This window comes from Pseudotabrizicola sediminis (genome assembly GCF_004745575.1).
Lineage (GTDB): Bacteria > Pseudomonadota > Alphaproteobacteria > Rhodobacterales > Rhodobacteraceae > Pseudotabrizicola > Pseudotabrizicola sediminis.
On sequence record NZ_RPEM01000012.1, the window covers coordinates 1 to 98,912 of the forward strand.

General features: G+C 64.3%; 102 protein-coding genes, 1 tRNA gene and 2 pseudogenes. 68 read left to right on the plus strand and 37 right to left on the minus strand.

Annotated elements, in window-relative coordinates; all coding sequences use genetic code 11:
• Positions 1-102: 102 nt before the first annotated feature.
• The 4 genes from recJ to EEB11_RS15600 form a co-directional block, all read right to left on the minus strand.
• Positions 103-1,854: a single-stranded-DNA-specific exonuclease RecJ gene (recJ, locus tag EEB11_RS15585; RefSeq protein ID WP_135432896.1), complete on the minus strand. Its 1,752-nt coding sequence runs from the start codon at positions 1,852-1,854 to the stop codon at positions 103-105.
• A 142-nt stretch (positions 1,855-1,996) separates the two neighbouring features.
• A complete protein-coding gene (gene glpX, locus EEB11_RS15590; RefSeq protein ID WP_135432898.1) occupies positions 1,997-2,977 on the minus strand; it encodes a class II fructose-bisphosphatase in 981 nt (326 codons plus the stop codon).
• Between the two features lie 401 nt (positions 2,978-3,378).
• Positions 3,379-4,689 (minus strand): homoserine dehydrogenase, encoded by a 1,311-nt coding sequence (locus tag EEB11_RS15595; protein ID WP_135432900.1) that lies wholly within the window; start codon positions 4,687-4,689, stop codon positions 3,379-3,381.
• 85 nt (positions 4,690-4,774) lie between these two features.
• Positions 4,775-5,053 (minus strand): hypothetical protein, encoded by a 279-nt coding sequence (locus EEB11_RS15600; protein ID WP_135432903.1) that lies wholly within the window; start codon positions 5,051-5,053, stop codon positions 4,775-4,777.
• Between the two features lie 168 nt (positions 5,054-5,221).
• On the opposite strand from EEB11_RS15600, the gene EEB11_RS15605 reads away from it, so the two are divergent.
• Entirely contained in the window at positions 5,222-5,713 is a 492-nt protein-coding gene (locus EEB11_RS15605; protein ID WP_135432905.1) for a hypothetical protein, read from the plus strand.
• A gap of 11 nt (positions 5,714-5,724) precedes the next feature.
• Here EEB11_RS15605 and EEB11_RS15610 read toward each other — a convergent pair whose 3' ends face one another.
• Genes EEB11_RS15610 through EEB11_RS15620 form a run of 3 tightly spaced genes read right to left on the minus strand, consistent with a single transcriptional unit; the run spans position 5,725 to position 8,559 of the window.
• On the minus strand, positions 5,725-6,366 hold the full coding sequence (locus EEB11_RS15610) for a TadE/TadG family type IV pilus assembly protein (protein ID WP_167852767.1): 642 nt from the start codon (positions 6,364-6,366) through the stop codon (positions 5,725-5,727).
• Positions 6,353-6,889 (minus strand): TadE/TadG family type IV pilus assembly protein, encoded by a 537-nt coding sequence (locus EEB11_RS15615; RefSeq protein WP_135432909.1) that lies wholly within the window; start codon positions 6,887-6,889, stop codon positions 6,353-6,355. Before EEB11_RS15615 ends, EEB11_RS15610 begins: the two co-directional genes overlap by 14 nt.
• Positions 6,886-8,559 (minus strand): VWA domain-containing protein, encoded by a 1,674-nt coding sequence (locus EEB11_RS15620; protein WP_167852768.1) that lies wholly within the window; start codon positions 8,557-8,559, stop codon positions 6,886-6,888. The genes EEB11_RS15615 and EEB11_RS15620 overlap by 4 nt, the downstream gene beginning before the upstream one ends.
• 366 nt (positions 8,560-8,925) lie before the next feature.
• On the opposite strand from EEB11_RS15620, the gene EEB11_RS15625 reads away from it, so the two are divergent.
• From EEB11_RS15625 to EEB11_RS15645, 5 genes are all read left to right on the plus strand, one after another.
• A complete protein-coding gene (locus EEB11_RS15625) occupies positions 8,926-10,356 on the plus strand; it encodes a Glu/Leu/Phe/Val family dehydrogenase (RefSeq protein ID WP_135432913.1) in 1,431 nt (476 codons plus the stop codon).
• Between the two features lie 122 nt (positions 10,357-10,478).
• Entirely contained in the window at positions 10,479-11,729 is a 1,251-nt protein-coding gene (locus EEB11_RS15630) for a sarcosine oxidase subunit beta family protein (RefSeq protein ID WP_135432915.1), read from the plus strand.
• 13 nt (positions 11,730-11,742) lie between these two features.
• A complete protein-coding gene (locus EEB11_RS15635; protein ID WP_135432917.1) occupies positions 11,743-12,021 on the plus strand; it encodes a sarcosine oxidase subunit delta in 279 nt (92 codons plus the stop codon).
• Positions 12,018-14,936 carry a sarcosine oxidase subunit alpha family protein gene (locus tag EEB11_RS15640; protein ID WP_135432919.1) on the plus strand — a complete coding sequence of 973 codons (2,919 nt, stop codon included), beginning with the start codon at positions 12,018-12,020 and terminating at the stop codon, positions 14,934-14,936. The genes EEB11_RS15635 and EEB11_RS15640 overlap by 4 nt, the downstream gene beginning before the upstream one ends.
• Positions 14,929-15,459, plus strand: coding sequence for a sarcosine oxidase subunit gamma (locus tag EEB11_RS15645; protein ID WP_245298938.1), 531 nt, complete (start codon positions 14,929-14,931; stop codon positions 15,457-15,459). The genes EEB11_RS15640 and EEB11_RS15645 overlap by 8 nt, the downstream gene beginning before the upstream one ends.
• A gap of 128 nt (positions 15,460-15,587) precedes the next feature.
• On the opposite strand, the gene EEB11_RS15650 is transcribed toward EEB11_RS15645, so the two are convergent.
• Complete coding sequence (locus EEB11_RS15650; RefSeq protein WP_135432922.1) at positions 15,588-16,016, minus strand: VOC family protein; 429 nt, start codon at positions 16,014-16,016, stop codon at positions 15,588-15,590.
• 231 nt (positions 16,017-16,247) lie between these two features.
• Here EEB11_RS15650 and thyX point away from each other — a divergent pair, with 231 nt between their 5' ends.
• The 3 genes from thyX (at position 16,248) to parA (ending at position 18,666) form a co-directional block, all read left to right on the plus strand.
• Positions 16,248-17,153: an FAD-dependent thymidylate synthase gene (gene thyX / locus EEB11_RS15655; protein WP_135432924.1), complete on the plus strand. Its 906-nt coding sequence runs from the start codon at positions 16,248-16,250 to the stop codon at positions 17,151-17,153.
• Positions 17,150-17,941 carry a hypothetical protein gene (locus EEB11_RS15660; RefSeq protein WP_135432926.1) on the plus strand — a complete coding sequence of 264 codons (792 nt, stop codon included), beginning with the start codon at positions 17,150-17,152 and terminating at the stop codon, positions 17,939-17,941. The genes thyX and EEB11_RS15660 overlap by 4 nt, the downstream gene beginning before the upstream one ends.
• 98 nt (positions 17,942-18,039) lie before the next feature.
• On the plus strand, positions 18,040-18,666 hold the full coding sequence (gene parA, locus EEB11_RS15665) for a ParA family partition ATPase (RefSeq protein ID WP_135432928.1): 627 nt from the start codon (positions 18,040-18,042) through the stop codon (positions 18,664-18,666).
• Here parA and EEB11_RS15670 read toward each other — a convergent pair.
• The gene (locus EEB11_RS15670; RefSeq protein ID WP_135432930.1) at positions 18,657-18,884 is read right to left on the minus strand and encodes a hypothetical protein; all 228 of its coding nucleotides are present in this window, start codon (positions 18,882-18,884) and stop codon (positions 18,657-18,659) included. The two genes, parA and EEB11_RS15670, sit on opposite strands and share 10 nt — an antisense overlap.
• Positions 18,885-19,005: 121 nt before the next feature.
• On the opposite strand from EEB11_RS15670, the gene EEB11_RS15675 reads away from it, so the two are divergent.
• Complete coding sequence (locus EEB11_RS15675; protein WP_135432932.1) at positions 19,006-19,575, plus strand: NYN domain-containing protein; 570 nt, start codon at positions 19,006-19,008, stop codon at positions 19,573-19,575.
• On the opposite strand, the gene uvrB is transcribed toward EEB11_RS15675, so the two are convergent.
• On the minus strand, positions 19,572-21,752 hold the full coding sequence (gene uvrB, locus EEB11_RS15680) for an excinuclease ABC subunit UvrB (RefSeq protein ID WP_135432934.1): 2,181 nt from the start codon (positions 21,750-21,752) through the stop codon (positions 19,572-19,574). The genes EEB11_RS15675 and uvrB overlap by 4 nt on opposite strands.
• 345 nt (positions 21,753-22,097) lie before the next feature.
• On the opposite strand from uvrB, the gene EEB11_RS15685 reads away from it, so the two are divergent.
• The 6 genes and pseudogenes from EEB11_RS15685 to EEB11_RS19805 all read left to right on the plus strand — a co-directional run bounded on the left by EEB11_RS15685 (position 22,098) and on the right by EEB11_RS19805 (position 25,465).
• A complete protein-coding gene (locus EEB11_RS15685) occupies positions 22,098-22,409 on the plus strand; it encodes an ETC complex I subunit (RefSeq protein WP_135432936.1) in 312 nt (103 codons plus the stop codon).
• A 533-nt stretch (positions 22,410-22,942) separates the two neighbouring features.
• Positions 22,943-23,341, plus strand: a complete 399-nt coding sequence (locus tag EEB11_RS15690; RefSeq protein WP_135432938.1) for an integrase core domain-containing protein — start codon at positions 22,943-22,945, stop codon at positions 23,339-23,341.
• A 49-nt stretch (positions 23,342-23,390) separates the two neighbouring features.
• Positions 23,391-23,663 (plus strand): annotated as a pseudogene (locus EEB11_RS15695) (integrase core domain-containing protein); the annotation flags it as partial.
• Between the two features lie 38 nt (positions 23,664-23,701).
• Positions 23,702-24,067, plus strand: a pseudogene (locus tag EEB11_RS15700) (transposase); the annotation flags it as partial.
• 382 nt (positions 24,068-24,449) lie between these two features.
• The gene (locus tag EEB11_RS15705; protein ID WP_210134439.1) at positions 24,450-25,313 is read left to right on the plus strand and encodes a chemotaxis protein CheB; all 864 of its coding nucleotides are present in this window, start codon (positions 24,450-24,452) and stop codon (positions 25,311-25,313) included.
• Positions 25,313-25,465 carry a hypothetical protein gene (locus EEB11_RS19805; protein WP_210134440.1) on the plus strand — a complete coding sequence of 51 codons (153 nt, stop codon included), beginning with the start codon at positions 25,313-25,315 and terminating at the stop codon, positions 25,463-25,465. The genes EEB11_RS15705 and EEB11_RS19805 overlap by 1 nt, the downstream gene beginning before the upstream one ends.
• 135 nt (positions 25,466-25,600) lie before the next feature.
• On the opposite strand, the gene EEB11_RS19615 is transcribed toward EEB11_RS19805, so the two are convergent.
• A complete protein-coding gene (locus tag EEB11_RS19615; protein WP_167852769.1) occupies positions 25,601-25,771 on the minus strand; it encodes a hypothetical protein in 171 nt (56 codons plus the stop codon).
• 695 nt (positions 25,772-26,466) lie between these two features.
• Positions 26,467-27,021: a DNA-3-methyladenine glycosylase gene (locus EEB11_RS15710; RefSeq protein ID WP_135432940.1), complete on the minus strand. Its 555-nt coding sequence runs from the start codon at positions 27,019-27,021 to the stop codon at positions 26,467-26,469.
• Between the two features lie 227 nt (positions 27,022-27,248).
• On the opposite strand from EEB11_RS15710, the gene argE reads away from it, so the two are divergent.
• The 7 genes from argE (at position 27,249) to EEB11_RS15745 (ending at position 33,722) form a co-directional block, all read left to right on the plus strand.
• The gene (argE, locus tag EEB11_RS15715; protein WP_135432942.1) at positions 27,249-28,379 is read left to right on the plus strand and encodes an acetylornithine deacetylase; all 1,131 of its coding nucleotides are present in this window, start codon (positions 27,249-27,251) and stop codon (positions 28,377-28,379) included.
• 61 nt (positions 28,380-28,440) lie between these two features.
• A complete protein-coding gene (locus tag EEB11_RS15720; protein ID WP_135432944.1) occupies positions 28,441-28,812 on the plus strand; it encodes a winged helix-turn-helix domain-containing protein in 372 nt (123 codons plus the stop codon).
• Positions 28,813-28,891: 79 nt separating this feature from the next.
• Positions 28,892-29,650 (plus strand): molybdate ABC transporter substrate-binding protein, encoded by a 759-nt coding sequence (gene modA, locus EEB11_RS15725; protein WP_135432946.1) that lies wholly within the window; start codon positions 28,892-28,894, stop codon positions 29,648-29,650.
• 10 nt (positions 29,651-29,660) lie between these two features.
• The gene (modB, locus tag EEB11_RS15730; RefSeq protein WP_135432948.1) at positions 29,661-30,359 is read left to right on the plus strand and encodes a molybdate ABC transporter permease subunit; all 699 of its coding nucleotides are present in this window, start codon (positions 29,661-29,663) and stop codon (positions 30,357-30,359) included.
• Positions 30,359-31,456, plus strand: coding sequence for a molybdenum ABC transporter ATP-binding protein (gene modC, locus EEB11_RS15735; protein ID WP_135432950.1), 1,098 nt, complete (start codon positions 30,359-30,361; stop codon positions 31,454-31,456). The genes modB and modC overlap by 1 nt, the downstream gene beginning before the upstream one ends.
• 172 nt (positions 31,457-31,628) lie before the next feature.
• Positions 31,629-32,168, plus strand: a complete 540-nt coding sequence (locus EEB11_RS15740) for a putative pterin-binding protein (protein ID WP_245298939.1) — start codon at positions 31,629-31,631, stop codon at positions 32,166-32,168.
• A gap of 78 nt (positions 32,169-32,246) precedes the next feature.
• Positions 32,247-33,722, plus strand: coding sequence for a protein adenylyltransferase SelO (locus tag EEB11_RS15745; RefSeq protein WP_135432952.1), 1,476 nt, complete (start codon positions 32,247-32,249; stop codon positions 33,720-33,722).
• A gap of 3 nt (positions 33,723-33,725) precedes the next feature.
• Here the strand turns inward: EEB11_RS15745 and EEB11_RS15750 are convergent, their stop codons facing one another.
• Together EEB11_RS15750 and EEB11_RS15755 are read right to left on the minus strand one after the other, a co-directional pair.
• On the minus strand, positions 33,726-34,142 hold the full coding sequence (locus tag EEB11_RS15750) for a hypothetical protein (RefSeq protein WP_135432954.1): 417 nt from the start codon (positions 34,140-34,142) through the stop codon (positions 33,726-33,728).
• 9 nt (positions 34,143-34,151) lie between these two features.
• The gene (locus EEB11_RS15755) at positions 34,152-35,354 is read right to left on the minus strand and encodes a pyridoxal phosphate-dependent aminotransferase (protein WP_135432956.1); all 1,203 of its coding nucleotides are present in this window, start codon (positions 35,352-35,354) and stop codon (positions 34,152-34,154) included.
• An 89-nt stretch (positions 35,355-35,443) separates the two neighbouring features.
• On the opposite strand from EEB11_RS15755, the gene EEB11_RS15760 reads away from it, so the two are divergent.
• The 3 genes from EEB11_RS15760 to EEB11_RS15770 all read left to right on the plus strand — a co-directional run bounded on the left by EEB11_RS15760 (position 35,444) and on the right by EEB11_RS15770 (position 36,710).
• Positions 35,444-35,857 carry a helix-turn-helix domain-containing protein gene (locus tag EEB11_RS15760; RefSeq protein WP_135432958.1) on the plus strand — a complete coding sequence of 138 codons (414 nt, stop codon included), beginning with the start codon at positions 35,444-35,446 and terminating at the stop codon, positions 35,855-35,857.
• A gap of 2 nt (positions 35,858-35,859) precedes the next feature.
• On the plus strand, positions 35,860-36,132 hold the full coding sequence (locus tag EEB11_RS15765; protein WP_135433072.1) for an FAD assembly factor SdhE: 273 nt from the start codon (positions 35,860-35,862) through the stop codon (positions 36,130-36,132).
• Positions 36,133-36,212: 80 nt separating this feature from the next.
• Entirely contained in the window at positions 36,213-36,710 is a 498-nt protein-coding gene (locus EEB11_RS15770; protein WP_135432960.1) for a MarR family winged helix-turn-helix transcriptional regulator, read from the plus strand.
• Between the two features lie 81 nt (positions 36,711-36,791).
• On the opposite strand, the gene EEB11_RS15775 is transcribed toward EEB11_RS15770, so the two are convergent.
• The 3 genes from EEB11_RS15775 to EEB11_RS15785 form a co-directional block, all read right to left on the minus strand.
• Positions 36,792-38,846: a capsule polysaccharide biogenesis protein gene (locus EEB11_RS15775; RefSeq protein WP_245298940.1), complete on the minus strand. Its 2,055-nt coding sequence runs from the start codon at positions 38,844-38,846 to the stop codon at positions 36,792-36,794.
• A 7-nt stretch (positions 38,847-38,853) separates the two neighbouring features.
• A complete protein-coding gene (locus tag EEB11_RS15780; RefSeq protein ID WP_135432964.1) occupies positions 38,854-39,993 on the minus strand; it encodes a polysaccharide biosynthesis/export family protein in 1,140 nt (379 codons plus the stop codon).
• Between the two features lie 89 nt (positions 39,994-40,082).
• Positions 40,083-41,408: a capsule polysaccharide biogenesis protein gene (locus EEB11_RS15785; protein WP_245298941.1), complete on the minus strand. Its 1,326-nt coding sequence runs from the start codon at positions 41,406-41,408 to the stop codon at positions 40,083-40,085.
• 117 nt (positions 41,409-41,525) lie between these two features.
• Between EEB11_RS15785 and EEB11_RS15790 the strand changes: the two genes are divergently transcribed.
• From EEB11_RS15790 to EEB11_RS15825, 8 genes are all read left to right on the plus strand, one after another.
• Positions 41,526-42,122 (plus strand): riboflavin synthase, encoded by a 597-nt coding sequence (locus EEB11_RS15790; RefSeq protein ID WP_135432966.1) that lies wholly within the window; start codon positions 41,526-41,528, stop codon positions 42,120-42,122.
• Positions 42,113-42,664, plus strand: coding sequence for a hypothetical protein (locus tag EEB11_RS15795; protein WP_135432968.1), 552 nt, complete (start codon positions 42,113-42,115; stop codon positions 42,662-42,664). The genes EEB11_RS15790 and EEB11_RS15795 overlap by 10 nt, the downstream gene beginning before the upstream one ends.
• 99 nt (positions 42,665-42,763) lie before the next feature.
• Positions 42,764-43,852 carry a 3,4-dihydroxy-2-butanone-4-phosphate synthase gene (gene ribB, locus EEB11_RS15800; protein WP_135432970.1) on the plus strand — a complete coding sequence of 363 codons (1,089 nt, stop codon included), beginning with the start codon at positions 42,764-42,766 and terminating at the stop codon, positions 43,850-43,852.
• 3 nt (positions 43,853-43,855) lie between these two features.
• Complete coding sequence (locus EEB11_RS15805; protein ID WP_135432972.1) at positions 43,856-44,356, plus strand: 6,7-dimethyl-8-ribityllumazine synthase; 501 nt, start codon at positions 43,856-43,858, stop codon at positions 44,354-44,356.
• Positions 44,353-44,853 (plus strand): transcription antitermination factor NusB, encoded by a 501-nt coding sequence (gene nusB / locus EEB11_RS15810; RefSeq protein ID WP_135432974.1) that lies wholly within the window; start codon positions 44,353-44,355, stop codon positions 44,851-44,853. The genes EEB11_RS15805 and nusB overlap by 4 nt, the downstream gene beginning before the upstream one ends.
• Before the next feature lie 175 nt (positions 44,854-45,028).
• Complete coding sequence (locus tag EEB11_RS15815) at positions 45,029-45,358, plus strand: hypothetical protein (protein WP_135432976.1); 330 nt, start codon at positions 45,029-45,031, stop codon at positions 45,356-45,358.
• A gap of 200 nt (positions 45,359-45,558) precedes the next feature.
• A complete protein-coding gene (locus EEB11_RS15820; protein ID WP_210134441.1) occupies positions 45,559-46,443 on the plus strand; it encodes a DUF481 domain-containing protein in 885 nt (294 codons plus the stop codon).
• A 320-nt stretch (positions 46,444-46,763) separates the two neighbouring features.
• Entirely contained in the window at positions 46,764-47,219 is a 456-nt protein-coding gene (locus EEB11_RS15825; RefSeq protein WP_435531115.1) for an MmcB family DNA repair protein, read from the plus strand.
• Here the strand turns inward: EEB11_RS15825 and EEB11_RS15830 are convergent.
• Positions 47,200-47,433, minus strand: a complete 234-nt coding sequence (locus EEB11_RS15830) for a DUF6324 family protein (RefSeq protein ID WP_135432980.1) — start codon at positions 47,431-47,433, stop codon at positions 47,200-47,202. The two genes, EEB11_RS15825 and EEB11_RS15830, sit on opposite strands and share 20 nt — an antisense overlap.
• A 167-nt stretch (positions 47,434-47,600) precedes the next feature.
• On the opposite strand from EEB11_RS15830, the gene EEB11_RS15835 reads away from it, so the two are divergent.
• Both EEB11_RS15835 and EEB11_RS15840 read left to right on the plus strand, forming a co-directional pair.
• Positions 47,601-47,677 (plus strand) — tRNA-His (locus EEB11_RS15835).
• A 116-nt stretch (positions 47,678-47,793) separates the two neighbouring features.
• Positions 47,794-50,127: a Tex family protein gene (locus EEB11_RS15840; RefSeq protein WP_135432982.1), complete on the plus strand. Its 2,334-nt coding sequence runs from the start codon at positions 47,794-47,796 to the stop codon at positions 50,125-50,127.
• A 105-nt stretch (positions 50,128-50,232) separates the two neighbouring features.
• On the opposite strand, the gene EEB11_RS15845 is transcribed toward EEB11_RS15840, so the two are convergent.
• Together EEB11_RS15845 and EEB11_RS15850 are read right to left on the minus strand one after the other, a co-directional pair.
• On the minus strand, positions 50,233-50,667 hold the full coding sequence (locus tag EEB11_RS15845; RefSeq protein WP_135432984.1) for a DUF1178 family protein: 435 nt from the start codon (positions 50,665-50,667) through the stop codon (positions 50,233-50,235).
• Between the two features lie 60 nt (positions 50,668-50,727).
• Entirely contained in the window at positions 50,728-51,225 is a 498-nt protein-coding gene (locus EEB11_RS15850; RefSeq protein ID WP_135432986.1) for an NUDIX hydrolase, read from the minus strand.
• A 269-nt stretch (positions 51,226-51,494) separates the two neighbouring features.
• Between EEB11_RS15850 and EEB11_RS15855 the strand changes: the two genes are divergently transcribed.
• From EEB11_RS15855 to EEB11_RS15870, 4 genes are read left to right on the plus strand one after another with little or no spacing between them, the layout of a single operon-like run.
• Positions 51,495-52,046, plus strand: coding sequence for a glutathione peroxidase (locus EEB11_RS15855; protein WP_135432988.1), 552 nt, complete (start codon positions 51,495-51,497; stop codon positions 52,044-52,046).
• Complete coding sequence (locus EEB11_RS15860) at positions 52,043-53,158, plus strand: acetoin utilization protein AcuC (protein WP_245298942.1); 1,116 nt, start codon at positions 52,043-52,045, stop codon at positions 53,156-53,158. Before EEB11_RS15855 ends, EEB11_RS15860 begins: the two co-directional genes overlap by 4 nt.
• A gap of 60 nt (positions 53,159-53,218) precedes the next feature.
• The gene (locus EEB11_RS15865; protein WP_135432992.1) at positions 53,219-54,247 is read left to right on the plus strand and encodes an N-acetylneuraminate synthase family protein; all 1,029 of its coding nucleotides are present in this window, start codon (positions 53,219-53,221) and stop codon (positions 54,245-54,247) included.
• The gene (locus EEB11_RS15870; RefSeq protein ID WP_135432994.1) at positions 54,247-55,005 is read left to right on the plus strand and encodes a glycosyltransferase family 25 protein; all 759 of its coding nucleotides are present in this window, start codon (positions 54,247-54,249) and stop codon (positions 55,003-55,005) included. Before EEB11_RS15865 ends, EEB11_RS15870 begins: the two co-directional genes overlap by 1 nt.
• An 84-nt stretch (positions 55,006-55,089) precedes the next feature.
• On the opposite strand, the gene EEB11_RS15875 is transcribed toward EEB11_RS15870, so the two are convergent.
• The gene (locus EEB11_RS15875; protein WP_167852770.1) at positions 55,090-55,839 is read right to left on the minus strand and encodes a glycosyltransferase family 25 protein; all 750 of its coding nucleotides are present in this window, start codon (positions 55,837-55,839) and stop codon (positions 55,090-55,092) included.
• Positions 55,840-55,889: 50 nt separating this feature from the next.
• Complete coding sequence (locus tag EEB11_RS15880) at positions 55,890-56,696, minus strand: glycosyltransferase family A protein (protein ID WP_167852771.1); 807 nt, start codon at positions 56,694-56,696, stop codon at positions 55,890-55,892.
• A gap of 125 nt (positions 56,697-56,821) precedes the next feature.
• On the opposite strand from EEB11_RS15880, the gene neuC reads away from it, so the two are divergent.
• From neuC to EEB11_RS15895, 3 genes are read left to right on the plus strand one after another with little or no spacing between them, the layout of a single operon-like run.
• A complete protein-coding gene (gene neuC, locus EEB11_RS15885) occupies positions 56,822-57,949 on the plus strand; it encodes a UDP-N-acetylglucosamine 2-epimerase (protein ID WP_135433000.1) in 1,128 nt (375 codons plus the stop codon).
• Positions 57,930-59,210 carry a 3-deoxy-D-manno-octulosonic acid transferase gene (locus tag EEB11_RS15890; protein ID WP_245298943.1) on the plus strand — a complete coding sequence of 427 codons (1,281 nt, stop codon included), beginning with the start codon at positions 57,930-57,932 and terminating at the stop codon, positions 59,208-59,210. Before neuC ends, EEB11_RS15890 begins: the two co-directional genes overlap by 20 nt.
• Positions 59,207-60,523, plus strand: coding sequence for a 3-deoxy-D-manno-octulosonic acid transferase (locus EEB11_RS15895; protein WP_135433002.1), 1,317 nt, complete (start codon positions 59,207-59,209; stop codon positions 60,521-60,523). Before EEB11_RS15890 ends, EEB11_RS15895 begins: the two co-directional genes overlap by 4 nt.
• Here the strand turns inward: EEB11_RS15895 and EEB11_RS15900 are convergent.
• From EEB11_RS15900 to EEB11_RS15915, 4 genes are all read right to left on the minus strand, one after another.
• Positions 60,510-61,220, minus strand: a complete 711-nt coding sequence (locus tag EEB11_RS15900; RefSeq protein WP_135433004.1) for an acylneuraminate cytidylyltransferase family protein — start codon at positions 61,218-61,220, stop codon at positions 60,510-60,512. The genes EEB11_RS15895 and EEB11_RS15900 overlap by 14 nt on opposite strands.
• Positions 61,217-62,110: a hypothetical protein gene (locus tag EEB11_RS15905; RefSeq protein WP_135433006.1), complete on the minus strand. Its 894-nt coding sequence runs from the start codon at positions 62,108-62,110 to the stop codon at positions 61,217-61,219. The genes EEB11_RS15900 and EEB11_RS15905 overlap by 4 nt, the downstream gene beginning before the upstream one ends.
• The gene (metG, locus tag EEB11_RS15910) at positions 62,107-63,825 is read right to left on the minus strand and encodes a methionine--tRNA ligase (protein WP_135433008.1); all 1,719 of its coding nucleotides are present in this window, start codon (positions 63,823-63,825) and stop codon (positions 62,107-62,109) included. The genes EEB11_RS15905 and metG overlap by 4 nt, the downstream gene beginning before the upstream one ends.
• Before the next feature lie 130 nt (positions 63,826-63,955).
• On the minus strand, positions 63,956-65,176 hold the full coding sequence (locus EEB11_RS15915) for an MFS transporter (protein WP_135433080.1): 1,221 nt from the start codon (positions 65,174-65,176) through the stop codon (positions 63,956-63,958).
• A 151-nt stretch (positions 65,177-65,327) separates the two neighbouring features.
• Here EEB11_RS15915 and EEB11_RS15920 point away from each other — a divergent pair, with 151 nt between their 5' ends.
• The 3 genes from EEB11_RS15920 (at position 65,328) to EEB11_RS15930 (ending at position 67,511) form a co-directional block, all read left to right on the plus strand.
• Positions 65,328-66,371: an aldo/keto reductase gene (locus tag EEB11_RS15920; RefSeq protein WP_135433010.1), complete on the plus strand. Its 1,044-nt coding sequence runs from the start codon at positions 65,328-65,330 to the stop codon at positions 66,369-66,371.
• Positions 66,372-66,459: 88 nt separating this feature from the next.
• A complete protein-coding gene (locus EEB11_RS15925; RefSeq protein WP_135433012.1) occupies positions 66,460-66,993 on the plus strand; it encodes a hypothetical protein in 534 nt (177 codons plus the stop codon).
• On the plus strand, positions 66,981-67,511 hold the full coding sequence (locus EEB11_RS15930; protein WP_245298944.1) for a lipocalin family protein: 531 nt from the start codon (positions 66,981-66,983) through the stop codon (positions 67,509-67,511). The genes EEB11_RS15925 and EEB11_RS15930 overlap by 13 nt, the downstream gene beginning before the upstream one ends.
• Here EEB11_RS15930 and EEB11_RS15935 read toward each other — a convergent pair.
• Entirely contained in the window at positions 67,508-68,356 is an 849-nt protein-coding gene (locus tag EEB11_RS15935) for a helix-turn-helix domain-containing protein (protein ID WP_135433014.1), read from the minus strand. The two genes, EEB11_RS15930 and EEB11_RS15935, sit on opposite strands and share 4 nt — an antisense overlap.
• Before the next feature lie 117 nt (positions 68,357-68,473).
• Between EEB11_RS15935 and EEB11_RS15940 the strand changes: the two genes are divergently transcribed.
• Positions 68,474-69,454, plus strand: a complete 981-nt coding sequence (locus EEB11_RS15940; protein ID WP_245298945.1) for a fatty acid desaturase — start codon at positions 68,474-68,476, stop codon at positions 69,452-69,454.
• Here the strand turns inward: EEB11_RS15940 and EEB11_RS15945 are convergent.
• Positions 69,394-70,035 carry an NUDIX hydrolase gene (locus EEB11_RS15945; protein ID WP_435531116.1) on the minus strand — a complete coding sequence of 214 codons (642 nt, stop codon included), beginning with the start codon at positions 70,033-70,035 and terminating at the stop codon, positions 69,394-69,396. The two genes, EEB11_RS15940 and EEB11_RS15945, sit on opposite strands and share 61 nt — an antisense overlap.
• On the minus strand, positions 70,004-70,429 hold the full coding sequence (locus tag EEB11_RS15950) for a DUF983 domain-containing protein (protein ID WP_135433016.1): 426 nt from the start codon (positions 70,427-70,429) through the stop codon (positions 70,004-70,006). Before EEB11_RS15950 ends, EEB11_RS15945 begins: the two co-directional genes overlap by 32 nt.
• Positions 70,430-70,656: 227 nt before the next feature.
• Here EEB11_RS15950 and EEB11_RS15955 point away from each other — a divergent pair, with 227 nt between their 5' ends.
• The 4 genes from EEB11_RS15955 to EEB11_RS15970 all read left to right on the plus strand — a co-directional run bounded on the left by EEB11_RS15955 (position 70,657) and on the right by EEB11_RS15970 (position 72,764).
• Positions 70,657-71,196 (plus strand): EF-hand domain-containing protein, encoded by a 540-nt coding sequence (locus tag EEB11_RS15955; protein WP_135433018.1) that lies wholly within the window; start codon positions 70,657-70,659, stop codon positions 71,194-71,196.
• 77 nt (positions 71,197-71,273) lie between these two features.
• Positions 71,274-71,873 carry an RNA polymerase sigma factor gene (locus EEB11_RS15960; RefSeq protein ID WP_135433020.1) on the plus strand — a complete coding sequence of 200 codons (600 nt, stop codon included), beginning with the start codon at positions 71,274-71,276 and terminating at the stop codon, positions 71,871-71,873.
• Positions 71,857-72,237 (plus strand): dihydroorotate dehydrogenase, encoded by a 381-nt coding sequence (locus EEB11_RS15965; RefSeq protein ID WP_135433022.1) that lies wholly within the window; start codon positions 71,857-71,859, stop codon positions 72,235-72,237. Before EEB11_RS15960 ends, EEB11_RS15965 begins: the two co-directional genes overlap by 17 nt.
• Entirely contained in the window at positions 72,234-72,764 is a 531-nt protein-coding gene (locus EEB11_RS15970) for a periplasmic heavy metal sensor (protein ID WP_135433024.1), read from the plus strand. The genes EEB11_RS15965 and EEB11_RS15970 overlap by 4 nt, the downstream gene beginning before the upstream one ends.
• A 19-nt stretch (positions 72,765-72,783) precedes the next feature.
• On the opposite strand, the gene EEB11_RS15975 is transcribed toward EEB11_RS15970, so the two are convergent.
• Positions 72,784-74,181, minus strand: coding sequence for a diguanylate cyclase (locus tag EEB11_RS15975; protein WP_135433026.1), 1,398 nt, complete (start codon positions 74,179-74,181; stop codon positions 72,784-72,786).
• A 139-nt stretch (positions 74,182-74,320) separates the two neighbouring features.
• Between EEB11_RS15975 and EEB11_RS15980 the strand changes: the two genes are divergently transcribed.
• The 11 genes from EEB11_RS15980 (at position 74,321) to EEB11_RS16025 (ending at position 84,748) form a co-directional block, all read left to right on the plus strand.
• Positions 74,321-74,602, plus strand: coding sequence for a DUF3572 domain-containing protein (locus EEB11_RS15980; protein WP_135433028.1), 282 nt, complete (start codon positions 74,321-74,323; stop codon positions 74,600-74,602).
• 25 nt (positions 74,603-74,627) lie between these two features.
• Complete coding sequence (locus tag EEB11_RS15985) at positions 74,628-75,320, plus strand: HAD family hydrolase (protein ID WP_135433030.1); 693 nt, start codon at positions 74,628-74,630, stop codon at positions 75,318-75,320.
• A gap of 94 nt (positions 75,321-75,414) precedes the next feature.
• Positions 75,415-76,971: a trimethylamine methyltransferase family protein gene (locus tag EEB11_RS15990; protein WP_135433032.1), complete on the plus strand. Its 1,557-nt coding sequence runs from the start codon at positions 75,415-75,417 to the stop codon at positions 76,969-76,971.
• Between the two features lie 152 nt (positions 76,972-77,123).
• Positions 77,124-77,261 (plus strand): hypothetical protein, encoded by a 138-nt coding sequence (locus tag EEB11_RS20045; RefSeq protein WP_245298946.1) that lies wholly within the window; start codon positions 77,124-77,126, stop codon positions 77,259-77,261.
• 6 nt (positions 77,262-77,267) lie between these two features.
• Positions 77,268-77,831 carry a MotA/TolQ/ExbB proton channel family protein gene (locus EEB11_RS15995; protein ID WP_245298947.1) on the plus strand — a complete coding sequence of 188 codons (564 nt, stop codon included), beginning with the start codon at positions 77,268-77,270 and terminating at the stop codon, positions 77,829-77,831.
• Positions 77,828-78,250 (plus strand): ExbD/TolR family protein, encoded by a 423-nt coding sequence (locus tag EEB11_RS16000; RefSeq protein WP_135433034.1) that lies wholly within the window; start codon positions 77,828-77,830, stop codon positions 78,248-78,250. The genes EEB11_RS15995 and EEB11_RS16000 overlap by 4 nt, the downstream gene beginning before the upstream one ends.
• Positions 78,247-79,131, plus strand: coding sequence for an energy transducer TonB (locus EEB11_RS16005; RefSeq protein ID WP_135433036.1), 885 nt, complete (start codon positions 78,247-78,249; stop codon positions 79,129-79,131). The genes EEB11_RS16000 and EEB11_RS16005 overlap by 4 nt, the downstream gene beginning before the upstream one ends.
• A gap of 58 nt (positions 79,132-79,189) precedes the next feature.
• Positions 79,190-80,305 (plus strand): ATP-binding protein, encoded by a 1,116-nt coding sequence (locus EEB11_RS16010; RefSeq protein WP_135433038.1) that lies wholly within the window; start codon positions 79,190-79,192, stop codon positions 80,303-80,305.
• Positions 80,302-81,594: a vWA domain-containing protein gene (locus tag EEB11_RS16015; protein WP_280950283.1), complete on the plus strand. Its 1,293-nt coding sequence runs from the start codon at positions 80,302-80,304 to the stop codon at positions 81,592-81,594. The genes EEB11_RS16010 and EEB11_RS16015 overlap by 4 nt, the downstream gene beginning before the upstream one ends.
• Before the next feature lie 70 nt (positions 81,595-81,664).
• Positions 81,665-82,696 (plus strand): hydroxyacid dehydrogenase, encoded by a 1,032-nt coding sequence (locus tag EEB11_RS16020; RefSeq protein WP_135433042.1) that lies wholly within the window; start codon positions 81,665-81,667, stop codon positions 82,694-82,696.
• A gap of 78 nt (positions 82,697-82,774) precedes the next feature.
• Complete coding sequence (locus tag EEB11_RS16025) at positions 82,775-84,748, plus strand: AsmA family protein (RefSeq protein ID WP_135433044.1); 1,974 nt, start codon at positions 82,775-82,777, stop codon at positions 84,746-84,748.
• A gap of 43 nt (positions 84,749-84,791) precedes the next feature.
• Here the strand turns inward: EEB11_RS16025 and EEB11_RS16030 are convergent, their stop codons facing one another.
• Positions 84,792-85,760 (minus strand): cytochrome-c peroxidase, encoded by a 969-nt coding sequence (locus EEB11_RS16030; RefSeq protein ID WP_135433046.1) that lies wholly within the window; start codon positions 85,758-85,760, stop codon positions 84,792-84,794.
• Positions 85,761-85,891: 131 nt separating this feature from the next.
• The gene (locus tag EEB11_RS16035; protein ID WP_135433048.1) at positions 85,892-86,497 is read right to left on the minus strand and encodes a GcrA family cell cycle regulator; all 606 of its coding nucleotides are present in this window, start codon (positions 86,495-86,497) and stop codon (positions 85,892-85,894) included.
• Between the two features lie 346 nt (positions 86,498-86,843).
• On the opposite strand from EEB11_RS16035, the gene EEB11_RS16040 reads away from it, so the two are divergent.
• Both EEB11_RS16040 and argF read left to right on the plus strand, forming a co-directional pair.
• Complete coding sequence (locus EEB11_RS16040) at positions 86,844-88,022, plus strand: aspartate aminotransferase family protein (protein ID WP_135433050.1); 1,179 nt, start codon at positions 86,844-86,846, stop codon at positions 88,020-88,022.
• 80 nt (positions 88,023-88,102) lie between these two features.
• Complete coding sequence (gene argF, locus EEB11_RS16045) at positions 88,103-89,029, plus strand: ornithine carbamoyltransferase (protein ID WP_135433052.1); 927 nt, start codon at positions 88,103-88,105, stop codon at positions 89,027-89,029.
• Positions 89,030-89,101: 72 nt separating this feature from the next.
• On the opposite strand, the gene EEB11_RS16050 is transcribed toward argF, so the two are convergent.
• The 4 genes from EEB11_RS16050 to meaB all read right to left on the minus strand — a co-directional run bounded on the left by EEB11_RS16050 (position 89,102) and on the right by meaB (position 92,578).
• Entirely contained in the window at positions 89,102-89,647 is a 546-nt protein-coding gene (locus tag EEB11_RS16050; protein WP_135433054.1) for a hemerythrin domain-containing protein, read from the minus strand.
• 30 nt (positions 89,648-89,677) lie between these two features.
• A complete protein-coding gene (locus EEB11_RS16055; RefSeq protein WP_210134442.1) occupies positions 89,678-90,904 on the minus strand; it encodes an MFS transporter in 1,227 nt (408 codons plus the stop codon).
• A gap of 243 nt (positions 90,905-91,147) precedes the next feature.
• Positions 91,148-91,363 carry a DUF1127 domain-containing protein gene (locus tag EEB11_RS16060; RefSeq protein ID WP_245298948.1) on the minus strand — a complete coding sequence of 72 codons (216 nt, stop codon included), beginning with the start codon at positions 91,361-91,363 and terminating at the stop codon, positions 91,148-91,150.
• A 237-nt stretch (positions 91,364-91,600) separates the two neighbouring features.
• A complete protein-coding gene (meaB, locus tag EEB11_RS16065; RefSeq protein ID WP_135433056.1) occupies positions 91,601-92,578 on the minus strand; it encodes a methylmalonyl Co-A mutase-associated GTPase MeaB in 978 nt (325 codons plus the stop codon).
• Between the two features lie 159 nt (positions 92,579-92,737).
• Here meaB and hrpB point away from each other — a divergent pair, with 159 nt between their 5' ends.
• On the plus strand, positions 92,738-95,164 hold the full coding sequence (gene hrpB, locus EEB11_RS16070) for an ATP-dependent helicase HrpB (RefSeq protein WP_135433058.1): 2,427 nt from the start codon (positions 92,738-92,740) through the stop codon (positions 95,162-95,164).
• Positions 95,165-95,409: 245 nt separating this feature from the next.
• On the plus strand, positions 95,410-95,697 hold the full coding sequence (gene rpmB, locus EEB11_RS16075) for a 50S ribosomal protein L28 (RefSeq protein WP_135433060.1): 288 nt from the start codon (positions 95,410-95,412) through the stop codon (positions 95,695-95,697).
• Positions 95,698-95,909: 212 nt separating this feature from the next.
• On the opposite strand, the gene EEB11_RS16080 is transcribed toward rpmB, so the two are convergent.
• Positions 95,910-96,221 (minus strand): hypothetical protein, encoded by a 312-nt coding sequence (locus tag EEB11_RS16080; protein ID WP_135433092.1) that lies wholly within the window; start codon positions 96,219-96,221, stop codon positions 95,910-95,912.
• A 357-nt stretch (positions 96,222-96,578) separates the two neighbouring features.
• On the opposite strand from EEB11_RS16080, the gene lepA reads away from it, so the two are divergent.
• Both lepA and EEB11_RS16090 read left to right on the plus strand, forming a co-directional pair.
• Entirely contained in the window at positions 96,579-98,378 is a 1,800-nt protein-coding gene (gene lepA / locus EEB11_RS16085; RefSeq protein ID WP_210114914.1) for a translation elongation factor 4, read from the plus strand.
• Between the two features lie 3 nt (positions 98,379-98,381).
• A complete protein-coding gene (locus tag EEB11_RS16090; protein ID WP_135433064.1) occupies positions 98,382-98,894 on the plus strand; it encodes an AlbA family DNA-binding domain-containing protein in 513 nt (170 codons plus the stop codon).
• Positions 98,895-98,912: the final 18 nt, after the last annotated feature.

The window sequence follows — 98,912 nt, forward strand, 5'->3', positions numbered from 1 at the left end:
TTGAAAACCTGGTGTCCTAACCGATAGACGAACGGGCCACTCTGTCGGTGGAGGGTGTTTAGTGGCACGGGCCCTGACTCGCAAGAGGAAAAACGCGAGATGTCAGCCGGTCGCGGGGGCCGCGTCTTCGAGCCGCAGCTGCACCTTGGTGCGGCCGCCCCAGTGGTTCAGCTCCAGCCGTCCGGCCAGATGGAATCGCCGGTGGCCGGCACCATCCAGTGCCGGGCCAAGCGGGGTGTCATAGGCCCCGAAGGCCATCGCCTCGACCTGTGCGCCCATGCCGTCGGACACCGCCAGTTTCAGGTGCTTGTCGCCGATCCGGCGCGGGGTGACAGCCACGTCGGCAAAGGCAAAGCGCGGGGCGGGGGCTCCTTGGCCAAAGGGGCCCGCGGCCTCGATCTGCTCGACAAAGGCGGGGGTGCAGGCCGAGGGCATCAGCAGGCTGTCGATGCGCAGGGCGCGCGGGCCTTCAACGCCCGCGCCCTGACGGCCCAGAAGGTCGGACAGCCGCGCCATCGCCTCGTCCAGCCGGTCTTGTGCAACTGTCAGCCCGGCGGCCATCTTGTGCCCGCCGCCCTTGATCAGCAGCCCCTCTGCCGCCACCCGCTGCACTGCGGCCCCCAGGTCGACCCCGGCGACCGACCGGCCAGAGCCTTTGCCGATTCCACCTTCCAGCCCGATGACGATGGCGGGGCGGTTGAACGCCTCTTTCAACCGGGCCGCCACGATGCCGACCACGCCGGGATGCCAGCCCTCAGACGCGGCCCAGATCAGAGGCGCATCCAGTCCCCGTGCCTCGGCCTGCGCCATCGCCTCTTCGCGGACGCGTTCGGTGATCTCGCGCCGCTCAGAGTTCAGCTGGTCCAGCCGGGCGGCCATCGCCGCCGCTGCACGCGGGTCATCGGTGGCGAGCAGCCGCGCGCCAAGGTCGGCCTGCCCGATCCGCCCGCCCGCATTCACCCGTGGCCCCAGCACAAAGCCAAGCGCGTAGGGCGTCGGGGCCTGATCCATGCGCGCCACATCGGCGAGGGCCACCAGCCCGGCGCGTTCGCGCCGCGCCATCACCTTCAGCCCCTGCCGCACCAGCGCTCGGTTCACACCGATCAACGGGGCCACATCGGCCACGGTGGCGAGCGCAACCAAATCCAGCATCGCCATCAGATCGGGGCCTTGAATGTCCGCCTCCCGCAGGCGGCGGTTGGCTTCAACCAGCATCAGGAACACCACGGACGCCGCGCACAGATGCGCCAGATCGCCGCTTTCATCCTGCCGGTTGGGGTTCACCACGGCCACGGCTGCGGGCAGCGTTTCAATGCCAAGGTGATGGTCCAGCACCACCACATCGCAGCCCGCTGCCGCAATCGGCTCATGGCTCAGCGTGCCGCAATCGACGCAGATGATCAGGTCATGCGCCGCCCCGAGCGCCTGCATGGCGGGCACGTTGGGGCCATAGCCCTCATCAATGCGATCGGGGATATAAAGCGTCGCCTCGCGCCCCATTGCGCGCAGCCAGATGATCAGCAGCGCCGCCGATGCCCCGCCATCGACATCGTAATCGGCAAACACCGCGATCCGCTGGCGCTGCTTCACTGCGTGCAGGAAGCGGTCGGTTGCCGACCCCATGTCGCGCAGGGTCAACGGATCGGGCAGCAGGTCGCGCAGGGCGGGGGAAAGAAAGGCGGGGGCGTCGCCGGGCGAGACCCCGCGCCGGACGAGCGTGTGGCACAGTGCCATCGGCAGCCGGGTCTGTTGCGCCATGGCTTCGGCCAGACGCTCCTCCTCGATCTCGGGGCCGGTCCAGCGGCGGCCAAGGACAGAGGCGTCAACGTTGAGGAAAGCGCGGGGAAGGGTCATGGCGGCGGTGTGCACCAGCCCGGACGGGGCTTCAACCGGAAATGTGGCGCCGGGGGCGGGTGACGGATGCCTCCGGCGGAAGTCTCTCAGAAGGCTGCAACCTGGCGGGGTGGGGCGCAGGGGTGGCTGCGCCCCGAAACGATCAGCGGCGGATCGGGTTGCGGTAGGTCATGCGGCGGACCGAGCCGGTTTTCGACCGCATCAGGATGGTTTCGGTGGTCAGGTGCGACGGCTCGCGCTTGATACCGGCCAGAAGGCTGCCGTCGGTCACGCCGGTTGCAGCAAAGATCACGTCGCCGCGCACCAGGTCATCGCGGGTGTAGACGCGGTCGAAGTTCTCGATCCCGGCCTTGCGGGCGCGGGCGCGTTCGTCTTCGTTGCGGAACAGCAGTTTGCCGAAGAACTGGCCGCCCATGCATTTGAGGGCCGCCGCCGCCAGCACACCTTCGGGCGCGCCACCCGAGCCCATGTACATGTCGATGCCGGTCAGGTCCGGTTCGGCGCAATGCATTACGCCGGCCACGTCGCCGTCAGTGATCAGGCGGATGGCAGCGCCGGTGGAGCGGATCTCGGCGATCATCTCTTCGTGCCGGGGGCGTTCCAGCACGCAGACGGTGATGTCATTGGTGGAGCAGCCCTTGGCGGCGGCGAGGGCCGACACCCGTTCGGACGGGGTCATGGTCAGGGTGACGGTGCCGATGCGGTGGCCGGGCCCGATGGCGAGCTTGTCCATATAGACGTCGGGCGCGTGCAGCAGCGAGCCGCGCGGGGCCATGGCGATCACGGTCAGGGCGTTGGGCATGTCCTTGGCGGTCAGCGTGGTGCCCTCTAACGGGTCCAGCGCGATGTCGACGGCGGGGCCGTTGCCCGTCCCGACCTCTTCGCCGATGTAGAGCATCGGGGCTTCATCCCGTTCGCCCTCGCCGATCACGACCACGCCCTTGATGTCCAGCAGGTTCAGCTGGTCGCGCATGGCGTTCACCGCTGCCTGATCGGCGGCCTTTTCGTCGCCGCGACCGATAAGCCCGGCGCTGGCCAGAGCCGCGGCCTCGGACACGCGGGCGAGACCGAGGGACAGCAGGCGGTCCTGGAACTCGGCGACTTTGGGCGGGGCGACGGTCATGATCTGTCCTTTGATCTGGAAATGCTTATGCGTCCGTTTAGCCTGCCCGGTCCCCGTGGGGCAAGCGTGATGGCGCTAACTGGCGCTGGAAATCCGTGGGGGTGCCGGGGGATTGGGCAGGGGTGTGACGGGCGGATGCCACAGGGATTTCCCTTGTGTTTCCGGGTTCATATAAAATTAAAATCAATGGCTTAGGATGTGGGTCGTCATGAATTGTTAAGGGATGCGCGGTGGAAAGGGCAGGCCCGGGGGGCCAGCCCCCCCAGTCCATTGGTTTCTTGAACCAATGGCGATACCAAAAGACAACCCGGGGATGTTTTTGAACAAGTGATTGGGGCGGGGAACGCGTCAGACGCGCCGACGGGACAGCTTCCGGGGGCTGACGGCTGAAGCTCGCCCGGTCAAACCTGTTCGATGCGGATGGCCACTGGGGCGCCGATCAACACGCCGGTGTGCCCGAACTGGTCGAGTGCGAAGGCCACATCGGCGGGTTGCGCCTTGTGCGTCACGATCAGCACGGTGGCCTTGTTGTCGGCCTCATCCGGCTGGTTCAGCTGACGCATCTGGTCAATCGAGATCCCGGCCTCGCCCAAAGCGGTGGCGATCTTGGCCAGTGCGCCGGGTTTGTCGAGCAGCGTCATACGCAGGTAATAGGGGGCAGGCGTGGCTGATTTTGCCGCCACAGGCGTGGCGAGGGATGCCGCCGGGCGACCAAAGGTGGACAACCGCGTGCCGCGCGCAATGTCAATCACATCGGCCATCACGGCGCTGGCGGTCGGACCTTCGCCCGCGCCCGCACCGCGCATCACGATCTGGCCCACAGAGTCCCCTTCCAGCACCACCATGTTGGTGCCGCCCTGCAACTGGCCCAGCGGGCTTTCGGCGGGCACAAGGCAGGGCGTCATCCGCTGTTCCAGACCCCGCCCGGTCATCTGCGCCACACCCAAGAGCTTGATGTGATACCCCATGTCATCGGCCAGCATGATATCGTCGATCGAGACATTGCCGATGCCTTCGAGTTCCACCTTGTCAAAGCTGACCTTTGTGCCGAAGGCGATGGCGGCCAGCAGCGACAGTTTGTGGCCTGCGTCGATGCCGCCGACATCAAGGTTCGGGTCAGCCTCAAGATAGCCAAGCTGCCGCGCCTCTTCGAACACGGTTTCATAGGGCAGGCCGGAGGCCTGCATCCGGGTCAGGATATAGTTGCAGGTGCCGTTCATCACGCCCATGACGCGGGTGATCTGGTTGCCGGCCAGTCCTTCGGTAAGGGTCTTGATGACGGGGATGCCGCCTGCCACCGCCGCCTCGAACCGGATCACCCGGCCTTGCGCCTCGGCGGCCATGGCGAGGGCGTTGCCGTGATGCGCCAACAGGGCCTTGTTGGCGGTGACCACATCCTTGCCCGCTGCAATCGCCGCTTCGGTCGCCAGACGGGCGGGGCCTTCATGGCCGCCCATCACCTCGACAAACACGTCGATGTCATCGCGGCGGGCCAGCGCCACCGGGTCGGTTTCCCACGGGTAATCTGACAGGTCGGCATCGCGGTTCTTTTGCGGATCGCGCGCCGAGACGGCGGTAATCACCACCGGGCGCCCCGCGCGGGCGGCGATCAGATCGGCATGGCGTTGCACGATCTTGACCACACCGATCCCGACGGTTCCCAGACCGGCAAGACCAATGCGCAGGGGGGCGGGATTGGAGGGGGCGGTCATGGGATACTCCGTCATCAGCATGTGTTGCGGTCTTAGCCTGACTGCGGGGCCAAGGCAACGCGGTGCTGGTGGGGGTGGGGTGCGGTTATTGGCTGCGCAGGGCTGCAGCCCGGGCACGCAGGCGGCTGGCGCGGGCATCGAGCGGGGCAACCGCCCCTTCGCCGCTGCCCACCGCATCGGCCTGCGCTAGAATGCCGTCCAGCGGCACAAGAACCGGGGCGGGGCCTGTCGCGGCGGTGTTGGTCTGGGCCGCGATGTCGGGCAAAGGGGCGCAGGCCGACAGCACAAGGCCGACAAGGGCCGCAAGCACGGCAGCGGCCGGGCGGCGCTGTTGAAGGGTGCGCAGGGGGGCAGGCGGCATCATCGGGCAATCCATCGGCAGCCAGAGCGGCTGGGCTTTCGCCGACCCTAGGCAGGTTCGGTGAACGGGGCAAGAGGGCGGGGCGGCAACACCGTACTGGTGCAAGCCCCTATCGCCGCGATGTGCGCTGGTCTAAGGCTGGGGGTCAGAGCGCCAACCCCGGAGCCGCCGATGTCTGACCCCAGTGCCGAAACCCTGCCCGTGCTTGCCGAGTTGCGCCCGTCGCCGCCGCGGCGGGTGGTGGGGGTGGTCATTCTGGCGACTTTGGGCGCTTCGCTGGTGTATCTGGCCATGGCCTATCCGTCGGCGGTGATCGGCTGGACTCTGTTCCTGTTTTGCTTCGGGCTTGCCTGTCTGTGGCTGGCGGTGCGGATGTGGCAATCGACCGGGCGGGGCTTGCGGCTGACCCGCGCGGCGCTGAGCGATCACAACGGGGTGGTGCTGGCGCGGGTGGATCAGATCCGCGCGGTGCGTCGCGGGGTGTTTGCGTTCAAGCCGGCGGGGGGGTTTACCCTGCGGCTGGCGGACCCTGCCCCCCGCGGCTGGGCGCCGGGGCTGTGGTGGCGGCTGGGCCGCTCGGTGGGCGTGGGCGGGGTCACCCACCGGCACGAGGCGCGCTATATGGCCGAGGTGCTGGATCAGATGATCCGCGCGCGGGAATAACGGGCGGCCGGTCAGCCGCAGGCCACGCCGCGCAGGCAGATTTTGGACATGAAGCGGGGACGGGTCACGACAACATGATACATGCTGTCCAGATCAAGCGCCTGCATCGCCCAGTTGGTCAGGCTGAACATCGGCTCGAAGTCCACCGTCGCTTCGACCACGATCAGCGCGTCGCCGTCAAACATCACCGGAAGATGGCCTTGAATCGTGGTCAGCGAAGATGTGGTCAGGCGCGGAAGGGTGGTTGTGCTGGAGCGTGACCACAGCACGCGATACCCGTTGGTGTCGTCGAAAAAGACGCTGGTGACGCGGGTGCGGGTCGGCAGCGTGTCGCCCATCATGTATTGCATGGTGCTGAACATGCCTTCCACATAAACCTCGGGCACGCCCTGCATATCCTGATTGCGGGTCAGCAGGTCTGACACCGAATAGGCGGCCTTTTGCGAGCGGTTGGCCACGTCAAAGGCATCCCAATAGGTGAAGGTGCCGAGGATGCAGAACAGATAGAGCGGCAGCATCATCATCATTTCCGCCGAGGCGAGGCCATCTTCGTTGCGGGTAAAGCCGCGCAGCGAGGAGCGTAGGTGGTTCAATGAGTTTTTGATGAATTTGGGGCGCATCATGATGTTCCAGTTGTCCTCAGGATGGTTCATTGACGAAGCTGGAGATGGCGGCGATGCCGATGCCGCCGGTGCTGTCTTTCTGCAGCTGGCGGCCGAACATGGCGTCGGGCAGCAGGACCGGGATGATGATGCAGGCGCGCACCAGCATCAGTTCCTGCTGACGCCCGGGCGAGAAGGTGACGACGGGCTGAATCTCTTCGTCGTTGTTGACACAGGTGACCGGGGTCTGCGGCATGGCCCAGGTGGTGGTGGACACCGGCTGCAGTTCGATCATCATCTGGTCTTCGCAATTGCCGATGATGGTGGCGCGTGAACAGATGGCGGCCTTCAACTTGTCTGCGGTCGGGTTTTCAACCTGACCCAGCCGCAGCTCGCGCATCGACACGTCCAGCGCGTGGTCCAGCATGACCGATTTGATCGTCATGATCCCCAGTTCCGCCGCCCAGAAGAACATGCCCATGTAGAGCGGGAAGAACAGGGCAAATTCTACCGAGGCGAGGCCACGTTCATCCTTGCGGAAGGGGCGGAACAGGGTGCGGATGCGGCGGATCATTGGGTCAGTTTCAACTGGCTGATGTTGGTGGCGATTGACCGGAACGCGGTGCGGATTTCCAGCCCGCGCGCGTTGAAGAAATGCGCGGGCGAGCTGGCACATCTCTCGATTTCGGCGCGGCCGTTCGGCGGGGCTTCGAAGGCGATGCCGTAGATCAGCACATCGCGCGCCCCGGCCAAAGCGCAGACCGACTGCAGCTGGGTGTTCATCGTGCCTGTCGGGGTCTGGGTGCGCATCGTGTTCATCTGGTTCGCCTGCGTGCCGCCGATGGCCCGGACGTAAAGCTGCTGGGCGACCCATGACACGCGCACACTGGCCCAGACACCCTGCCATGTCTGTGGGGTGGCACCGGTGTAGATTGCGTTGGTGCTGTAGCAGGTGCTGGTGTTGGGGTTGGAGCCGTTCCACGGGCGTGAGTGCCAAGTGTTCAGGTGTGGCACGTAAAACGGGCGGCTGTTGCAGAGTCTGGTCGAGTTCGAGGCATCGACCCGGGACGCATGGAAGATCGAATACTCGTTGACGGAATTGGCGCGCCAGATCGGCGAGTCTCCGTGGCGGTAGTCTGCGTTCATCCGCTCTTCGGGCCAATGCTCGCCATCGGTCATCAGCACGATGATCTTCATCGCATCTTCGGCGTTGTAGTCATATGGCCGGTCGTTGAAATAGGATGGCGTGTGCCCGGCAGCTACAAAGCCTGTGTACAGCCCCCTGGCCGACGGGTCGAGCATTGCCATGCCCCATTTCATGCCGGCGTTGATCGAGGTGGCGCCAATGGCGGTCAGGTTTGAGATATGGCTTTTCAGCTGCGTCTTGTTGTTGGTCGGCGCACGGATCACGTTCACAGTCGAAGGCGGGCACCAGCGGTTCCCCGTGGCCACCGTGGCATTGCTGTGGGTGGGGGAGATATAGCTGCCGGTGGTGGTGCCTGAATACGTGTCGGCATGGGCGGTGACCGGCATGGGCGTTGTGCGCGACAGGGTCAGGCTGCCATAGGTCGAAGCGGGCAGATCAAAGCAGTTGACGTTTTCGACCCCGTGATCATCCTGGACGTTGAACAGGTTCTGCATGTATTGCGGCAGGTTCACCTGACCGTTGTACGGCACGATGCCGATCGAGACCCGGTTTTCAAAATCCTGATCCAGCACGGTGTCGATGAATTCATTTGCCGCCGATTTCAGGTTGGTCAGCTTGGTGCCGCCCATCGAGCCGGACACGTCCAGAACCAGCATGATTTCGATATTGTTGATGCGCTGTTCCGCCTGCGACACGCCCGCTGCCATCAGCTTGGTGCTGTTGGTCGTATCATACAGGTTCATGAAGATCGGTGTGAGTTCGGTTTCCGCCTCGGCCCGGACGGTGGAGCCGTTGAAGGTGCGTTCGTACTGCACCAGTTTCAGGTTCTCGGACAGACCGGCCTTGGCGAAGTAATCCCGCACCACATCTTCGGCCTCCAGTTCCTGGGTCAGCGAGGCGGCGGCCAGCGTGGCGCGGTCCAGCGTCTGTTGCTGCTTGGTCCGCACCGTTTCAAAATGGATGATGTCCACGCCGATCCCGGCGACCGTCAACATCAGGGTCAGCATGACGACAGTGAAGGCAATGATATGGCCGTCTTCGTCCCTGACGAAGCGGGTCACACTCTGGCGCGAACGCATCTTGGCAGCACTGAACATTCTGTGGTCCATTTCAATGTCCCTGATTGCCATGGCCCCGCCCCCACGGAGTTCTGGTCAGCATAATCTGGGATCACATGACGCACACAGCGCGGCAAAATTGTGGCGCAGGCCCGGCACAGGCCGCTGGACCGGGGTTGCGCGAAACGATGGCGCGAAAGGCAATGAATTGTCGTGCGAGTCGCAACAGACCAAAGCAATTTGTACCCTGCCACGGGGCTGATTTCGCCGTCCAGCCTGATGTGAGGACGAATCGATTCGTATTTTCATCATCCGGCACAGTCGTTTTGCGGTGAACTGTTCACAAACTGTCGCTAGGTTGGGCGCGGGTGCGTGTTTTTGCACCCGGCCTGACAGGAGGATGGCATGACCAGAGACGGCGAACTGAGCTTTCGGGATTCTGTGGATCTGATGTTCAACCGCGCAGTGCGGCTGATGGATCTGAGCCCCGGACTGGAACAGAAAATCCGCGTCTGCAATTCGACCTATACCGTGCGCTTTGGCGTGCGCCTGCGCGGCAAGATCGAAACCTTCACTGGCTACCGCTCGGTCCATTCCGAACATATGGAGCCGGTCAAGGGTGGCATCCGCTATGCCCTGTCGGTCAACCAGAACGAGGTTGAGGCGCTGGCCGCGCTGATGACCTATAAATGCGCGCTGGTGGAAACGCCGTTTGGCGGGTCCAAAGGCGGCTTGTGCATTGACCCACGCATGTGGGAGGAGCACGAGCTGGAACTGATCACCCGGCGCTTTGCCTATGAGCTGATCAAGCGCGACCTGATCAACCCGGCGCAGAACGTGCCCGCCCCCGACATGGGCACGGGCGAGCGGGAAATGGCCTGGATCGCCGACCAATATAAACGGATGAACACCACCGACATCAACGGCAACGCCTGTGTGACCGGCAAGCCGATCTATGCGGGTGGCATTCAGGGCCGGGTCGAGGCGACGGGGCGCGGCGTGCAATATGCGTTGCAGGAATTCTTCCGCCACCCCGAAGACAAGGCACGCGCCGGGCTGACCGGTTCGCTGGAGGGCAAGCGGGTAATCGTGCAGGGCCTTGGCAATGTGGGCTATCACGCCGCCAAGTTCCTGTCGGAGGAAGATGGCTGCATCGTCACCGCCATCATCGAACGCGATGGGGCATTACAAAGCGACGGCGGGCTGAATGTCGAAGACGTGCGGCAATGGATGGCCAAGCAGGGCACGATCCGGGGCTATCCGTCAGCCGCTTTTGTGGAAGATGGCACGCATCTGCTGGAGGCCGAGTGCGACATTTTGATCCCCGCCGCGATGGAAGGGGTGATCCACAAGGACAATGCCGCCAACATCAAGGCCCCGCTGATCATCGAGGCGGCGAATGGCCCGGTGACCTTTGGCGCGGATGAGATTTTGCGCACCAAGGGCGTGGTGATCATTCCCGACATGTATGCCAATGCGGGCGGCGTGACGGTGTCGTATTTCGAATGGGTCAAGAACCTGTCGCATATCCGCTTTGGCCGGATGCAGCGCCGCGCCGAAGAGGCACGCTCGCGCCTTCTGGTCGAAGAGCTGGAGCGGTTGTCGGCGGATCAGGATCTGGGCTGGACGCTTGCCCCCGGGTTCAAGGAGAAGTTCCTGACCGGATCAGACGAGCTGACGCTGGTGCGGTCGGGTCTGGAAGACACGATGCGCATTGCCTATCAGGCGATGCGCAAGGTGTGGCACGAACGTGATGATGTCGATGACCTGCGCACGGCGGCCTATATCGTGTCGATCAGCCGCGTGGCGCAGGCCTATATGTCCAAGGCGCTGTAAGCGTCACGCGCAGATCAGCCATCTGCGACAGGTGATGTCGCGGATGGCATTGGCTTTGCCGCCGATCCTTGCTTATCTGACCACGACCCGGTTGACGGCCGCCGGTCAGGGAAAGGTCTGTCATGCGCTATTCCGGCTTCAAGGTGCTCGTTCAGGGTCTGTTCGGCAATACTGGCTGGACACCCGCCTGGCGCGACCCTGCGCCCAAGGCAGACTATGACGCGGTGATCATCGGTGGCGGCGGGCACGGGCTGGCCACGGCGTATTATCTGGCGAAGAACCATGGGCTGACCAATATCGCGGTGCTGGAAAAGGGCTATCTCGGGTCCGGCAATATTGGCCGCAACACCACGATTGTGCGGGCGAATTACTTTCTGCCCGGCAATTCCGAGTTTTACAGCCATTCCCTGAAACTGTGGGAGGGGCTGGAGGCGGACCTGAACTACAACGTGATGCACAGCCAGCGCGGGCTGATCAACCTGTTCCATTCCGACGGCCAGCGCGATGCCTTTGCCCGGCGCGGCAATGCCATGATCAATCAGGGCGATGATGCGGTGCTGCTGGACCGTGACGGCGTACGCGAGATCCTGCCCTATCTGGATTATGACAACACCCGGTTCCCGATCTATGGCGGACTGTTGCACCCGCGCGGGGGCACGGCGCGGCATGATGCGGTGGCCTGGGGCTATGCCCGCGCGGCGGACCGGCGCGGGGTGGACCTGATCCAGAACTGCGAAGTGACCGGGATCGACATTGTGGATGGCCGTGTGACCGGCGTGCAGACCACGCGCGGGGCGATCCGGGCGAAAAAAGTCGGCATGGTGGTCGCAGGCCGGTCGGGGCAGGTGGCGGCGATGGCGGGGCTGCGGCTACCCATCGAGTCGCATGTGCTGCAGGCCTTCGTGACCGAGGGGCTGAAGCCGGTGATCAACCATGTGATCAGCTTTGGCATGGGGCATTTCTATATCAGCCAGTCCGACAAGGGCGGCCTCGTGTTCGGCGGCGATCTGGATTTTTATGCCAGCTACGCCTCGCGCGGGAACCTGCCGATGGTGGAACATGTGATGGAAGCCGGGATGACCCTGATGCCGATGATCGGCCGCGCCCGCGTGCTGCGGTCCTGGGGTGGGATCATGGACATGACGCCGGACGGATCGCCGATCATCGACAAGACGCCGGTGGACGGGTTGTTTATCGACGCGGGCTGGAACTACGGCGGCTTCAAGGCCGTGCCGGCCTCGGGCTGGTGCATGGCGCATCTGATGGCCACCGGGGACAGCCACCCCGTTGCCGCGAAATTCCGGCTGAACCGTTTTGCCACCGGCCATATCCTCGACGAGGAAGGCACCGGCAGCCAGCACAACCTGCATTGAGGGAAACCCTGTCATGCGCCTGACCTGCCCGCTTTGTGGCCCGCGCGACCGGCGGGAGTTCTATTATTCGGGTGACGCGGTCCTGCTCGCTCGGCCCGCGACCGACGCGCCGCCCGGCGCCTGGGATGACTACCTGCACAACCGCGACAATCCTGCGGGGGTGACGCAGGACCTTTGGTATCATGAACAAGGCTGCTGTTCCTGGCTGAAGGTCACCCGAAACACGGTGACGCATGAGATTTTATCTGTAGAGAGTGTTGCCGGCACCAGCACCGCAGGGGGTGCGGCATGAGGATTGACGGCAGGGGTCGGATCGACCGCACGCGGCCTGTCACCTTCCGCTTCGATGGCCGCGTTTTCGCGGGCTACAAGGGCGATACGCTGGCCTCGGCCCTGATCGCCAATGATGTGCGGGTGGTGGGGCGCAGTTTCAAATACCACCGCCCGCGCGGGATTCTGACGGCGGGGTCAGAGGAGCCCAATGCACTGGTCGAGATTGTCGGCCCCGCCAACCAGACCCCGAACACGCGGGCGACGGTGCAGGAGCTGTTCGAGGGGCTGGTGGCGCGCAGCCAGAACCGCTGGCCATCGTTGCGCTTTGACGCGTTGGAGGTGAACGATCTGGCGGCACCGTTTCTGTCGGCGGGGTTCTATTACAAGACCTTCATGTGGCCGCGCCGGTTCTGGGAAGGTCTGTATGAGCCGGTGATCCGTCGCGCGGCGGGGTTGGGCAGCCTGTCGGGGCGGCACGATGAAGGGGTCTATGAAAAGGCCTGGGCGCATTGTGACTTGCTGGTGATCGGGGCGGGGCCTGCGGGGTTGATGGCGGCGCTGACTGCGGCGCGGGCCGGGGCAGATGTCATTCTGGCCGACGAGTCGTCAGAGCCGGGGGGGCGGTTGCTGTCGGATGATGCGGTGATCGACGGTTTGTCTGGCGCTGACTGGGTGGCGCAGGTGCTGGCGGAACTGGCCAGCCTGCCGAATGTGCGGCTGATGACGCGCACCACCGTGACCGGGGTCTATGATGACGGCACTTATGGTGCGCTGGAGCGCGTCGGTCTGCACCGCCGCCCGCGCCCAAACCTGCCGCGCGAGTGTTTCTGGCGGATTGTGGCCAAACGCTCTGTGCTTGCGGCGGGCGCTTTGGAGCGGGGCATTGCGTTTCAGGACAATGACCGGCCCGGGGTGATGCTCGCCTCCAGCCTGCCTGCTTACTTGAACCGTTACGGTGTGGTGCCGGGGCAAAAGGTGACGTTGTTTGCCAATAATGACTCGGTGCGCGCCACGGCGCGCAGCCTGATGGCGGCGGGGGTGACCGTGGCGGCGATCATCGACCCGCGCGAGGACGCGCCGGACGAGCCGGGGATCACGGTACACAAGGGCGCGCAGGTAAAGCGCGCCCGGGGCCGGATGGGGCTGCGCGAGGTTCTGGTGCGTGTGGGTGGGCGCGAGATCACGGTAGAGACGGATTGTCTGGGCGTATCGGGCGGCTGGAACCCGTCGCTCCATCTGACCTGCCATATGAACGGCCGCCCGCGCTGGTCAGACGATCTGGCCGCCTTCGTGCCGGTCGAGGGCGCGGTGCCGGGGATGCTGGTGGCGGGGGCGGCGAATGGATCGTTTTCCACCCATGGCTGTCTGGCGGCGGGCACACAGGCAGCGCGGGCCAGTCTTGAAGCCTTGGGCGTGACGGTGGGGCAGGCCGATCTGCCACAGGCTGATGATGCGCCGTACCGGATCGCGCCGTTGTGGGCGGTGCCGGGCAAGGGCCGTGCCTGGCTGGATTTTGCCAATGACGTGACGGTCAAGGATGTGACGCAGTCGGCACAGGAGGGGTTCCGGTCGGTCGAGCACATGAAGCGCTATACCACCCAAGGGATGGCCCCGGATCAGGGGAAAAACTCGAACGTGGCGGCGCTGGCGGTGCTGGCGGATGCCACCGGGCGGGGAATCCCCGAGACCGGGACCACGACTTTCCGCCCGCCCTTTGCGCCGGTGTCGATTGCCGCGATGGGGGCCGGGGGGCGGGGGGAGGGCTTTGCCCCGCAGCGGTTCCTGACCAGCGATCAGGCCAGCCGCGACCGGGGTGCCCCGATGGTGGAGGCCGGGTTGTGGTACCGGCCCGGATACTTCCCCAAGCCGGGGGAGAGGACGTGGCGTGAGGCTTGTGACCGTGAGGTCAGGATGGTGCGATCATCCGTGGGGGTGACGGATGTATCGACCCTCGGCAAGATTGACATTCAGGGGCCGGATGCCGGGCGGTTTCTGGATTTTGTCTATACCAACACGTTTTCCACCTTGCCGGTCGGCAAGGTGCGCTATGGGCTGATGCTGCGCGAGGATGGTCATGTGCTGGATGACGGCACCTGTGCGCGGCTGGGGCAGGATCATTGGCTGATGACCACCACCACCGCCGCCGCCGGGCTGGTGATGCGGCATCTGGAGTTCGTGAGCCAGGCGTTCTGTGCCGGGTGGCAGGTGCGCTTTGTGTCGGTGACGGAAGCTTGGGCGCAGTTTGCCGTGGCCGGGCCGCTGGCGCGTGATCTGGTGGCCTCGGCCCTGGGCCATGCGCCCGACCTGCCGTTCATGGGCTGTGCGCATGTGGTGGTGCAGGGTATTGCGGGGCGGTTGTTCCGCATCTCGTTCTCTGGCGAAGAAGGGTATGAGCTGGCGGTGCCGACGCGCTATGGCGAGGCGCTGTTTCGCGACCTGACGGCGCGGGCCGAGACGATGGGCGGGGGACTGTACGGGATGGAGGCGCTGAACGTGCTGCGGATCGAGAAGGGGTTCATCACCCATGCCGAGATCCATGGCCGCACCACCGCCTTTGACATTGGCATGGAAAAGATGGTCAGCGGCAAGAAGGACTGCATCGGCAAGGCGGCGGCGGCGCGTCCGGGCATGACCGGGCCTGCGCGCGAGCAGATGGTGGGGCTGGTGCCGCTGACTGATGATGTGCTGACGGCGGGGGCGCATCTGTTTGCGCAAGGGGTGGACCTGACGCGTGAACACTCGGCGGGGTATGTCACGTCGGTCGGCTATTCGCCGACGCTGCAAAGCCATCTGGCGCTGGGCTTTTTGCAGAACGGCCGCGCGCGGCATGGTGAGACGGTGCGGCTGGTGGATCGCTTGCGCGGGGTGGATGTACTGTGCCGGGTGAGCGACCCGGTGTTCCACGACCCAAAAGGGGAGAAGCTGCGTGCCTGACCTGATTGCCAAATCTGCGCTGGGCTTGCCCCCGCTGACCCATGCCGGCACCACGCTGATGGAATCGGCCTTGCCGCAGATCACCGCCATTGCACCGTTTCCGGGCCAGACGGGGGCGGTGGGTGATGCGCTGGGCCTGGCGTTCCCCGCGCCGAACCGCGTGACCGAGGCGGGCGATGCAAGGCTGGTCTGGGCCGGGCGCGATCTGGCCTTTCTGATCGGCGCAGCAGCACCCGATGGCCTGCCCGCTTCGGTCACCGATCAGTCTGACGGCTGGGTTGCGCTGACGCTGTCGGGCGCGCGGGCGGTGGATGTTCTGGCGCGGCTGGTGCCGCTCGATCTGCGCGGCGTGCAGCGGGGGCAGGCGTTCCGCACCGCGCTGAACCACCTGCCGCTGGTCCTGATGGCCGAGGGGGAGGGGGCATTTACCCTGCTGACGTTCCGCTCGATGGCGCGCACAGCCTGGCATGAAATCAGCGATGCGATGGAGAAGGTGGCGGCACGGACGGCGCTGGTGCAATAACCGGGTGCGCCGCGCTTTGGTATGTTTGCCAGACTGGAACGGAAACGCGCGTCTTCCCTGCTATCTTCTGTCTGAAAATATCCTCGGGGCCCCGGGGGCAGACAGCCCCCCGGAGGGGGCTGCCGGGATCACCAGTGGCCGGTGTTTTCCATGCTGGTCCAAGGCTCTGCCGGGGCCAGCGCCTCGCCCTTCTGCAGCAGTTCGACCGAGATATTGTCAGGGCTGCGGACAAAGGCCATACGGCCATCACGCGGGGGGCGGTTGATCAGCACGCCATTGGCCTGCAGATGGGCGCAGGTGGCGTAGATGTCATCGACCTCATAGGCCAGATGGCCGAAGTGGCGGCTGTCGGACGGCAGGCCATCATCACCATCCCAGTTGTAGGTCAGCTCGACGGGGCATTCGGGCTGGCCGGGGGGGGCCATGAAGATCAGCGAGAACCGCCCCTTTTCGCTGTCATTCCGGCGGGTTTCTTCCAACCCCAGCAGCCGATAGAACGCCATCGACGCCTCCAGATCCCTGACCCGGACCATGGTGTGCAGATATTTCAGTGCCATCGTAAATCACTCCTCATTCTTCTGCGCCCATCTTAGCGCCCGCGCCGGGAAAGGCGAGGGGTGCCGGGCGAACCAGTCATACCCCGCCATTGTATCAATGAATCCATGCAGCTGCACGGCAGCGTGAAACAGAATGGCCGCGCACCCTTGCGAGGGTTCCCCAACCTCTCGTATCCTGTGCGCCAATGATGCCCACATCTTGTGAACGCCCGGATTCGAAAGGCCAGCCCCATGCCGCTTTCCCCTGATCAGATTGCCGAAATCGACGCCGCGCGTGCCACCCCGCGCCAGACCCTGCGGGCGGTGTCCGACGGGATGGAGGCGCATCTGTACCGCGCGCATGAGGTGCTGGACCACGGCTTCATTCGCGTGATCGACTATATGGGCGACGATGCCGCCATCGTGCAGGCGGCGCGGGTGAGCTACGGCGCGGGCACGAAGCATGTGTCGAACGACGAAGGGCTGATCCGCTATCTGATGCGGCACTGGCATTCGACCCCGTTCGAGATGTGCGAGATCAAGCTGCACGTCAAACTGCCGGTATTTGTCGCCCGCCAGTGGATCCGCCACCGCACCGCCAACGTCAACGAATACTCCGCGCGCTATTCGATTCTGGACCGCGAATTCTACATCCCCGCGCCCGACCAGCTGGCCGCGCAAAGCACGGTCAACAATCAGGGGCGCGGCGCGGTGCTGCAGGGCGAGGAGGCCGCACGGGTGCTGGAGGTGCTGAAACGCGACGCGGGGCAGGCGTTTGACAGCTATGAGTCGATGCTGAGCCAGGACGGCCAGCAGGGGCTGGCGCGGGAACTCGCGCGGATGAACCTGCCGATGAACACCTATACCCAATGGTATTGGAAAACCGACCTGCACAACCTGTTCCACTTCCTGCGCCTGCGCGCCGACGCCCATGCGCAGTATGAGATCCGGGTCTATGCCGAGGCGATTGCGGCCTGTGTGAAGGACTGGGTGCCGTTGGCTTTTGCCGCGTTCGAGGATTACCGGATGGGCGGGGTGACGCTAAGTGCGAAGGCGGTGGAAGTGTTGAAGCGGCGGCTGGCTGGCGAGGTTGTGGGCCAGCCGGAGAGTGGGATGAGCAAGGGGGAATGGCGGGAGTTTGAGGGGGTTTGGGGGTGAGGCTACTAGACAGGGGGAATTTTGCCTTAGGATTTACTGCAGGTGGTTTGCTTGCCTTACTGACGCTTTTGACGCTGAATTTTTTTGAAGTTGGTCTTAGTGAAGGCTCATTTTCAACGCTGATTGGAGCTGTAATTGGTGCAGCTATAGCGTTTATGGGATCTTTGCTCGTCGCGGTTCAGGCGAAACAAGTTCGTGATGAGGATCGAAAGTTTTCTGATTCTGCTATGCTACACTCAATTCTAACAAAGCTGTTCGACTTGGATGATGCATTGCAGAAAACTAGGCGACACTTTATGATATACGACCCTTCGGCTAAAGTTATCATGCAACGAGAAGCAGGTGAAGTGTCGTTTTCGACCCCCCTTCAAGGGCTTTGGCGATTGATTGAGTTCAGCGTGAGTGAGCGAACTTTTTTGCTGAGACTTCGAGGGGGCGACTTCTTTACTGCCTTGAGCGATGTAAATGGTATTAGTGAGAACTTTCACGTTTTGCGTGAACGACACAAGCAGGCTTATTACACTCTGTTGGAGGAAGTGGTTGCTGGCGGAGTAACGCGCAGGGGCTATTTAGTCACCAGTGTGGTCGATACAACAAGCCATAATTTAATGGTCATGATGGACGTAGATGGCGCATTGAGAAGTTTATTGGAAAGTTCGTCAGGAACGGTAGTCGATTTTTTGAATAAGATGATTGATTTGTCGAATGAAATGACAGAACGCAAGATTGCATATGAGGTTACGTATAATCCGCCTGCCTCAGAAAACTATATGCGCCAAGAATATTGAATGATTATTTGCATAGCGAGGGGAAGCGAGCACCCAAACCTCCCCCCTATCCCCACACCCCGAATCACTCTATGCTGCACCGCAGAAATGGAGTCTCCATGGGTCAGGTCATCACGGTTGCGCAGCAGAAGGGTGGGTCGGGGAAGACCACGCTTTCGGTCAATCTGGCGGTGGAGCTGGTGCGGCGGGGGGTGTCGGTGGCGCTGCTCGACACCGACCCGCAAGGCTCTTTGGGCCGCTGGTTCATGGCGCGGCGCGAGCGCTTGGGCGATCCGGGGATGGATCTGTCGACCGCCAGCGCCTGGGGCGTGGGCTATGAATGTGAAAAGCTGCGCAAAACCCATGACATCGTGATCATCGACACGCCGCCCAAGATCGACGCCGATCTGCGGCCCAGCTTGCGTGAGGCGTCCCTGATCCTGATCCCGGTATCGGCCAGCCATGTCGATCTGTGGGCAACCGACGGGGTGCTTGATCTGGCCGCGCGCGAAAGCCGCCCGACCATGATCGTGCTGAACCGCTGCAAGGCGGGCACGCGGCTGGGCGAAGAGGTGGCCAATGCGGCGGGCGATCTGGCGCAGGTGGCAGACGCGCGGCTTGGCCAGCGGGTGGCCTATGCCGAGACGATGGGCAACGGGCTGGCGGTCTCCGAAGTTGGCAAATCGCCTGCCGCGACCGAGATTGCGGCGCTGGCCACCGAAGTGATGGCGCGGCTTCAGGCCTGAGGCGGGTCGTCCGGGCCGGTGCCATCTGCGGGCTGATCCGGTCCGCGCACGATCAGCATCCAGAAGGCGAAGGCCCCAAGTGCGGCCGAGAGCATGCCCCAGCCGGTGCTGCCGTTGACGAATTCGAAAAACGCCCAGGCCACCGGCACCAGTGCCGAAACCCAGCGCACCCAGGCCTTGGCAAAGAACGGGTGATTGGGGTCTAGGAATTTTTTCATGCGCGCCTTCCCGGTTGGAACCGGGGTAGCGGTTTCCCCGGCGCATTCCAAGCCCCCAATGCCGCGAATTCTGCCCGGTGCTGCCCTTGTCTTGCCGTGATCGGGGCGTCAGGCTGGCGGCATGCGGGTGCCCTTTGTGCTTTTCACGATCTCATATCTCGCGGCCTTGGCGGGCCTGTGGCTGACCGGCGCGTGGGATGCGCCGCCGGTGCTGCTGGCGCTGGTGTCAGCCTTTGCCGCCCTGATCCTGATGCTGCTGGCAAAGCCCGAGGCGGAGGCAAAGGCTCCGCCGCGCAGCATTGTGGTGGACGGGTCCAACATCATGCACTGGAAGGATGATACCCCGCAGCTGACGACACTGCGCGAGGTGGTGCGGTCCCTGGCCGATCAGGGCTATCAGCCCGGCGTGGTGTTCGACGCCAACGCCGGGTACAAGCTGATGGGCCGCTATATGGACGACCGCCCTCTGGCCCGCGCGCTGGGCCTGCCCGCCGACCGGGTGCTGGTGGTGCCGAAAGGCGAGGCGGCGGACCCGGTGATCCTGACCGTGGCGCGCGAGCTGGGGGCATCGGTGCTGAGCAACGACCGGTTCCGTGACTGGGCGGCCGATTTCCCGGAGGTGGCGCAGCCGGGGTATGTGCGGCGCGGCGGCTATCGTGATGGGGCGCTGTGGATGGATACGGCGCGTTAACGTTTCCGCCGTTTCACGCCACCGCGCTGGCCCGGGCGGCCTGCGGTGGACCGGCCGGCCATTTTCTGCGCCTCATCCACTGCGTCTTCGATCACCGACTGGCGGGCCATCGGGTCATCATGTACCGCAAGCTCCACCGCTTCCAGCCGCTTGACCTCATCGCGCAGGCGGGCGGCCTCCTCGAATTCGAGGTTCTCGGCGGCCTTGCGCATCTGCAGGCGCAGCGCATCCAGATGGGCGGCAAGGTTCTGGCCGACCATCGGTTTGCCCACCTTGGCGGTCACGCGGGCCATGTCGGTATCGCCCTGCCACAACCCTTGCAGCACATCCTCGACGTTTTTCTTCACCGTCATCGGCGTGATGCCGTGTTCAGTGTTGTAGGCGATCTGCTTGTCGCGGCGTCGGTTGGTTTCGCGCAACGCGCGTTCCATGCTGCCTGTGATGCGGTCGGCATACATGATCACCCGGCCCTCGGCGTTCCGGGCCGCACGCCCGATGGTCTGGATCAGCGAGGTTTCCGAGCGCAGAAAGCCCTCCTTGTCGGCATCCAGAATCGCCACCAGCCCGCATTCAGGGATATCAAGGCCCTCACGCAGCAGGTTGATGCCGACCAGCACATCGAACGCCCCCAACCGCAGATCGCGCAGGATCTCGATTCGTTCGATGGTGTCGATGTCAGAGTGCATGTATCTGATGCGGATGCCCTGTTCGTGGAAGTATTCGGTGAGGTCTTCTGCCATACGTTTGGTCAGGGTGGTGACCAGAACGCGCAGATCCTGCGCCGCCACCTTGCGGATTTCGTCCAGAAGGTCATCGACCTGCATCTCTACCGGGCGGATTTCGACCTGCGGATCAACCAGTCCGGTGGGGCGGATCACCTGTTCGGTGAAGACGCCGCCGGCCTGTTCCATCTCCCACGCGGCGGGGGTGGCGCTGACGAAGACCGATTGCGGACGCATCGCATCCCATTCCTCGAATTTCAGCGGCCGGTTATCCATGCAGCTGGGCAGGCGGAAGCCGTGTTCGGCCAGCGTCATCTTGCGCCGGAAGTCGCCCTTGTACATGCCGCCGATCTGCGGGACCGAAACGTGGGATTCGTCTGCGAAAACAATCGCATTGTCGGGGATGAATTCGAACAGGGTCGGCGGCGGCTCGCCGGGCGCGCGGCCGGTGAGGTAGCGGGAATAGTTCTCGATCCCGTTGCAGACGCCCGTGGCTTCCAGCATTTCCAGATCGAAACTGGTGCGTTGTTCCAGCCGCTGCGCTTCCAGCAGCTTGCCTTCGGCCACCAGCTGATCCAGCCGGTGGCGCAGCTCCTTTTTGATGCCGATCACCGCCTGCTGCATGGTGGGGCGCGGGGTCACATAATGGCTGTTGGCATAAATGCGGATCTGTTTGAAGCTGTCGGTCTTGGCCCCGGTCAGCGGGTCGAATTCCACAATGGCCTCAAGCTCTTCGCCAAAGAAGCTGAAACGCCAGGCGCGGTCATCCAGGTGGGCGGGCCAGACCTCGAGGCTGTCGCCGCGCACCCGGAAGCTGCCGCGCTGGAACGCCTGATCATTGCGGCGGTATTGCTGGGCCACCAGTTCGGCCATCACCTTGCGCTGGTCATAACTTTGGCCGACCAGCAGATCTTGCGTCATCGCCGAATAGGTTTCGACCGACCCGATGCCGTAGATGCACGACACCGAGGCGATGATGATCACATCATCGCGCTCCAGCAGCGCCCGCGTGGCCGAGTGGCGCATGCGGTCGATCTGTTCGTTGATCTGGGATTCCTTCTCGATATAGGTGTCAGACCGGGCGACATAGGCTTCGGGCTGGTAATAATCGTAGTAGGAAACGAAGTATTCCACGGCATTTTCAGGAAAGAACCCCTTGAATTCGCCGTATAATTGCGCGGCGAGTGTCTTGTTTGGCGCAAGGATGATCGCCGGGCGCTGGGTTTCTTCGATGATCTTGGCCATGGTAAAGGTCTTGCCAGTGCCGGTGGCCCCCAGCAGCACCTGATTGTGCTCGCCCGCCCGCACCCCTGCCGACAGTTCCGCAATCGCCGTGGGTTGGTCGCCTGCAGGCTGGAACGGGGTGGACAGCACGAACTTCCGCCCGCCTTCCAGCTTCGGCCGGGTCAGCACCTCGGGGCGGTCGGACAGGGCGTTGGCGTTGTTGTGGGGCATGGCGGCTTTCCGGTCAGGACGATTTCTTGCAAGCCCCAATGTATTCCGTTTTTGTTCCTGTAAAAGGGGGGTGGACAACGGAAGACGAAGGCAGATTGCGGCAAGGTTGAGATATATGATTCAATTTTAGCGAAAACCTGCTGCAGAAACACATCTTTTGGTTGAAAACAGGGCGCGGTTTTGGCACATTATTCAGGCAAGCAGCAAACTGAAGCTGTCGGTTGATCGCACCACACCCCACCCACACCCCGTGATCAGCCGACAGTGACTGCTGCCGCGCTTGGCCCCTTGCGCCCGCCCCCGGTTTTCAGTCATACAAGCGGCGTCAATGCCGGAGGTTTTCCCATGCGCGCCCGCATCTACCAGCCCACCAAGACAGCGATGCAATCGGGCACCGCCAAGACAAAAGGCTGGGTGCTGGATTTCGCCCCCGCCTCGGCGCGCGAGGTTGATCCCCTGATGGGCTGGACGTCTTCGGGTGATACGCAGGCGCAGGTGCGGTTGCACTTTGACACGCTTGATGCGGCAGAGGCCTATGCCAAGGCCAAGGGCATCAATTACGACGTGCAACTGCCAAAAGCGCGCAAACCGCTGATCCGCGCGCGTGGCTATGGCGAGAATTTTGCCACTGACCGGCGGGGCGTCTGGACCCACTGACGCTGTAAATCGGGGCATAGTTGCTGCCGCTTGGGGCAAGGTTTCGCCAGTTCGGGGCAAAGGTTTTGTAAGTGGTTGATTTTGCTTGGGACGCCTTTGTTGGGGCTGCCCTATGTTTCTTGGCTTCTCGGGATAGTATCTGAAGGCGGGACCGTTGCGGTCATCCCGAATTTTTGTCCCTGCGATGGTGTTGATCACTTGCGTGAGTTTGGAATGCCATCAGGTCGCTCAAGCCGTCGTAAACTTGCGCCCGCAGTTGCGTTGCGCAATCGACTAACCGCGATCATTCAGGGCTGATTCTCCCGAATCGCGGGGCTGAACTGATGCCGATAAGTGGATATACTCCAATGTCGCGCCGTGCCGTACGAAGGAGCAGGGTGCCGCATTTCCGCTCGCACATCCGCGTAGAGTGCGGGAAGCGGCCGCTCTCATGCGCGTCTCCCCTCACAAGACAAGAAATAAGCTGCCATAATACTGTTATCCTGAAGCTCATCCCATAACTACCCACCGCTGTCTAAGTGCGCACAACTTCGATGAAGACCCAGTTCGTTCTCGACGCCTTGGATCACGCGATCTGGCAAAGAAAGACGAAAGATAACAATAGCTTGATCCATCACTCCGACCGAGGATCGCCATACCTGTCGATCAAATATACCGAGCGCCTCGCCGAGGCCGAGATCGACCTTTCCGTCGGAACCGTCGGCGGCGCCTATGACAACGCCCTGGCCGAGTGCGTGATTGACCTGTTCAAGACCGAAGTCATCAACCAGATCGGTCCATGGAAATCGATACGTGAGGTCGAATGGGAAACCCTCAAATGGGTCAACCGGTATAACAACCGCAGGCTTTTTGGCCCCATCGGATATGTCCCACCCGCAGAAGCAGAAGAGGCGTTCTATGCAAGTCTGCACTCACTCGACATGGGTGCCTGAAAATGAACAAATCACTCTCCATTAAACCCGGGCCGGTTCAGGGGGCAACATCGCGCCAGGCAAGCCGACCCAGAACGCCTTCATCGCGAGCATCAACGGTCGTCTGCGGGATGAACTCTTGAACGAAACGCTGCTCCCATCTCTGCACCACACAGGGGCCACGCTGGCCGCCTGGCGCACCGACGACAACACCGAATGCCCCCATTCCCGCCTCGGCTGGCAGACCCCGGCCGCCTTCGCCCAAACCGTCACCTCGCAACGGGGCCTGCCGCCGCGCAATCCGCAAAGCTCCGCGCCGGCCCCCGTTGCCCAACCTGCTTAAACAGGCAAAACTCAAACCCGAAGTCTCGCTCACGCTGGATAAATGTGGGGGGCCACGTCAGCACCTACAACGAGGCGCTCAAGCGCCGTGGCTCGCTGTCGATCTGGTTCGATCCCGATATGACAAGTGAGGCTGAGTCGACCGGCAAGCGGGGGCGGCCGCCCGTCTTCGGCGATCCAGCCATCCAGACCTGCCTGACCATGACGGTTCTGTTCGGCCTGGCGCTCAGACAGACGACGGGGTTCGTCGAGAGCTTGTTCCAACTGCTTGGCTTGAATTGGACAGTGCCGGACTTCAGCACATTGATCCGTCGCCAGAAGACGCTGGCCGTCAGCATCCCGCATCAGGGGGCGCACGGCCCGCTGCATCTCTTGGTCGACAGCACAGGGATCAAGGTCGAAGGCTAAGGCGAGTGGAATGCGCGCAAGCATCCCAGTCGTGAACATCGCAGGATAGGTCTGTCCGGAACCAGGGGCAGTCCGACCGTCAGCCGATTTGTGCAGCAAAGCCGGACGAGGCAACACTGGCGAGGCAATCCGACCGTGCCCGAGCCAGCCGGAACGTCTCAAGGCGTTCGGTGTTGCAGGTGTGAGCCCATGCGCGCGCGCTGACTGCCAAATGAAGCATGGGTCACGGTCCGGGCGGCGCGGCGGCACCCCTGTTGGCTGGTGCAACAGGGACGTGACCATCTTCAAGCCGAAGTGTGACCTCTGGCCATTCAGGGGCACCGAAAAAATTTTTCGCATCCTGCGCCGCCCGCGCCGGGGGCACAACAGGGGCGCGCACATGGCCGAACCAAACAATCCCATGCTTATCGTCATCGGCGCGTCAGCAGGCGGGATGCAGGCGCTCAAGGCGCTGGTCGCGCAGTTTCCCGCCAACCTTCCGGCACCGGTCTTCATCGTCTCGCACATGGGCCCGGACACAAGCGGCGACGTGCTGGTCCGCGTGCTTGACGAGGCGGGGCCGCTGTCCTGCCAGCATGCGAGTGACGGGGAGCGCTTCCGGGTCGGAAAGATCTACGTCGCGCCCTCGGACCGTCATATGCTGATTGACGGGCCAAAAATCCTGATCACCAAAGGGGCGCGCGAAAACCGGTCCAGGCCGGCGATTGATCCGCTGTTCCGCTCGGCTGCGGTGGCGCATGGCAATCGTGTGATCGGTGTCATTCTGACCGGATTTCTCGATGACGGCACCAGCGGCATGAGGGCGATAAAGCGCTGCGGGGGTATTTGCGTTGCACAAGACCCTGCTGATGCGACCCATCCCGACATGCCGCGATCGGTGATTGTGAATGTCGGTGTGGACCATTGTCTGCCCATTGCGCAGATGGGCCCCTTGCTGGCCAGCCTTTCGCGCCTGCAACCGGGGCCCCGCACCCCGCCGCCAGAGGATGTGGTGATCGAGGCGCAGATCGCAGAGCGGGTTCTGAGCGACCTGCCTTCGGTCGAAATACTTGGCGATCAGGTTCCCTACAACTGCCCGAACTGTGGGGGCGTCTTGTGGGAGATCAAGGATGGCACCCTGTTGCGGTATCGCTGTCACACCGGCCATGCCTTCACCTCGGCGTCGCTTCTGGCGGTACAATCGGCCAAGATCGAGGAAACCCTCTGGACGGCGCTGCGCATGTTGGAGAGCGGCAGAACCTGATGGCAACGATGCGCGCAAAGCCTGACGGCAAATCGTCCAAAGCGATGGCAGAACGCTGCATTGACGCGCAGGTTCATATCGAACGCATCCGCGCCATGCTGAAGGCAAAGGATGTACCGATTGATGTCATGCAGTCGGATGGCCATCCCTGAGGGAGGGCCATCCGACTGGTGTTTGGTCCTTGAACGGGAATCCCGGATGTGGCTCTCTCTGGTTGGCGTTTCCGCCGCCCTGCTCAGCAAGATCAACGCCGCTTGGCAGAGGGCAATACACCAGCTAAGTCGCTGTCAGACCTGTTCAGTCTGGAGCAAGCCTACGATCGCCTGAGCGCGCCGAAGCCGTGCGGCACTGTGGGTCGAGGGATGCGCGCTTTCCTCTGACAGGACATGGCGCGCCCAGGCCAGCCGCACAGCGTCACGCTCGGCCTGGCGGGCTGCGCTGTGCCACTCGCTTTGCATGCGGGACTGCCTTGCGTCACTGCCCTGTGTCGCGCGGGGTTTGTTAAAAACCATGATGCTGCCTTATCTGTAATGTCTTGAGTGCCGATGCCGACTTGCGGAGACGGTCTGCAAACCACGACACCAGCCGCCAACCGCCGGGGGGGCCGACCGTTTCCGCGCGCGGCACAGATCAATGGCGTTTTTTGGTGTCCAGACCCCAGCGACGGCATTGCTCCTTTCAAGCTATGCTCGCTTGCAAGGGGGGATCGGTCAGGGTCGCTGGTCTCGGGTCAAACCCGCGATCTACCGGAAGATGCCAAACCGCTGTGGCCATGGAGCGGGTTCTGCCCGTGGGTAGAGGCATGCAGCCGCGCGGAAGCCGCGCTTGATCGGAACAAACCGTAGATCGAGATGAGAAGCAGTATCCCAAAAACGATGATGGCTGGAACGACGTGTGCGGACATGGTTTTTTCCCTTGTTTAGTTCGACTTGCGGGCGAGGTCGCTGGAATGGTTCAGTTCGGGGCGATATGCAGGGTTGGTCGCGACGGTCCCCTGCCTGCCTGTAGGGGTGTCACATCACAGGAACCTGCAAGGCGCTTTGCCGTTCCCGAAAAAGGCTGTCCTGCCGGGTGGTGTTTGCAGGTGCAGGTTCGTATGCGTCGGATCTGACCGTGTGGCCACAACGCAGACCTGCCGGGCGATGCACCTGCCTTACTGCTTCGGAAACGCCCGGCTCAGGCCAGGCATCCCGGCCAGACCAAAGCGCCAGAGCCTGTCGGTTGCGCGGCTCAGTCCGATGCGGGGGCCTGTCAGGATACCGGGCGGTGCGCCGGTGCGGGCCATCACCACCAAAGCATCCCCGTCAAACGGCCTGCCATCATCGGTCATCTGCACGTCCAGCGCCTGACACAGCCGCCCCGGCCCGGCGCAAAGCGGTCCCGCAGGGCGCCTTTGCCGCATCAGCTCCATGCCGGTGTCGGGCGCAAGGGCGCGGATCAGAACCGCCTCACCGGGGCGGCCCACCACGTTCAGGCACAGATGAATGCCGTAGGACCGATAGACATAGGCATGGCCGGGCGGGCCGAACATGCTGCGGTTGCGTGATGTCGGCCCGTGATGACTGTGTGACGCCGGGTCGTCGCGGGCATAGGCCTCGGTCTCGATGATCATCCCGCCGGTGCCACGGACAGTCAGATGCGCGCCGACAAGCGCCCGTGCCAATGCACAGGCGTCAAGTGCGGGGTCAAATGGGTAGCCGTGGGCCATAAGCAAGCGTTCATCTCCGCCGGGTCGTGAGGGGACATGCGAAAATACGCCCCCGCCCGGTGTTAGCGTCATAGGCGGGCACCAGCCATGCCGGGGCAGACAGCGCTGGCGAAAATGCGCCGGTGAGGTTTTGATCCTGCGCGGTTTGTGGACAGGGGGCAACGGCATGGGCTTGCCATGCGCGCGGCGGGCGCGATGATGGGGCAGACAACCCAAAGGAAGGCACCATGACACCCGAGTCGATTCTGGCTGATCTGGTGGCGATCCCGGATCTGCCCGGCCAGCCCAACACCCGGATGGCAGAATGTGTGCGCAGCCATCTGGCGCGGCACGGGCTGGAATGCAGCGTGATCACCGGGCCAGAGGGTGACCGGGTCAATCTGTTCGCAACCATCGGCCCGCGCGATGTGCCCGGCTATATCCTGTCCGGCCATATGGATGTGGTGCCGGTGGAAGGGCAGGTCTGGACCTCTGATCCGTTTCAGCTGCGGGCCGATGGCGACCGGCTGTTCGGCCGGGGGACAAGCGACATGAAAGGGTATCTGGCCTGCATGATCGCCATGGTGCCTGCGTTTCAGGCGATGGACCTGCAACGCCCCATCCATCTTGCGTTCTCTTATGATGAAGAGATCGGTTGCCGGGGTGTGCGCCACCTGATCGACCGGCTGCCCGGGTTGTGCGCCCCACCGCTGGCCTGCATCGTGGGCGAGCCGACGGACATGCGCCCGGTGCTGTCGCACAAGGGCAAGCAGGCCATGGAACTGGTGATCGAAGGCCGCGCCGCGCATTCGGCACAGCCCGATCTTGGGCTCAATGCGCTGTATCCGGCGGCCGAACTGTTGCTGTTCATCCGCGATCTGGCGGCGCGGCTGGCAACGGACGGCCCGTTCGATGCGCGTTTCACCCCGCCCGGATCGACCGTTGTTGCCGGGGTGGTGCAGGGCGGGTCGGCGGTCAATATCATCCCCGACCGCTGCCGGATCCAGATGGAGGTGCGCTCCGTCCCCGGTCAACCGCCGGAAGCGATCACCGCGATGGTGCTGGATCGGCTTGCCGGTCTGGTGGATGACGGCACGGCGCTGCGGGTATCGCAGACAGAGCTTAGCAGCTACCCCGCGCTGCCCCCGCCCGAAGACCCGGCGCTGGCCGACTTGCTTCAGCGTCTGAGCGGTCAGCCGGTACTGCCATCGGTCAGCTACGGCACCGAGGCCGGGCTGTTTCACGCCGCAGGGATTGCGTCGATCATCTGCGGGCCGGGGTCGATTGTTCGCGCACACCGGCCTGACGAATATATCACCGTCTCTGAACTGGCGGCCTGCTGCCAGATGCTGGAAAGGCTGGGGGCAGAGCTTTCCTAGGCTGTGCTGAGGGCCGGACCGGCCCCTTGCCACCCGCCGCAATTTGCAGGACTCTGGCCGCATGGACCACGACCCCCACTCCCCCCGCCTGCGCATCCGTATCATTTTTGGCGAGGCCGAGATGATGGGGCCGGGCAAGGCCGAGTTGCTTGAGCGGGTGGATCGGACCGGGTCCATCGCGGCGGCGGGGCGTGAGATGGGGATGAGCTATAAGCGCGCGTGGGAGCTGATTGGCACGCTGAACACCATGTTTCAGGCCCCGGTGGTCAGCAGCACACGGGGTGGTCCGGGCGGGGGCGGTGCGGTGCTGACCGACACCGGGCGACAGGTTCTGCGCCTGTACCGCGCGTTCGAGGCGGAGTCGGCCAAGGCGGGGGCGGCGCAGCTTGCGGGCTTCACGGCGCTGTTGCGCGATATCCCCAGCGGAAAATAACGCTTGTGTCGCGGCATGGCTTCCTGCGATATCTTTTTCAAACCATATCTGACCGCACACCCCGAGCAGGAAGGCCCACATGACCCACGCCCGGACGCTGCTCGCCTGTGCTGCCAGCCTGTCCTTAGCCGCCCCGGCGCTGGCGGAGGAGGTGGTTGTCTTTGCCGCCGCCTCGCTCAAAACCGCACTCGACGCGGTGGCGGCTGATTTTCAGGCTGCGACGGGCTATACTGTGGCCATCAGCTATGCCGGATCGAATGCGCTGGCCCGGCAAATCATCGAAGGTGCGCCTGCCGATATCTTTCTGTCCTCTGCCGTCAACTGGATGGATGTGGTGGAACAATCCGGGCTGCTGCTGCCCCAAACGCGCCGCGACCTGTTTGGCAATGCGTTGGTGCTGGTGGGCGGGCCGGAGGCGATCCCGGTCGATCTGACCCCCGGTTTTGATCTGGTGGGGCTGCTGGGCGATGGCAGGCTGGCCATGGGAATGGTCGAGTCCGTGCCGGCAGGCCAATATGGCAAGGCGGCACTGGAAAGCCTTGGCCTGTGGGAGGCGGTGGCGCCATCGGTGGCGCAGGCCGACAATGTGCGCGCGGCCCTGGCCTTTGTATCCAGCGGTGAGGCCCCTTATGGCATTGTTTATGCCACAGATGCGGTGGCCGCCCCCGGTGTCACGGTTGTCGGCACCTTCCCGGCAGACAGCCACCCGCCGATCCTGTTTCCCGGTGCCCTGCTGACCGGGGCGACGGATGCGGCGGATGCGGCGTTCTTCGCGGCAATAACGTCAGAGGCGGGCGCCGCGGTTTTCGCTGCCCAAGGCTTTGAAATCCTGAACTGAAGGCGCGAGAATGGCGGACTGGCTTTCCCCCGACGAATGGCGCGCGGTTGCGCTGTCGCTGAAAGTGTCGTTCTGGGCGGTTCTGCTCAGCCTGCCGCTGGGCATCCTGACTGCCCATGCGCTGGCCCGGTGGCAGTTTCCGGGCAAGCAGGTGTTGAATGGGCTGGTGCATCTGCCGTTGATTCTGCCGCCGGTGGTGACGGGCTATCTGCTGTTGATCACCTTCGGGAGGCGGGGCGCTGTGGGGCAGTTCCTGGAGGAGTGGTTCGGCATCGTCTTCGCCTTCCGTTGGACAGGGGCGGCGCTGGCGGCGGCCGTGATGGCCTTTCCGCTGATGGTGCGCGCCATAAGGCTGGCCATCGAGGCGGTGGACCCAAAGCTGGAACAGGCGGCGGGCACGCTGGGTGCCTCGCGCGCATGGGTGTTCTTGACCGTGACGCTGCCGTTGATCTTGCCCGGCATCATCGCGGGGGTGATCCTTGCCTTCGCCAAGGCCATCGGCGAATTCGGGGCGACGATCACCTTTGTGTCCAATATCCCCGGCCAGACCCAGACGCTGCCCACGGCGATTTACAGCGCTTTGCAGGTGCCGGGTGGCGACGCGCAGGCCGCACGGCTGGTTCTGGTGGCCATTGTCATCGCCATGGCGGCGCTGCTGCTGTCGGAATGGGTCAGCCGCGCAGTGGCCCGCCGGATCGCGGGGGCCTGATGCTGCGGGTAGCGCTGACCCATCGGATCGGGGCATTCACGCTGGATGTGGCATTCGACGCGCCCCCCGGCGTGACCGTGCTGTTTGGCCGGTCGGCGTCGGGCAAGACCACGATTGTCAACGCAGTGGCCGGGCTGGTGCGGCCCGAACAGGGCCGTGTGTCGGTCGATGGATGGCGGTTGCTGGACACGGTGGCGGGGGTGGACCTGCCGCCCCACCGCCGCCGTCTGGGCTATATCTTTCAGGAAGGCCGGCTGTTCCCGCATCTGACCGTGCGGCAGAACCTGACCTATGGCGCGTGGTTTGCGCCCAAAGGGGCCGCGCGCGAAGACATGGGCCGCGTGGTCGACATGCTTGGCATCGGTCCCTTGCTGCACCGCCGCCCCGCCGGGCTGTCGGGCGGAGAGCGGCAGCGCGTGGCCATCGGTCGTGCACTGCTGGCCGCGCCAAAGCTGATATTGGCGGACGAGCCGCTGTCGGCGCTGGATGAGGCGCGCAAGGCGGAAATCCTGCCTTATTTCGAGCGGTTGCGCGATGAGGTTAAGGTGCCGATCCTGTATGTCAGCCATTCCCCCGCCGAGGTGGCACGGGTGGCAACAACAGTGGTCGCCCTCGATGCGGGTCGCGTGACCGGCATCGGTCCGGCCTTCGACGTGCTGGGCGACCCGGCCCTGTGGCCCATCGGCGTGCGCGGCGCCGGTGCCGTGATCGCGGCGCGGCTGGTGCGCCAGCACCCGGACGGGCTGAGCGAACTGGACGCGGGTGGCATCCCGCTGTTCCTGCCGCGGATCAGTGCCGCCCCCGGCAGTCTGGTGCGGCTGCGGATCGCAGCGCATGATGTGATCTTGTCGGGCGAGCCGCCCGTTGGGTTGTCGGCGCTGAACATTTTGCCCGGCACGATTGAGGCGATGCATCAGGGCGATGGCCCGGGCGTGATGGTCCGGCTGGTCACGCCCGCCGGTGCCGTGCTGGCCCGGATCACCCGCCGTTCGGCGCAGATTATGGGGCTCGCGCCGGGCAAGACGGCCTATGCCATCATCAAATCCGTCGCCCCCGCACCCGAGGATGTGATCATCCGGGCAGACACTGCCGGTTGATCGTTCTGCCCGTCCTCTGCCCTGTCATGCAGCTGCGCCCAGGTGCTGGCGTCCTTCCAAACCCGAAATCTTCCTTGTTTTCGCCCAAACATGGCGCTTTCCTATGCGTTTGGATAGGAGAACAGCAGCACGTGATCCGGTATCCCGATTTGAGTGCAAGGGGAGAAGAGCGATGCGGGTTCTGACTTGGGGCAGCGGGATGGGATGGGTCCGGGCAACCGTTCTGGCATGGAGTCTGACCGGCGCTGCCATGGCCCAGACCGCGCCCGGAGCTTTGCCTGCGCCAACGGGTCAGGTCATCCTGACAGTGCGCGGCGTTATTTCGGTGACCAACGGCAATACCGAAGCTGCGCTCGACCGGGCGATGATCGAGGCGATGGGCGTGGTGACCGTGCACACCGGCACAATCTGGACCGATGGCACCAGCGAGTTTCAGGGCGTGGAACTGTCGCGCCTGTTGGCCCATCTTGGCGCGGATGGCACCACCCTGCGGTTGACCGCGCTGAACGACTATGCCGTCGACATCCCCGCGACCGAGGCTGTCGAAGGCGGGCCGGTGCTGGCCTTCCGCATGGATGGCAAAGACCTGTCCCCGCGCGACAAGGGGCCGTTGTGGATGATCTATCCCTATGACGTGAACACGGCCTACAAGAACGAGGTCAGCTATTCCCGCTCGGTCTGGCAGCTGAGCAGCATCGAGGTTCTGGACTGACCGGTTGCCTTTGCCAGCGCGTTCCCCATATCGACGGGGAACGCAGCCATGCTGCCTGCGACAAGGATCACAGGACCGATGACCGATCAGACGCCGCATTCCGCCCTGCGCCACAGCGGGTTTCGCTTTGACAACTCCTGGGCTCGCGACCTGCCGGGCACCTTTGTCGCGCAAGATCCCGATGCCGCCCCGGCGCCGCAGATCATTGTCCTGAACGATGCGCTGGCGGCTGATCTGGGGCTGGCGGTGGATGTCCTGGCGCAAAACCCCGGCTGGTTTGCGGGCGGCAGCCTGCCGGATGGCGCGGCCCCCGTGGCGCTGGCCTATGCCGGGCACCAGTTCGGGGGGTTCTCGCCGCAGCTGGGCGATGGCCGGGCGCATCTGATTGGTGAACACATCGGACCCGACGGGCGGCGGAGGGACATACAGCTGAAGGGCTCTGGCCGCACCCCGTTTTCGCGCGGCGGCGATGGCAAGGCCGCACTTGGCCCGATGCTGCGCGAATACGTGATCTCTGAGGCGATGGCGGCGCTGGGCGTGCCCACCACGCGCAGCCTTGCCGTGGCGCTTACCGGCGAGGATGTGCGGCGCGAAGCAGGCCGGTTGCCGGGGGCCGTAGTGACCCGCGTGGCCGCGAGCCATCTGCGGGTGGGCACGTTCCAGTTCTGGGCCGCGCGCGGCGATCATGACACGCTGGCCCGGGTGGTTGATTATGCCATCGCGCGGCATGATACTGACCTCGTGGGGCAGCGGGGCCGGGTGGTTGCGTTCTTTGACCGGGTTATCGCCCGTCAGGCGCGGCTGGTGGCGGCATGGATGGGGCTTGGCTTTGTGCATGGCGTCTTGAACACCGACAACGTGGCGCTGTCTGGCGAGACCATCGACTACGGCCCCTGCGCCTTTATGGAGGCCTATGCGCCCGGTACGGTGTTTTCGTCGATTGATCATCAGGGGCGGTATGCCTATGCCAACCAGCCGCATATTCTGGCGTGGAACATGTCCAAGCTGGCGGAAAGCCTGCTGCCGCTGATGGGCGATGCCGATGCGGCGGTAGCGGTGTTGAACGACCGGTTGTCTGGCATCAGCACGATTTATCAGGCGGAATGGCTGGCGGTGATGCGCGACAAGCTGGCGCTGGACGGCGCGCAGGATGGCGACGCCAATCTGGCCACAGGGTTTCTGGCCGCGATGGAGGGGCAGGGGGCGGACTGGACGCTTGCCTTCCGCCGTCTGGCGCAAGCCGCTGATGGAGACACCACCCCGCTGCGCGCGCTGTTCGCCGATCCGGCAAAGCTGGACCAATGGCTGCCGCTATGGCGCGCGCGGCTGCGCGCCGATGCGGCAGATCACCTGCGGGCCACCAACCCGCTGGCGATCCCGCGCAATCATCTGGTGGAAAAGGCGCTGCGGACCGCCGAACAAGGCGATATGGCCCTGTTCACCGCCCTGCTGGCACAGGTCACCGACCCCTATACCGACCGCCCGGGGCGCGAGGCCTATGCCCTGCCAGCCCCCGCCGGGTTTGGCGACTACGTCACCTTCTGCGGTACCTGAGCGTTAGTCCGGCGCGGCGTCGGTCTTCATCAGACGCTCGGCCTTTTTGCGCACCAGAACCGTGCGCAGATCATGCATCGCCAGCAGCAGCGTATCGGTCACCTCGTCCAGTTGCGCATCGCTGGCCTTTGACTGCGCCCAGGCGGTGACAAGGTTCAGGTGATCCACCGCCCGGTGAATGTCATCGACATCGCGCGCCGCAAGAACCGCGCTGCGCTGCGCGATCCAACCGGTGATGACCGCAAGTTCGTGGGCACTCAGCTTGCGGTCGCCATGTGGCTTGATATTGCCATTCCTGACATTGGCGATGGCGATTTCTTCCATCTCGATCCGGCGCTGGCGATTTTCCGTATCCACCTTGAACACAGCCGCGCCGTTTTCACGGATGCGGAAATAGAACTCCGGCAAATCGCCCGCCATCGAACCCCCTCAGGTCAGCGTGGCGCAGAACGCCTGAATGCGGCTGCACGCTTCACGCAACACCTCATCCGCCGTAGCATAGCTGACGCGGAAGTTGGGCGACAGGCCAAAGGCCGCGCCGAACACCACGGCCACCCCGGTTTCCTCCAGCAGCGCTGTGGCGAACACCTCGTCATTGCTGATCAGTGTCCCGCCTGCGGTGACCTTTCCGATACAGGCTGAAATGTCGGGATAGACGTAGAATGCGCCTTCCGGCGTCGGGCAGGTGATGCCCTTGGCCGCATTCAGCATCGACACCACCAGATCGCGGCGGCGTTCAAATACCTTGCGGTTTTCGGCCAGAAAATCCTGCGGCCCGGTCAGCGCCTCCAGCGCCGCATATTGCGACACCGAACAGGGGTTCGAGGTTGATTGCGACTGGATCGTCCCCATCGCCTTGATCAGCGCCACCGGTCCCGCCGCATAGCCGATGCGCCAGCCGGTCATGGCGTAGGATTTCGACACCCCGTTGCAGGTCAGCGTGCGGTCATAAAGCGCGGGTTCAATTTCAGCAGGGGTGCAGAATTCGAAATCGCCGAATACCAGATGTTCATACATGTCATCCGACATGATCCAGACATGAGGATGACGCAGCAGCACATCGCAAAGCCCGCGCAATTCTTCGCGGGTATAGCCCGCACCCGTGGGGTTCGACGGGCTGTTGAAGATGAACCACTTGGTTTTTGGCGTGATCGCTGCTTCCAGCTGGGCGGGTGTGATCTTGAACGCGGTGTCGATCCCCGCCACCACCGGCACTGGGGTGCCGCCCGCCAGCAGCACCATATCGGGGTAGCTGACCCAATAGGGGGCCGGGATGATCACCTCATCGCCGGGATTGCAGGTTGCCATCAGCGCATTGTACAGCGTCTGCTTGCCGCCGGTGCCCACGGTGATCTGCGCGGGCGTGTAGGTCAGCCCGTTTTCGCGCAGGAACTTGGCGCAGATCGCGGCCTTCAGCTCGGGGATGCCATCCACGGCGGTGTATTTCGTGCGCCCCGCATCAATCGCGCGCTTGGCGGCGTCCTTGATGTTCTGCGGCGTGTCGAAATCCGGCTCGCCCGCGCCAAGGCCGATCACATCCTTGCCTGCCGCTTTCAACTGCGCCGCCTTGGTGGTGACAGCGATGGTTGGCGAAGGTTTCACGCGCGCCAGCGTGTCGGACAAGAACGGCATTATGGGCTCCTGATTTGTCATTTCCGGCTTTTGGTCTTATGGATGGCCCCTGACCCAATCAAGCGATATCGACGCAAAGGAGAGGCAAGATGGCGGATAATGACACAGCAGCGACGTGGTTTTCGGCAGAGGTCGCCACCTTTGGCGACCGGCTGGCCGGTGCACGCGAGGCAGCGGGGCTGTCGCAGCCCGATCTGGCAGAACGCCTTGGCGTGCGCCTGACCACAGTACAGGGCTGGGAGGATGACGCGTCAGAGCCGCGGTCAAACCGGCTGCAGATGCTGGCAGGCATGCTGAACGTGTCGATCCGCTGGCTTCTGACCGGGGAAGGGGATGGCCTTGACGCGCCCTCGGCCCCCGGAACCCATGATGCGGCGACGCTTGAGGCGCTGGCCGATCTGTCGCGCATGCGCGCGCAGATGCTGGCGCTGGCGCAGGATATGGGGCAGATGGAAACCCGGCTGCATCATCTGTTGCGGCGCGAAGAGGTGGATGCAGAATGACCCTGACAGAGACAGCAGATGCACGGCTCAAGCGCATGAAGATGCGTTCCTGGCGGCGCGGCACCAAGGAAATGGATCTGGTGCTTGGCCCCTGGGCCGACGCGCATCTGGAGGCCCTGTCGCCCGCGCAGCTGGACGAATATGAGCTGTTGCTGGAAGAAAACGATCAGGATCTGATGGCGTTTATCTTCGGCCAGGCCCGGCCCGCGCCCGCAATTGCACCTTTGCTGGACCAGATCACCCTCTTTGCCCGAGACAGACTGCGTAAGGTTTGAGCGAAATCTGAATTCGGTTTACCGAATGTTTTCTGTTTAAGCCGATTCTGTCCTCTGGTTGATGGAAGGCGGAGAACAGCATGACGCATCAAGCCCCGGTTCTGGACGGCTCGCACAAGGTTCTGACAGCGAGCTATCTGGATAGTCTTGCTTTGGTCGAACGCCTGCATCGTCTGCTGCTTGATGTCATCAAGGATGAGTTTGAGCGGCTTGCCATTCTTGAGATCAACTCGGTTCAGGCGCTGTTGCTCTTCAATATCGGCGACAATGAGGTGACGGCCGGGGAGTTGAAAAGCCGCGGCTATTATCAGGGCAGCAATGTCAGCTACAATCTGAAAAAGCTGGTGGAGCTCGGCTATATGCACCACCAGCGGTCCGAACTTGACCGCCGGTCGGTGCGGGTTCGGCTGACGGAAAAGGGGCGGCGGGTGCGCATGGTGCTGAACGATCTGTTTGCGCGCCATGCCGAAGTGCTGTTGAAAAAGGCAGTGATCGACGCTGCCGGAATGGAAGACGTGAACCATTCGCTCAAACGGCTGGAACGGTTCTGGACGGATCAGATCCGCTATATTTACTGACGCTTCCGCGAGACCATCTTCCACCAGATCGCATTCCGACAGGCTGCAGATGTCGCCTGCGGCCAGGCCCGGAAATTCCTTTTACCGCCGCCACAGTCGCGCATGGGTGGCAAACTGTCCTTGCAGCTTGGCCAGCACCCGGTTGCCAAGCCCCGGATGCGGCACAGTATCACGCATGAGCCGCTCGACCGCTACCTCTGCCGGGCAGGGGCGGCGGCTGACGGGGTCGTAATAGCGCGGATAGGCGATCAATGCAGCATACACCAGATGGTCCAGCGGGGGGCGCGGCAGCAGCCCGCCATCAGGGCCCCGCAGACGGCGTGGGGGCACCGGGCCAAGGTCGCGCGTCAGCCCCCAGCCCGCATAGAAGGGCACGCCCAGACAGGTGACAGGCTTGCCCCTAAGCAGCGCCTCGAACCCCATGAGGCTGGTCATTGTCCAGACCTCATCACAGGCGTTGATCAGCCCCATCGGGTCGGCGCGGGTGGCCACCACATCGGCCAGTCCGATCAGATCGCTGGCCGAAACGGCTCCGGGTCGCAACCCCGCCTCGACATCCGGGTGCGGTTTGTAGATCAGCACCGCCCCCGGATGAACCTCCCGCGCCGCCTGCAACAGCGCCAGATTGGTTCGCACCGCGCCGCAGCCTTTCAGGATCGACGCGTCATCTTCCACCTGTCCGGGCACCAGAATGCGGTGTCCGGGGGGCAGATCGGGCAGGGTGCCGGGCAGGTTGTACTTGCTTAAGGCATGCGCCACCAGCCGGTCACGCAGCCGCGCCGCGCGGGCAAGGCCGCCGGGTGGCGGGGCTGACAGGATCAGCCGCTCCAGCCGGCTTTCGCGGCTGGGGTCGTAGTAAATTCCCAGATCATCGGCGACCAAAGACAGCGGCGGCACCAGATCGGCCCCGAGGCCCCGCGAGCGCAAGAAACCATCTTCCACCCGGCGCAGCGGCACAGTGGCATGCGCCAGTCCGTCGGTTTCTTTCCCGGCCCAGACCAGAATGCCGCGCCCCTTGGTCTCGCCCGGCACGTCGCGGTAAACCAAGGGTTTTTCCCGCCCGAACACCGCTTGCAACCGCGCGCGCTTCCACAGCCGCATTCCGACCGCCACATGGCCACTACGATCCTCGCGAAAGGCGCGCACCTCGGCTTCCAGCTGATCGACCGCTTGTTCAAAGCTGCACAAGCGGTCGCGGCAGGGGTCATACCAGACCGGGGCCAGAATCATCGCGGCGGCAAACAGTTGCACGCGCGTCAGGCTGCGTCCGCGGCGGGGCAGGGGGTGTGCATCATGGGTCAGGCCCCAACCGGCATAGAACGGTTGGCCGTAAACATGCGGGCGGTGGCCTGCCAGAATGGCCTCGAATCCCAATTGCGACGACACGGTGTAAACCGCAATCGCCCCGTCCAGCAGCGCATGGGGCGAGACTGGATCCGCCAGCACCGTGACCCGGTCAGAGACATCCGCCACCGCGAAATGCCCGGCGCGCAGGCCAAGCGCAGTCTCGGGATGCAATTTAACCACGATACGGGCCTGCGGATGCGCGTCTATCGCATCCCCCAGCATCTGCGCAAAACTCTGCGCCGATGCCCCCCCATACCGGATCGCCGCATCGCCGCGAGTTTGATCGACCACCAGCACATAGCCCGGCGCGGGCGCGGGCAGCAAAGGATCGTGCATGTTGTATTTTGAAAGGTCTGACGCTCGAAGCCGCGCAATTCCATCCCGTGCCCGCGCCAACGTGTTGGAATTGTCCAAGGGGTCAGTCGCCAGAATGTGCTCCAGCCGCGACGCGGCGGAGCTGTCATAATGCACGCCTATAGGGTCGATCAGCAGCCCCAGCGCCCCGCCGCCCATCCGCCCGGGCCGTACGCTGCGCAAGAACGCATCCTCGACGCGAATCAGCGGTACGCCTCGCCTTGTCGCAACAGCCTCGCCGCGATGGGCAAAGGGGCTGCGGCCCCAGACCACCACGCCATCACCCGGTCCCGGCAGGCCCAGTTTCAGCTGATGGCCGGACAGCGCCAATATGCGCCGCAGATGCCGGTCGCGCAGAAAGCCTGCATTGTAATGAAAAAGCCGCCGGGGAAGGCCCCCGGCGGCATCTGGTCTGTCATCGGGGCGCGGTGCCAACCCGGCCTCAGCCGCCTGTGCCCACGTCGGAGATCGAGCTTGCCGCCCCGGCGGTGCCGGTGATGGCGGACAGGGTTTTTTGCCACTGCACGAAGGGCGCTTCGGTGACGTAAACCGTGTCGCCATCGCGCACCACGAAATCGCGGGCCTCGAACATGCCGGTGGGTTGGGTCAGATCGAGCACGTAGACCATCCGCTGCGCGCCGCGCAGGTCTTTGCGGCCCAGCACGGCATTGGCAATCTCTTCCGGCTCGTTGCGGAAGACAAAGACGCCGGTCGGATCGGCCAGATTGGTGTTCAGCCCCCCGACGATCGCGATTGCCTCGATCGCCGACAGGGTCTGGGTTTCAAACGGCACACGGTTCTGCGCACCCGTCGCCCCAAGCGCCACAAAGGCCCGGGTATCGCGTTCGACCACGATCTTGTCGCCGGGACGCAGGGCGATATCAAGTGCGGGGTTGGCATACAGATCCTGCAGCCAGACCCGTCCGCTGTGGGCCCCGCGCGTGACGCGGATCACCGCAACGTCGGGTTCGATTGCGACGCCACCGGCGCGGGCAATCATCGCCGAAAGCTGGCGGGTCGGGCGCTCGATGGCATAGACGCCGGTGGCTCCGACAGAGCCTTGTACCGACACGCTCGACCCGTCGCCGGCCAACCGGGTCACGGCGACCTGAGGGTCGGGGGTCTGGGTGTCCAGCTTGCGGGTGATCGCCTGACGCAGCCCTTCGGGCGTTTGCCCGGCGGCCTTGATCCGGCCCGCATAAGGCACGAAGATATAGCCCTGACCGTCAACCTGCACCTCTTCCAGCGCGCTGACGCGCTGGCCGGTGTTGCCCAGAAGCGGGTCGTCACGCACGTTTTCAAAGATGGTCAGGCCAAGCGTGTCACCAGAGCTGATCGTATCGGCCCCCATGACGCCCGCATTCAGGAAGCCCGAAGAAAACCCGAAGGCCGGGATGACGGCTGTGGCCCGGGTCACGCGCTGATTGACCGTTACGATAAAGGCATCACCCTCTTTCAGCACCGACCCTTTGAAAATCTCGGCCTTGGTGGGGCCGGACCGCGGCAGGCCACAGGCCGCCGTGGATGCGACCAGCGCAACAAGACAAAGGGCTTTCGCCCCCTTTGATGTAAGCACGTTCACTGCTCGGGCTCCTTTGACTGGATTTGCCTCAAGTTTTGCATGCAAGGCTACAGAACGATTTGAGAAAATGCCAGCACCGGCTTTGGCCGTCAGTTCACCAGCCGCAACTGTTGCCGTGGTGCCGCGCTTCCCGAGATCAGCGCATCGTAGGGGTCTTCAGCGGAAAGCATCATGTCGACCACCTGCCGCAGCACCTCTTGCCGGCCGCGGGTGCTGTAAAAGCCCCCGGTGATCTGGCTGGTTTCCAGCAGATAATGGCGGAATTTGCGGTATGCCCGGCCATCGGGGCGGCTGGGCTTTGCAAAGAAGGTGGCGAGCGGCTGGTCAGACACGAATTCCGGCTTGGCATAGACCGCCGCGCCAAAGGTTTTCAACGCCATGCCCCGCCACAGCACCTGCTGACCGGCGGTGGAATTGACGGTGACGGCAGAGCGTGCGTGGTTCAGAAGCTGCGCCAGCTTGCCACCACGCACGAAATGCACCCGGCCTGTCAGCCCGTGCAGGTGTGCCAGACGGCGGATTTCGGCCTTCAGCGGCGCGCGGCCGTCTTCCAGCGGATGGGCCTTGAAGACCAGATGATGATGCGGTGCCGCCCCTTTGGCAAAGCCGTCAATCACCACCTCCAGAAATTCGGCCATGGTGCGGAACGGCGAATGCATCTGAAAGCTGGCGTCATGTTCCAGCTGCAACAGCACCAGATGATAGGGAAAGCCGCCGTTCCGGATGCGATATTGGGCGATCATCCGTTCCCAGCGGTGAAATGGCAACAGCAGAAGGCGTTTGCAATACAGTAGAAATTCCTGCCCCACGGTCTGTTTGCGATGGGGCCGGAAATTGCGGAATGTGCGAAAGCCGGTCATGACGAACCAATGATACAGCGCGCCCCAGAAGATATGTTGGCGCATGTCGCCCCAGCTGGCGGGGGCTTCGGGTTGATCCATTTCTGCCTTGGCCAAGGCGGCCTGCATGTCGGCCACGGACATCTGCATCAGCCTCGAATGCCCATTCGCGCCGTTGCGCTCATAGGTCACCCAATGCGGGCGCAGGTAGCCTTCTTCAAATACATGCACCGTCAGCCCGGCGGTGCGGGCCGCGAGGATCGCCTGCGCGTGCACCGGACGGGTATCGCCATAGAGCACCAGATCGGTGATGGCGTGTTCGCGCAACAGCGCCGCAATCCGGTCGGGCCACTGATCTGCCGGGTCGCGGAAGGCGATGAAACTGTCGGCGGGCCAAAACACCTCGTCGCCCCGGTTGAAGCCCACACGCCAGACCTGCGCCCCCGATGCCTGCAGCATCTTGCCCAAACGGCTGAAAAAGGGACCGTGTGGCCCTTGCAGAAACAGAAAGCGGCGTGTGTCACCCGTGGTTCGCATGTCACCTGTCTTGGCCAGTCTGCGGCGTGGTGCCGGCATAGCAAGTAACCTTTAACCGGCTGCCAAGATCAAAGCACGGCGAATTTCTGGCACCTTCCGGGCGACCTTGCGTCGCCCCCAGTCGCGGGTTACGCATTGCAACAAAGGAGACCGACCATGTTCACAGGGATCGTCAGCGATATCGGTGAGGTGCTGCAGACCGAGCAGCAGGGCGATCTGCGCGCCCGTATCGGCACGCGCTATGATGTGGGCGGCATCGACATCGGGGCATCGATCGCGTCGGACGGTGTGTGCCTGACCGTGATTGCCACCGGAACGACACCGCGCAACTGGTATGACGTGCAGATTTCGGCTGAAACTGTCAGCAAGACCAATCTGGCGCGCTGGACGCCTGGCGCACGGGTCAATCTGGAACGAGCGCTCAAGGTTGGCGACGAGCTGGGGGGGCATATCGTATCAGGCCACGTCGATGGTGTGGCCGAAGTGGTGGCCGTGGTGCCCGAAGGCGACAGCCTGCGCGTGACCTTCCGCGCGCCGCGCGATCTGGCGCGGTTCATCGCGCCCAAGGGGTCGGTCGCGCTTAATGGCACGTCGCTGACCGTGAATGAGGTCGATGGGGCAGATTTCGGCATCAACTTCATTCCGCACACCCAGAAGGCGACCACATGGGGTGATGTGGCGGTGGGGGATCTGGTGAACCTTGAGGTGGATACCATGGCCCGCTATGTGGCACGCTTGCGCGAATGGGAGTGATCGGCCACAACCGGGGGCCAGAGATGAACGGCCTGTCATGGCGCACCCAATGCTGGCGTGCCGCCCGTGCTCGTCTGCTGCCGACCCTGCCGATAGAGGTGGTGCGCCTGCGCGTGCGCCGGGCGGCCCAGCTGGGGCTGGACTACAAGACCTATGCCGGCATGCGCGCCAGCACCGGGCACGATCTGGTGGCGTTTCTGTTTTCCTCCAACGCGCTGCGGGTGTTGCGGGCGGGGCAGGTGCTGCCCGGCGACCGCGCACAAAAGCTGGCAGCACTTCAGGGAACCGGACTGATCGGCCTTGCGCTGCCGCCGTTGCAGGCGGCGGATCTGGCCCGCGCAGCCCCGGCGCTGACAGCCAGCCACGCCGCCCCCCTTCACCTTGCCAGCTTTGCCGAGGCGCGGGTGCGCCTGCGCATGGCCCTTGGCACCATCCCGTCCGACACGGTTCTGCTGATCGGCGATCACGGGCTGGAGGCGGAGTGGTGTGCGGCGGGCCGGTTGGCGGGCTACCTTCCGGCCGAGCGGTATTTCGGCACCTGAGGGACGTGGTGTCGCGCACAGTCGCTCTGCGCCGCCCGCCTCTGGCTTTTGCGGCCCTGTCGCGGTAAAGGCGGATAAACCCGCTCAGGAACCCATCGCATGACCGACTATTCCGACGCAATTTCCTCTGTCGAAGACATCATCGACGACGCGCGCAACGGGCGCATGTTCATTCTGGTCGATCATGAAGACCGCGAGAATGAAGGTGATCTGGTGATCCCGGCGCAGATGTGCACCCCGCAGGCGGTGAACTTCATGGCGACCTATGGCCGGGGCCTGATCTGCCTTGCGCTGACCGCCGACCGCGTGGATCAGCTTGGCTTGCAACCGATGAGCCCGAAGAATTCCTCGCGGCTGGCATCGGCCTTTACCCTGTCGATCGAGGCGCGCGAGGGGATTTCCACCGGCATTTCCGCCGCTGACCGGGCGCGCACCGTATCTGTCGCCATCGACCAGACCAAAGGCCCGCAGGATATTGCCACGCCGGGCCACGTCTTTCCGCTGCGCGCCCGCGATGGCGGGGTGCTGGTGCGGGCGGGTCATACCGAGGCGGCGGTCGATGTGGCGCGTCTGGCGGGGCTGAACCCGTCGGGCGTGATCTGCGAGGTGATGAATGACGACGGGTCCATGGCGCGTCTGCCCGACCTGATTGTGTTTGCGCAAAAGCACGGGCTGAAGATCGGCACGATTTCCGACCTGATCGCCTATCGCCGCCGCAACGACAATCTGGTGAAGCTGACCGAAGAGCGCGCCGTCACCGCCGAATTCGGCGGTGACTGGACCATGCGGATCTATACGGACGTGACCGAAGGCGCGGAACATGTGGTGCTGATCAAGGGTGACATCACCACCCCCGGCTCGGTGCTGACCCGGATGCACACGCTTGACCCGCTGCTCGATGTGGTGGGCCTTGGCGGGGCAGGGCGCACGGCGGAATTCGGCGCGGCGATGAAGCTGATCGCCGCCGAAGGGCGCGGCGTGTTGGTGTTGCTGCGCGAGCTGGATCGCAAGCTGGTGTCGGACGACGCCTCGCCCCAGACGCTCAAGCAATATGGCATCGGCGCGCAGATCCTGGTGTCGCTGGGGGTCAATGACCTGACCTTGCTGACCAATTCGCCGCAGCCGAAGGTTGTCGGGCTGGACGCCTACGGGTTGTCGATCACCGGCACCCGCAAGATCACGGAGTAAACCATGGCCACCGCCGAGACGCATTATACCTTGCCGTTGCCCAGCTTCGACCAGCCGGTCAAACTGCTGATCGTGGTGGCCCCCTATTACAAGGATATCACCGACAACATGGTGGCCGGTGCCCGCGTCATTGCCGCCAGCTGCGGGGCCGAGGTGGAGCTGATCGAGGTGCCCGGCGCGCTGGAAGTGCCGACCGCCATCGCCATGGCCGAGCGTCAGGCGAAATACGACGGCTATGTGGCCCTTGGCTGCGTCATCCGGGGCGAGACCACGCATTACGATACCGTGTGCAACGACAGCAGCCGCGCCATCAGCCTCCTGGGGCTGCAAGGGGCATGCATCGGCAATGGCATCCTTACGGTTGAAAACCGCAGCCAGGCCGAGGTGCGGGCCGATCCGGCCGGGCAGAATAAAGGTGGTGGGGCAGCAGCGGCGGCCTTGCACCTGATCGCGCTTTCGCGCAAATGGGCGGGCCAGACGACAGGGATCGGGTTCCGCGCATGACAGACGACACACCGGCGGCCAAGACAGGCGCCAAACCGAGCAACGCCGAGAAAAAGCAGATGCGCTCTGCCGCGCGGCTTTATGCGGTGCAGGCGCTGTTCCAGATGGAAGTGTCGGGCCAGACCATCAAGGCAATCTGCCGCGAGTTCGAGGTGCACCGTTTTGGGGCCACCTACGAAGAAGGCGAATTTGCAGAAGGCGATGTGACGCATTTCCGCAACCTGGTGGATCATGCGGTGAACTTTCAGGCGCTGATCGACCAGATGACCGACCGCGCGCTGGTGGCCAAATGGCCGATCGACCGGATCGACCCGGTGCTGCGCGCGCTGTTCCGCGCCGCCGGGGCGGAATTGACTCAGATGCCGACACCGCCACGGGTTGCGATCACCGAGTTTGTCGATGTGGCCAAAGCCTTTTTTCCCGAGGGCAAAGAATCCAGATTTGTCAACGCGGTGCTGGATCACATGGCGCATGAGGCCAAGCCCGAAGGGTTCTGATGTGCCATGGCGTTGTGCGCCAGCAGACGGTTCTTTGCTGACCGGATTTCCCTGACATCGCCGAAAGTCTAAGGCGGCAGTTACCAACGCTGCACAAATCGCCCACCTGCGGCGAAATGGACCTTTCGCTTTTCCATGGCAGCGCTAGTCTTAGGGTCTGGTCAGGAGCACAGACATGCCCAAACTCATCCGCCTCTACATTGTGAACGTTGCCATCGGATTCGGCCTATCGGTCGCTTTCGTCACCGGGCTGGTCTGGCTGGACGTCGCGGGGCTGCAACACCTCATCCTGCAGTCGTCGATGGGATGGGTGGCCGCCTTGATGATGGTCATGGTCAACGGCGTTGTGTTTGGTGGTGTTCAGTTTGCCATCGCTGTGATGCGGATGGCCGAAGCGCCAGATACCCCGCCGGGCGGTACCCGGGAGCGGCGTGTCCCGGTTCCCGTGCGCGTCGAGGCTCGGGCCCGCGCGCAATTGCCCCGTGCGCCGCAGAGAAACATCTGAACCATGTTCGGTGCCCCGACGAACATCGGGGCTGCCGAAGCTGTGTCGCAGGACATATAGATCCGAATATCAGCACCTTAACTCCCCTGCGTCACCTCACTTTGCATCACAGAGTGGTGATGGGCGGGAACGCGGGGCGGTTCCATGCGTTTCATACGCGACCGGCACGAGAGAGGCCGGTGTGTGTGAAAGGATAGTATATGACAGTCAAACTCCGCACCTTTGGTGCCGGCGTGCTGGCTATTGCCGCCGCCCAAGTTGCTTTTGCACCTTCGGCTATGGCACAGGTCGCCATCACAGGCGTCGAGACTCTTGACGACCGGATTGACGATATCGAAGACGATGTCCGGGACGACATGCAGCGCGCTGAAGATTCCGCGCGCTTTGGCAACCCGGAATTCCGTCCGGGTCTGAGCGGTAGCGCATCTTTGGGCTATTCGGGCAAGACCGGCAACAACGAGTCGCAGGATCTGACCGCGGGTGTGCGTCTTCGCTTTGCCCAAGGCCAGTTCGTTCAGACACTTGGCGCGGCCCTCGACTTTGCCGAGGCGAACAACGAGTCCACCAAGGAAGATGTGTTTGTCGTCTATGACGCCAATTACTATTTCGACCAGAACTTCTATGGCTTTGTTCTGGGCCGTCTGAAAACCAATGGTCTGGCGACCAATCCCGATCCCGACTGGGATGGCGAAGGCGATGACCCTCGGCTCGAAAACACCCGTCGCGATGCGTTCCTCGGCTTCGGCCCGGGTTACCGCATCGTGAACACGCCGGACATGACTTGGCGTGTGCAAGCCGGTGTTGGCGTCAGCTATCTGCAGGATGGTCTGAAAAATTCGGAAACCGAAGTCGGCTATCTTGCCGCGTCGCGGTTCTTTTACCGGATCAACGACAACTTCTTCGTGACAAATGACACCGATGTTCTGAAGTCGGATACGGCCCTGCGCGCGAACAACGATCTTGGCCTGAACGTCAAGATGACCGACGCTTTCTCGACCCGCGTCAGCTACCTGACCGAGTATGACGAAAGCCGCGCCATCCGCACCGACAACAAGCTGGGCGTTTCGCTGGTGTTCGGCTTCTGAGCCGGAAAACCCCACACAGCAGGAAAGGGGCGGAGAAATCCGCCCCTTTTTCTTGTCTGCCGTCAAAGAGTTTGGGTGGCGGGCCCGCAGCAGCCGTGGGTGGCATGGTTTCCCGAGAGCCAGAGGTCTCAGGTGGGCACCAGGTAGCAAGACCAGGATCTTGCCAGAGCCAGCATCCATTCGTTTGCTTATCGGCCACTGGAAAAAAGCCCCAGCACGCGAAGAGCAGCACCCGCCACAGCAATAGATAGGGCCACTGCAGCCCGTCTGCAAGGCTTGTCAGATGTTCATCTTTCGTTCATACGTATCTCATGGATGTCATGACCGACCCCTTGCCGCCACTGCCCGGCCAGCGCCTTGCGCGTGGCGTGGCGCGTGCCCTGCGTGACCTCGGGTTCGTTACGGTTGAAGAACTGGTGCCCGCGCCGGGTCTGCGGGTCGATCTGATGGCGCTTGGCCCCAAGGGGCAGGTCTGGGTGATCGAATGCAAATCCTGCCGCGCCGATTATCAGGCCGACCGGAAGTGGCAGAAGTACCTGCCGTGGTGTGACCGGTTTTTCTGGGCGGTCGATGCGGATTTTCCGGGCGGTTTGCTGCCAGAGGAGACCGGCCTGATTCTTGCCGATTCCTATGGGGCCGAAATCATGCGCATGGGGCCGGACTCACCGCTTGCCCCGGCGCGGCGCAAGGCATTGGTGCAGGGGTTTGCCCGGCACGCCGCGCTGCGGCTGCAGGCCCTGCGCGACCCGGCGGGGGTTATTTCCGCCTGGGCTTAGGCTTGCCGCCGGCCGGGCCCTTGTCGTTGCCCATGGCGCGCACCGCTTCGGCCGCTGCGCGCAGCTCTTCGGCGATTTCTTCGGCCTCTTCGGGTTCGAAATCCAGCGGCAGTTCAACGCCGCCGTCGGCTTCGATGTAGATGCGAACCATTCCGGCCGAGGTCGGCCCGATCTGAAGGTTTGCGGCGATTTCGCTTTCCTTGTCGATGCCCATTGCGGCCCCCTTGTTGTGGAGCTTCCCGCCTAGCGTTCTTTGCCGCGTTCTGCAAGCGTACCGGCCTGCGGCATGCGCAGGCCCAGGCAGGATCGTGATCAGACGGGCAAGTTTTGCGTCAAAGCCTGCTTGCAATCCAAATCAAGGGGGGTTAAATCGCCCCACGTGCCGGCTTAGCTCAGTTGGTTAGAGCACTAGATTGTGGATCTAGGGGTCCCCCGTTCGAGCCGGGGAGCTGGTACCATTCTTTCTTAAAGCAACCACGTCCGAAGCCCCCTGTGGGGCCTTGTGGCGTGGACGCTCTTTCCCTCGGCGCAGGGCTTGGTTATGGTCGCCCTCCGACCTTACGGGAATGCCATCATGACGCCAGACACCACCCGCCGCATCGCGCAAACCATCGCGACCGAGATCAACGCGCAAACCCCGCAGGTCACCGCCGCTGTGGCGCTGCTGGATGAAGGCGCGACCGTGCCCTTCATCGCGCGCTACCGCAAAGAGGTGACGGGGGGGCTGGACGATTCGCAGCTGCGCCTGCTGGCGGAACGGCTTGTGTATTTGCGCGAGATGGAAGGGCGGCGGGCAGCGATTGTCGCGTCGATCACCGAACAGGGCAAGATGACCGACCCTCTGGCGCTGTCGATTGCCAAGGCGGTGACCAAGGCAGAGCTGGAAGACATCTATCTGCCCTACAAGCCCAAACGCCGCACCAAGGCGATGATTGCGCGTGAAAACGGGTTGCAGCCGCTGGTTGATGCCATTCTGGCCGACCGCAATGCCGATCCTGCGGTCTTGGCCAAGGGCTTCATCACCGATGCTGTGCCGGATGTGAAAGCGGCGCTGGAAGGCGCGCGCGACATCATCGCCGAGGGTCTGTCGGAAAACGCCACGCTGCTGGGCCGGTTGCGCGAGCACATGAAAAAGGTCGCCCGCCTGTCGGCGAAGGGGATCGCGGGCAAAGAGACCGAGGGTGCCAAATTCTCGGATTATTTCGCGCATGATGAGCCGTGGGCCACTGCCCCCAGCCACCGCGTGCTGGCCATGCTGCGCGGTCGGAACGAAGGCTTTCTGACCATCGATCTGGAAATCGACCCCGACGCCCCGCGCGGCACCAGCCCGGCGGAGCAGGCCTGCGGTGCGGCGCTGTCGGCCGGAACCAAAGGCGCATGCGACACATGGTTGCGCGAGGCCGCCAGCTGGGCTTGGCGGATTAAGCTGAAAACGTCACTCACCCTTGACCTGATGGGCGAATTGCGCGACCGGGCCGAGGCCGAGGCGATCAATGTCTTCGCCCGCAACCTGAAAGACCTGCTGCTTGCAGCACCTGCAGGTGGCAAGGCCACCATGGGGCTGGACCCCGGTATCCGTACCGGGGTCAAGGTCGCGGTGGTTGATGCAACGGGCAAGGTGCTGGCGACCGATACGGTCTATCCGTTCCAGCCCAAGAATGATCTGCGCGGCGCGCAGGTGGCCATTGCGCAAGCGATCGGCAAGCACAAGGTGCAGCTGATCGCCATCGGCAACGGCACCGCCAGCCGCGAGACGGAAAAGATGGTGGCCGACCTTCTGGCGGTGCTGCCGGGCAGCGAAAAACCGGTCAAGGTCATTGTGTCCGAGGCGGGGGCTTCGGTCTATTCCGCCTCGGAACTGGCCGCGAAAGAGTTTCCCGATCTGGATGTATCGCTGCGCGGCGCGGTCAGTATCGCGCGGCGCCTGCAAGACCCGCTGGCGGAACTGGTCAAGATCGAGCCCAAAAGCATCGGCGTCGGCCAGTATCAGCATGACGTCGACCAGCACCGCCTTGGCCGGTCACTGGAAGCGGTGGTCGAAGATGCGGTGAACGCGGTCGGCGTCGACCTCAACACCGCCTCTGCCCCGCTGCTGGCGCGGGTGTCGGGCGTGGGGGCAGGACTGGCCGAGGCGATTGTGGCGCACCGCGATGCCAACGGCCCGTTCAACACCCGACGGGAACTGCTCAAGGTGGCCCGCCTTGGCCCCAAGGCATTTGAACAGGCCGCAGGTTTTCTGCGCATTGCTGGCGGCAAGGAGCCGCTTGATGCGTCATCTGTCCACCCCGAAGCCTATGACGTTGCCCGCCGCATCACCGCCGCCTGTGGCCGCGACATCCGCAGCCTGATGGGCGATGCGACAGCCCTGCAAAAGCTGGACCCGCGGGCATTTATCGACGACCGTTTCGGCCTGCCCACCGTTAAGGACATTCTGGCCGAGCTGGAAAAGCCGGGGCGCGATCCGCGCCCCAGCTTCCGCACCGCCACCTTTACCGAAGGCGTGAACGAAATCCGCGACCTGAAGCCCGGCATGATGCTTGAAGGTACGGTGACCAATGTCGCGGCCTTTGGGGCCTTTGTCGATGTCGGGGTGCATCAGGACGGGCTGGTGCATGTGAGCCAGCTGGCCGACCGTTTCGTGAAAGACCCGCATGAGGTGGTGAAGGCCGGCGATGTGGTGCAGGTCCGCGTGGTCGAGGTGGACGCGGCGCGCAAACGTATTGCGCTGACCATGCGCAAGGACAGCGCCGATGCCCGCGAGACCGCGCGCGAGCGCGCGGCGGACCGGGCAGACAAACCCGCCCCCCGGGGCAAGCCGCAGCCGATGCAGGCCGCGCCGCAGGGGGCGTCTGCGGGCACCAGCGCCAACCCCTTTGCCGATGCGCTGCGGGGAAAATTCGGGAAGTAAGAGGAGTATTTGCAAAGCAGCACTCGAGGGCGGTCTGCCGGATTGCTGCGTGCTGAAACACACCCGCCAGAGGCAGGCGAACGTCCGGCGGGGCGAACCCGCCGCTCAGTTCGCCTTGCGTTTGGGCAGGAAGGGCAGGGGGGCCACCGGCACGCCGTCTTCGATCAGCTTTTTTGCCTCTTCCGGTCTGGCCTCGCCGTAAATGGCGCGTTCCTGGCTAAGCCCGTCATGCATCTTGCGGGCCTCGGCGGCAAAATTCAGTCCGACATATTCGGAGTTGGCCTCCACCTGCGCGCGCAAGGCGGCAATCGCCTGCTCTACCTCGGTTTTCGGCTGTGACAGCGGTGTGGCAGGTTGCGGTGTGGCGGCATGGCGCGCCGGGCGCACGGCGGGGGCCATCAACAGCTTTTCCACATCTGGCGCACCGCAGATGGCACAGCTTACATGCCCCGCAGCGCGCAACGAGTCGTAAGCCGCTGCCGACTGAAACCAGCTGTCGAATTCATGGGCATTGCTACATTTCAGGCTATAACGGATCATGACTGGACCAGTGCAAGGGTTGTATACCCCGTGCCACAGCTAACAATCCGCTGCGCGAATTCAAGCGCGCTTTTTGCCGCCGGGTGCACAGACAAGCTTTTGCCCCTTGCTGGACAGCCGCGCCAGCAGGCCACGCAGATCAGGCTCGGCCACCTTGCGCGCGGCTTTCTGGGCATCGAACCATTTGCGCTGCCGCTGTTTGCGCTCGGGGAATTTATCGGCGAGCCGCGCCACACGCAGGGCAAAGACGCTGACCACGCAGGGAATCGCCGCGTCGGGCAGGCGCAGTTTGTCGTACCGATAAAAGCCCAGCGGCGCTGCCGCATCAACCTCACCCTGCACGCCCGCCTCTTCCCAAGCCTCGGTGACAGCGGTTTCGGCAGCGGTCTTGCCCGCCATCGGCCAGCCCTTGGGCATGATCCAGCGCCCGGTGTCGCGGCTGGTGATCAACAGCACCTGCACCCGGCCACGATGCATCCGCCAGCACAGGGCAGCGTTCTGTGTGGCATCCCCCATGGACTGGAGCGTGTCAAACTGGTCGGAAGTGGATTGCTTCATATCGTCTTTTTCTTTTTTTTTCTGCTCGACGGACGTGTCTGCTCAAATATCATCGGTGAAAAGTCCGGCGAGGCAAAAAGCTAGGCTCTTCAACACCGCCCAATGGTACAAGCATATCCGTATGGTCCTCACATATGGTATCTTTGTCAGAAAATTGTCACCCCTGTGGCGGAAAAAACTCCGTATCATGCCGACAAATCAGCACGCGCGCTTTGACCTTTTTTCTGTCAGGCCTACCATCAATACAACTATTTGTGGGGGGGGGATGCATGCAGCGTCGGGTGTTTCTGGGTCAGTCTCTGGCTGCCACAGGGCTTGGGCTATGGCCTTTGCGGTCGTTGGCGGCAACGGATGCCGGGGTACCGGGTTTTTCGTTCGCGTCGATTGACGGGGGCCGGATTGCGCTGGACGACTGGCGGGGCAATCCGGTGCTGGTGGTGAATACGGCATCGCTCTGCGGCTTTTCTGGGCAGTTTGATGATCTGCAGGCGCTGCACGACCGGTACAGCGCCCGTGGCCTGCTGGTTCTTGCGGTGCCATCGGACGACTTCAATCAGGAACTTGCCGATGCGCAGGCTGTCAAGGAATACTGCGCCCTTCGCTTCGACCTGACGCTGCCGATGACGGATATCACGCATGTGCGCGGCCGGGACGCGCATGCGTTCTACCTTTGGCTGGCGGCCGAGCATGGATTTACCCCCGGCTGGAACTTCAACAAGGTGCTGATCGGCCCGGCGGGTGAGGTTCTGGGCACCTGGGGGGCTTCGGTCAAGCCGACATCGAGGGCCATCACCGGGCGGATCGAGCCCTTGTTGCGGTGAGCGTGCCGCTGTTCATCGGGTCAGAGGTGTATCGCGGTTCATCCTATGGCCCGGGCCATCCGTTGCGCGTCCCGCGCGTGTCAACGGTGATGGACCTGTGCCGCGCGATGGGCTGGCTGCCGGCACCACAATACCGCACCAGCCCGCGCGCCAAGCCGGCGGCGCTGACCCGCTGGCACAGCCCCGGCTATGTGCAGGCCTTGCAGCGGGCCGAGGCTGACGGAAGCGTTACCGATGCCACACGGTCGCAGTATCACCTTGGCACGCTGTCAAACCCGGTGTTTGGCCAGATGTATTCCCGCCCCGCAACCGGGGCAGGCGGCGTGATGCTTGCGGCAGAGTTGCTGGCGACTGGCACGCAGGCGGTGCATGTGCCCGGGGGCGGCACCCATCATGGCTTGCCCGACCGCGCCAATGGCTTTTGCTATCTGAACGATCCAGTTTTGGCGATTCTGGCCTTGCGCCAGTCTGGAATGCCGCGCGTGGCCTATGTGGACATCGACGCACACCATTGTGACGGGGTACAGCATGGGCTTGCGGGGGATGCGGAAACCCTGCTGATTTCCACCCATGAAGAGGGTCGCTGGCCGTTTACCGGCGCGCTGGACGATGACGGCGGCGGCAATTGCGTGAACCTGCCACTGCCGCGCGCGGCCAACGATACCGAGATGCGCGCGGTGTTGGACGGCGTGATCCTGCCTTTTGTGCAGGCGCATCGCCCCGACGTCATCGTGCTGCAGGCCGGGGCGGATTCGCTGGACGAAGACCCGCTGTCGCGGCTGTCGCTATCGAACCGCGCCTATATTGATGTGCTGCGCGCGCTGCGGCCGCTGGCCCCGCGCTTTTTGCTGCTGGGCGGCGGCGGCTATAACCCGTGGAGCGTGGGGCGCTGCTGGTCGGCGCTCTGGGCCACGCTGGCCGGGGCCGAGATTCCGGACCACCTGCCGGACCTAGGCCAAAGCGTGCTGCACGGCCTCAGCTGGGGCGGCGGTGGCCGCCCGCTGCCCGCGCCGCATCTGCTGACCACCCTGCTGGACCCGCCGCGTGAGGGGCCGGTCAGCCCCGAGGTGCAGGCACGGATCGCCCGTCTGGCGGCGCGCCTGCGGGCATAGGGCTTCCCTTGCGCCCGTGCGGGCGGTACATCAGGGCAAACGTCCTGAGGAACAGCCCCCATGAAAATCGGCACCCGTGAGATCGGCCCCGGCCACCCCCCGCTTGTGATTGCGGAAATCGGCATCAACCATGGTGGCAGTCTGACGGTCGCCAAAGAGATGGTCCGTCTGGCCGCCGGCGCGGGCTGCGAGATGATCAAGCATCAGACCCACATCCTTGAAGACGAAATGACCGATGAGGCGAAGTCGATCTTTCCGCCCAATGCCGATGTGTCGATCTGGCATGTGATGGAGTCTTGCGCCCTGTCGCTGGACGATGAGGCAGAGCTGAAGCGCTATACCGAAAGTCTGGGGATGATCTGGATCTCCACTCCGTTTTCGCGCGCGGCGGCGGATTTTCTGGAAACCCTTGACGTGCCCGCCTACAAGATCGGATCGGGCGAGGCCGACAACCTGCCGCTGATCCGTCACATCGCGCGCAAGGGCAAGCCGGTGATTATGTCGACCGGCATGCAGACCATCGATACCATCCGCGCATCCGTGGCCATTCTGGATGCGGCGGGGGTGGATTATGCGCTGCTGGAATGCACCAACCTCTACCCCAGCCCGCCCGAAATCGTGTCGCTGCGCGGCGTGACCGATTTGAAAGCGGCGTTTCCGAATGCGGTCGTCGGGTTCTCGGACCATTCCATCGGGCCGGAAATGGCCCTCGCATCGGTCGCACTCGGGGCCTGCATTCTGGAGCGTCACTACACCGACACCCGCTATCGCAAGGGACCCGACATCATCAACTCGATGGACCCGTCGGAACTGCGCCACCTGATCGACCGCTCGCGCGAGATCTGGATCGCCGCCAACAACCCCAAACAGCGCACGCCCGCCGAAGAACCCGTCTACCGTTTTGCCCGCGCGTCCGTCGTGGCCGACCGCGACCTGCCCGCAGGCCATGTGATCACCGAGTCCGACATCTGGGCCCGCCGCCCGGGGTCGGGAGAGATTGCGGGCTATGATTTCGACAAGGTCGTGGGCAAACGCATGACCCGGGCAGTGACGCGGAACACGCAGTTGACATGGGAGGATCTGGGGTGATGCTGACCCGTGCGGATATCGGCATCTGGCTGATCAACCTTCCTCGTGACGTCGCCCGGCGGGAAGCGATGGAAACACAATTGTCAGCCATGGGAATGACATGGCAGCTTTTTCCTGCCATCGACGGTCGCGCCAATGAAGCAACCTTACGCAAACAGGCAGATGCCGAAGCCTATGCGCGCAATATGGGCAGCGCGCTTTTGCCGGGAAAGCTTGGTGTATACGCCAGCCATTTGGCGGTCTGGCAGCAGTTTCTGGACGGCCCGCACAAAGTGGCGTTGGTGTTTGAAGATGACGTGGTTTTTCACGACGACTTCCTTGTCGCTCTCGACACGGCGCTCGCCCATGCAGATCTATGGGATCTGGTGCGCTTCAACTGCATTCGTGCAAAATTGCCAGTAAAACAGGCACAGTTGGGAGCATACCGGCTCAACGCCTATATCGGTCCCTTTACCGGCAACGCCGCCTATCTGATTCACAGAGATGTTGCGGCGCGGCTCCTGCCGGGCCTTTGGCCGCAAACCCGTGCGCTGGATCACGAGTTGAACCGCTTTTTCCGCCACAACTACCGTCAGTTGGGGCTGGAACCATGGGCAAGCCATCCCGACGATGGCGGAGTCAGCACCATCACTGGCACAGGTTTTGCCGGGGTGAAAAAGTTCAGGTGGCACCGTCGCCTGCCGCATTACCGACTGAAAGCGGCGAATTACATGCGGCGCTTCTGGTGGTTGCTGCGGCGGGGGAAGGTATACAGGTGAGATAATTAAGCTATCGTGAGTAAAGTGAACCCTTGCGGCAAACCTGTATCTTTTTCCCTCGTTCCTAAGGTGCCAATCAAGCAATTAGGCGCTGCGCCACCGGTTCCATGCTGCAAAAGCATATTCTGGCGCTTTTCTGCGCCACTGTCTGATTTTGGTCATCCCAACCGGGCGTTCGCCAGCTGAATCTATCGTTGATTCTGAGCCATTTTCACCAAAAATTGGTGCATCCAGAACTGCCGCGCGGGCAGAGCGGCAAAAACAAACACGTAATGCGACGTCCACGGGCCGGTCCATCCCGTAAAGATCGACATGCCGCAGGAAATCCTGCATTCCCTTGCGTGTATAAAGGCTCGCACTCAAACACCACGGCGGGCGATATGTACGTCGGATGCCGAAGCCCGAGACCGTCGCCAAAGGACGGCTCCAACTTTCCGCCGATCGCGACAGATGCAGCCAATCGACAGTCGCCTCTGGCGTGTTTGTTAGCCAATGTGACAGAGCTTCGAGCGCGATCTTGGCCCCGTCAAACGGCAGCGCATCATCCTCCAAGATCAGTGCAAGCGGCGTGCCAACGGCCAAAGCCGACTTCATAGCGGCCATGTGGCTTAGAAAACAGCCGATTTCCCCGCGGCTCATATCCCTTCCATGTAGCTTTCGCATCGTCGCGCTGCGGTAAAGCGGGTGGCTGAGGGCTTCTTCGAGCGATGTGGGGGCGGTGGCGGCATGACGTTGCCAATAAATCCCTGCTGCCGTCAATCGCGGGCCACATGTCGCAAGTCGCTCTGTGCTGCGGTCCAGATTGATCACGCGCGCAACAGGGATGAAAGTCATGATTGGCCCCATCGTAATGAAAAATTGGGAACGTTTGCGACCAGCAGCGATCAGCGCCAGATGCCATAGGTTTCCTGATAGTATCGCACGCAGGCCGTGTTCAGTGCTGTCCGGTCCAAGCCCCCCACCACTTGTCTGAGCAGGGCAAACTGTTTCACATCTTCGCGGGAGGCGCGCGCGCGGGGCCCGCCAAAATCCAGCCAGATCGGTACGTTGCGAGTGGTCAGGTGGCCCGACAGCCAGATGTCATCCACCAGCCAAAGCGGATCGGGAATGTCGAACACTTCATCACCAAAAAACGACGGGCGCACCATCACTCCGCCCCAGCCTTCCAGAATGTCGGCATATCCACTTGACGCCGCCTTGCGCGATTTCCACGTTCCAAGGCTGGCCGCACGCTTAACACGGTAAAGCCAGTCTTTGCGACGCCGATCGTAACGCGGCATGCGTGTGCCGGAGAACCGTATCTCAGAAGCCTCAAAGATATCACTGCCCTCTTCCACAATACAGCAATCTGGCCGCGTTTCGGCCGCCGCGACAAAGCGTTCCAGCACCTGCGGATCATAGATCTTGTCATCGTCGCAAAAGAAGATCAGCATATCCTGATCGCGGTATTTCTGCACCGCTGGCAGCACCTTGGTGGCCGGGCCGAAATCCCGCTCTACCCGGTTCAGAGTCACACCCTCGGGCACCACGGGCGGTTCCACCGGATTGAAACTTTCGCGCCTATAGCGCTGCGGAATGTTCAGCAAGATCGCCTCGGGCTTTAGCGTCTGGCGCAATAAAACCTGCAGCACCTCGTCGAGATACGGAAAGCGCGGCGGTATGGCGGTCAGGGAAACAACGACGCGGGTCATGCTTGCGGTCCAGTTCATGGGGCACTTTGCGTCGATATGCCCGACATTCGACATGGGTTCAAGCCGCCGAGGTTGCCTTGGTCGGGCTTTGCGAATAGGCATTTGCCTTTGGTCTCAGGGAAGTCATGACCCGCCACCTCCTCTTCCTCACCGGCACCCGCGCCGATTTTGGCAAGCTTGAACCCCTTGCCGCTGCCGCGCGGGATGCGGGGCACCGGGTCACGTTTTTCGTCACCGGGATGCATATGATGGACCGCTACGGCCTGACCAAGCTGGAGGTGCAGCGGATGCCCGGCGTGCGGGTGCATGAATTTCTGAACCAGCGCCCCGGCGACGGGCAGGATATCGTGCTGGCGAAAACGGTCGTGGGGTTTTCTGATTACATTACCGAACACCAGCCCGATCTGATCGTCATCCACGGCGACCGGATCGAGGCGCTGGCGGGGGCGCTTGTCGCCGCCACCAACTACATCGCCTCGGCGCATATCGAGGGTGGCGAGGTGTCGGGCACGATCGACGAGGTGTTCCGCCACTGCAACACCAAACTGGCCGCCCATCATTTTGTCTCTTCCGACGCGGCCAAACGCCGGGTGATGACCTTGGGCGAGCCGTCCGAGACGATCCATGTCATCGGCTCGCCCGAACTCGACTTCCACGCCGGGGCATCGGGTGTCACGCTGGATGAGGTGCGGGCGCGCTATGACATTCCCTTTGCCGAGTATGGCATCGCGTTGTTTCATCCGGTGACATCCGAGCAATCCAGCATGGGCGCGCAGGCGCAGGCACTGTTTGGTGCGCTGGCGGCATCGGGGCGGAATTTCGTGGTGATCGCGCCGAACAATGACCCGGGGTCCGAGGCGATTTTCGCCGTGCTGAACGCGCTGCCTGCAGACCGGTTCCGCATGATTCCATCCATGCGCTTTGCGCATTTTTCCGAGCTGATGAAACATGCGGCCTGCATGGTCGGCAATTCCAGCGCCGGGGTGCGCGAGGCGCCGTTTCTGGGCGTGCCATCCCTGGATGTCGGCACCCGGCAAACCAACCGGGCGATGGCCGGTTCGGTCGCCTTTGCAGCGGCGGGGGATGGCGCGGCTGTGGCGCAGTTCCTGAAAGACCGCTGGGGTCAGCGGCACGCGCCCGACACCGGGTTTGGCGTCGGCCACGCGGCAGAGCGTTTTGCGCAGACCCTGGCCCGCCCCGAGTTCTGGGCGCAAAGGCTGCAAAAAGCCTTTCGTGATCAGCCGGGTGGCTGACCGCGTGCCAACTGGTCCGGCGCTGCTGGCCTATCTGGCCGCCAGTCCGCTGATTGCGGTCGCCGGCCCGCTGGTGCTGCGCCGTCGCCTTGCGCGCGGCAAGGAAGACCCGGACAGGGTTGCGGAAAAGCGCGGCTATGCCTCGGCCCCCAGACCGGACGGCCGCCTGATCTGGCTGCATGCCGTCGGTCTGGGTGAGGTGCTGGCGCTGCGGGGCCTGATCGGGGCGATGGCGCGGCTTGACCCGTCGCTGCACTTCCTGATCACCTCCTCGGCCCGGTCTTCGGCGCAGGTGATCGGGGCCAACCTGCCGCCGCATACCCGGCATCAGTATCTGCCGCTGGATGCCCCACGGTATGTCGCGCGCTTTCTCGACCACTGGCACCCCGACCTGTCGGTCTGGGCCGAGCAGGAGCTATGGCCGGGTGCCGTGGTCGCCGCCCATGCGCGCGGTGTGCCGCTGGCGCTGGTCAATGCCCGGATGACCGATGCGGGCTTTGCCCGCCGGGCAAAGGCGCGCGGGCTGTACCACGATCTGCTGGCACGATTCCGGCTGATCACCGCGCAGGACAGCCGCAGTGCGGGTCACCTGCGCGCGCTTGGGGCGGGCCAGGTGCAGGTCACCGGGTCGCTGAAATCCGCAGCACCCCCGCTGGCCGCCGACCCTGCGGCGCTGGCACAGGTGCAGGCCGCGGTGCAGGGCCGCAGGGTCTGGGTCGCGGCCTCTACCCATCCTGGGGATGAGGCGCAGGCGATGGCGGCGCAGGCGGCCCTGTGGCGCGCCGATCCGCGTTGGCTGATGGTCCTTGCCCCGCGCGACGCGGGCCGGGCAGGGGCGGTCGCCTCGGCGCTGACAGAGGCGCGCCTGCCCTTTGCCCGCCGCAGTCTTGGGCGGGAGCCATCGGCCAGCGATGCGGTCTGGCTGGCCGACACCTATGGCGAGATGGGCCTGTGGTACCGGGTGGCGGAAACGGCGCTGATCGGCGGCGGGTTCGACAAGGTTGGCGGGCACAACCCGTGGGAGGCAGCGCATTTCAACACCGCCATCCTGCATGGCCCTGATACCACCAATTTCGCGCGTGATTACAGCCAGCTGCAGGCCGAAGCTGCCGCACTGCAACTGGCCCCCGCTGGTTTGGCAGCGGCGCTGCAAGACCCCGTCCTGCCCGGGATGGGAGAGCGCGCGGCGCGCATCGTGCACAATGCCGCCAAGGGGCTGGACCCACTTGCCGCCGATCTGCTTTCGCTGGTGCGTCCATGATGCGCGGCTTTCTGCTGCTGTGGTCTGCGTTCTGGACCTTTGGTCTGCCGCTGATCCTGTTCTATCTGTGGCGGCGCGGGCGCAAAGATCCCGCCTATACCGCGCATCTGGCCGAACGCTTTGGCCGCTATCCTGCGCCTTTGCCGGGAGCGGTCTGGGTGCATGCAGTATCCTTGGGCGAACTGCGCTCTGCCGTGCCGCTGATCCGGGCCTTGCTCGACCGGGGAGATACGGTGGTGACCACCCATTTCACCCCCGCCGGGCGGGGCGAAGCAGAGCGGGTGTTTGCCGCAGATATCGCCGGGGGCCGGATGCGTGCGGTCTGGGTGCCGCTGGAAACCGGCTGGGCCTATGCAGGTTTTTTCCGCACTTTCCGCCCCGCCTATGGTCTGGTGATGGAGATCGAGATCTGGCCACGCATGGTCGCGGCATCGCGCAGGGCCGGTGTGCCCTTGTTCATGTGCAACGCGCAATACCCCAGCCGGGCGTTGGCGCGTGACAGCAAGGGGCTGCGCCTGCGCCAGGCGGTGATGCGCGGCTTTGCTGGGGCCTTGGTCAAATCCGACCTGCAGGCGCAGCGCTTTGCCAGCGTGGGCGTGCGCAACATTGCCGTCACGGGCGAACTGCGCTTTGACCAGCCGGTGCCGCCCGCGCTGATGGCCGCGGGGCAGGCGGCACGGGGATGGATCGGGGCAGGCGCGCGGCGTGTGATCGTGATTGCAAGCGCGATTGAGGGCGAGGATGCCACCTATATCCACGCCATCGGCGCGTTGCGCGACGATCACGCGGCCAGATCGCTGCCGATGCCGTTGCTTGTTTATGTGCCACGCAGGCCTGAACGCTTTAACGATGTGGCAGAAACCCTTGTCAAAGAAGGGTTCTCGCTCCTGCGCCGGTCAGACCTTCCGGGGGCGTTCGACCCAACGCATTGGCCGGTGCAGCCTGGGTGCCCGGACATCTTTTTCGGCGATTCACTGGGCGAGATGTATGCCTATCTGGCCATGGCCGATCAGGTCGTCGTTGGCGGCGGCTTTAACCCGAAAGGCGCGCACAACATTTCCGAGGCGCTGGTGCTGGGCAAGCCGGTGATCACGGGGCCGCACACCCATACCATCGAATACCCTTTTGCCGAGGCGCAGGCAGCGGGCGTGGCCGTTTCCGTCCCCGATGCAGCCGCATTGGCCGCCCATCTGATCGCCAATCCGCCAACCGACCCGGGTCTGATCGCTGCGTTCACTGACGCGCATTCGGATGCCACCCGCAAGACGCTGGCCGCGATCCCGCGCCTGTTGGCGCAAGTCAGACTTTCCTGACCCCGGCATTCAGCTGTTCTGTCAACAAGAACTCGACCAGCTGGAAATCATAGGGCGTGTCAATGTCATGGCAGCGGTCAGAGGGCAGCACAAACGGCACCACCCGCCCTTCATAGATGGTCTTGGCCCGGCGCAGGTAGTCTGGTGCCACCACATAAACCACGCCGACATGTTCATAGACCACCGGCGCATCCTGCCGCGCCCAAACCCCGCCGGGCAGCGGTTTGGACACCTGCAAAGCGCCCGTCGCATCGGGTTCGACCAGATTGAAATAGGGGTTCTTGCGTGCCTCGCACACGCTCATCACCATGTCGGGGGCTTGCTGCGCAAAGGTGTCCAAAGCTCCGTCAATGTCTTCGGGGATGCGCAGCGGCGAGGTGCAGTCCAGATCCAGAAAGGCCGAGACCGGCCCGCAGATCTGCTCGGACGCCGACAGCGCATGCTGCCACACTCCCCATTTCGGTGCGGTATCGGTGGCAAGCTCGGCGGGCCGCAGTCCGATATCAAGCGCGCCACGCGCCACGGCATGGGCATGGATCGCCGGGTCATCGGTCGACACCACAACCGCGCCCACGCGGGGGTTGGCGAACAGCTGGTCCAGTGACCAGTCGATCAGTGGTTTGCCGCAGAGCGTGCGAAAGTTCTTGCCGGGTACGCCCTTTGATCCTTTGCGCGCCCCAATATGACCTAAGATCACTCTGTTCTCCCGCTTTGCTGAAGGGCCGTATAATAGGCGGTCAGCCGCGCCTTGACCGGCCCGAGTGCCGCTTCGGACCAGATCAGCCGGCGACCCTTGCGGTCCACGATCTCGGCCCCGTCGGGCAGGGCCAGCAGCGCCTCGCCCTTGACCTCCACCCCCGGCAAGGTCAGCGCGATCAGCCCGGCCCAGCGGCGACGGACCCATGGCAGGCGGGCGCGCAGGTGGATCAGCCATCGGTAGTGCAACATGAATTCAGCGGGCAATTTCACCGCCATATCACGAGGTATGGACTTGAGCTGGTACTGTTGCGACCAGCTGATAAACTTGTCATCAGCAACCATTGCAGGAGTTCCGTTTGCGCCCACTCTTGCAAGCATTTCCCTGAAATGCGCTGCAATACTTGTACATTCGCTCGGGTGATAGATCACAAGCGAAGAGTTGCCCCGCAGGTATTTTTTCCCGCGTGAAACCTTATGGATCATGCGCGACACTGTTCCAAAAGGAAGCAATGAATTATGGAACATGACGATTGATTTTCGGCTGGTCTGCAGGGCCAAGAGCCGTGTCAGATCACCAAAGACCACGGTATCAATGTCGATGAACACCGCGGGCAGATCATCTGGCACCACCCCCGCCTCGAACATGCACAGCTTGGTCTGGCACCCCGGCCCGCGCATCTGCGGGTCCATGAAGAAGTCTGGGATCAACCGCTGCACCACACCGGCGCGAAGACCGTCGCGCAGCGCATCGCTGATCAGCACCACACGCGGCGGGTGGCTGGCAAGGCGGCAGACTGTGTCAATCAGGTGATTGACCTCTGACACCGGGTATTTGGTGCCCCACAGGACCAGGACAAGCTGCCAGACCGGAGGTGGGACTTTTGTCATGTACGCACTCCGGCAAAGCGCGACTGCCAGTCGGCGCGTTCTTCATCGGTGATCTTGCGGAACAGGTTTTCCGGCACGGCGAAGGCCTGCCCCGGTTCCAGCTGACGCATTGCAGCGGGCAGATCGTCGGGCCATGTCCAGTCATCGGACCCCATTGCGGCCATCATCGTGGCCGAGGCATCGGGGATGAAGGGTTGCGACAGGATCGCGTAGACCCGGATCAGATTCAGCGCCAGCCGCACCATCGCCTGCGCCTGTTCGGGGTCAGTTTTCACCACGGTCCAGGGCGCTGCGGCCTGCAGGTATTCGTTGCCGATCACCCAGATCGCGCGCAGCTCGGCCGCGGCCTTGCGCACCTCCATCGCCTGCATCAGCGTCTCATACTCGCGGATACGCGCGCCAAGATCGGCGATCAGCGCGGTTTCCATGGGGCCAAAGCTACCGCCCGCTGGCACTTCACCGCCGAATTTCGCGGTGGCGAATTTCGTGACCCGGCTGACGAGGTTGCCCAGCACATCGGCCAGATCCTTGTTCACGGACCCCTGGAAATTCTCCCACGTGAATTCCGCATCCGACGATTCCGGCGCGTGGGACAAAAGCCACCAGCGCCAGTAATCGGGCGGCAGGATCGACAGCGCCTGATCCATGAACACCCCGCGCCCGCGCGAGGTGCTGAACTGGCCACCGTCGTAATTGAGGTAGTTGAAGGATTTCAGGTAATCGACCAGCTTCCACGGCTCACCCGACCCCAGAATGGTGGCTGGGAAAGACAGGGTGTGGAACGGCACGTTGTCTTTGCCCATGAACTGGTAATAGGTCACGTCATCCGCGCCCATGTCGGTGCGCCACCAGCGCTGCCATGCGGCGTCATCCAGGCCGTTGGCATCGGCCCATTCGGCGGTGGCGGCGATGTATTCGATGGGGGCGTCGAACCAGACGTAGAATACCTTGCCCTCCATCCCCGGCCAGGGCTGATCACCGCGCCGCACCGGAATGCCCCAGTGCAGATCGCGGGTGATGCCCCGGTCCTGCAAGCCGTCACCATCGTTGAGCCATTTCTTGGCAATCGACGTGGTCAGCAGCGGCCAGTCGTGCTTGGAGTCGATCCACGCTTCCAGCTTGTCGCGCAGATTGCGCTGCATGAGGTAGAGGTGCTTGGTTTCGCGCAGTTCCAGCTTGGTGCTGCCGGAAATGGTGGAACGCGGGCTGATCAGGTCGGTCGGGTCCAGCTGCTTGGTGCAGTTGTCGCATTGGTCGCCCCGCGCCGACTCGTAGCCGCAGTTCGGGCAGGTGCCTTCGACATAGCGATCGGGCAGGAAACGGCCATCGTCGACCGAATAGATCATCTGTTCCGTTACTTCGCGGATCAGGCCGTTGTCGGCCAGACGCCCCGCGAAATGCTGGGTCAGCACATGGTTGCGGGGGGAAGAGGACCGCCCGAAATGGTCAAACGACAGCCGGAAGCCGCGCGCGATTTCGGCCTGAACGCCATGCATTTCGGCGCAATAGTCCGCCACCGGCTGCCCCGCCTTGGCCGCCGCCAGCTCTGCCGGGGTGCCATGTTCGTCGGTGGCGCAGATGAACATCACCTCATGCCCGCGCGCCCGCATGTAGCGCGCGAACAGGTCGGCGGGCAGCTGGCTGCCGACCAGATTGCCCAGATGCTTGATCCCGTTGATATAGGGAATGGCCGAGGTGATGAGAATCCGTGCCATGATGCGCCTTTGTCTGATGGTGTCGCCCGTTTAGCGCAAGCAGCAGCGCCTTGCCAGAGGATGCGCCGGGGGGGCACCTCGGCAAATTGAATATTTTGAAAGCAGCAGTCCGGGCAAGGCTGCACTCCTGTCAGCGGTCGCGGCGGCCCCGGAGCAGCCTGCCGATCAGGAAGGATGTGCGCGGCTCGTAGGTATAGGGGGTGCGCGCATCGGGGGCAGGGCGGGCGCGCATCCGCGCAAGGCCAAACAGAACCAGCGCGAGATTGGCGACCGCGATCATGGCGAACATGGCCGGGGGGCCAAAACGGTCGATCAGCAGCGCCGCGATCAGGGGGCTGGCGATCGCACCGACCGCGTAAAGAAACATCAGCGCGGCAGACAGTTCCACCCGCTCCATCTGGGTGGCATAGTCATGCGCATGCGCGGTCGAGACGGAATAGACCGGCATGGTGACAAAGCCAAACGCCCCGACGGCAAGGAAGATCGCCACGATGCCATGGCCCGCCGCCAGCACGGTTGCGCCGCAGGCAGCCGCGGCGGCGACCGACAGACCGATCAGCACCGTGCGGCGGTCAAACCGGTCGGCCAGCCAGCCGATGGGGTATTGCGCAAAGGCCCCGCCCAGCACGTAAGCCGCCAGAAACAGCGCGATCTGGTCGGCGCGTAGCCCTACCTCGGTGCCGTAAAGCGGCCCCACCATGCGGAACGCGGCCCCCGTTACGCCTGACACCACCACCCCCGCAGAGGCCAGCGGCGACAGCCGCCATGCCAGCCCGGGCCGGAGGCGGGGGGCTTCGGGCATTTCGGGCGCTTCTGCCTTGCTGAGCGTCATCGGAAAGATCGCAAGGCAACACAGCAAGGCCAGTATGTTGTAGGACAGATAGCTTGCAGGCTCCAGCACGCCGATCATAAGCTGCGCGCCAAGGCTGCCCACGATATCGACCACGCGGTAGACACCCATCGCGCGGCCGCGGGTTTCATTGGTGACCTTGGCCTGCAACCACGCCTCGATGATCGTGTAGCACCCCGCCACCGCCAGCCCCGAGGTCAGCCGCATCAGTGCCCAGGCATAGGGATCGACCACCATCATATGCGCCAATATTCCCAGCGTTCCGGCAGCGGTCATGGCTGCAAAGGCGCGGGAATGCCCGACGCTGCCCATCAGACGTGGCGCCCACCAGCAGCCGATGAAAAAGCCGAAGAAATGCGCTGACCCCAGCAAGCCGATCTGCGACGTGCTGAACCCCAGCTGGACGCCGGATATCGCGTCCAATGGGGCAACCCCGCCAAGTCCCAGCTGCAACAGCACGACCGACAGGAACAGGGCGGCAAAGGAAATCAGCAGGCGCATGGCGGCAGCAAAGACGCTTTGCCCGGCAGAGTAAAGAGGCCCCAACACCGGAACCCGCGCAAAGGACCGGCGCGGTGACGCTTGGCCTTGCCATGCCGGGCAGGGCCGTTAGGTTGCCTGGCAAGTAACGAAAGAGCGAAAAGGGCAGGCAATGGAACGGGTTCAACTGGGGCAGAGCGGGATCGAAGTGTCAAAGCTGTGCCTTGGCACGATGACATGGGGCAGCCAGAACACCGAGGCCGAAAGCCATGCTCAGGCCGATCTGGCCATAGACCATGGCGTGACCTTCTGGGACACGGCAGAAATGTATCCGACCAATCCGGTGCGGGCCGAAACGGTGGGGAACACCGAAACCATTATTGGCACCTGGCTGGCGCAGCGCGGCGGGCGGTCGCGACTGCAGATTGCCACCAAGATCACCGGTGCGGGCCACGCGGCGGTGCGGGACGGTGCACCGATCACCGGGGCAGCGATGCGCGCGGCGGTCGACGACAGTTTGCGCCGGTTGCAGACCGACTACATTGACCTCTATCAGCTGCACTGGCCGAACCGGGGCAGCTATCACTTTCGCCAGTCCTGGCGTTTTGCCCCGCAGGTGACCGACCGGACCGAGGTTGAGGCCGATATGCTGGACGTGCTGCGCACGGCCGCAGAGTTGATCGCGCAAGGCAAGATCCGCGCTATCGGCCTGTCAAACGAAAGCACCTGGGGCGCCGCGCTGTGGCTGCATCTGGCGCAGGTCCATAACCTGCCGCGCATGATGTCGGTGCAGAACGAGTATTCGCTGCTGTGCCGCCAGTTCGACACCGACTGGTGCGAGCTGAGCATGGTCGAGGATATGCCGCTTCTGGCGTTTTCGCCGCTGGCGGCGGGGTTGCTCAGCGGCAAATATGCGGGCGATGTCGTGCCCGATGGCACACGGCGCAGCTTTACCCCCGATCTGGGCGGGCGGATCAACCCGCAGGTGTTTCCCGCCGTGGCGACCTATCTGGGCATTGCCGCGACGCATGGGCTGGACCCGTGCCAGATGGCCATTGCCTTTTGCCGGTCGCGCCCGTTTCCCTGCATTCCGATCATCGGGGCGACCTCGGTGAAGCAGCTGGCGACCAACATCGGTGCGGCGGATGTCATCCTGTCTGACGCGGTGCTGGCCGATATCGCCATTGCCCACCGCCTGCACCCGGCCCCGTATTGAGCGGGGGCGGGGCGCTGTGGGGCAGGGGGCTTGCGCCCGGCACGGGAAGCGCGCCATCTGTGGCCAGTTCTGCCGTCCTAGGGGGCCCATGCGTCTGCACCTGATCCTGCCCGTTGTCATGATGCCGGTTTTGCTGGGGCTGGCGGGCTGTCAGGCCCTGCCGGGGTTGAAACGCGGCAGCGACGCGCCGGCAGTGGCGCAGCAAAGCCCGATCACCGGCGGCGCGATCACAGTCACCTCGCTGGATGGTCCGGCGTCAGAGGCCGCTCAGGCGGAAGCGGCACCGCTGTCGCCCGTGCCAGACAGCATGCCAGAGCCTGAGCAGTCCGGCACGCAAGATGCCGTGCCGGCCGTGGCGGAACCCGTTGCCCCCGCCGTCGTCAAATCCGTTTCCCATCTGGCCTGCGAAGCGCGCGGCGGCATATGGAGCCTGGCGGGTGGCGGCACGGCGGCGTTTTGCCAGACCCCTACACGCGATGCAGGGAAATCCTGCAAAGCGGCGACCGATTGCACCGGCTATTGCCTGTCACAATCTGGCACATGTGCCCCGGTTACGCCGATGCTGGGCTGTCATGACATCCTCGACGAACAGGGAAGGATGCTGACCCAATGCATCAATTAATGCGCGGCCCTGCCCGGATCAGCGCGCGTCTGGTCACCGGCTTGCTCTGTCTGATGCTTGCCGCCTGCGCACCCACACCCACACCGCAGACTGCGCCCTATCGTACGGCAAACGCGCCGATCTGGTCGAACGCGCAATTCGACCCGGGCAGGATCGTGGGCCAATGGCGGCAATCGGCGGCGTTCGGGCCTGTGGGCGGATGCTCTGCTGGTGGGGCCGATATCGGCGGGGATGCATCTGCTCTGACCATCAGTGCCCGGCTGTGCCTGTCGGGGCAGGATGTGCAGCTGTCCGGGCCGATGCCGGGCACCGGACCGGGACGGTTCCGGGTGGATGGGCAGGAGTGGTGGGTGATCTGGGTCGATACCGATTACCGCACTCTTGCCATCGGCACACCTTCGGGGGCCTTCGGGTTCATCCTCAACCGGGGCGGGGCTTTGCCGCCCGACCGCTTTCGCGCCGCGCGTGAGATCTTTGATTTCAACGGCTATGACACCCGGTTTCTGCAAGCCTTTTAGGCGACCCGCGACCGCAGGCTGCGCAGATGCGCGGGCAGGTCACGCGCGCTGACCGACGCTTCGCGCACCAGCCAGTCGAAATGGCGGGTAAAACTGTCTACCCGCGTGGAATCGCGGAAGGCCAAATGGTGCCGCCCCAGATAGAGCACCGCCAGCAGTGGCCCGAACACAGTGATCGGCGCGGAAAACACCCGTCGCGCATCGAACAATGTGACCCGCAGCGCCGGATACAACGCCTCGGTCAGGTCGATCATCCGGTCGATCTGCTCCAGCCGCAGGGCGGCGGGTAGGCCGGAGTAATATCCGGTACCGGTGGAAAATGCCAAAAGCGCGTGCTGCGGCAGGGCAATCTCGTAATCCGACCGTGCGCCGCGCATCCAAGCCAGCCGGTCTTCGAACGCGCCGATCGCCTGTTCCGCCGACCGGCCCAGTTGCGGCGCATATTCCCAGTCCACCATGGCCCGCGTCTTCAGCATATCTGGCAAGGTGGCGGGCACATGGCGGATCTTGTAGCCCGCCGCCTCTTTGTGCCAGCCAAAGATCGCCTCGTCGATCAGCGCGCGCGGGGCTTGCGTTTCGGTCAGTTGCATGGCCAGCAGATCGGCCATCGGCTCGGGCCGGCCCGACAACCCCAGCAGCCAGTCGGCCGACACCCCCAGCGCCATCGCGCAATCGGCGGCCAGCTGGGCGTTGGGCATCCGTTTGTCCGACACCAGCAATTGGCTGATGGTAGACCGGTCCACGCCACACGCCCGCGCCAACGCCGCCTGAGAAAGCCTGCGCTCTGCCATCGCCTCGGCCAGCCGGGTCCGGAACAGCGCCGCGCGGATACGTTTGTCGATCATAGCCAGCCTTTGGTGATTAAACACAACGAAGGTGAGTTTATGGTGCGTATCCTTGGCATTTTCAGGCTGTGGGGCAAGTGATACTCGCAAAACGGTTATCATTGACGGAACACACCCTTGGCGCTTGGCGACCCCGTTCAGACCGACCGCACCCTCATAGCCATCGAATGGCCCACCCTTGCCGTTTTGGCGGCGACCTATGTGCTTTGGGCATTGGGCACCACCATTCTTTACACCCTGTCGCCGGTGCTGGGGGTGATCGTGACCGCGGTTGCCATCACGCAATACTCCTCCTTGCAGCATGAGGCGCTGCACGGCCACCCGTTCCCGCATGCGCGGTGGAACGAGGTGCTGGTCTTTCCGGCACTTTACCCATCCGTGCCCTATCGCCGGTTTCGCAGCACGCATCTGGCGCATCACCATGATCCGGTCCTGACCGATCCCTATGATGACCCGGAATCGAATTACCTTGATCCCGTCGTCTGGGCCCGGCTGCCGCACTGGCTGCACGCGGTGCTGCGCGCCAACAACACCTTGCTGGGGCGCATGATCATCGGCCCGGTGCTGGGCAATCTGATCTGGCTGCGGTCCGAGGCACGGCTCTTGCGCCGTGACCGGGCGGTACAGCGCGACTGGCTGCTGCACCTGGGCGGGCTGGCACTGCTGGTGCTGTGGCTGGTGCCGGCACCGATGGGCTGGGTGGGATATCTGATCGCCTTCTACATCGCGGCGGCGCTGCTGAAGATCCGCACCTTTCTGGAACACCGCGCGCACGACGCCCACCGCGCCCGCACGGTGATCGTCGAAGACCGTGGCCCGCTGGCTCTGCTGTTTTTGAACAACAACTTGCATGTTGTTCACCACATGCACCCGCAGGTGCCGTGGTACCGGCTGCCCGCGATGTATGCAGCCAGCCGCAATCATTACCTGCGCCGCAATGACGGGTATAGCTACCGATCCTACGCCCAGATCTTCGCCCGCCATTTCCTGCGCGCCAAAGACCCGGTGCCGCATCCGCTGATGGTTGCCGACGCGGCCTATACGATGCGGCGAAACGCCGGGGATGTGCCCGAGTTGTCAAAAAAAGGCACGCCCTGATCGGGCGCGCCGCGCAAGGTGGCCGTCACCTCGGCCAGCACCACCTCGGTGATGAAGGGCAGATCCAGCGCGCGGGCCTGATCCAGCCCGATCCAGTGCAGGTGCGACAGTTCATCCTCTGCCGCGCTGAAATCATCCTGGGGTCCGGCCAGATGCGCCGCATCGGCCAGAAAGAACCGCGCGTCAAAGCGCCGGGTCCGCCCCGGCGGCGTGATGGCGCGGAACACAAAGCGCAGGGCAGGGGCATCTGTCGGGGGGAGTACCAGCCCGGTTTCTTCCTGCAATTCGCGCAAGGCAGCCCCCGCCAGCGCTGACGGGCAGGGTGCCTCCGGCCCGCAGAAGGCGCGCAGCCGGTCGGCACAAGGCGCTGCCATTGGCAACGGATCCGCCGCATCACCCGGATCGACCGCTCCGCCCGGAAACACGTATTTCGACGGCATGAAAACCGCCGCTGCCCCGCGCATGCCCATCAGCACCTGCGCGCCTGAGGGTGCGGCACGCCACAGGATGACCGTTGATGCGGCCCGGATCACAGGCTCGGGGGCGGCATCAGTCGTCATCGCGCGCATTGCCAAACCCATGCATCCGCCGCGACCACTGGATTGCCACAATGACGCCCTTCAGCCGGGGCAGCAGATACAGTGATAGCGCCACCGTGCCGACCGAAAATACCGTTGCCAGCACCAGTGGATCGGGGCGATACGCCGTGAATGCATACAGAATCAGCGGCGCCATCAGGTGGCCGACAATCAGAATGGTCAGATAGGCCGGACCATCATCGGCGCGGTGGTGGTGAAACGCCTCACCGCAGACCGGGCAGGTTTCGCGCACCTTGAGGTAGCTGCGCAACATCTGGCCCGCGCCGCAGTTCGGACAGCGTCTGCGCCAGCCACGCAGCATCGCCGGGCGCAGCGCCCGCTCTTCCTGAAATGCCGGCCCGGTGTCGGGCGCGGCGGGACCTGTCAACTCTGGCATGGCAATCCGATGTCTGCGTTGATCAGGGCCACCTGGCCCGGGCCCCTTGATCTATTGTTACTCCAGACCCGTGCACAGCGGAAAGCCCCGTCGCCCGCCCCGCCGCCCCGATGTGCGCCTTTGTCGCAAGCCCGCAACAATCTGCGACGGAACGGCGCGGACCCGGCGTTTCACTGTCACAAGGCCCCGAACAACGCAGTGGGCCGGTCTGAAAAAGGATGTGACCAATGATCGACAAGACAAAAATCGTGGGTGCTTCGCTGGTGGCACTGGCCATTGCCCTGACCGCCGGGGCCGCCATGGCCGACCGGGGCGACCGCGTGGGCGGCATGGTTGACCAGATGGGTGAAATGGGTGGCGCGTTTGATTTCGCGGCTATGGACGCTGATGGCGATGGCAAGGTCACGCAGGCTGAAATTGACGCCTTCCGCGCCGCACAAACCGCCGCGATCGACACTGATGGCGATGGCCTGCTGAGCGCCGAGGAAATCGCCGCCATGCACATCCGCGCGGCAACGAAGCGCGCAAATGACCGTGCCGCCCGGATGATCGAACGGCTGGACACCGATGGCGACGGCAAACTGTCGGCGGCGGAAATGATGGCCCGCCCGATGCCTGCGCGCATGTTCGAACGGCTTGATGCCGATAACGACGGCGCAATCACCGAAGCCGAAATCGCTGCCACCAAAGAGCGTATGGGTGAACGGCGCGGCGGCCGGCATGGCGATCAGCACCGTGGTCCGCATGGTCCGCGCGGCAACAACTGATCCTGATCCGCTTTGGGGGGGCATGCGCAGGCATGGCCCTTCCGGCGCAGGGCGAAAGCCGATAAGCCAGCGACAGGATGGACATGCCACGCGACGCCGCCGCAGCCCCGCTCTCGGACGAGGCGCTTCTGGTTCTCTATGCGAATGGAGATCCCGGGGCCGCACGTCTGCTGACCCAGCGTCTGGCCCCGCGCGCCTTTGGCCATGCGCAGCGCCTTCTGGGCGACCGGGCCGAAGCCGAGGATGTGGCACAAGAAGCGCTGTTGCGCCTGTGGCGCATCGCCCGCGACTGGCGGCAGGGCGAGGCGCAGGTCACCACCTGGCTGTTCCGTGTGGTGGCCAATCTGGCGACCGACCGGCTGCGCGCCCGCACGCGGCGGCGGGCCGCTCCGCTGAACGATGCGCCCGAACCCGCCAGCGATCAGCCGGCCGTGGTGCAGACCATGATCGAGGCCGACCGCATGGCCGCGTTGCAGGCCGCACTTGCACAGCTGCCCGACCGGCAACGCCAAGCGGTCGTGCTGCGCCACATCGAAGGGCTTGCCAACCCGCAGATCGCCGCGATCATGGAGATCGGGGTCGAGGCGGTGGAAAGCCTGACCGCGCGGGGCAAACGCGCATTGTCCGCCCTTCTGGCGGGGCGGCGAGAGGATCTGGGATATGAAGACGCAGACTGAAAAGACATCCGAGCCTGATCTGGACGCTCTGTTTGCGCAGGCGCGGGCCCATCCGCCCGCGACAGAGGATGCCTTCATGGCGCGGGTGCTGGCCGATGCAAGCGCACTGCAACCGCGCGCGGATGTGCGTCCAGTGCCCCGCACCAGACCGCGCTCCGGTCTGTGGGCCAGACTGGCCGCTGCCCTTGGCGGGGCGCTGGCGGTGGCGGGGGTTGGCACTGCCGCGATGGCCGGGCTGGTGATCGGCTATGTTCAGCCCGAACCGATGGTCAGCCTTGCCGGAAGCATCGGCTTTGGCATGACCGAAAGCCTTGACCTGTTGTCCGGATTTGACGCGCTATTGACCGAGGATGTGTCGCAATGACCGACCTGCCGCCCCCCGTTTCACCACTCCCCGCTTCCCGCCCTGCGGGCCGTGGGCTCAAGCTGCTGCTGGCGGTCTCGCTTGCCCTGAACCTTGCGGTGGCCGGTACATTTGCAGGCGTGGCCCTGCGCGGCCACGATCCCGACCGTCCCCCTCCCGCAGCCGTGCGCGACCTGACCTTCGGCCCTTTCACCGAGGCGCTGACACGTGAGCAGCGCCGCGCCATGCTGCGCGGCTTTGCCGAGCGGGGGCCGGGCCTGCGCGAAATGCGGGCGCAGATTCGCACCGATTTCGACGCGGTTCTGGCCGCCCTGCGCGCAACACCCTTTGACGCAGCGGCGTTTCAGGCAGCAATAGCGCAGCAGAACACGCGGTTCACCGCACGGGCCGAATCCGGGCGCGAGGCGCTTGTGGGGCTGGTGCTGCAGATGTCCGATCCCGAGCGGGCCGCGTTTCTGGAAAGGCTAAAACAGGTTTTGGACCGTGGGGGCAGGAAAGGCCGGGAGGGCGCGCCACGCGGCGACTGACCCTTCAGATCACCGCGGCTCAGGCCGCAGTGCGCGCCAGCGTCACCTGATTGCGCCCCGCCCGCTTTGAGGCCAGCAGGGCCTGATCCGCCCGCCCGATCAAGGCATCGACCGAATCCGCCACGGCATTCGGGCTGCCGTTTTCCGCGCATTGCGACATCGCAAGGCCGATCGACACGGTGACTTTCAGCGCCCCCCCACCTGCCACCAGAATTGGCCGCTGCTCCACTTCGAGGCACAGGCGGCGCGCAACGGATTGCGCTTCATCCGTGGTTGTCAGGGGCATGGCGATCAGAAATTCCTCGCCGCCGATCCGCGCCAGCAGATCATCGGCCCGCAGACTGCACCCCAGCCGGTGACCGACCTCGATCAGGACATCGTCGCCGACAGCATGGCCGTACTTGTCATTCACCGCCTTGAACCGGTCGATATCCGCCACCATTACCGCCAGCGGCCGACCGTCCCTTTGACTGCGCGCCGCCATGACCATCATCCGCGCCGAAGCGTAGCGGCGGTTGAATAATCCGGTCAGCGGATCAATCATCGCCAGCCGCAGGCCGTCCTGCACCTGTTCGCGCCGCAGATCGGCCCGCCGCTTGCTGCGCAGCACCGCCCGCAGCCGCAGCGCAATTTCCGGAAGCGTCATGCCGGTGTTCAGAATGTCATTCGCGCCCAGATCAAGGGCCATGATCATATGGCTTTGCACCGCCGCCCCGGCTATCAGGCAGATTCCAGCATGCCGCGTTGCGGCCCGGCTTCGCAGATCAGACAGCAGACGCAGCCCACGTTCTGACTGCAGATAGTCGACATCAATCAGATAGATATCGGGTGCGCGCGTCGCCGGTTGGGCGTCAGACAGGACCGTGTCATGTGTCAGTACCGAAATCGTGTCGCGCATCAGCGGGCTCAGATCCTCGCGCAGTTTCATAGCCCTCTGCGGCCACTCTGTCACGAGGGCCAGATGACCGGGCTGCTGGAATTCTGCCTCTGGCTCGGCCATGCCGAACAGCCCGCTGTCATGGCCATCTGTCAGATCGGCCAGATCTTGACGGCTGCGAAGCAGATTGCGCAGGCGCGCCATCATCAAATCGTCATCATAGGGTTTTACGAAAACATCATCTGCCCCGGCCTCCAACGCGGCAAGCCGGTCTTCCAATGCGGTCGAGGCAGACATCACAATGACCGGAACATCGCGGGTGACAGGATCATTGCGCAGTTCGCGCAGCACATCAAAGCCCGGCAGATCGGGCAGCATCAGATCAAGCAGAATCAGGTCAGGCACGCATATGCGCGCCATCCGCAGACCTTCCAGGCCGCCGCAGGCGAGGATCGGATGATATGAGGCCGCGACAAGTTTGACCTTCAGGACAATCCTGTTCGTCGCCACGTCATCTATGATGAGAATCCTGCCGTCCATGTCGCTCCGCCTGAAACGATTTTATGGCGTCAATATATCCTACCACTTGGTTAAGAAATCCTTGAAAAAGCAATACTGGTTTTCATTCACTTAGCCTAAAACACCATATAGTTTGGTAGAAATCATCAGGAACACCGGTTTGTCCCAGCAAGAATCCGCCGAAACACTGGCTTTGCAGGCTCTGGCCTGGCTGGCTGGTCACGAAGAGTTGCTGCCGGTCTTCATGGGCTCTACCGGGCTTTCTTCAGACGAACTGGGCAGCCGCGCGACGGAACCGGAGTTTCTGGGCTCGGTGCTGGACTTTCTGCTGATGGATGATGCGTGGATTGTGGCCTTTTGCGATGCCGCCGGCCTGCGCTATGACGCGCCGATGCGGGCCCGCGCCGCCCTTCCCGGGGGCGAGGCGCTGCATTGGACATGACACCTAAAGGCAAAGGACCGGCAGCATGATTGACGGCGTGATCTTCGACAAGGACGGCACATTGTTCGATTTCCGCCGCAGCTGGGGCGGCTGGGCCGAAACGCTGCTGCAGACCTTGGCCCGCGATGCGCAGCATGCAACGGTCATGGCCCGCGCCATCGGGTATGACATGCCCACGAAAACCTTCGCGCCCGACAGCCCGGTGATTGCGGCCACCGCCGCCGACATTGCCGCAGCCCTTGCCCCGCATCTGCCCGGCCAGACCGAGGCCGGGATCGCGCAGCAGATCAATGCCGCCGCCGCCCATGCAGTGATGGTGCCCGCCGTGCCGCTGCGTCCGCTGCTCGAATCCCTGCGCGCCAGCGGGCTGCGCATCGGACTTGCCACCAATGACACCGAAGTGCCGGCCCGCGCGCATCTGGCCGCGCATGACCTGACCGAGCTGTTCGATTTCATCGCCGGTTACGATTCCGGTCACGGCGCCAAGCCCGGCCCCGGCATGTGTCTGGCCTTTGCACGCCAGACCGGGCTGAATCCGGCCCGTATCGCCATGGTGGGCGACAGCCTGCATGATCTGCATGCCGGGCGCGCGGCGGGCATGGTGTGCATCGCTGTTCTGACCGGCATTGCCACCGAAGATGATCTTGCCCCGCATGCCGACGTGGTTTTGCCCGATATCGGGGCGCTGACCGGCTGGCTGGCCCGGCACGCGGCCTGAAAACGACGCATTCACGTCGCCGGTGAATGGCGCGCCCTGTCCTGCTTTCGTCCATCCTGCCATCACGCGGCCCGGACGGGCCAAAGGAGGCGGGATGACTGACGTTCAGGATCGCAAACGCCGGGCCGGAGGCCGGGCCGGCAACAAGGCCCGCGCGGGGTCTGCCGTGATCGACCAGATGCCCTGGCGCATCCCGGTCAACCCCGACCGCCCGACTGAGCCGCTGGATGCAGATGGCGTCCAGCGCATACATCGGGGTGCCATGACCATCCTGTCCGACATCGGCATCGAATTCCTGAACCCCGAAGCGGCAGAGATCCTGCGCAGGGCAGGCTGCATCGTCACCGGCACCAATGTCCGCATGGATGAGTCGTTCGTGATGGAAATGCTGACCCATGCGCCGGACAGCTTTGCCATCTCCCCGCGCAACGTTGCGCGGCGGGTGATCATGGGCGGCAAGCATATGTTGTTCGGCAATGTCTCCTCGCCGCCCAACGCCTGGGATCTGGAACGCGGCAAACGCTCGGGCGATATGGCAACGTTTCGCGAATTCACCAAACTGACCCAGTATTTCAACTGCATCCACCTGAATGGCGGCTATCCGGTGGAGCCGGTCGATGTGCATGCAAGCGTGCGGCATCTGGACTGTCTGCATGACCAGCTGACCCTGACCGACAAGGTGGTGCACGCCTATTCGCTGGGGGCAGAGCGGGTCGAGGATGTGATGGAGATGGTGCGCATCGCCGCTGGTCTGTCGCCATCGGAGTTCGACGCCAGCCCGCGCATGTTCACCAATATCAACTCGGTCAGCCCGTTGAAGCATGATTACCCCATGCTGGACGGTGCCATGCGCATGGCCCGGCGCGGCCAGCCGGTGATCGTGACCCCCTTCACGCTGGCGGGGGCGATGGCACCCGTCACCATGGCGGGCGCGGTGGCGCTGAGCCTTGCCGAAGCATTGGCTGCCATTGCCCTGCTGCAATACATCGCCCCCGGCTGCCCGGTTGCAATCGGCACCTTTACCAGCAACGTTGACATGAAATCTGGTGCCCCCGCCTTTGGCACACCGGAATACATGCGGGCGACGCAAATGACCGGTCAGTTGGTGCGGTTCTACGGCCTGCCGCTGCGGTCCTCGGGCGTTTGTGCGGCAAACGTGCCCGATGGCCAGTCGATGTGGGAAACATCGAACAGCCTTTGGGCCGCCGTGCAGTCGCGCACCAACCTTGTCTATCACGCGGCGGGCTGGCTGGAGGGCGGGCTGATCGCGTCGCCTGAGAAATTCGTGATGGATTGCGAAGTGCTGCAGATGATCCAGCGCTACTTTGAGGAGGCAACCTTCGCCACGAGCCCCGATGACATCGCCCTTGATGCCATCCGCGAGGTGGGGGCGGGCGGCCATTACTTCGGCTGCCAGCACACGCAAGACCGCTATCAGACCGCGTTCTACGCCCCCTTCGCCAGCGACTGGCGCAATTATGAGGCGTGGCAGGCGGACGGCAGCCATTGGACCCCGGAACGCGCCCACCGGATCTACAAACAGATCCTGGCTGAATTCGAACCGCCTGACATGGACCACACCGCCCGCGAAGAACTGACCCGGTTCGTCGCCCGCCGCAAGCAAGAGGGCGGCGCGCCGACCGATTTCTGATGTGCCCTTGCACCCGCCCTTGCTGGGCGGGCTATGATGCAAAGCAGAAAAAACCCAATTGAATCCACCGGCGGAATGACCGATGCGAGGGCGCAGACCGGGCAGGCATACCTCTCACCCAGATCCGTCTTAACCAGACCAAGTGAGACGCCATGGAAAACCAGGCCGCCACAGCAGCATTGCCGTTTTCGCAGTCTCTCGGGGAGATGCTCAGCTTCATCGCAATGGGCGGCCCTGCCATGTGGGCCATTGCGGTGCTGTCGGTGCTGACCGTAGCGCTGATCCTGTAGAAGGTGATGCGCCTGCTGTCCTTTGGCGCATGGTCGGGCGGCGGCCACACCGCCCGCGCGCTGGAGATGTGGGCGGCGGGCCAGACCGATGCGGCGATGGCGGCACTGGCTAACCGGCAGTCACTCCGCGCCCGTCTGGCGCTTGCCGCGATGCAATCCGCGACGAACCCCGCGCTGGACCAGGCCGGGGCCGAGGCGGAAACCGGCCGCGTCGCGCGCAGCCTGCTGGCGCGGGCCCGCACCGGATTGCGCGGGCTGGAACTGGCCGCCACCATCGGCCCGCTTTTGGGTCTTCTGGGCACAGTCACCGGCATGATCGCCGCCTTTCAGGCCTTGCAAGAGGCCGGGCCGCGCGCCGACCCGGCCGCTCTTGCCGGTGGCATCTGGGAGGCGATTCTGACCACCGCCGCCGGGATGGCGGCGGCGATCCCGGCCTCGGTCGCGCTGACATGGTTTGAAAGCGTGGTCGACGGCTTGCGCCGTGACATGGAGGATTCGGCGACCCGCATCCTGCACGGTGCGCGTGCGGTGCCCGACATTGGCCACACTGTCCGCCGCGCCGCCGAATGATCTCCTTTGCGACAGACCGTCCGCGCAGGCGGCCCAACCTGAAGCCGATGATCAACGTGGTCTTCCTGCTGCTGATCTTCTTCCTGATCTCTGCCCGGCTGACCCCGCCCGAACCCTTTGCCGTCACCCCGCCCGAAGCCCAGGCCGAGGTCGAGGCGCAGGGCGATTTCACCCTGTTCATCAGCGCCAAGGGCCAGCTTGGCTGTCGTGACCTGCTGGATGATCCGGCCCTTGCCGCCATTGAAGCTGCCCGCACCGGCCACTGCGCCGTCACCGATTGCGCGACAGATCCGACGCGTCTGACCCTGCGCGCAGATACCGCCCTGCCAGCGGCGCGTCTGGCGCAGATCCTGCCGCGCCTCGTCCCGCTTGGCTTCGCGCAGATCGAACTGGTGGCCCAACCGGGGTCAATGCCATGAGCGCGCGTCTGCAAGCCGGTCTGGCCATCGCCCTGGCCCTTTTTCTGCATGTCGCGCTCTTTGCCATCCGCACGCCGCAGGCGGGGGCGATGCCTGCCGGGGCAGCGGGCACGGGTCTCGTCTCGCTGCAAGCCGCCGATGCCACGCTGGCAGACCTGATCACCGAATGGGACCGCCCGCCCACGCCGGACCCCGAACCGGTGGCCGAACTGACCCCGCCCGTTCGGCCCGACACGTTCGCCCCGCTGACCCCGGTTGCAGAACCTGCGCCGCCCCAAATGCCTGCGCCCCAAGCCGTGGCCCTGCCGCAAATGGCCGAGGCCCCGCTGCGCGCTGATGTCAGCCTGCCGCCACCCCCTGAACCGAAACCAGAGCTGGAACCGGTGCCCGAGCTACGGCCCAAACCCAGACCGGTTGATCTTGCCAAACCCGACCCCGCGCCAAAGCCAGAGGCCGAGGCACCGAAAGCCGCAGCAAAACCCGCTCCCCAAACACCTTCTGCCGGGCAGGCCGCGCAACGCGCCGCAGGCAGCGGCGGCGGGGCGCAGGCCGGTGACAGCGGCAGCGCACAGGCGGCCACAAGGTCCGCGGCGCAGCAAAACGATCTCAAGGCCAGCTGGGGGGCCACCATCCGGAGCCGGATCGAGCGGCGAAAATCCTATCCCACCGCTGCCCGCGGGGCCGCTGGCACCGTCACCGTGCGGCTGACCGTCAGCCGCTCCGGCACGCTTACGGGGGTGGGCATCACCAATTCCTCCGGCAATGCGGCGCTCGATCAGGCGGCTGTGCGGGCGGTGCAGTCGGCCCGCTTGCCCGCTGCCCCGGTGGGCCTGACCGATGCCAGCTATTCCTTCAGCTTGCCAATGACCTTCCAGCGCTGAGCACGCGCGCTTGCCGGAGCCCGCCGCCCCCCTATGTCTGCACAAAGGGGGAAAGATCATGTCCGTCAACACCATGCCGGTCACCACCGGCGAGGCCGCAGCCGTGCTCTGGCACGGGTGGCAGACGCAAGTGGCAGGCGGCCTCACTGCATCATGGATGCTGCACGGCCGCCCCGGTATCGGCAAGACCGAGATTGTGCAGGCCCTTGCCACCCGCATCGGTGCTCGGCTGTTCGACCTGCGTCTGACCACGATCGAGCCGCAGGATCTGCGCGGGCTGCCGTATTACGACCACGCCGCACAACGCACCGTCTGGTATCGCCCCGAAGACCTGCCCGATGATCCTGCCCAGCCTTCGGTTCTGTTTCTGGACGAACTGACTGCCGCTCCCCCGGCACTGCAACCCACGGTCTATGGCCTGCTGCAGGAACGTCGGATCGGGCGGCACCTGCTGCCCGACAACTGCTTTGTGGTCGCCGCTGGCAACGGGCCGGAGGATGGGGCCATCGCCTATGAGATGGGCACCGCCCTGTCCGACCGGCTGATCCACCTGTCGCTGCGCGCCACAGCGCAGGACTGGGTGGAAAACTACGCCTTGCCACAACGCCTGCACCCCGCCATCCCCGCCTTCCTGCGCGCCCGGCCAGACCTGCTGGAAACCACCGCAGACACTCTGCAACGTGGCCAGCTGATCGCCTGCACCCCGCGGTCTTGGGCGCGGGTCAGCGCGATTGTGCACTCAGTCCCTGACCGCCGCCTGCGCGACGTGATGATCGCGGGCACTGTGGGAGAGGCCCCGGCGGCGGAATTCGCGCTGGTGCTGGCCGATATCGCCGCCAGCGTGAGGGTGGATGAGATGATCGCGGCCCGGCCCGATGATCGCTGGCCGCTCTATCCTGCATCCTTGCACGGACTGACCGCGCTGACCTATGCGCTGATCGGTGCTGCCGAAGACACCACGATAACCCCTGTCATCGCGTTGATGGCGGGCGTCGGCCAGCTGCACCACCACCGCGACGACCCCACCCTGCGCGCCCTGCCATTGGCAGAACTTTGCACCCATGGGTTCGAGCTGTTGCTGCAAAAGGCGTTGGCGCGGGGGTGGGAGGGGGCCTTTGCCGCTTCACCCGACTGGCAGGACTATGCCAAAGCCCGCGCCACGGCTGGGCGGTGATACCGTCAGGCCCCCATTCCGAGCGGGCAAGACCCGCACTGGTGCGGCTGGCCAGTGATGACCCGGCAATGGGGGCGCTTTCCCTATGGTGCGCGCATCGCGATACAGTGGATGGCCCCCCGGCGCGGACGACCGGCACCATCATCCTCTACGGTCCGGGGTTCGAGACCCTTGCACCGCATGAACAGGCGGGCCTCGCAGCGCACCATATTTTGCATGTTGCGCTGCGCCATGGGCCCCGCATGGGTGCAATGGCCGCCCGGCTGGGGCAGGGTTTTGACGAGGCGCTCTACGGTATCGCCGCCGATGCGCTGATCAACGATGCCCTGCTGGCCGCCCACTATGCGCTGCCGCGCCCCGCCCTCACCCTGCGCGACCTGCTGGAACAGGCGCTGGGGCTGCCCTACACCGCTGCCTCCCTGACGGAATGGGATGTCGACCGGCTTTACCTGCGCCTGACCGATCCGGGCGAAGGCAAGCGCAAGGGCAAAGGGCCGAAAGGGCAGGGCGGCGACAGCCCGACGCCCGCCGACCTTGCGCACCAACTGGCGCAGCGCGCGGGCTTCGCCCCCGACCTCGCCCGCGCCACCCCCGATGCCGACAGCCCCGATAGCACCGATCAGGCCGCGCTCTGGCGTCAGCACTTGACCCGGGCGCTGGAGGCGGGGCGCACGGCCGGGCGCGGCATCGGTGTCTTCGGCCACCGCCTCGCCGACCTCGCCCCGCCGCGAACACCGTGGGAACATGTGCTGCGCCGCCTGATGATGCGCGCCCTGCTGCCCGGCCTGATGCAGACCCACCACCGCCCGGCGCGGGACTGGATTGCCGCCGAGGCCCTTGCCCGCAGCACCGGTGCCCCCACCCCCGGTTTCCGCCCTGGCACCCGAAGGTCTGTCGATGTGCCGCGCGTGGCACTTGCCATCGACGCCTCCGGTTCGGTCGAAGGCCCGCTCTTGCAGCGTTTTTTGTCCGAGGTCACCGGCGTCGCCCGCCGCGTTGCCGCCGAAATCCACCTGATCGCCTTTGATGATGCGGTCCGCTGGCAAACCCGGCTGGACCCGGTCCGCTGGCAAAGCCAGATTGGGGGCCTGGACTGGCCGCGCGGCGGTGGCACCGATTTTGCCCCACCGCTTGCGGCAGCCACGGCGCTGAACGCCTCGGTTGTGGTGGTGCTGACCGATCTTGACGGCCCGTTCGGCCCCCCGCCGCGCGCCCTGCCGGTGATCTGGGGCCTGCGGGGCGACGCACCCGCGCCGCCTTTCGGTCAGGTTCTGTCCTTGGCCCATTAGGCCGCGCGTTCAAGGGCCTTGCGGTTTCACCCCGGTCGCGAAAAGGTGTGCCAAAAGGGGAGGAAAGAGCATGCAAGACCCGGAACGGCCCTTGGTGCTGTGCTGCCCGTTGCCGCGCACGCTGGAGCTGATTTTCACGCCCGCGCGGCTGGCAGAGTTGCGGGCACGCTACCAGTTGGTTGAAACCACGGATGAAGCGCTGCCGGGCCTGCCCGATGCGGTGCTGGCGCAGGCGCGCTATATCATCGGGCAGCCACCGCTGGATGCGGGCACCTTGGTGCGGCTGAGCAGCCTGCGCTGTATTTTCAATGTGGAATCCAACCTGATCAACAACATGCCCTATGATCAGGTGTTTGCGCGCGGCATCCATGTGGTGACCACGGGCGCGGTGTTTGCCGAACCCGTGGCCGAGATCGGGCTGGGCTTTGCCCTGTCGCTTTTGCGCAACATCCACGGGGCCGATGCCGATTTCCGCGCCGGGCTTGAGGCCTGGGGCGGGGCGGGCAATGCGGGCGCGCGGCTGCTGACCGGGGCAGATGTCGGGATCATCGGCTTTGGTGATCTGGGCCGGGCCGTTGCGCGGGTGCTGCAGGGTTTTCGCCCCCGGCTGCGTATTCACGACCCTTGGCTGCCAGAGGCGCGGATCATCGAGGCGGGGGCAGAGCCCGCATCGCTTGATCAGCTGATGGCGGGGTCTGATGTGGTGTTCGTCACCGCTGCGGTTACATCAGAAAACCGGGGGTTTCTGGGGGCCGATGCCTTTGCCTCGATGCGGGCAGGCGCGGCCTTCATCCTGCTCAGCCGCGCCGATGTGGTGGATTTTCCGGCGCTGATGGCGGCAGTTGCCTCGGGGCACATCCGGGCCGCGTCGGACGTGTTTTCCGACGAGCCGCTGGCCGCCGATCACCCGGTGCGTCGCCTGCCGGGGTTCCTGTTGTCGGCGCACCGGGCGGGGGCGCTGGATGTGGCATTCCAGCGGATGGGCGAGATGGTCTGGCAGGATCTGGCGCTGCTTGACAAGGGTCTGCCGCCCAATCTGTGCAAACGGGCCGAGCGGGAAACCGTGGCCCGCATGCGATCACGCCCGGTGAGCGTGAACTGAGACGACCTGCCGATCTGGTTGCAAGGCGGGGGCATGGGCGCGTAGAATCGCAGCAAATCCGTAGGGAAGGCCGTTGTCATGCGTTGGGTGATCCGCTCTGTTCTGGCCTTGTCCTTGCTGGTGTTCCTTGCGGTCGCCGCCGTGGTGATGATCCCATCAGACCGGATCGCGGCCCTCGCAGTCGAGCGCTTTGCCGAAGTGACCGGGCGCCGGCTGGTGATCGAAGGCGCGGTGCGGCCCACGTTCTTTCCCACGCTTGGGGTGCAGACCGGGCCAGTCACGGTGTCGAATGCCGATTGGGGCGTTGAGGGCGACATGCTGCGCGCCGAAGGCCTGAGCATCTCGCTGGATATGGCGGCGCTGATCGGCGGCGATGTCCGGATCACCGGCATTTCGGCGCAGGGCTTGCAACTTGCCCTGGAACGGGCGCGTGACGGGCGCGAAAACTGGGTGTTCGGCGGCGCAGGCGGTGGCAGCGCAGCACCCGGGATGGCCGGTGAGGGCACGCCGTTCACGCTAGATCTGGCCAAGGTGACCGATGGTCGCGTTACTTATGTCGATCACGGCTCGGGGCGCAGGGTGGTGCTGACCGCGCTCTCTGGCGAAGCGCGGATACCGGATTTTCAGGGACCGGCCGATATCTCTTTTAATGCAATTTTGAATGGTCAGCCCTTCGAGTCCGGTCTGAAAATTGCACAATTCGCACCTTTTCTGGATGGCAGGCCGGTCGGGCTTGAGCTGGAGCTTACCACAGGGGACGCCGCCCTCCGGCTTGCGGGGCGCGGGGGGTGGCAGCCCTTTGGCATTGAGGGCGATCTGACCGCCACGCTGGGGGACTTGTCTGCCAGTACCCGGCTGGCGGGCGTGGACCGGCCCGCCCTGCCGCCGGGGCTTGGTGCCGGGCGGGTGGATGTGACTGGGCAACTGACGCTGACCGATGCGGGGTCGGTGCATCTGCGCGGCGGCGCACTTCGCCTTGATGACAACCGGTTGCGGCTGGATGCCGACCTGACGACAGCAGGCGACCGGCCCAACCTGTCGGCGCAGGTGTCTGCTGGGGCCTTGTCTCTGGCGACCGTCATCGGGGGCACTGCGGGCGGCGGCGGGGGCGGCAGGGCCGCGCCAGACGGCTGGTCAACCGCCCCCATCGACGTCTCGGCACTTGCCCTGATCGATGCCTCGATTGCCCTGACAGCGGACAGCGTCGATCTGGGCACGCTGCGGCTGGGCACCACGCGGGTTGTCACCACGATTGACCGCGCCCGTGCCGTGTTCGATCTGCGCCAGATTGCGGCCTATCAGGGCAATGTCAGCGGGCAGTTCGTGATCAACGGCCGCTCTGGCCTGTCGGTGGGCGGCGATCTGGCGCTGGCCGGTCTGGCGATGCAGCCGCTTTTGTCGGATCTTGGCGATTATGACCGGCTGATCGGCACGGGTGACCTGCGGCTGAAATTCCTTGGCGTCGGCGGGTCGGTTGATGCGATCATGCGCAGCCTGTCGGGGTCAGGCAGCCTCAGCCTCGGCAAAGGCGAATTGCGCGGCCTTGATGTCGCGGGCATGCTGCGCACGCTGGATGCGGGCTATGTCGGCGAAGGGCAGCGGACGATTTTCGACACCGTCACCGGAAGTTTCGGAATCGCGAACGGCATCCTTTCAAACAACGATCTCTCTTTCCGCGCGCCATACGTCACCGCCACAGGGAGCGGCGCGGTCAACCTTGGTGCGCGCACGCTGGATTACCGCCTGCGGCCCGTGGCCCTTGCGGCGGTCGATGGCACCGGCGGCGTGATGGTGCCCTTGCTGATCACCGGTCCCTGGGCCAGCCCGCGGTTCCGGCTTGATCTGGAGGCGCTGGCCCGCGAACGCTTTGAGGATCAGGCGAAAGAGGCCGAGGCGCGGGCAAAGGCCGAGCTGGAGCGCCGGGCCGAGCAAGAGCTGGGCATTCAGCGTCAGGACGGCGAAAGCCTGGAAGACGCCGCGCGCCGCCGCGCGGAGGAAGCAATTAATGCCGAGGCGGGGCGGCTGTTCCAGCGTTTGCTGGGCGGCAACTGAAACAGGCGGCCCGAAGGCCGCCTGTACTGTCATCCGCTGCGGCTTACTTCACCTCTGACGAAGGGCGCGGCGTCTCTGCCGTCTCTGCGGGCAGCACCGGCAGGGTAACCGGCGGCAACGTGCCGGTCAGACTGTCCAGAAACGCCACAAGCTGCACTGTTTCCTCGGGTGCCAATTGCGCTCCCAGCTGGCTTTCGGCCATGACCTCGACCACAACTGCCAGATCCCAGACCTTGCCCGAATGGAAATAGGGTGCGGTCAGCGCGACATTGCGCAGTGGCGAGGCGCGGAACACATATTCGTCATCCACCGTGGCGGTGACGGCAAAGCGCCCCTTGTCGCCCGGAGGCAGGATCTCTGCCCCGGGTTTCTCGATCAGGCCAAAGGGATAGTAACCATGCCCGCCAATGTTGCCCCCCGAGTGGCATGACGAACATCCCTTGTCCATGAACAGGGTCAGCCCGGCCTTGGCCTTTGCGGTCATCGCGTTGTCGTCACCGTTCAACCAGGCATCGAACGGTGCCGGGGTGATCAGCGTGGCCTCAAACGCCTCGATCGCCTTGGCCATGTTGTCGAAGTTCACCGGATCGTCCTCACCCGGAAAGGCGTTGCCGAACCATGCCACATATTGCGGCATGGACTTCAGCGTGACCTCCACCTGCTCGGGCGTATTGGCCATTTCGACACCGGCCTGAATCGGGCCTTTGGCCTGTGCGGCAAGGTCGTCAGCGCGGCCATCCCAGAACTGAGCCTCGTTCAGCACAGTGGGCGAATTGCGTGGCCCCTTTTGCCAGCCGTGGCCGACACTGGTTTCCATGTTGTCATCGCCGCCGGTCGCAAGATTGTGGCAGGACGCACAGGAAAACACGCCCGACGCCGACAGGCGGGGGTCAAAGAACAGCGCTAAAGCTGTCCATTCGCGGTCCATACGCGACACAGGATCGCCCCGCAGGGCTGGGCGATCCTGTACCGATCCTTGACAGCAGACTGCGGAACGGCGGCGTCTTGTCATATCTGCGGCTTTGGCACCCTAGCCTTGCAGCAACGCTTCCGGCGGGGCTGCGCGCCGCAGGAACGTCCTGCATCCGGCAAGGGTCCTTGTCTTACGGCAGAGCGGCGAGTTTTGCCCGCCCCGGCCAATGATCAGCGGCGGCGGTCGCGCCGTGCGCTCATCGGCTGGAAGGCCACGCCGACATGGGCCTCGCAATAGGGTTTTCCGGGCAGGCTGGGCAGGCCGCAGAACCAAAAATCATCGGTGGCCGGGTCGCCGATCGGCCATTTGCAGGTGCGTTCTGTCAGTTCCATCAGCGTCAGGCGCTTGGCGTGCTTTTCCACCTCGCGTACCGAGGCAAGAACTTCGGGGCTGATCTCATTGGCGGAAGGCTGCGGCGGCAGCGGCTGGCCCGCCGGGATGATCGCCTTGCGGATCGGCAAGGGCGTCACATTCGACGGGGCAGCAGGCGCGGCAGCAGGGCGCTCGGGGGCCGGGCGCGGGGCTGCGGCCACCGGTTCGGGCCGCTGCTCGGGCACGGGTCTGGACACGGGTTCGGGCTTGGCCGCCACCACGGGTGCCTCTTCCTCGGCCTCATCCTTGCCGCCGCCCACGCGGTTCGACAGGCCCAGACGGTGCACCTTGCCAATCACCGCGTTGCGCGTGACACCGCCCAGCTCCTTGGCGATCTGGCTGGCCGACTGGCCTTCGGCCCACATCTTCTTGAGCGTTTCAACCCGCTCATCCGTCCAGGACATGGTGATCTCCGCTATTGGGCTGTCGAATGGTCATCTGCCGCGCATACTAACCGCGACGGCACGGGATACAAGCAGGCAGGGCGAAGATCAAGCGGCCCCGGTCACTCGGCCCGCCAGTTTTCCGTTTACAGACCGCACATCTTCGCCTATCGACACCAGATGACCAGACGGCACGCCCTTATCCGACGTCCCCGACGCTTCTGAGCGAATGGTTACGCATGGCCCGGCGCACAGGGCCATTCCCCAGATTGACACCCCCTGCGGTCCCCCGCTACGGCTTGGCTTCCCCCTTCGTTCAGGGAAGACCCATCGTTCCGGTTCCGCCAGACCCCGAAAGGCATGTGCCATGATTTCTGCCGTCCTTCCCACCTACAACCGCGCCCCCCTTGCCTTTGTCTCTGGCAGTGGCAGCTGGCTTATGTCCGAAGACGGCAGCCGATACCTTGACCTGGGGGCGGGCATCGCTGTGAACGCTCTGGGCCATGCCCATCCGGCACTGGTCGAGACGCTGACGGCGCAGGGGCAGAAGCTGTGGCACGTGTCCAACATCTACCGCATCCCGGAACAGGAGCATCTGGCCGAGCTGCTGGTGGACCGCACCTTTGCCGATACGGTGTTCTTCACCAATTCGGGGACCGAGGCGGCTGAGCTGGCGATCAAGATGGCGCGCAAACACCATCATGAGGCGGGCCAGCCCGAACGCACGCAGATCATCGCCGTTGAAGGCGCATTTCATGGCCGGTCGACCGGGGCGATTGCGGCGGCAGGGTCGGAAAAGATGGTCAAGGGCTATGGCCCGCTGATGCCGGGCTTCACGCAAGTGAAATGGGCCGACCACGATGCAATCCGTGCTGCGATCACCGACCAGACCTGCGCGGTGATCATCGAGCCCATTCAGGGTGAGGGCGGCATCCGCGTGGTGCCTGACCAATGCCTGAAAGGCTTGCGCGACCTGTGCGACAGCACCGGCACGCTGTTGATCTTTGATGAAGTGCAATGCGGCATGGGCCGCACCGGTAAGCTTTTTGCGCATGAATGGGCGGGTGTAACGCCGGATATCATGATGGTCGCCAAGGGCATCGGTGGCGGCTTTCCGCTGGGCGCGGTGCTGGCCACCGAACGCGCCGCATCGGGCATGGGTGCGGGCAGCCATGGGTCCACCTATGGCGGCAACCCGTTGGGCTGCGCCATTGGCGCAAAGGTCACCGAAATCGTCTCCGACCCGGCTTTCCTCGATGCAGTCAGCCAGAAGGCAGCGCACTTCCGCCAAGGGCTTGAAGGTCTGGTCGCCAACCACCCACGGGTGTTCGAGGCGGTGCGCGGCCAAGGCCTGATCCTCGGCCTGAAATGCGTGGTGCCCAACACCGATGTGGTGAAGGCCGGGTACAGCCGCCACATCCTCACCGTCGCCGCCGCCGACAATGTGCTGCGCCTGCTGCCCGCGTTGAACATTCCCGAGGCAGACATCACCGAAGCCCTCTCCCGCCTCGACGCCACCGCCACCGATCTCGAAAGCGCGCTCTGATTGGCTTTTTCAGTCCCTGAGTATCCCGGGGGTCCCGGGGGCAGCGCCCCCGGAGATCTCCGCCAAAACAACGAAATGACATGAAACACTTCCTCGATATCCACACCACCGACGCCACCGAACTGCGGTCCATGATCGATTCCGCCCATGCGATGAAATCTGCCCGCTTGGGGCGTCCGCGCGGTGCGCCCGATGATGATCAGCCGCTGGCCGGTCACATGGTGGCGCTGATCTTTGAAAAGCCATCGACCCGCACCCGGGTGTCCTTTGATGTCGGCGTGCGGCAGATGGGCGGGCAGACCATGGTGCTGTCGGGCAAGGAAATGCAGCTGGGCCATGGCGAAACCATCGCCGATACCGCCCGCGTGCTGTCGCGCTATGTCGATCTGATCATGATCCGCACGTTCGAGGAAGCGACGCTGCTGGAGATGGCCGAACACGCCACCGTGCCGGTGATCAACGGCCTGACCAACCGCACGCACCCGTGCCAGATCATGGCCGATGTGATGACCTACGAGGAGTTTCGCGGCCCGATTGCCGGCAAAAAGGTGGTCTGGGCCGGTGACGGCAACAATGTGTGCGCGTCTTTTCTGCACGCTGCCGGGCAGTTCGGCTTTGATTTCACCTTCACCGGGCCGGAAACACTCGACCCGGAGCCGAAGTTCGTCCAGTTCGCCCGCGCCAAAGGCTCGGACGTGCAGATCGAGCGCGATCCGCACACGGCCGTCATGGGTGCCGATCTGGTGGTCACCGATACCTGGGTGTCCATGCACGACCCTGAGTCGGCCAAGGAACGCCGCCACAACCAGTTGCGCGGCTATCAGGTGAACGAGGCGCTGATGGCAAAGGCCAAGCCCGACAGTCTGTTCATGCATTGCCTGCCCGCGCATCGCAACGATGAGGCGAGCAGCGCCGTGATGGACGGCCCGCATTCGGTGATCTTTGACGAGGCGGAAAACCGGCTGCATGCGCAAAAGGCGATCATGCGCTGGTGTCTGGGGAAATAGCGTTTCTTCCGGACCGGGAGGGTAAGGCGGGGTGAACCCCGCCCTACGGATGGGGCGGGCGGCGCGCCTGTGCTACCCCATCTGGTGTTTCAGGATGACGGGGATGATCAGATCCTCCTCATCCTCCAGATGCCGGATCAGCTGACGCTCGAACGGTGCAAGGCTGGCGTGAAAGGCCAATGCCGCCTCACGCGCATCGGTGGCCTGCAGGGCATCGTTGGCCGAGGATACAAAGCCATCCAGCAAGCCATCCAGCGCGTGGTGGTCGCTGTCCAAGAGCTCGAACCCGCGCGCAAGGCGTGGCTCCAGCTTGACCATGGCCGGGAAATAGCTTGCATCTTCAATCTGATGATGTCCGATCAGCCCCTGCACCAACTGCTCGCCGCCACGCAGCAAGCGGCCCTGCCAGCGCTGCGGGTCGATGCGCCCGCCTGACATGTGTTCCGCATCGAGCCGCAGGCCCGACATCAGGTCGCGAAAGCCCAGATGGCGGTCCAGCCAGAAGGCCGAAAGCCCCTCGAACCCCGGCACATCCGACCACCCCGCACGCGGCCAGTCGGCCAGCAGGGTCACAAGGTCGGGCGGCAGGCGGTCGCGGCGGGCAAGATCATGCGTCATGCGTTGCACATATCCTGATACGCGGGCTGTTCAAGCGCCCATCGCCGATGTGCCTGTGTCAGGCCGCCTTGCGGGCGGGCCAGGTTCCAGCACCGCCTGGACCTCATCTGCGCCCGATGTGCGGCCTGCCAGCACGGCGACCACGATCAGGAGCACCGACAGCACGGCATAGGTGACGCGGAAACCGATGGCTTCGGCGACAAAGCCGATGCTGGCCGGGGCCACCAGAATGCCCGCATAGCCCACCATCGTCACCGTCGAAATTGCAGTGCCAGAGGGGATGCCGGGGTAGTTTCCGGCGGCGGAAAACAGGATCGGCACCATATTGGCCACGCCAAGCCCGGTGATGAAAAACGCTGCAATTGCAAGGGTATCTGTGGGGGCCAGTGCCGCCAGCATCATGCCCGCCGCCGCCAGCAGACCCGACACCTGCAAGGTCAGCACCGCGCCAAAGCGGTTGCGCACCCCATCCCCTGCAAAGCGCATGATCGCCATCGCCCCGGCAAAGAACGCAAAGCCAAGGCCAGACCGGAACACATCCGACCCCATGTCCTTTTGCAGATAGATCGCCGCCCAATCCAATACCGCGCCTTCGGGCACCATGGAAAACAGCGCAAGCGCCCCCAGGAGCCACAGGCCTGCCGCGCGCGGCAGCAGCACAGTCTTTTCGCCCGGCACGGCCGGGGCCACCGGGGCTGGGGCCTCGCCGCGCAAAAAGGGCATTACTGCCAGTGCCATAGCCGCCGTCAGCAGCGCCACCAGCCCGGCCTGCACCTCGGCCCCCCAGCGGGAAATCACCCATGCCCCGGCGAAACCGCCGACGAAACCACCAAGGCTCCAGAACCCGTGGCTGGAGGACATGATCGCCCGGCCCAGCCGCCGTTCGACCTCGACCGCATTGGCGTTCATCGCCACATCCATGCTGCCGATCAGCGCGCCAAGTAGCGCCATCGCCGGAACGAGTATCGGAAGAGACGGGGAAAATACCACCACCGGCAAGGCCGCTGCCGAGGACAGGGCAAAGCCGCGCAGCACCGCCACTGATCCGAAGCGCCCGATCAGCCGGCCGGTGAACAGCATCGCCGCCACCGCGCCTACGCCCAGCACAAGTATAAGTAATCCAAGGGTAAATTCGGTGATCTGATGGCGCGGGAGCAGCAGCGGGATCTGCGGGGCCCAGGCCCCCATGACAAAGCCTGCTGCGGCAAACATCATCGCCACTGCCCAACGGGCACGTTTTGCCTCTGCCATGGTCATACGAACTCTCCCTTTATTGCGACTTTGCGTAAACCGGGGGCGGGGGCGGGGAAAGCCCCCGGGGGTTCACAGTTTGTGTCAGCGCTAACGGTGCCGCGGGGCGCAAGGTGCAAATCAAAAGAAAGCGGCGAACCGGGGGAGGACCGGTTCGCCGCAAAGCCTGTTGGCGCAGGGAGGAGGAAGCGCCTTCAGGAGGCTGGTGCCACTTTCGCAGCGTATCTGTAAGTCACCGCAGATACGGGATTATTTCCCGTAGGCGGCTTCGCGTGCGATGTCTTCGATCGACACGCGGGCGACGTTGATGTCGGCCAGATCGCGGTCGGACATGGCCGACAATTCGTTCAGGGTTTGCAGATAGACCGCGCGACGTTCGCGGGCCACAGTCCACTTGGCCAGAACATCGCCCATCCATCCGCCAACGTGAAAGCCGGCAATTGTCTGCGTGTTCGAGTAAGCCATGATCGTTTCCTTTTCATCATCTTCGGATCGGACAAGGCGGCCCATCCGCCCTTTCCGTTGACTTCAACATGGGGCTTATGCTGCGCCTGCACAATCCGCCGATTGGCCAAAGCCGTTATGCAGCGGGTGCATGGCTTGCCGGGGCGGACCGTCGCAGCTTCGCTACAACACCGTCAGATCCGGTGCATGGTTCACGTCTGGACTGCGTCTGGTTTGCGTATGGCTTACGTCATGACGTCAGTGCCGGCCCAAAAGGGCCAGCATCTGCACGGCTGCGGCCTCGGGCGACAGCTCTCCGGCCTCGACCTGTGCGCCCAGTGCCGCCATTGACCCCTTTGCAGGTTCGCGGTCCAGCACCGACAGCAGACCGCGCCGCACCTCTTCGCCAAACCAGTGCCGGGCCTGATGGGCGCGGCGGCTGTGCCAATGGCCGTGTTCGCGCCGCCACCCGGCCAGCGCCTGCATGTCGACCCAGGCCTCGGCCAGCCCGTCGTTTTCCACCGCCGACACGCAGACCGCCTTGGGAAAGCCCTCGGGGTCTTGCGGGCGGCGGCGCAGCAGGTGCAGGGCACCGGCATAATCGGCGCGGGTGCGCATCGCGGCGGGTTTCAGGTCGCCATCGGCCTTGTTCACCAGAATCATGTCGGCCATTTCCATGATGCCGCGCTTGACGCCCTGCAACTCATCGCCGCCCGCCGGGGCCAGGAGCAGGATGAACAGATCGCAGATCTCGGCCACCACGGTTTCAGACTGGCCGACGCCCACAGTTTCGACCAGCACCACGTCGAACCCCGCCGCCTCGCACAGCGCCACCGCCTCGCGCGTGCGCCGCGCCACGCCGCCCATCTGCGCCTGACTGGGCGAGGGGCGGATGAAGGCGGCGGGTTCGCGGCTGAGCCGTTCCATCCGGGTCTTGTCACCAAGGATGGAGCCGCCCGACCGGGCCGAGGACGGGTCGACCGCCAGCACCGCAACGCGCAGCCCCTGCGCCACCAGCATCATGCCGAAGGCCTCAATGAAGGTGGACTTGCCCACGCCCGGTGTGCCCGACAACCCGATGCGCAGTGCCTGTCGCCCCGCGGCGCGGGCCTGCGCCACCAGTTCCACGGCTTGCGTGCGGTGATCGGGCCGGGTGCTTTCCACCCGGGTGACGGCCCTGGCAAGTGCCCGGCGGTCGCCCGCGATCACCGCCATGGCCAGTTCAGTCATCTCCATCGGCGCGTCCACCCGTCACAACTGCTCGATGCTGCCCTTCATGCCCTATCCTCTGGGGCTGTGCCAGCCTGCGCAGCGTTTCTGCCTGCGCTGTTGCCAGATCGATGATCTGCGCCCGCCCCCCTTGATCTGCGCCGCCGCTGCGCCTAACCCCGGATCATGTCAGACGCGATTGCCCCCACAGCCCTTCCTATTGACGCGGTGATCCCCGAGGTGCAGGCCGCGCTTGCCGCGCGCGGCATGGCGGTGCTGCAGGCACCCCCCGGTGCGGGCAAGACCACGCGTGTGCCGCTGGCGCTGCTGGCGCAGGTAACGGGGCGCATCCTGATGCTGGAGCCGCGCCGCCTGGCCACCCGCGCCGCCGCGGCCCGGATGGCGGAGACGCTGGGGGAGGCTTTGGGCCAGACGGTGGGGTACCGCATCCGGGGCGAGTCGAAGGTGAGTGCCGCCACGCGGATCGAGGTGGTGACCGAAGGCATTTTGACGCGGATGATCCAGTCGGACGCCGAATTGCCCGGTGTGGGGCTGGTGATCTATGATGAATTTCACGAGCGGTCATTGCAGGCCGATCTGGGGCTGGCTTTGGCGCTGGAGATCAGGGGCGCGCTGCGGCCTGACCTGCAACTTCTGGTGATGTCGGCTACGCTGGATGCCGCGCCGGTGGCGGCGCTGATGGGGGATGCGCCGCTGATCACGTCCGAGGGGCGGGCGTTTGAGGTGGAGACGCGCTGGCTGCCGCGCCCGCCGGATGCGTCGATGCGGTACGAGGCGGCGGTGGCGGGGCTGATCCGACAGGCACTGGAGGAGGTGCCGGAGGGCGATGTGCTGGCCTTTCTGCCCGGCGAGGGCGAGATCCGCCGGGTCGAGGCGCAGCTGCAGGGGGTGCCGGGACTGACCATCCGCCCGCTGTTCGGCGCGATGGAGTTTGCGGCGCAGCAGGCGGCGCTTGCCCCGGCGGCGGGGCGCAAGCTGGTGCTGGCCACGTCGATTGCGGAGACCTCGCTGACCATTCCGGGGGTGCGGGTGGTGGTGGATGGGGGCCGGGCGCGGCGGGCGCGGTTTGACCCGCCCTCGGGCATGTCGCGGCTGGTGACCGAACGGGTGACGAAGGCCGAGGCGGAACAGCGCCGGGGCCGGGCAGGGCGGGTGGCGCCGGGGGTGTGCTACCGGCTGTGGACGCGCGGCGAAGAGGGCGGCATGGCGGCGTTTCCGCCTGCCGAGATCGAGGCGGCGGATCTGACGCCGCTGGCGCTGGAACTGGCGCTGTGGGGGGCGGCGGACCTGCCGTTCCTGACCCTGCCGCATCCGGGCGTGCTGGCCGAGGCGCAGGCTTTGCTGCAGGGCTTGGGGGCGCTGGAGGCGGGGGGCGGCATCACGGCGCATGGCCGCGCGCTGGTGGCGCTGCCGCTGCACCCGCGGCTGGCGCATATGCTGGTGGTGGCGGGGCCACGGGCGGCACCGCTGGCGGCGCTGCTGGCCGAGCGTGATCCGCTGCGCGGGGCAGGGGCCGACCTGCTGGCGCGCTTGAAGGCCATCGACAAGCCGCCCGAGGGCGCGCACCGGCCCACCATCGAGCGCATCCGGGTGGAGGCGCGCCGTCTGGCGCGCATGGTGCCTGCGGCGCAGAGGCCGGACCTGTCGCCCGCACAGATGGCGGCGCTTGCCTACCCCGACCGCATTGGCCTGCGCCGTGCGGGCGATGCCCCGCGCTGGGTGCTGTCGGGCGGCAAGGGGGCGGCGATGGCGGCGGGCCAGCCGCTTTCCAGTGCGCGGCTGATCGTGGCCACCGATCTGGACGGCGACCCGCGCGAGGCGCAGGTGCGGCAGGCGGTGGCGATTGCCGAGAGTGAGCTGCGGGCGCTTTTTGCGGATCAGATCGCTTGGGCCGATCTCTGCGAATGGTCGCGCCGCGACGGCAAGGTGCTGGCGCGCCGGCAGGAACGCTTTGGCGCGCTGGTGCTGGCCGAGCGGCCCTGGCCCGACGCCGCGCCCGAAGCGCTTGCGCGGGCCGCGCTGGACGGGCTGCGTCAGATCGGACTGCCGTGGACGGCGAGTGCCCGCCGGTTGCGTGCGCGGCTGCGGCTGGCGCGGAGTGATGACTGGCCCGAGTTGGATGATGCTGCCCTGCTGGCCAGCGGTGAGGACTGGCTGCTGCCGCATCTGGCCGGCAAGCGGATCGAGGCCGAGCTGCGCGCGCTGGACCTGACCGAACCCTTGCGGGCGCTGATCGGCTGGGACCGGATGGCGCAGACCGATGCGCAGGTGCCGGGCAGTTTTGAGACGCCCTTGGGCCGCAAGGTGCCCATCGACTATGACGGCGACCACCCGGCGATCGAGCTGCGCCTGCAAGAGCTGTTCGGCGTGACGCGTCACCCCACGGTCGGCCCCCGGCAGCTGGCGCTGCGCATCACCCTGCTGTCGCCCGGGCGGCATCCGGTGCAGGTGACGCTGGACCTGCCCGGTTTCTGGGCCAACAGCTATGCGGATGTGCGCCGCGACATGCGCGGCCAGTACCCGCGCCACCCCTGGCCCGAAGACCCTACCGCTGCCGACCCCACCCTGCGCGCCAAGCCCCGCGGGACGTGAAGCAGTTGAGCGGCTGCGCCGCGTTGTTTTTGTCTCGGCTCTGGCCTGCGGCCAACCGCCTCGGACGTGCGCTCCGCTCCGGGTTTGGGGTGGTGCCCCAATTCCTGCGCAGGCAAGGGGTGAATCGCTTGACGAGGGGGGAGATCGCGCGTAAACGCAGCCATCGAATTCGAGGTCGCGCCTGCGCAGGCCTTGTTGTTTATGCACCTTACGCCCTGGTGGCGTTGACTTGAAGGATTACGACGATGTCGCGCGTCTGCGAACTCTCGGGCGTTGGCCCGATGACCGGTAACACCATCAGCCATGCGAACAACAAGTCGCGTCGCCGGTTTCTGCCCAATCTCAATGATGTGACCCTGATCTCGGACACGCTTGGCCAGTCGTTCAAGCTGCGGATCACGGCCGCTGCGCTGCGCACGGTTGACCATCGCGGTGGTCTGGATGCGTTTCTGGCCAAGGCCAAGGATGCCGAACTGTCTGGCACCGCACTGAAGATCAAGAAAGACATCGCAAAGGCCCAGGCCGCCGCCTGATCTTGTCTGACGCGACACGATAGGCCCGCCCGCAGGATTGCGCGGCGGGCTTTTTCTGTTCTGCGATGAGAGGTTGAGGTTTCCTGCCGGGATGACCGGGCGCGCCGTGAGCCTTGGGCGGGCTGTCAGGCCGGGGCCATCATCGGAGCCCGGCAAGGCACCCCGTGCCCCCGAAGGGGCGCGGAGGTCAGGGCGGGCCGGTCCGGTAAGGATCAGCGGGCGCAGTAAGCCTCGGCCTGTTGGCCGAAGGCCTTGTAGCGGCGCCAGAAATCATTGTCGTTGTCAGATTTTGACATGCGGACCTTCTGGGCGCGCTCGGGGTCTTTGAAGAAAGCGGCCGCCTTGCGCTGGTCGCCGCCGCGCAGGGTCATGTCGGCGACCTGCTGCACGCAGGCGCAGACCGCGCGGTTGGCGGCCTTGCGGTCGGAACCGAGGCAGGCGCGCTCGATCGGTCCGGCAAGGGCAAGCCCGCTTGAAAGGGAGAGGAGAACGGCAGCGCAGGCTGCCAGGGCCACAGGTTTCATCATGATCATCTGCCTCATTGCCGGGGACGGGGAGGACCCTCCGCCACTGGTCGTTTTCTGGCACCGATCATGCCGATTCGCGGCAGCAATTTCAATGCCGCGCTGCCGCTGGGCGGTGGATTGCCGACGCGGGGCACAGCTTGCGGTCGCCCCGGCACCGCACACCAGATCGGGCGCCGGGAAAGGCGCGGGCTGGCAATGCCCGGCACCACAGGCCCGCGCGCGCGCTGCCCCACCCGGGCCTGCGCCCCAGAATCATCGCGGCGAAGGTGCCGCGAGCCATGCAATGCGCCGCCACCGGACGGCAAACGCCGCATCCCCCTTCCCGGCCCCATATTTCCAAGCTATATGCCGCGCATGACCCAGCTTGACCTCATCCGCAATTTCTCGATCGTGGCCCATATCGACCACGGAAAATCCACCCTCGCCGACCGGCTCATTCAATTGACCGGCACGGTGGCTGCGCGCGACATGAAGGCGCAGATGCTCGACAGTATGGATATCGAGCGGGAACGTGGCATCACGATCAAGGCCAACACGGTGCGGATCGAATATCCGGCCAAGGATGGCAAGACCTACATCCTGAACCTGATCGACACCCCCGGCCATGTTGACTTTGCCTATGAGGTGTCGCGGTCGATGCGGGCCGTTGAGGGGTCTTTGCTGGTGGTGGATGCGTCCCAAGGCGTGGAGGCGCAGACGCTGGCCAACGTCTATCAGGCGCTGGATGCGGGGCACGAGATTGTGCCGGTGCTGAACAAGATCGACCTGCCAGCGGCAGAGCCTGAACGGGTGAAGGCGCAGATCGAGGATGTGATCGGGCTGGATGCGTCGAATGCCATCAACATCTCGGCCAAGTCGGGTCTGGGTATTCCCGATGTGCTGGAGGCGATTGTCACCCGGCTGCCCGCGCCCAAGGGCGACCGCAATGCGCCGTTGAAGGCGATGCTGGTGGATTCGTGGTACGACAGCTACCTGGGCGTGGTGGTCATGATCCGCGTCATCGACGGGGTAATCCGCAAGGGCGACCGCATCAAGATGATGCAGACCAATGCGGTTTACGGCGTTGACAAGCTGGCGGTGCTGAAACCGCAGATGGTGGACATTGACGAATTGGGGCCGGGCGAGATCGGCATCTGGACCGGGTCGATCAAGCAGGTGCGCGACACCCGGGTGGGCGATACCATCACGTCAGAGAAAAAGGGCTGCGAGACGGCCCTTCCGGGCTTCAAACCCGCGCAGCCGGTGGTGTTCTGCGGGCTGTTCCCGGTGGATGCGGCGGATTTTGAAGACCTGCGCGATGCGATTGAAAAGCTGCAACTGAACGACGCGTCATTCAGTTCCGAGATGGAAACCTCTGCCGCGCTTGGCTTTGGCTTCCGCTGCGGGTTCCTTGGCCTGTTGCACCTTGAGGTCATCCGCGACCGGCTGGAGCGGGAGTATGACCTTGACCTGATAACCACCGCGCCAAGCGTGGTGTTCAAGCTGCACATGAAGGATGGCGAGATCCGCGATCTGCACAACCCCGCCGACATGCCCGACCTGACCTATATCGACCACATCACCGAGCCGCGCATCAAGGCCACCATCATGGTGCCCGACGAATACCTTGGCGATATCCTGAAACTGTGTCAGGACCGGCGCGGCATTCAGCTGGACCTGTCCTATGCAGGCTCGCGCGCGATGGTGGTCTATGACCTGCCGTTGGCCGAAGTGGTGTTCGACTTCTACGACCGGCTGAAATCGGTGACCAAGGGCTATGCCAGCTTTGACTATGTGATTTCTGAATACCGTGAGGATTTTCTGGTCAAGATGTCTATTCTGGTCAACGAGGAGCCGGTCGACGCGCTGTCGATGATGGTCCACCGCGACCGGGCAGAGGCCCGGGGCCGGGCGATGGTGGAAAAGCTCAAAGAACTGATCCCGCGGCACATGTTCAAGATTCCGATTCAGGCGGCGATTGGCGCGCGGGTCATTGCGCGAGAGACGTTGAGTGCGATGCGCAAGGACGTGACGGCGAAATGCTACGGCGGCGACGCGACGCGCAAACGCAAGCTGCTGGACAAGCAGAAGGCCGGCAAGAAGAAGATGCGCCAGTTCGGCAAGGTGGAGATCCCGCAGGAGGCGTTTATTTCGGCGCTTAAGATGGATGGGTGAGAAATGGTCGCAGTTGAAAAGGTATATTCCAGTTCCATCGACTTTTTGCTGCAGCAAGTCGAAGGCCAGAGGATTGACTTCAAGTCTAAGAGAATATCCCCTGCCAAGTTATCAAAGACATTGGCGTCTTTTGCGAACACCGATGGCGGCGAAGTGTTTGTCGGAATAGAAGACGATCGTACTTGGGATGGTTTCCAGAAGCTAGAGGATGCCAATGCGATCCTCGATATAGCTTCCAAGATTTTTCCAATTGGGGACTTTGTTTCTGTTGTTTTTATTGAGTCCGATGGACGAAGTGGTTACGTCCTAAAGATAGAGGTGAGTCGAACTCCAGATATTAAGCGTTCTACTTCAGGTGACGTTTACATTCGTTTTGGTGCGCAAGATCTCAAGAAAGCCGATGCTCAGAGTATTAAGCAGCTTGAATACTCAAAAGGTGTCTATTCTTATGAAAGCGAGACGCTCCAAGATAGCCTTGGGGATGTCGAAAACTCTAGTGTTCCGCACCTGACATAGGATTCCGGACGGCGTCCC

Coding starts and splice junctions, on each gene's coding strand:
- recJ (WP_135432896.1), bottom strand. CDS start 1,854: ATGACCCTTCCCCGCGCTTTCCTCAACGTTGACGCCTCTGTCCTTGGC.
- glpX (WP_135432898.1), bottom strand. CDS start 2,977: ATGACCGTCGCCCCGCCCAAAGTCGCCGAGTTCCAGGACCGCCTGCTG.
- EEB11_RS15595 (WP_135432900.1), bottom strand. CDS start 4,689: ATGACCGCCCCCTCCAATCCCGCCCCCCTGCGCATTGGTCTTGCCGGT.
- EEB11_RS15600 (WP_135432903.1), bottom strand. CDS start 5,053: ATGATGCCGCCTGCCCCCCTGCGCACCCTTCAACAGCGCCGCCCGGCC.
- EEB11_RS15605 (WP_135432905.1), top strand. CDS start 5,222: ATGTCTGACCCCAGTGCCGAAACCCTGCCCGTGCTTGCCGAGTTGCGC.
- EEB11_RS15610 (WP_167852767.1), bottom strand. CDS start 6,366: ATGAACCATCCTGAGGACAACTGGAACATCATGATGCGCCCCAAATTC.
- EEB11_RS15615 (WP_135432909.1), bottom strand. CDS start 6,889: ATGATCCGCCGCATCCGCACCCTGTTCCGCCCCTTCCGCAAGGATGAA.
- EEB11_RS15620 (WP_167852768.1), bottom strand. CDS start 8,559: ATGTTCAGTGCTGCCAAGATGCGTTCGCGCCAGAGTGTGACCCGCTTC.
- EEB11_RS15625 (WP_135432913.1), top strand. CDS start 8,926: ATGACCAGAGACGGCGAACTGAGCTTTCGGGATTCTGTGGATCTGATG.
- EEB11_RS15630 (WP_135432915.1), top strand. CDS start 10,479: ATGCGCTATTCCGGCTTCAAGGTGCTCGTTCAGGGTCTGTTCGGCAAT.
- EEB11_RS15635 (WP_135432917.1), top strand. CDS start 11,743: ATGCGCCTGACCTGCCCGCTTTGTGGCCCGCGCGACCGGCGGGAGTTC.
- EEB11_RS15640 (WP_135432919.1), top strand. CDS start 12,018: ATGAGGATTGACGGCAGGGGTCGGATCGACCGCACGCGGCCTGTCACC.
- EEB11_RS15650 (WP_135432922.1), bottom strand. CDS start 16,016: ATGGCACTGAAATATCTGCACACCATGGTCCGGGTCAGGGATCTGGAG.
- thyX (WP_135432924.1), top strand. CDS start 16,248: ATGCCGCTTTCCCCTGATCAGATTGCCGAAATCGACGCCGCGCGTGCC.
- parA (WP_135432928.1), top strand. CDS start 18,040: ATGGGTCAGGTCATCACGGTTGCGCAGCAGAAGGGTGGGTCGGGGAAG.
- EEB11_RS15670 (WP_135432930.1), bottom strand. CDS start 18,884: ATGAAAAAATTCCTAGACCCCAATCACCCGTTCTTTGCCAAGGCCTGG.
- EEB11_RS15675 (WP_135432932.1), top strand. CDS start 19,006: ATGCGGGTGCCCTTTGTGCTTTTCACGATCTCATATCTCGCGGCCTTG.
- uvrB (WP_135432934.1), bottom strand. CDS start 21,752: ATGCCCCACAACAACGCCAACGCCCTGTCCGACCGCCCCGAGGTGCTG.
- EEB11_RS15685 (WP_135432936.1), top strand. CDS start 22,098: ATGCGCGCCCGCATCTACCAGCCCACCAAGACAGCGATGCAATCGGGC.
- EEB11_RS15690 (WP_135432938.1), top strand. CDS start 22,943: ATGAAGACCCAGTTCGTTCTCGACGCCTTGGATCACGCGATCTGGCAA.
- EEB11_RS15705 (WP_210134439.1), top strand. CDS start 24,450: ATGGCCGAACCAAACAATCCCATGCTTATCGTCATCGGCGCGTCAGCA.
- EEB11_RS19805 (WP_210134440.1), top strand. CDS start 25,313: ATGGCAACGATGCGCGCAAAGCCTGACGGCAAATCGTCCAAAGCGATG.
- EEB11_RS19615 (WP_167852769.1), bottom strand. CDS start 25,771: ATGCAAAGCGAGTGGCACAGCGCAGCCCGCCAGGCCGAGCGTGACGCT.
- EEB11_RS15710 (WP_135432940.1), bottom strand. CDS start 27,021: ATGGCCCACGGCTACCCATTTGACCCCGCACTTGACGCCTGTGCATTG.
- argE (WP_135432942.1), top strand. CDS start 27,249: ATGACACCCGAGTCGATTCTGGCTGATCTGGTGGCGATCCCGGATCTG.
- EEB11_RS15720 (WP_135432944.1), top strand. CDS start 28,441: ATGGACCACGACCCCCACTCCCCCCGCCTGCGCATCCGTATCATTTTT.
- modA (WP_135432946.1), top strand. CDS start 28,892: ATGACCCACGCCCGGACGCTGCTCGCCTGTGCTGCCAGCCTGTCCTTA.
- modB (WP_135432948.1), top strand. CDS start 29,661: ATGGCGGACTGGCTTTCCCCCGACGAATGGCGCGCGGTTGCGCTGTCG.
- modC (WP_135432950.1), top strand. CDS start 30,359: ATGCTGCGGGTAGCGCTGACCCATCGGATCGGGGCATTCACGCTGGAT.
- EEB11_RS15740 (WP_245298939.1), top strand. CDS start 31,629: ATGCGGGTTCTGACTTGGGGCAGCGGGATGGGATGGGTCCGGGCAACC.
- EEB11_RS15745 (WP_135432952.1), top strand. CDS start 32,247: ATGACCGATCAGACGCCGCATTCCGCCCTGCGCCACAGCGGGTTTCGC.
- EEB11_RS15750 (WP_135432954.1), bottom strand. CDS start 34,142: ATGGCGGGCGATTTGCCGGAGTTCTATTTCCGCATCCGTGAAAACGGC.
- EEB11_RS15755 (WP_135432956.1), bottom strand. CDS start 35,354: ATGCCGTTCTTGTCCGACACGCTGGCGCGCGTGAAACCTTCGCCAACC.
- EEB11_RS15760 (WP_135432958.1), top strand. CDS start 35,444: ATGGCGGATAATGACACAGCAGCGACGTGGTTTTCGGCAGAGGTCGCC.
- EEB11_RS15770 (WP_135432960.1), top strand. CDS start 36,213: ATGACGCATCAAGCCCCGGTTCTGGACGGCTCGCACAAGGTTCTGACA.
- EEB11_RS15785 (WP_245298941.1), bottom strand. CDS start 41,408: ATGCCGGCACCACGCCGCAGACTGGCCAAGACAGGTGACATGCGAACC.
- EEB11_RS15790 (WP_135432966.1), top strand. CDS start 41,526: ATGTTCACAGGGATCGTCAGCGATATCGGTGAGGTGCTGCAGACCGAG.
- EEB11_RS15795 (WP_135432968.1), top strand. CDS start 42,113: ATGGGAGTGATCGGCCACAACCGGGGGCCAGAGATGAACGGCCTGTCA.
- ribB (WP_135432970.1), top strand. CDS start 42,764: ATGACCGACTATTCCGACGCAATTTCCTCTGTCGAAGACATCATCGAC.
- EEB11_RS15805 (WP_135432972.1), top strand. CDS start 43,856: ATGGCCACCGCCGAGACGCATTATACCTTGCCGTTGCCCAGCTTCGAC.
- nusB (WP_135432974.1), top strand. CDS start 44,353: ATGACAGACGACACACCGGCGGCCAAGACAGGCGCCAAACCGAGCAAC.
- EEB11_RS15815 (WP_135432976.1), top strand. CDS start 45,029: ATGCCCAAACTCATCCGCCTCTACATTGTGAACGTTGCCATCGGATTC.
- EEB11_RS15820 (WP_210134441.1), top strand. CDS start 45,559: ATGACAGTCAAACTCCGCACCTTTGGTGCCGGCGTGCTGGCTATTGCC.
- EEB11_RS15825 (WP_435531115.1), top strand. CDS start 46,764: ATGACCGACCCCTTGCCGCCACTGCCCGGCCAGCGCCTTGCGCGTGGC.
- EEB11_RS15830 (WP_135432980.1), bottom strand. CDS start 47,433: ATGGGCATCGACAAGGAAAGCGAAATCGCCGCAAACCTTCAGATCGGG.
- EEB11_RS15840 (WP_135432982.1), top strand. CDS start 47,794: ATGACGCCAGACACCACCCGCCGCATCGCGCAAACCATCGCGACCGAG.
- EEB11_RS15845 (WP_135432984.1), bottom strand. CDS start 50,667: ATGATCCGTTATAGCCTGAAATGTAGCAATGCCCATGAATTCGACAGC.
- EEB11_RS15850 (WP_135432986.1), bottom strand. CDS start 51,225: ATGAAGCAATCCACTTCCGACCAGTTTGACACGCTCCAGTCCATGGGG.
- EEB11_RS15855 (WP_135432988.1), top strand. CDS start 51,495: ATGCAGCGTCGGGTGTTTCTGGGTCAGTCTCTGGCTGCCACAGGGCTT.
- EEB11_RS15865 (WP_135432992.1), top strand. CDS start 53,219: ATGAAAATCGGCACCCGTGAGATCGGCCCCGGCCACCCCCCGCTTGTG.
- EEB11_RS15870 (WP_135432994.1), top strand. CDS start 54,247: ATGCTGACCCGTGCGGATATCGGCATCTGGCTGATCAACCTTCCTCGT.
- EEB11_RS15875 (WP_167852770.1), bottom strand. CDS start 55,839: ATGACTTTCATCCCTGTTGCGCGCGTGATCAATCTGGACCGCAGCACA.
- EEB11_RS15880 (WP_167852771.1), bottom strand. CDS start 56,696: ATGACCCGCGTCGTTGTTTCCCTGACCGCCATACCGCCGCGCTTTCCG.
- neuC (WP_135433000.1), top strand. CDS start 56,822: ATGACCCGCCACCTCCTCTTCCTCACCGGCACCCGCGCCGATTTTGGC.
- EEB11_RS15895 (WP_135433002.1), top strand. CDS start 59,207: ATGATGCGCGGCTTTCTGCTGCTGTGGTCTGCGTTCTGGACCTTTGGT.
- EEB11_RS15905 (WP_135433006.1), bottom strand. CDS start 62,110: ATGACAAAAGTCCCACCTCCGGTCTGGCAGCTTGTCCTGGTCCTGTGG.
- metG (WP_135433008.1), bottom strand. CDS start 63,825: ATGGCACGGATTCTCATCACCTCGGCCATTCCCTATATCAACGGGATC.
- EEB11_RS15915 (WP_135433080.1), bottom strand. CDS start 65,176: ATGCGCCTGCTGATTTCCTTTGCCGCCCTGTTCCTGTCGGTCGTGCTG.
- EEB11_RS15920 (WP_135433010.1), top strand. CDS start 65,328: ATGGAACGGGTTCAACTGGGGCAGAGCGGGATCGAAGTGTCAAAGCTG.
- EEB11_RS15925 (WP_135433012.1), top strand. CDS start 66,460: ATGCGTCTGCACCTGATCCTGCCCGTTGTCATGATGCCGGTTTTGCTG.
- EEB11_RS15930 (WP_245298944.1), top strand. CDS start 66,981: ATGCATCAATTAATGCGCGGCCCTGCCCGGATCAGCGCGCGTCTGGTC.
- EEB11_RS15935 (WP_135433014.1), bottom strand. CDS start 68,356: ATGATCGACAAACGTATCCGCGCGGCGCTGTTCCGGACCCGGCTGGCC.
- EEB11_RS15945 (WP_435531116.1), bottom strand. CDS start 70,035: ATGGGTTTGGCAATGCGCGCGATGACGACTGATGCCGCCCCCGAGCCT.
- EEB11_RS15950 (WP_135433016.1), bottom strand. CDS start 70,429: ATGCCAGAGTTGACAGGTCCCGCCGCGCCCGACACCGGGCCGGCATTT.
- EEB11_RS15955 (WP_135433018.1), top strand. CDS start 70,657: ATGATCGACAAGACAAAAATCGTGGGTGCTTCGCTGGTGGCACTGGCC.
- EEB11_RS15960 (WP_135433020.1), top strand. CDS start 71,274: ATGGACATGCCACGCGACGCCGCCGCAGCCCCGCTCTCGGACGAGGCG.
- EEB11_RS15965 (WP_135433022.1), top strand. CDS start 71,857: ATGAAGACGCAGACTGAAAAGACATCCGAGCCTGATCTGGACGCTCTG.
- EEB11_RS15970 (WP_135433024.1), top strand. CDS start 72,234: ATGACCGACCTGCCGCCCCCCGTTTCACCACTCCCCGCTTCCCGCCCT.
- EEB11_RS15975 (WP_135433026.1), bottom strand. CDS start 74,181: ATGGACGGCAGGATTCTCATCATAGATGACGTGGCGACGAACAGGATT.
- EEB11_RS15985 (WP_135433030.1), top strand. CDS start 74,628: ATGATTGACGGCGTGATCTTCGACAAGGACGGCACATTGTTCGATTTC.
- EEB11_RS15990 (WP_135433032.1), top strand. CDS start 75,415: ATGACTGACGTTCAGGATCGCAAACGCCGGGCCGGAGGCCGGGCCGGC.
- EEB11_RS20045 (WP_245298946.1), top strand. CDS start 77,124: ATGGAAAACCAGGCCGCCACAGCAGCATTGCCGTTTTCGCAGTCTCTC.
- EEB11_RS15995 (WP_245298947.1), top strand. CDS start 77,268: ATGCGCCTGCTGTCCTTTGGCGCATGGTCGGGCGGCGGCCACACCGCC.
- EEB11_RS16000 (WP_135433034.1), top strand. CDS start 77,828: ATGATCTCCTTTGCGACAGACCGTCCGCGCAGGCGGCCCAACCTGAAG.
- EEB11_RS16005 (WP_135433036.1), top strand. CDS start 78,247: ATGAGCGCGCGTCTGCAAGCCGGTCTGGCCATCGCCCTGGCCCTTTTT.
- EEB11_RS16010 (WP_135433038.1), top strand. CDS start 79,190: ATGTCCGTCAACACCATGCCGGTCACCACCGGCGAGGCCGCAGCCGTG.
- EEB11_RS16020 (WP_135433042.1), top strand. CDS start 81,665: ATGCAAGACCCGGAACGGCCCTTGGTGCTGTGCTGCCCGTTGCCGCGC.
- EEB11_RS16025 (WP_135433044.1), top strand. CDS start 82,775: ATGCGTTGGGTGATCCGCTCTGTTCTGGCCTTGTCCTTGCTGGTGTTC.
- EEB11_RS16030 (WP_135433046.1), bottom strand. CDS start 85,760: ATGACAAGACGCCGCCGTTCCGCAGTCTGCTGTCAAGGATCGGTACAG.
- EEB11_RS16035 (WP_135433048.1), bottom strand. CDS start 86,497: ATGTCCTGGACGGATGAGCGGGTTGAAACGCTCAAGAAGATGTGGGCC.
- EEB11_RS16040 (WP_135433050.1), top strand. CDS start 86,844: ATGATTTCTGCCGTCCTTCCCACCTACAACCGCGCCCCCCTTGCCTTT.
- argF (WP_135433052.1), top strand. CDS start 88,103: ATGAAACACTTCCTCGATATCCACACCACCGACGCCACCGAACTGCGG.
- EEB11_RS16050 (WP_135433054.1), bottom strand. CDS start 89,647: ATGACGCATGATCTTGCCCGCCGCGACCGCCTGCCGCCCGACCTTGTG.
- EEB11_RS16055 (WP_210134442.1), bottom strand. CDS start 90,904: ATGACCATGGCAGAGGCAAAACGTGCCCGTTGGGCAGTGGCGATGATG.
- EEB11_RS16060 (WP_245298948.1), bottom strand. CDS start 91,363: ATGGCTTACTCGAACACGCAGACAATTGCCGGCTTTCACGTTGGCGGA.
- meaB (WP_135433056.1), bottom strand. CDS start 92,578: ATGGAGATGACTGAACTGGCCATGGCGGTGATCGCGGGCGACCGCCGG.
- hrpB (WP_135433058.1), top strand. CDS start 92,738: ATGTCAGACGCGATTGCCCCCACAGCCCTTCCTATTGACGCGGTGATC.
- rpmB (WP_135433060.1), top strand. CDS start 95,410: ATGTCGCGCGTCTGCGAACTCTCGGGCGTTGGCCCGATGACCGGTAAC.
- EEB11_RS16080 (WP_135433092.1), bottom strand. CDS start 96,221: ATGAAACCTGTGGCCCTGGCAGCCTGCGCTGCCGTTCTCCTCTCCCTT.
- lepA (WP_210114914.1), top strand. CDS start 96,579: ATGACCCAGCTTGACCTCATCCGCAATTTCTCGATCGTGGCCCATATC.
- EEB11_RS16090 (WP_135433064.1), top strand. CDS start 98,382: ATGGTCGCAGTTGAAAAGGTATATTCCAGTTCCATCGACTTTTTGCTG.